The organism is Mesorhizobium sp. B2-3-11 (assembly GCF_006442215.1).
GTDB classification, from domain to species: Bacteria; Pseudomonadota; Alphaproteobacteria; order Rhizobiales; family Rhizobiaceae; genus Mesorhizobium; species Mesorhizobium salmacidum.
In genome coordinates, this window is sequence record NZ_VFVS01000009.1 from 57,105 (window position 1) to 169,194 (window position 112,090).

At 63.7% G+C, this 112,090-nt stretch carries 110 protein-coding genes and 1 pseudogene (2 of these 111 only partly in view); 53 read left to right on the forward strand and 58 right to left on the reverse strand.

What is annotated here, in order from left to right; translation table 11 throughout:
- Positions 1-1,041, reverse strand: the 5' portion of a protein-coding gene (locus FJ960_RS14325) for a sensor histidine kinase (RefSeq protein WP_246672829.1). The gene continues 780 nt to the left of window position 1, outside the view; 1,041 of the gene's 1,821 nt are visible here — the first part of the coding sequence; its start codon is at positions 1,039-1,041; its stop codon lies off the left edge, out of view.
- A gap of 305 nt (positions 1,042-1,346) precedes the next feature.
- Here FJ960_RS14325 and FJ960_RS14330 point away from each other — a divergent pair, with 305 nt between their 5' ends.
- A complete protein-coding gene (locus FJ960_RS14330; protein WP_140505625.1) occupies positions 1,347-2,675 on the forward strand; it encodes a dicarboxylate/amino acid:cation symporter in 1,329 nt (442 codons plus the stop codon).
- A 166-nt stretch (positions 2,676-2,841) separates the two neighbouring features.
- Here the strand turns inward: FJ960_RS14330 and FJ960_RS14335 are convergent, their stop codons facing one another.
- The 12 genes from FJ960_RS14335 to FJ960_RS14395 all read right to left on the reverse strand — a co-directional run bounded on the left by FJ960_RS14335 (position 2,842) and on the right by FJ960_RS14395 (position 14,546).
- Positions 2,842-3,864 (reverse strand): ROK family protein, encoded by a 1,023-nt coding sequence (locus FJ960_RS14335; protein ID WP_140714756.1) that lies wholly within the window; start codon positions 3,862-3,864, stop codon positions 2,842-2,844.
- Positions 3,864-4,586 carry a ribulose-phosphate 3-epimerase gene (locus FJ960_RS14340; RefSeq protein WP_140714758.1) on the reverse strand — a complete coding sequence of 241 codons (723 nt, stop codon included), beginning with the start codon at positions 4,584-4,586 and terminating at the stop codon, positions 3,864-3,866. The genes FJ960_RS14335 and FJ960_RS14340 overlap by 1 nt, the downstream gene beginning before the upstream one ends.
- Positions 4,583-5,413, reverse strand: coding sequence for an alpha/beta hydrolase (locus FJ960_RS14345; protein WP_140714760.1), 831 nt, complete (start codon positions 5,411-5,413; stop codon positions 4,583-4,585). The genes FJ960_RS14340 and FJ960_RS14345 overlap by 4 nt, the downstream gene beginning before the upstream one ends.
- Positions 5,413-6,231 carry a sugar phosphate isomerase/epimerase gene (locus FJ960_RS14350; protein ID WP_140714762.1) on the reverse strand — a complete coding sequence of 273 codons (819 nt, stop codon included), beginning with the start codon at positions 6,229-6,231 and terminating at the stop codon, positions 5,413-5,415. Before FJ960_RS14350 ends, FJ960_RS14345 begins: the two co-directional genes overlap by 1 nt.
- Positions 6,231-7,307, reverse strand: coding sequence for a Gfo/Idh/MocA family oxidoreductase (locus FJ960_RS14355; RefSeq protein ID WP_140714765.1), 1,077 nt, complete (start codon positions 7,305-7,307; stop codon positions 6,231-6,233). Before FJ960_RS14355 ends, FJ960_RS14350 begins: the two co-directional genes overlap by 1 nt.
- A gap of 4 nt (positions 7,308-7,311) precedes the next feature.
- Positions 7,312-8,133 carry a sugar phosphate isomerase/epimerase gene (locus FJ960_RS14360; RefSeq protein ID WP_140714767.1) on the reverse strand — a complete coding sequence of 274 codons (822 nt, stop codon included), beginning with the start codon at positions 8,131-8,133 and terminating at the stop codon, positions 7,312-7,314.
- Positions 8,134-8,336: 203 nt separating this feature from the next.
- Positions 8,337-9,179, reverse strand: a complete 843-nt coding sequence (locus FJ960_RS14370; RefSeq protein ID WP_140505639.1) for a carbohydrate ABC transporter permease — start codon at positions 9,177-9,179, stop codon at positions 8,337-8,339.
- Between the two features lie 6 nt (positions 9,180-9,185).
- Positions 9,186-10,082: a sugar ABC transporter permease gene (locus tag FJ960_RS14375; RefSeq protein WP_140505642.1), complete on the reverse strand. Its 897-nt coding sequence runs from the start codon at positions 10,080-10,082 to the stop codon at positions 9,186-9,188.
- 120 nt (positions 10,083-10,202) lie between these two features.
- Positions 10,203-11,450 carry a sugar ABC transporter substrate-binding protein gene (locus FJ960_RS14380; RefSeq protein ID WP_140505644.1) on the reverse strand — a complete coding sequence of 416 codons (1,248 nt, stop codon included), beginning with the start codon at positions 11,448-11,450 and terminating at the stop codon, positions 10,203-10,205.
- Between the two features lie 111 nt (positions 11,451-11,561).
- Entirely contained in the window at positions 11,562-12,707 is a 1,146-nt protein-coding gene (locus FJ960_RS14385) for an ABC transporter ATP-binding protein (protein ID WP_140505646.1), read from the reverse strand.
- Positions 12,708-12,791: 84 nt separating this feature from the next.
- Positions 12,792-13,742, reverse strand: coding sequence for a PfkB family carbohydrate kinase (locus tag FJ960_RS14390; RefSeq protein ID WP_140714769.1), 951 nt, complete (start codon positions 13,740-13,742; stop codon positions 12,792-12,794).
- Between the two features lie 3 nt (positions 13,743-13,745).
- Positions 13,746-14,546: a class I fructose-bisphosphate aldolase gene (locus FJ960_RS14395; protein WP_023756676.1), complete on the reverse strand. Its 801-nt coding sequence runs from the start codon at positions 14,544-14,546 to the stop codon at positions 13,746-13,748.
- Between the two features lie 162 nt (positions 14,547-14,708).
- On the opposite strand from FJ960_RS14395, the gene FJ960_RS14400 reads away from it, so the two are divergent.
- The 3 genes from FJ960_RS14400 (at position 14,709) to FJ960_RS14410 (ending at position 17,841) form a co-directional block, all read left to right on the forward strand.
- Complete coding sequence (locus FJ960_RS14400; protein ID WP_140505650.1) at positions 14,709-15,470, forward strand: DeoR/GlpR family DNA-binding transcription regulator; 762 nt, start codon at positions 14,709-14,711, stop codon at positions 15,468-15,470.
- A gap of 255 nt (positions 15,471-15,725) precedes the next feature.
- A complete protein-coding gene (locus FJ960_RS14405; protein WP_140714771.1) occupies positions 15,726-16,874 on the forward strand; it encodes a Gfo/Idh/MocA family oxidoreductase in 1,149 nt (382 codons plus the stop codon).
- 16 nt (positions 16,875-16,890) lie between these two features.
- On the forward strand, positions 16,891-17,841 hold the full coding sequence (locus FJ960_RS14410) for an alpha/beta hydrolase (protein ID WP_140714773.1): 951 nt from the start codon (positions 16,891-16,893) through the stop codon (positions 17,839-17,841).
- Here FJ960_RS14410 and FJ960_RS14415 read toward each other — a convergent pair.
- Complete coding sequence (locus FJ960_RS14415) at positions 17,829-18,863, reverse strand: LacI family DNA-binding transcriptional regulator (RefSeq protein ID WP_140714775.1); 1,035 nt, start codon at positions 18,861-18,863, stop codon at positions 17,829-17,831. The genes FJ960_RS14410 and FJ960_RS14415 overlap by 13 nt on opposite strands.
- A 257-nt stretch (positions 18,864-19,120) precedes the next feature.
- Here FJ960_RS14415 and FJ960_RS14420 point away from each other — a divergent pair, with 257 nt between their 5' ends.
- Complete coding sequence (locus tag FJ960_RS14420; RefSeq protein WP_140714777.1) at positions 19,121-20,074, forward strand: sugar kinase; 954 nt, start codon at positions 19,121-19,123, stop codon at positions 20,072-20,074.
- A complete protein-coding gene (locus tag FJ960_RS14425) occupies positions 20,071-21,354 on the forward strand; it encodes a D-tagatose-bisphosphate aldolase, class II, non-catalytic subunit (RefSeq protein WP_140714779.1) in 1,284 nt (427 codons plus the stop codon). Before FJ960_RS14420 ends, FJ960_RS14425 begins: the two co-directional genes overlap by 4 nt.
- 134 nt (positions 21,355-21,488) lie before the next feature.
- Here FJ960_RS14425 and FJ960_RS14430 read toward each other — a convergent pair whose 3' ends face one another.
- Genes FJ960_RS14430 through FJ960_RS14460 form a run of 7 tightly spaced genes read right to left on the reverse strand, consistent with a single transcriptional unit; the run spans position 21,489 to position 27,802 of the window.
- Positions 21,489-22,280, reverse strand: coding sequence for an SIS domain-containing protein (locus FJ960_RS14430; RefSeq protein WP_140714781.1), 792 nt, complete (start codon positions 22,278-22,280; stop codon positions 21,489-21,491).
- A 39-nt stretch (positions 22,281-22,319) separates the two neighbouring features.
- Positions 22,320-23,090 (reverse strand): GntR family transcriptional regulator, encoded by a 771-nt coding sequence (locus tag FJ960_RS14435; RefSeq protein ID WP_140505665.1) that lies wholly within the window; start codon positions 23,088-23,090, stop codon positions 22,320-22,322.
- On the reverse strand, positions 23,087-23,962 hold the full coding sequence (locus FJ960_RS14440) for an ROK family protein (protein ID WP_140714783.1): 876 nt from the start codon (positions 23,960-23,962) through the stop codon (positions 23,087-23,089). The genes FJ960_RS14435 and FJ960_RS14440 overlap by 4 nt, the downstream gene beginning before the upstream one ends.
- Entirely contained in the window at positions 23,959-24,699 is a 741-nt protein-coding gene (locus FJ960_RS14445; protein WP_140714785.1) for a PIG-L family deacetylase, read from the reverse strand. Before FJ960_RS14445 ends, FJ960_RS14440 begins: the two co-directional genes overlap by 4 nt.
- On the reverse strand, positions 24,696-25,550 hold the full coding sequence (locus FJ960_RS14450; protein WP_140714787.1) for a carbohydrate ABC transporter permease: 855 nt from the start codon (positions 25,548-25,550) through the stop codon (positions 24,696-24,698). Before FJ960_RS14450 ends, FJ960_RS14445 begins: the two co-directional genes overlap by 4 nt.
- Complete coding sequence (locus FJ960_RS14455; protein WP_140505673.1) at positions 25,547-26,479, reverse strand: sugar ABC transporter permease; 933 nt, start codon at positions 26,477-26,479, stop codon at positions 25,547-25,549. The genes FJ960_RS14450 and FJ960_RS14455 overlap by 4 nt, the downstream gene beginning before the upstream one ends.
- A gap of 51 nt (positions 26,480-26,530) precedes the next feature.
- Positions 26,531-27,802: an extracellular solute-binding protein gene (locus tag FJ960_RS14460; RefSeq protein WP_140714789.1), complete on the reverse strand. Its 1,272-nt coding sequence runs from the start codon at positions 27,800-27,802 to the stop codon at positions 26,531-26,533.
- A gap of 324 nt (positions 27,803-28,126) precedes the next feature.
- Here FJ960_RS14460 and FJ960_RS14465 point away from each other — a divergent pair, with 324 nt between their 5' ends.
- From FJ960_RS14465 to FJ960_RS14475, 3 genes are read left to right on the forward strand one after another with little or no spacing between them, the layout of a single operon-like run.
- Entirely contained in the window at positions 28,127-29,419 is a 1,293-nt protein-coding gene (locus tag FJ960_RS14465) for an extracellular solute-binding protein (protein WP_140714791.1), read from the forward strand.
- A 30-nt stretch (positions 29,420-29,449) separates the two neighbouring features.
- The gene (locus FJ960_RS14470; RefSeq protein ID WP_140505679.1) at positions 29,450-30,340 is read left to right on the forward strand and encodes a sugar ABC transporter permease; all 891 of its coding nucleotides are present in this window, start codon (positions 29,450-29,452) and stop codon (positions 30,338-30,340) included.
- Positions 30,337-31,200, forward strand: a complete 864-nt coding sequence (locus FJ960_RS14475; protein WP_140714793.1) for a carbohydrate ABC transporter permease — start codon at positions 30,337-30,339, stop codon at positions 31,198-31,200. The genes FJ960_RS14470 and FJ960_RS14475 overlap by 4 nt, the downstream gene beginning before the upstream one ends.
- A gap of 86 nt (positions 31,201-31,286) precedes the next feature.
- Here the strand turns inward: FJ960_RS14475 and pcaD are convergent, their stop codons facing one another.
- Entirely contained in the window at positions 31,287-32,099 is an 813-nt protein-coding gene (pcaD, locus tag FJ960_RS14480) for a 3-oxoadipate enol-lactonase (protein WP_140714795.1), read from the reverse strand.
- Positions 32,100-32,365: 266 nt separating this feature from the next.
- Entirely contained in the window at positions 32,366-33,295 is a 930-nt protein-coding gene (locus FJ960_RS14490; RefSeq protein ID WP_140714797.1) for an aldose 1-epimerase, read from the reverse strand.
- A 52-nt stretch (positions 33,296-33,347) separates the two neighbouring features.
- On the opposite strand from FJ960_RS14490, the gene FJ960_RS14495 reads away from it, so the two are divergent.
- The 8 genes from FJ960_RS14495 (at position 33,348) to FJ960_RS14530 (ending at position 41,619) form a co-directional block, all read left to right on the forward strand.
- Positions 33,348-34,148, forward strand: a complete 801-nt coding sequence (locus FJ960_RS14495; RefSeq protein WP_245262246.1) for a FadR/GntR family transcriptional regulator — start codon at positions 33,348-33,350, stop codon at positions 34,146-34,148.
- Complete coding sequence (locus FJ960_RS14500) at positions 34,145-35,872, forward strand: IlvD/Edd family dehydratase (protein ID WP_140505687.1); 1,728 nt, start codon at positions 34,145-34,147, stop codon at positions 35,870-35,872. Before FJ960_RS14495 ends, FJ960_RS14500 begins: the two co-directional genes overlap by 4 nt.
- Before the next feature lie 11 nt (positions 35,873-35,883).
- Positions 35,884-36,663 carry an SDR family oxidoreductase gene (locus tag FJ960_RS14505; protein ID WP_140505689.1) on the forward strand — a complete coding sequence of 260 codons (780 nt, stop codon included), beginning with the start codon at positions 35,884-35,886 and terminating at the stop codon, positions 36,661-36,663.
- 32 nt (positions 36,664-36,695) lie between these two features.
- Entirely contained in the window at positions 36,696-37,694 is a 999-nt protein-coding gene (araD1, locus tag FJ960_RS14510; protein WP_140714799.1) for an AraD1 family protein, read from the forward strand.
- A 53-nt stretch (positions 37,695-37,747) separates the two neighbouring features.
- On the forward strand, positions 37,748-38,773 hold the full coding sequence (locus tag FJ960_RS14515; protein ID WP_140714801.1) for an ABC transporter substrate-binding protein: 1,026 nt from the start codon (positions 37,748-37,750) through the stop codon (positions 38,771-38,773).
- Positions 38,774-38,849: 76 nt separating this feature from the next.
- Positions 38,850-39,953, forward strand: coding sequence for an ABC transporter ATP-binding protein (locus FJ960_RS14520; RefSeq protein ID WP_140714803.1), 1,104 nt, complete (start codon positions 38,850-38,852; stop codon positions 39,951-39,953).
- 35 nt (positions 39,954-39,988) lie between these two features.
- On the forward strand, positions 39,989-40,822 hold the full coding sequence (locus tag FJ960_RS14525; protein WP_246672812.1) for an ABC transporter permease: 834 nt from the start codon (positions 39,989-39,991) through the stop codon (positions 40,820-40,822).
- A complete protein-coding gene (locus tag FJ960_RS14530; protein WP_140714807.1) occupies positions 40,819-41,619 on the forward strand; it encodes an ABC transporter permease in 801 nt (266 codons plus the stop codon). The genes FJ960_RS14525 and FJ960_RS14530 overlap by 4 nt, the downstream gene beginning before the upstream one ends.
- A gap of 17 nt (positions 41,620-41,636) precedes the next feature.
- On the opposite strand, the gene FJ960_RS14535 is transcribed toward FJ960_RS14530, so the two are convergent.
- The 7 genes from FJ960_RS14535 to FJ960_RS14565 all read right to left on the reverse strand — a co-directional run bounded on the left by FJ960_RS14535 (position 41,637) and on the right by FJ960_RS14565 (position 47,608).
- Positions 41,637-43,040, reverse strand: a complete 1,404-nt coding sequence (locus tag FJ960_RS14535) for an FAD-binding oxidoreductase (protein ID WP_140714809.1) — start codon at positions 43,038-43,040, stop codon at positions 41,637-41,639.
- Positions 43,041-43,252: 212 nt separating this feature from the next.
- Positions 43,253-44,512 carry an ABC transporter substrate-binding protein gene (locus FJ960_RS14540; protein WP_027145087.1) on the reverse strand — a complete coding sequence of 420 codons (1,260 nt, stop codon included), beginning with the start codon at positions 44,510-44,512 and terminating at the stop codon, positions 43,253-43,255.
- Between the two features lie 47 nt (positions 44,513-44,559).
- Positions 44,560-44,982 (reverse strand): hypothetical protein, encoded by a 423-nt coding sequence (locus FJ960_RS14545; RefSeq protein ID WP_140714811.1) that lies wholly within the window; start codon positions 44,980-44,982, stop codon positions 44,560-44,562.
- Positions 44,983-44,987: 5 nt separating this feature from the next.
- On the reverse strand, positions 44,988-46,043 hold the full coding sequence (locus tag FJ960_RS14550; protein ID WP_140714813.1) for an aldo/keto reductase: 1,056 nt from the start codon (positions 46,041-46,043) through the stop codon (positions 44,988-44,990).
- On the reverse strand, positions 46,040-46,393 hold the full coding sequence (locus FJ960_RS14555; RefSeq protein WP_027145090.1) for a TIGR04076 family protein: 354 nt from the start codon (positions 46,391-46,393) through the stop codon (positions 46,040-46,042). The genes FJ960_RS14550 and FJ960_RS14555 overlap by 4 nt, the downstream gene beginning before the upstream one ends.
- On the reverse strand, positions 46,386-46,877 hold the full coding sequence (locus FJ960_RS14560) for a DUF3830 family protein (RefSeq protein WP_140714815.1): 492 nt from the start codon (positions 46,875-46,877) through the stop codon (positions 46,386-46,388). Before FJ960_RS14560 ends, FJ960_RS14555 begins: the two co-directional genes overlap by 8 nt.
- Complete coding sequence (locus FJ960_RS14565) at positions 46,874-47,608, reverse strand: GntR family transcriptional regulator (RefSeq protein WP_140714817.1); 735 nt, start codon at positions 47,606-47,608, stop codon at positions 46,874-46,876. The genes FJ960_RS14560 and FJ960_RS14565 overlap by 4 nt, the downstream gene beginning before the upstream one ends.
- Before the next feature lie 126 nt (positions 47,609-47,734).
- Here FJ960_RS14565 and FJ960_RS14570 point away from each other — a divergent pair, with 126 nt between their 5' ends.
- From FJ960_RS14570 to FJ960_RS14590, 5 genes are read left to right on the forward strand one after another with little or no spacing between them, the layout of a single operon-like run.
- Complete coding sequence (locus tag FJ960_RS14570; RefSeq protein ID WP_140714819.1) at positions 47,735-48,535, forward strand: ABC transporter ATP-binding protein; 801 nt, start codon at positions 47,735-47,737, stop codon at positions 48,533-48,535.
- Positions 48,532-49,278, forward strand: a complete 747-nt coding sequence (locus FJ960_RS14575; RefSeq protein ID WP_140714821.1) for an ABC transporter ATP-binding protein — start codon at positions 48,532-48,534, stop codon at positions 49,276-49,278. Before FJ960_RS14570 ends, FJ960_RS14575 begins: the two co-directional genes overlap by 4 nt.
- A complete protein-coding gene (locus FJ960_RS14580; RefSeq protein WP_140714823.1) occupies positions 49,275-50,183 on the forward strand; it encodes a branched-chain amino acid ABC transporter permease in 909 nt (302 codons plus the stop codon). Before FJ960_RS14575 ends, FJ960_RS14580 begins: the two co-directional genes overlap by 4 nt.
- Positions 50,180-51,163: a branched-chain amino acid ABC transporter permease gene (locus tag FJ960_RS14585; protein ID WP_181174242.1), complete on the forward strand. Its 984-nt coding sequence runs from the start codon at positions 50,180-50,182 to the stop codon at positions 51,161-51,163. The genes FJ960_RS14580 and FJ960_RS14585 overlap by 4 nt, the downstream gene beginning before the upstream one ends.
- Positions 51,160-52,464, forward strand: coding sequence for an FAD-dependent oxidoreductase (locus FJ960_RS14590; protein ID WP_140714825.1), 1,305 nt, complete (start codon positions 51,160-51,162; stop codon positions 52,462-52,464). Before FJ960_RS14585 ends, FJ960_RS14590 begins: the two co-directional genes overlap by 4 nt.
- A gap of 22 nt (positions 52,465-52,486) precedes the next feature.
- On the opposite strand, the gene FJ960_RS14595 is transcribed toward FJ960_RS14590, so the two are convergent.
- Genes FJ960_RS14595 through FJ960_RS14610 form a run of 4 tightly spaced genes read right to left on the reverse strand, consistent with a single transcriptional unit; the run spans position 52,487 to position 56,814 of the window.
- Complete coding sequence (locus tag FJ960_RS14595) at positions 52,487-53,143, reverse strand: GntR family transcriptional regulator (protein ID WP_140714826.1); 657 nt, start codon at positions 53,141-53,143, stop codon at positions 52,487-52,489.
- A 16-nt stretch (positions 53,144-53,159) separates the two neighbouring features.
- On the reverse strand, positions 53,160-54,452 hold the full coding sequence (locus FJ960_RS14600; RefSeq protein ID WP_140714828.1) for an aspartate aminotransferase family protein: 1,293 nt from the start codon (positions 54,450-54,452) through the stop codon (positions 53,160-53,162).
- A gap of 5 nt (positions 54,453-54,457) precedes the next feature.
- Entirely contained in the window at positions 54,458-55,516 is a 1,059-nt protein-coding gene (locus tag FJ960_RS14605) for a phosphotransferase (RefSeq protein WP_140714830.1), read from the reverse strand.
- Positions 55,513-56,814, reverse strand: a complete 1,302-nt coding sequence (locus tag FJ960_RS14610; protein WP_181174243.1) for an ArgE/DapE family deacylase — start codon at positions 56,812-56,814, stop codon at positions 55,513-55,515. The genes FJ960_RS14605 and FJ960_RS14610 overlap by 4 nt, the downstream gene beginning before the upstream one ends.
- 172 nt (positions 56,815-56,986) lie before the next feature.
- Between FJ960_RS14610 and FJ960_RS29880 the strand changes: the two genes are divergently transcribed.
- Positions 56,987-57,238 (forward strand): hypothetical protein, encoded by a 252-nt coding sequence (locus FJ960_RS29880; protein ID WP_246672814.1) that lies wholly within the window; start codon positions 56,987-56,989, stop codon positions 57,236-57,238.
- Positions 57,220-57,663 carry a GNAT family N-acetyltransferase gene (locus FJ960_RS14615; RefSeq protein WP_246672816.1) on the forward strand — a complete coding sequence of 148 codons (444 nt, stop codon included), beginning with the start codon at positions 57,220-57,222 and terminating at the stop codon, positions 57,661-57,663. Before FJ960_RS29880 ends, FJ960_RS14615 begins: the two co-directional genes overlap by 19 nt.
- Positions 57,664-57,676: 13 nt before the next feature.
- Here the strand turns inward: FJ960_RS14615 and FJ960_RS14620 are convergent, their stop codons facing one another.
- Positions 57,677-59,323: an acetolactate synthase large subunit gene (locus FJ960_RS14620; RefSeq protein WP_140714832.1), complete on the reverse strand. Its 1,647-nt coding sequence runs from the start codon at positions 59,321-59,323 to the stop codon at positions 57,677-57,679.
- A gap of 94 nt (positions 59,324-59,417) precedes the next feature.
- A complete protein-coding gene (locus tag FJ960_RS14625; protein ID WP_140714834.1) occupies positions 59,418-60,320 on the reverse strand; it encodes a LysR family transcriptional regulator in 903 nt (300 codons plus the stop codon).
- 102 nt (positions 60,321-60,422) lie between these two features.
- Here FJ960_RS14625 and FJ960_RS14630 point away from each other — a divergent pair, with 102 nt between their 5' ends.
- The 6 genes from FJ960_RS14630 (at position 60,423) to FJ960_RS14655 (ending at position 66,172) form a co-directional block, all read left to right on the forward strand.
- The gene (locus FJ960_RS14630) at positions 60,423-61,412 is read left to right on the forward strand and encodes a zinc-dependent alcohol dehydrogenase family protein (RefSeq protein WP_140714836.1); all 990 of its coding nucleotides are present in this window, start codon (positions 60,423-60,425) and stop codon (positions 61,410-61,412) included.
- 185 nt (positions 61,413-61,597) lie between these two features.
- Positions 61,598-61,897 (forward strand): zf-TFIIB domain-containing protein, encoded by a 300-nt coding sequence (locus FJ960_RS14635; RefSeq protein ID WP_027145106.1) that lies wholly within the window; start codon positions 61,598-61,600, stop codon positions 61,895-61,897.
- A 75-nt stretch (positions 61,898-61,972) separates the two neighbouring features.
- On the forward strand, positions 61,973-62,965 hold the full coding sequence (locus FJ960_RS14640; RefSeq protein ID WP_140714838.1) for a Tim44 domain-containing protein: 993 nt from the start codon (positions 61,973-61,975) through the stop codon (positions 62,963-62,965).
- A gap of 356 nt (positions 62,966-63,321) precedes the next feature.
- Positions 63,322-63,873: a MaoC family dehydratase gene (locus FJ960_RS14645; RefSeq protein WP_140714840.1), complete on the forward strand. Its 552-nt coding sequence runs from the start codon at positions 63,322-63,324 to the stop codon at positions 63,871-63,873.
- A 2-nt stretch (positions 63,874-63,875) separates the two neighbouring features.
- Positions 63,876-65,036: a CaiB/BaiF CoA-transferase family protein gene (locus FJ960_RS14650; RefSeq protein ID WP_140714842.1), complete on the forward strand. Its 1,161-nt coding sequence runs from the start codon at positions 63,876-63,878 to the stop codon at positions 65,034-65,036.
- Positions 65,037-65,050: 14 nt separating this feature from the next.
- Entirely contained in the window at positions 65,051-66,172 is a 1,122-nt protein-coding gene (locus FJ960_RS14655) for a carbohydrate ABC transporter substrate-binding protein (protein WP_140714982.1), read from the forward strand.
- A 12-nt stretch (positions 66,173-66,184) separates the two neighbouring features.
- Here FJ960_RS14655 and FJ960_RS14660 read toward each other — a convergent pair whose 3' ends face one another.
- A complete protein-coding gene (locus tag FJ960_RS14660; RefSeq protein ID WP_140714844.1) occupies positions 66,185-67,024 on the reverse strand; it encodes an amidohydrolase in 840 nt (279 codons plus the stop codon).
- A 65-nt stretch (positions 67,025-67,089) separates the two neighbouring features.
- The gene (locus tag FJ960_RS14665; protein ID WP_140505741.1) at positions 67,090-67,875 is read right to left on the reverse strand and encodes an IclR family transcriptional regulator; all 786 of its coding nucleotides are present in this window, start codon (positions 67,873-67,875) and stop codon (positions 67,090-67,092) included.
- 168 nt (positions 67,876-68,043) lie between these two features.
- Between FJ960_RS14665 and FJ960_RS14670 the strand changes: the two genes are divergently transcribed.
- The 8 genes from FJ960_RS14670 to FJ960_RS14705 all read left to right on the forward strand — a co-directional run bounded on the left by FJ960_RS14670 (position 68,044) and on the right by FJ960_RS14705 (position 75,341).
- Positions 68,044-69,363 (forward strand): sugar ABC transporter substrate-binding protein, encoded by a 1,320-nt coding sequence (locus FJ960_RS14670; RefSeq protein WP_140714846.1) that lies wholly within the window; start codon positions 68,044-68,046, stop codon positions 69,361-69,363.
- 122 nt (positions 69,364-69,485) lie between these two features.
- Positions 69,486-70,382 carry a sugar ABC transporter permease gene (locus FJ960_RS14675; RefSeq protein ID WP_140714848.1) on the forward strand — a complete coding sequence of 299 codons (897 nt, stop codon included), beginning with the start codon at positions 69,486-69,488 and terminating at the stop codon, positions 70,380-70,382.
- A gap of 2 nt (positions 70,383-70,384) precedes the next feature.
- Entirely contained in the window at positions 70,385-71,251 is an 867-nt protein-coding gene (locus FJ960_RS14680; RefSeq protein WP_140617472.1) for a carbohydrate ABC transporter permease, read from the forward strand.
- 4 nt (positions 71,252-71,255) lie between these two features.
- Complete coding sequence (ugpC, locus tag FJ960_RS14685) at positions 71,256-72,353, forward strand: sn-glycerol-3-phosphate ABC transporter ATP-binding protein UgpC (protein WP_140714850.1); 1,098 nt, start codon at positions 71,256-71,258, stop codon at positions 72,351-72,353.
- A 5-nt stretch (positions 72,354-72,358) separates the two neighbouring features.
- On the forward strand, positions 72,359-73,471 hold the full coding sequence (locus FJ960_RS14690) for a mandelate racemase/muconate lactonizing enzyme family protein (RefSeq protein ID WP_140714852.1): 1,113 nt from the start codon (positions 72,359-72,361) through the stop codon (positions 73,469-73,471).
- 10 nt (positions 73,472-73,481) lie between these two features.
- Positions 73,482-73,811, forward strand: coding sequence for an L-rhamnose mutarotase (locus FJ960_RS14695; RefSeq protein WP_027145216.1), 330 nt, complete (start codon positions 73,482-73,484; stop codon positions 73,809-73,811).
- On the forward strand, positions 73,804-74,880 hold the full coding sequence (locus FJ960_RS14700; RefSeq protein ID WP_140714854.1) for a Gfo/Idh/MocA family oxidoreductase: 1,077 nt from the start codon (positions 73,804-73,806) through the stop codon (positions 74,878-74,880). The genes FJ960_RS14695 and FJ960_RS14700 overlap by 8 nt, the downstream gene beginning before the upstream one ends.
- A gap of 8 nt (positions 74,881-74,888) precedes the next feature.
- Positions 74,889-75,341 (forward strand): MaoC/PaaZ C-terminal domain-containing protein, encoded by a 453-nt coding sequence (locus FJ960_RS14705; RefSeq protein ID WP_140714856.1) that lies wholly within the window; start codon positions 74,889-74,891, stop codon positions 75,339-75,341.
- 118 nt (positions 75,342-75,459) lie between these two features.
- Here FJ960_RS14705 and doeB read toward each other — a convergent pair whose 3' ends face one another.
- The 10 genes from doeB to FJ960_RS14755 all read right to left on the reverse strand — a co-directional run bounded on the left by doeB (position 75,460) and on the right by FJ960_RS14755 (position 85,320).
- Positions 75,460-76,461 carry a N(2)-acetyl-L-2,4-diaminobutanoate deacetylase DoeB gene (doeB, locus tag FJ960_RS14710; RefSeq protein WP_140714858.1) on the reverse strand — a complete coding sequence of 334 codons (1,002 nt, stop codon included), beginning with the start codon at positions 76,459-76,461 and terminating at the stop codon, positions 75,460-75,462.
- A gap of 5 nt (positions 76,462-76,466) precedes the next feature.
- Complete coding sequence (doeA, locus tag FJ960_RS14715; RefSeq protein WP_140714860.1) at positions 76,467-77,645, reverse strand: ectoine hydrolase DoeA; 1,179 nt, start codon at positions 77,643-77,645, stop codon at positions 76,467-76,469.
- Positions 77,646-77,784: 139 nt separating this feature from the next.
- Positions 77,785-78,777, reverse strand: a complete 993-nt coding sequence (gene eutC / locus FJ960_RS14720; protein ID WP_140714862.1) for an ectoine utilization protein EutC — start codon at positions 78,775-78,777, stop codon at positions 77,785-77,787.
- Complete coding sequence (gene eutB, locus FJ960_RS14725) at positions 78,774-79,766, reverse strand: hydroxyectoine utilization dehydratase EutB (protein WP_140714864.1); 993 nt, start codon at positions 79,764-79,766, stop codon at positions 78,774-78,776. Before eutB ends, eutC begins: the two co-directional genes overlap by 4 nt.
- Positions 79,767-79,771: 5 nt before the next feature.
- Positions 79,772-80,551, reverse strand: coding sequence for an ectoine utilization protein EutA (eutA, locus tag FJ960_RS14730; RefSeq protein WP_140505764.1), 780 nt, complete (start codon positions 80,549-80,551; stop codon positions 79,772-79,774).
- A gap of 3 nt (positions 80,552-80,554) precedes the next feature.
- Entirely contained in the window at positions 80,555-81,214 is a 660-nt protein-coding gene (gene ehuD, locus FJ960_RS14735; protein ID WP_140505765.1) for an ectoine/hydroxyectoine ABC transporter permease subunit EhuD, read from the reverse strand.
- Between the two features lie 34 nt (positions 81,215-81,248).
- Positions 81,249-81,908 (reverse strand): ectoine/hydroxyectoine ABC transporter permease subunit EhuC, encoded by a 660-nt coding sequence (ehuC, locus tag FJ960_RS14740; RefSeq protein ID WP_140714866.1) that lies wholly within the window; start codon positions 81,906-81,908, stop codon positions 81,249-81,251.
- Positions 81,909-82,077: 169 nt separating this feature from the next.
- A complete protein-coding gene (ehuB, locus tag FJ960_RS14745; protein ID WP_140714868.1) occupies positions 82,078-82,929 on the reverse strand; it encodes an ectoine/hydroxyectoine ABC transporter substrate-binding protein EhuB in 852 nt (283 codons plus the stop codon).
- A gap of 70 nt (positions 82,930-82,999) precedes the next feature.
- Positions 83,000-83,791 (reverse strand): ectoine/hydroxyectoine ABC transporter ATP-binding protein EhuA, encoded by a 792-nt coding sequence (gene ehuA / locus FJ960_RS14750; RefSeq protein WP_027145205.1) that lies wholly within the window; start codon positions 83,789-83,791, stop codon positions 83,000-83,002.
- Between the two features lie 143 nt (positions 83,792-83,934).
- Positions 83,935-85,320, reverse strand: coding sequence for a PLP-dependent aminotransferase family protein (locus tag FJ960_RS14755; protein WP_140505768.1), 1,386 nt, complete (start codon positions 85,318-85,320; stop codon positions 83,935-83,937).
- An 83-nt stretch (positions 85,321-85,403) separates the two neighbouring features.
- Here FJ960_RS14755 and FJ960_RS14760 point away from each other — a divergent pair, with 83 nt between their 5' ends.
- The 5 genes from FJ960_RS14760 to hutH all read left to right on the forward strand — a co-directional run bounded on the left by FJ960_RS14760 (position 85,404) and on the right by hutH (position 91,693).
- A complete protein-coding gene (locus tag FJ960_RS14760; RefSeq protein ID WP_140714870.1) occupies positions 85,404-85,895 on the forward strand; it encodes an Lrp/AsnC family transcriptional regulator in 492 nt (163 codons plus the stop codon).
- 130 nt (positions 85,896-86,025) lie between these two features.
- Positions 86,026-87,519, forward strand: a complete 1,494-nt coding sequence (locus FJ960_RS14765; RefSeq protein ID WP_140714871.1) for an NAD-dependent succinate-semialdehyde dehydrogenase — start codon at positions 86,026-86,028, stop codon at positions 87,517-87,519.
- A gap of 36 nt (positions 87,520-87,555) precedes the next feature.
- Complete coding sequence (locus FJ960_RS14770) at positions 87,556-88,935, forward strand: aspartate aminotransferase family protein (protein WP_140714873.1); 1,380 nt, start codon at positions 87,556-87,558, stop codon at positions 88,933-88,935.
- Positions 88,936-88,944: 9 nt separating this feature from the next.
- Positions 88,945-90,048 carry an alcohol dehydrogenase family protein gene (locus FJ960_RS14775; protein WP_140714875.1) on the forward strand — a complete coding sequence of 368 codons (1,104 nt, stop codon included), beginning with the start codon at positions 88,945-88,947 and terminating at the stop codon, positions 90,046-90,048.
- A gap of 148 nt (positions 90,049-90,196) precedes the next feature.
- Entirely contained in the window at positions 90,197-91,693 is a 1,497-nt protein-coding gene (gene hutH, locus FJ960_RS14780) for a histidine ammonia-lyase (RefSeq protein WP_140714877.1), read from the forward strand.
- A gap of 28 nt (positions 91,694-91,721) precedes the next feature.
- On the opposite strand, the gene FJ960_RS14785 is transcribed toward hutH, so the two are convergent.
- Positions 91,722-93,161: an NAD(P)-dependent oxidoreductase gene (locus FJ960_RS14785; RefSeq protein WP_140714879.1), complete on the reverse strand. Its 1,440-nt coding sequence runs from the start codon at positions 93,159-93,161 to the stop codon at positions 91,722-91,724.
- A gap of 319 nt (positions 93,162-93,480) precedes the next feature.
- On the opposite strand from FJ960_RS14785, the gene FJ960_RS14790 reads away from it, so the two are divergent.
- The 3 genes from FJ960_RS14790 to FJ960_RS14800 all read left to right on the forward strand — a co-directional run bounded on the left by FJ960_RS14790 (position 93,481) and on the right by FJ960_RS14800 (position 97,752).
- On the forward strand, positions 93,481-95,334 hold the full coding sequence (locus tag FJ960_RS14790; protein WP_140714881.1) for an ABC transporter ATP-binding protein: 1,854 nt from the start codon (positions 93,481-93,483) through the stop codon (positions 95,332-95,334).
- A complete protein-coding gene (locus FJ960_RS14795) occupies positions 95,334-97,226 on the forward strand; it encodes an ABC transporter ATP-binding protein (protein ID WP_140714883.1) in 1,893 nt (630 codons plus the stop codon). The genes FJ960_RS14790 and FJ960_RS14795 overlap by 1 nt, the downstream gene beginning before the upstream one ends.
- Positions 97,227-97,422: 196 nt before the next feature.
- A complete protein-coding gene (locus tag FJ960_RS14800) occupies positions 97,423-97,752 on the forward strand; it encodes a hypothetical protein (RefSeq protein ID WP_140714885.1) in 330 nt (109 codons plus the stop codon).
- Between the two features lie 36 nt (positions 97,753-97,788).
- Here the strand turns inward: FJ960_RS14800 and FJ960_RS14805 are convergent, their stop codons facing one another.
- The 3 genes from FJ960_RS14805 to FJ960_RS14815 form a co-directional block, all read right to left on the reverse strand.
- Positions 97,789-98,571, reverse strand: a complete 783-nt coding sequence (locus FJ960_RS14805; RefSeq protein WP_140714887.1) for an ABC transporter ATP-binding protein — start codon at positions 98,569-98,571, stop codon at positions 97,789-97,791.
- A gap of 10 nt (positions 98,572-98,581) precedes the next feature.
- Complete coding sequence (locus FJ960_RS14810) at positions 98,582-99,349, reverse strand: ABC transporter permease (RefSeq protein WP_181165849.1); 768 nt, start codon at positions 99,347-99,349, stop codon at positions 98,582-98,584.
- A gap of 124 nt (positions 99,350-99,473) precedes the next feature.
- Positions 99,474-100,481 carry an ABC transporter substrate-binding protein gene (locus FJ960_RS14815; protein WP_140714984.1) on the reverse strand — a complete coding sequence of 336 codons (1,008 nt, stop codon included), beginning with the start codon at positions 100,479-100,481 and terminating at the stop codon, positions 99,474-99,476.
- A 235-nt stretch (positions 100,482-100,716) separates the two neighbouring features.
- Between FJ960_RS14815 and FJ960_RS29500 the strand changes: the two genes are divergently transcribed.
- Entirely contained in the window at positions 100,717-100,884 is a 168-nt protein-coding gene (locus FJ960_RS29500) for a hypothetical protein (protein WP_181174246.1), read from the forward strand.
- 28 nt (positions 100,885-100,912) lie between these two features.
- On the opposite strand, the gene hutC is transcribed toward FJ960_RS29500, so the two are convergent.
- From hutC to FJ960_RS14835, 4 genes are all read right to left on the reverse strand, one after another.
- Positions 100,913-101,644 (reverse strand): histidine utilization repressor, encoded by a 732-nt coding sequence (gene hutC, locus FJ960_RS14820; RefSeq protein WP_140714889.1) that lies wholly within the window; start codon positions 101,642-101,644, stop codon positions 100,913-100,915.
- A 1-nt stretch (position 101,645) separates the two neighbouring features.
- A complete protein-coding gene (locus tag FJ960_RS14825) occupies positions 101,646-102,674 on the reverse strand; it encodes an alcohol dehydrogenase catalytic domain-containing protein (RefSeq protein ID WP_140714891.1) in 1,029 nt (342 codons plus the stop codon).
- Positions 102,675-102,689: 15 nt separating this feature from the next.
- On the reverse strand, positions 102,690-104,012 hold the full coding sequence (gene hisD / locus FJ960_RS14830) for a histidinol dehydrogenase (RefSeq protein ID WP_140505793.1): 1,323 nt from the start codon (positions 104,010-104,012) through the stop codon (positions 102,690-102,692).
- A gap of 80 nt (positions 104,013-104,092) precedes the next feature.
- Complete coding sequence (locus tag FJ960_RS14835; RefSeq protein ID WP_140714893.1) at positions 104,093-104,866, reverse strand: glucose 1-dehydrogenase; 774 nt, start codon at positions 104,864-104,866, stop codon at positions 104,093-104,095.
- A gap of 360 nt (positions 104,867-105,226) precedes the next feature.
- Here FJ960_RS14835 and FJ960_RS14840 point away from each other — a divergent pair, with 360 nt between their 5' ends.
- A complete protein-coding gene (locus FJ960_RS14840) occupies positions 105,227-106,510 on the forward strand; it encodes an FAD-binding oxidoreductase (protein ID WP_140714895.1) in 1,284 nt (427 codons plus the stop codon).
- Positions 106,511-106,526: 16 nt separating this feature from the next.
- Here FJ960_RS14840 and fghA read toward each other — a convergent pair whose 3' ends face one another.
- Both fghA and msuE read right to left on the reverse strand, forming a co-directional pair.
- Positions 106,527-107,390, reverse strand: a complete 864-nt coding sequence (gene fghA / locus FJ960_RS14845) for an S-formylglutathione hydrolase (RefSeq protein ID WP_181174244.1) — start codon at positions 107,388-107,390, stop codon at positions 106,527-106,529.
- A 234-nt stretch (positions 107,391-107,624) separates the two neighbouring features.
- Positions 107,625-108,213, reverse strand: a pseudogene (msuE, locus tag FJ960_RS14850) (FMN reductase).
- Between the two features lie 195 nt (positions 108,214-108,408).
- Here msuE and FJ960_RS14855 point away from each other — a divergent pair.
- From FJ960_RS14855 to FJ960_RS14875, 5 genes are all read left to right on the forward strand, one after another.
- Positions 108,409-108,810, forward strand: a complete 402-nt coding sequence (locus FJ960_RS14855) for a hypothetical protein (protein WP_246672818.1) — start codon at positions 108,409-108,411, stop codon at positions 108,808-108,810.
- A gap of 78 nt (positions 108,811-108,888) precedes the next feature.
- Positions 108,889-109,860 (forward strand): SDR family oxidoreductase, encoded by a 972-nt coding sequence (locus FJ960_RS14860; protein WP_140714897.1) that lies wholly within the window; start codon positions 108,889-108,891, stop codon positions 109,858-109,860.
- A gap of 10 nt (positions 109,861-109,870) precedes the next feature.
- Positions 109,871-111,583, forward strand: coding sequence for an HAD-IIB family hydrolase (locus tag FJ960_RS14865; protein WP_140714899.1), 1,713 nt, complete (start codon positions 109,871-109,873; stop codon positions 111,581-111,583).
- 109 nt (positions 111,584-111,692) lie between these two features.
- The gene (locus FJ960_RS14870; RefSeq protein ID WP_140505910.1) at positions 111,693-112,010 is read left to right on the forward strand and encodes a plasmid stabilization protein; all 318 of its coding nucleotides are present in this window, start codon (positions 111,693-111,695) and stop codon (positions 112,008-112,010) included.
- 26 nt (positions 112,011-112,036) lie between these two features.
- Positions 112,037-112,090 carry the 5' portion of a PPC domain-containing DNA-binding protein gene (locus FJ960_RS14875; RefSeq protein ID WP_140714901.1) on the forward strand. 390 nt of this gene lie beyond the right edge of the window, so the window shows 54 of its 444 coding nt (coding positions 1-54); it begins with the start codon at positions 112,037-112,039; its stop codon lies beyond the right edge, outside the window.

The window sequence follows — 112,090 nt, forward strand, 5'->3', positions numbered from 1 at the left end:
GGTGCTGACGCGGCTCTCGAGCTCGGTGTTCATGCGCGCCAGCGCCTCCTGCCGCAGCCGGCGCGTGCGACGCCGCCGGGTGAACACATAGGCAAGCAGCCCCATCAGCAGCAGCCCGAGCAGTGTCGTCAGGCGCGCCGTGTTGGCGGCGGAGGTCATGGCGGCATCGGAGGGTGTCAGCAGCCACAGGCGCCAGCCGGGGACAGCACCGGGCAAGTCCTGCACCACCTCGACGAACCGGCGCGATTTTCCGGCTTCGTCGATTGTCGCCAGACCGTCACCGGCGCCACGCCGTATCGGCAGCGGCTCGAAGGCGGCGTCGATCAGTTGAAGCCGGTCATGCGCCGCGGCGGCGTCCGCGGCGGAGAGCGGCGCCAGCGCATGGAAGCGCCAATCGGGCTGGCTGGTGGCCAGAACGACACCGCGCTCGTCGGTGACGAAAACGCGAAAGCCGCTGGCGCGCCAATTGGCTTCGACACCGCCGAGTTCGACCTTCAGAACCGCGACGCCAAGCGGTTTGCCACCATCGTCGACACGGCCGGCGAGGTAGAGACCCGGCTTGCCGCTGATCGTGCCGAGGCCATACTGGCTGGCCGCGCCGTTGGCCATCGCATCGGTGAAATAGTGACGAAAATTATAGTCGATGCCGACAAAGCTGTCCGGCTGGCCGGCATTGCTGGCTGATATCGCCATGCCCGCCGTGTCGATGACATAGATGGCCGAGGCCGATGCATCGCCGGCTATGGCCTTCAGCTTGGCGTCGAGAGCGGTTTCCTCGACTTTCCCGGCGCGGCGCAGCGCGGCGCGCACCGCATCGTCGCGCGCCAGCACCAGCGGCACGAGACGCTGCTTTTCGATTTCGCCGGTCAGGGTTCCGGCCGCCAGCGGCAAGGCGGCAAGTGCCCCGTCGCGCAAGTTGCCGGCGGCCTGATCCTCGGCGATGCGCCCGGCAACGGCGACCGCTCCCACCAGCACCGCGAGCGCGATCGCCGCAAGCAGCCAACGGCCGCCGCGCAGGCGCACTACCGCTTCGCGCAACAGGTCGCGGGCGGCAAACCCTGGGGCTTCGCTATCGATGCGCTGTCGCGGCGTCGGCCCTCTCCCTTCCCTGCACGGCTTTGGCCCCAGTCTAATGCGAAATTCCGCCACGGCAAACAAGACCTGTGCGGAAATCCGCACAAGTCTCCGCCGACAGCAGGGCAGGGACGGCTGAAACCTAGGGATTTCGGCCTATTCGCCATCTGGCACAGCGCTTGCAAAGGTCCTAGCAGCGGCGGGCAACCGGAGCGCCGCGATGGGAGAAGTCACGCAGGGCGGGTTCCGTCCATCCGGCCAGGGAGAGTTCGATGCATATCGCAGACCAATCCGCCGCGCCCGCCGCGCAGCGCAAGCCCCTCTATGCCCAGCTCTACGTGCAGGTGCTCGTAGCAATCACCGTCGGGATCCTGCTCGGCCATTACTATCCGTCGATCGGCGAGAGCATGAAGCCGCTCGGCGATGCCTTCATCAAGCTGGTCAAGATGATCATCGCCCCGGTCATCTTCCTGACGGTCGCAACCGGCATCGCCGGCATGAGCGACCTGCAGAAGGTCGGCCGTGTCGCCGGCAAGGCGATGCTATACTTCCTCACCTTCTCGACGCTTGCGCTCATCATCGGCCTTGTCGTGGCCAATGTCGTGCAGCCGGGCGCCGGCTTCAACATCGACCCGGCAACGCTCGACGCATCGACTGTGAACACTTACGCCGCCAAGGCGCATGACCAGTCAGTCACCGGCTTCCTGATGAACATCATCCCCGGCACGATCGTCGGCGCCTTCGCCGACGGCGACATCCTGCAGGTGCTGTTCTTCTCGGTGCTGTTCGGCATCGCGCTGGCGCTGGTCGGCGACAAGGGCACGCCGGTGCTCAACTTCCTGCAGGCGCTGATGGCGCCGATGTTCAAGCTGGTCGGCGTGCTGATGAAGGCAGCGCCGATCGGCGCGTTCGGCGCGATGGCCTTCACCATCGGTAAATACGGCATCGGCTCGGTCATCAACCTCGCCATGCTGGTCGGAACCTTCTACGCGACCTCGTTCCTGTTCGTGTTCGTCGTGCTCGGTGCGGTCTGCCGCTACAACGGCTTCTCGATCCTGTCCCTGATCCGCTACATCAAGGAAGAGCTCCTCCTGGTGCTGGGTACATCGTCGTCGGAAGCCGCACTGCCCTCGCTGATGGAGAAGATGGAAAAGGCCGGCGCCAAGCGCTCGGTGGTCGGGCTGGTCATCCCGACCGGCTATTCCTTCAATCTCGACGGCACCAATATCTACATGACGCTGGCGGCGCTGTTCATCGCCCAGGCGACGAACATCCATCTGTCGATATCAGACCAGATCCTGCTGCTGCTGGTCGCCATGCTCTCTTCGAAAGGTGCCGCCGGCATCACCGGGGCCGGCTTCATCACCTTGGCCGCGACGCTTTCGGTGGTTCCCTCGGTGCCGGTAGCTGGCATGGCGCTGATCCTTGGCGTCGACCGCTTCATGTCGGAATGCCGGGCGCTGACCAACTTCGTCGGCAATGCGGTGGCGACGCTGGTCGTGGCGCGCTGGGAGGGCGAGCTCGATGAAGCCAAGCTGGCCAGGGCATTGGCTGGTACGGCCGACGACAGCCTGCCGGCGGACATCGTTCCCGCCGAGTAATCCGCCGTTCCGTGAAATGACGATGGCCGCAGGCACCCAGCTTGCGGCCATCGGCCTATGTCCGTGATGTCAGACGGCTTTGCCCAGCGGCGACTCGCCTATGGCGCCGAAGAAATGGCAGCGCGACGGATCGACCTGCATCGCGATCCGGCGGCGCAGCTTGAGCTCAGCCATTGAAGTCCCTCCTCGTGTCCGGATATGTGCTTGGGCCGACAGGCATGGGAGCCGCCAACGTGCCGAAATCATCGAACAGGACAAGGCTGGCGGCACCAACCAGCCCGGCGTGGCGGCCGAGCTGGGCCTGGACGACCGGCACGTCGCGATAGGCGAGCATGGCGCGCTGGCGGATGATCGCCCCGATGACGGGTGCCATCAAGTCGAGGCCATTGGCGATGCCGCCGCCGACGACCAGCACGTCGGGCGAATAGAGATGCAAGAGATTGGTGAAGCCGACGCCGAGCCAGCGGGCCTCCTCCTCGAGCAGGGCCACAGCGAGATTATCCTGCAGCCGCGCGGCCTCGACCACGTGGCGTCCCGTCACCTCAGCGTTGGCCGACAGGCGGCGCAGCGTGGAGCCATCGAAGGCTGACGTGGCGGCATTGGCGCGGCGGCCGAGCGCGGTTCCCGAGGCGATGGCCTCGAAGCAGCCGACGACGCCGCAAACGCAGCGCTCACCCTCGTTGGTGATGGTCATGTGGCCGATCTCGGCGGCAAGGCCGCGGCGGCCATGCAGGATGCGCCCGTCGGCGACGACGCCGCCGCCGATCCCGGTCGAGACGGTGACGAAGACCAGTGAGCGCGCGCCATGGCCGGCGCCGAAGCGCCATTCGCCAAGTGCGGCCGCATTGGCGTCGTTCTCCAGCCTTACCGGCAGGCCGAGCCGCCGCTCGAGGATGTCGGCCAGCGGCACGTCCTGCCAGCCGGCCAGCGTCGGCGGTCCGACGGCGATGCCGGCCAGCGGATCGAGCGGGCCCGGCGCGCCGACGCCGACGCCGAGGATCGACAGCCCCGGCGCCTCGGCATGGACGGTCGCGGCCAGCGCCTCGATCTGGCCGATCACTGCATCGGGGCCGGCCTGCGCCTGCGTCGGCACCACCGCGAAGGCCAGTATCTTGCCGTCACGGTCAACCAGAGCGGCACGAAGCTCGCTGCCGCCAAGGTCGATCGCAAGAGCGGCTTCAATGCTCATCAGGCCGCGACCTTCAAATCATGCAGCCAGCCGATGCGGCCGGCGAGATCCTTGTCGCCGAAAGCGAGCGAACCGAGCACCACGGTCTCGGCACCTGCCGCGCGAAGCCGCGGCACGGTTTCGTGGCGGATGCCGCCATCGGCGGCGAGCACCACAGCCGCCTCGCGGCCGGCGTTCCGCAGGATAGCGCGGGCCTCGCCCAGCCTGTCGCAGGCTTTCTCCGACAGGCCCTGGCCCTTGACCCCGATCGCGGTGCCGAGAAGCGTGACGAAAGCCACCTCGGAAACGAAAGGCGTCACCGCCTCGACCGGCGTTTCCAGCCTCAACACGACGCCGGCTTCGGCGCCGAGTGCACGCGCCAGCCGCACCGCGCGCAGACCCGATTCGCCATTCTCGGCATGGACGCTGATCATGTCGGCGCCAGCCTCGATGAACTGGCGGGTCTGTTCCTCGACGATCGCCCCGTCGACCATCAGATGGACGTGGATGGGCCTGGCCGTCAGTTTGGCAATGCGGGCGACGAGATCGGGGAAGAACAGGAAGGACGGCGCGAAATGGCCGTCCGCGACATCGATGTGGTGCAGATCGACATAGGGTTCGATTCGCCTGAGGTCGCTCTCGAAATTGGCGAGATTGGCAGACCACGATGAGAATTCGGCGATCAGACGGTCGCGCGGCAATGCGGCGATGGCGGCCGGACCTGACAGGGCTTTCGAGATCATGATTGTTCCTGGTTGTTGAAATTGCTGTCGAGGAAGCTGCCGATGGCGGCACGGATTTCGGCGAAATGGCTGTTCTTGTCGATAGCCTTCGGCGTCACCTCGGCGAAGAGCGCGTTCGGGATCGTTTCCGCCAGTTCGCGGGCGGTCGCCACGGGATGGACGAGATCGATGCCGCTGCCGATGACCAGCGCGGGCCTTGCAAGGCCGGCGGCTTCGGCCCGCGTCACACCAGGCCCATCATTGGCGATCGACTGCATTACCTCGGCGAAGACGGTTGCATTCTCGCGCTCGAAGAAGCCGAGCAACGAAGCGAGATTGTCCGGGGCCTCGCTGCGAAAGCGGGTTGCCGTCGCGGAGGACGCGAAGGCATCGCGCGCCTCGTCCAGCGGAAGCCGATCGATGAGTTCCGCCACTTCGACGTAAGGCTGCATGTTTTGAGGCGCCGCGTCGAAAGCCCAGGCCGGACGCACCAGCACGAGGCCAGAGACGCGATCCGGGTGATGCAATGCGAGGCGCAGCGCGATCGCCGCGCCCATCGAGATGCCGCCGGCGACAAAGCGCTCCATTCCCGCCGCATCGGCGGCAGCCAGCACATCGTCGGCGAACATCGCGATCGAGAACGGACGCTCGCTGCCGGCACTGGCGCCGCCTTGCGCACGGCATTCGACGGTCAGCCGGCGGCGCGACGGGCCGTCGGGAAAGTTCTGCGCCACCTGGGCGGCATCGCCGCCGAGGCCATGCTGGAAGACGATGGGAAGGCCCTGCCCCATGTCGAAGACACGGAGCGCTGCATCGCCGCGCAGCATGATCGTCGGCGCGACACCCATCAGAGCAGCCTTCGCAGGAAGATTGCGACGCCAGGAGCTTCATCGACGGGCAAGCCGTGCGTGACGAGCGCGCCATCGAAACCCACGCCCTTCAAGCGCGCGACGAAGTCCGGGAAGTCGACGACGCCCTGGCCTGATGTGGCGAAGCGGCCGTCGGCGAAACGGTCCTTGGCATGCGCCATGGCGATGTGGCCGGCTGCCTCATCGATCGCGGCGGCGACGATGACGTGCGCTTCCCCCGGCGTTGCATGCTCGAACAGGTTGGCGGGGTCGAGCACTATCTTGAGATGTTTGGAGCCCATGTCGGCGATCAGGCGCATCGCATCCCCGGCCGAGGTGACGACGTTGGCCTGCTCGGGCTCGATGCCGAGATCGACGCCGGCGTTCTCGGCGAGCGCCAGCGCCTTTTCCATCTCGGCGGCCATGTCGGACCAGGCCGCCGGCGTGACGTTGTCGGGATGATATGCCCATTGGTCGGCTGCGTTGCGCGAGCCGGTGCAAAGCGTCACCAGCGGGATGTCGAGGGCTGCCGCCGTTTCGATGACGATAGCGAGGCGGCGAAGTCCGTCGTCGCGCACAGCCTTGTCGGGATGCGCCATGTTGTAGGTGCCCGACAGCGCGGCCAGCAAAACGCCTGACGATCGCGCGGCGGCGCGGATGGCGGCGACGGCATCCGCCGGCACGACGTCCGGCATCGACGGCAGGCCGGCGCAGGCGAGATTGAACTGCGTCGTCTCGTATCCGGCCTGCTTGACCTTGGCCAAGACGGCGGCCGGATCGGTGCCCGGAAAAGTCTTGGCGAAGATGCCGAGGCGCATCAGACGGCACCCGAAACCGAGGCAAGTTCAACCCGTTCGCCAGTCTCGACAGAACGGGCAATCGCCACCATGGCGCGGATCGAGGCGATGCCGTCCTCGACATTGGCGCCGCGCATCGGCGCGCCGTTCAGAACCGTGTCGGCAAGGCCCTCGAGCTGGCGACGGAAGAAATGGCCGTCGGCGCCGAGCGGTTTTCGCGAGGTCGCGTCCTTCTCGTGGAAGATGTCGACCTCGCTGGCGCGGAAATACCAGGGGTTGAACGTCTTGGCGATGACCGAACCATTCTCGCCATAAAGCTGAAACCCTTCGTGCCAGTCCATGCGCACGGCGACGGTCAGGTCGAGATGGCCGAGCGCGCCGCTGGCGAATTCGGTCTCAACAAACCAGCAATGGGCGCCGAAGCGCTCGTTGAGGCGGGCGCGCACGGCGACGATCTCGCCGCAGAGGAAGCGCGCGGTGTCGACGAGGTGCGAGCCGTGCGCCAGCATGAAATACTGCCTGAGATCAGCCTTCGGATTGCCCGCAGGTTTCTTCGCCAGCTTGCTGGTGACGGGCAGCGGCTGCACCGCATCGGTGTTGGTGTAGCGATGGGTGGAATCGCAATACCAGGCCTTCAGCGCCAGCACGTTGCCGATCTCGTCGCGGACGAAGTCGCGCGCGACCTCCAGCGCCGGGTCGAAACGCTTCATGTGCCCGACCTGCAGCACCTTGCCGGAGCGCTTGACCGCCTCCGCCAGGGCCTCGCCTTCCTCGACCGAGGTACCGATCGGCTTTTCGCAGAGAACATGCTTGCCGGCATCGAGCGCCTTGATCGACATCGGCACGTGATAGGCATCCGACGTGGCGACGATGACCGCTTCCAGTTCGGGATCGGCGAGCATGGCGTCATAGTCGGCATACATCTTCTGCGGTTCATAGGTGGCACCCATGCGGGCGAGCAGATCGGGTGCCGCGTCGCAGATGGCGTGGAGGTCGGCATTGCCGGCCTTGACGCAGGATTCCAGATGCGCGAACTGGGCGATCGGGCCGCAGCCGAGCACACCGACCCTGAGGCGTCTGTCCTGTTTCTTGATCATCGTCTTAGGCCCCGTAGCCGCGCATCGTCTGGCGGTTGGTCTTGACCGCACCGGCCGGATCGGCGGCCGCGGTGTCGGATTCTTCTTCCAGCACCAGCCAGCCGTTGAAGTTCGGCGCGGTACCGGCGATCTCGATGACTTGTGGCGTGTCGCAAACACCTTTGCCCAGCATCGCCCACGTGCCGTTGGCGTCGACGTCCTTGAGGTGGATGTAGCGGATGCGGTCGCGGTAGGTGGTGAGCGTATCGGCCATATCCTTGTGGCCGCGCAGGATGTGACCGGTATCCGGCACCCAGCCGACCAGATCGGGGTCGAGCAAGGCAAAGATCGCATCGTAATCGGCGCGGTCGAACAGCAGCGTGTTGTGATGGGAACTCGGATGCACCGCGATCTGGACACCGGCCTTGCGGCCGAGCTCGCCGGCCTTGTTGTACAGCTCGGCCGCGATAGCGAATTTGTCGTCGCGCGGCCCGTTGGAGACGACGGTCGCCGAGCCCATCGACACCAGCGCATCGGGAAAGTCTGCCACGAAATCGATCCAGCGCCTGGCGGTTTCGAGGTCGGCGCCGATCTCATCCTTCAGCGTAAAGCCGCTCTTCGAACCGAAGGCGAAGGAAATGAGCGCCAGGCCAGACGACTTCAGCGCGGCGGCGAACTCGGCTGGCTTGCCGGCGTAGCCGCCGATCATGGTGTCGGTGATCTCGATGCCGGCGTAGCCGCCATCCGCGATCGCCTTCAACAGATCGTCGGGGCCACCGGTGAACCGGTCTCCCAGCATTTCCCAGGTGAAGGTCTGGCAGCCGACTTTGAGGTCTTTCACGTTCATCCTTTCATTCCTTGATTCCGCCTATTCCTTGAGGCGGCCCTGCGTCAGGCTTTCGATGATGTGGCGCTGGAAGAACAGCACGAGCATGATCAGCGGAACGGGACGGCCGAGGCCGCGGCGATATCGCCCGCCAGCAGATAGGGTCCAATGATCTATTGCAATACACGGGGGCCTGCTCCGTCAGTTCTCCTTGGATGGACATCCTACTTGACCGAGCCTGCGGTCATGCCGGCGAGGAAGAACCTCTGGGCAACGAGGTAGATGAGCAAGAGCGGTAGCGAGCCGAGCACGCTCATCGCCATCATCTGGTTCCATTCGAAGGCGTGCTGCCCCATCAACAGCTGTATGCCGATCGGGACGGTGCGCATGGACGTTGACTTCGTCAGCGTCAGCGCAAAGAGAAATTCGTTCCAGCATAACAGGAAGGTGTAGACCGACGTCGCCACGATACCAGGCAGAGAAATCGGGACGATCACTCGCCAGAGCGCTGTCCAACTCGTGCCGCCGTCAACGGCGACGGCTTCATCGAGATCGCGTGGCAACGTGTTCAGGTACCCTGTCATCAGCAGGATCGCATAGGGCAACGTAAACACCAGGTAGGTCAGGATCAGCGCCACATAGGTGTCGAAGATGCCGTACGAAACGACAAGCCCGAAGAAGGGGATCAAAAGTGTGATCGGCGGGATCGTCTGCGTGCTGATGATGAGCGTGTTCAGGCTACCCTTGCCGCGGAAGTTGAAGCGGCTGAACCCGTAGGCCGCCAGCAAGGCGATCAGCACTGTCAGCACGGTCACCGCTCCCGCCACGAAGTAGCTGTTGAAGAAGAAGCGCAGCTTTACCGGGTCGCCGAAGATGGCTGCATACGCTTCCAGCGTGAAGGCCTTCGGCAGGATGGTTGGTGGCAGGGCAAAGATTTCGGTATTCGACTTGAACGAGCTGCTGAGCATCCAGTAGATCGGGAAGGCTGCGAAGAACAGCCCTGCCGCAAGAGCAACATGCAGCGCGACGGTGATCAGTTTGTCTTTGCCAGAGTTCCGTTTCCTCATGGCGTCCTACCTGGCCCGCTGATAGCGAATATAGAACAGCGTCAGGCCGAGAGAGATCAGCAGGATTACCACAGCGCTCGCCGACGCCTGGGACAGGTTGTAGCTCGAAAACGCCAGCTTGTAGGTGTAAGTGCTGAGGACCTCGGTCGCGTATATCGGCCCGCCGCCCGTGGTTATCCAGATCAACGGGAAGACCTGCATGGTCCAGATGAAGTCGAGCAGCGAGATGCTGATGATGATCGGCATCAGTTGCGGGATGGTGATGAAGATCAGCTTCTGGTAGGCCTTCGCCCCATCGATATCGGCGGCCTCGTAGAAATCCTTGGGAATGCCTTGCAGACCCGCGAGCAGGCTGACCATGAAAAGCGGGTAGCCCGCCCAGATATTGGCGAAAGTGACGGCGTGCAGCGCGGTCTCGGGCGAGGAAAACCACTCGATCTTGGAACCGATGATGCCCATCTGCATGAGAATGCTGTTCACGACACCGTTCGGCTCAAGCAAGAGACGCCAGATCACGGCGATGATCACCGCGGTGAACAGCCAAGGCAGTATGTAGAGCACGCGCAGCACATTGCGCAGCGTCGGATTGATGCGGTCGCTGTTCAGCATGAGTGCGAAGACCATACCGATGGTCATATGGAAAACGACACTCATGCATGTGAAATAGAGCGTATGCCACAGCGAAGCCCAGAACACGGGATCGTCAAAGATCGCCTGATAGTGCTTTAGCCCGGCAAAGGATGGATCACGACGCAGCACCGCGCTGTTCTGAAAGGAATAGGCAATCACCGTGACCATCGGCAACAGCATCAGGAGCCCGACTATGAGCAGCGAGGGCGACAGATAGAGATAGGGCGCCATAGCTCGTTTGAGCTTGTGATGGGAGCGCTTCTGCCGGGTCATGGTGGCAACCTCGCGACAAGAGAAAAGAACTTCAAATACCATTCAGGTTCGTCATCTGCCGGTTGGCCCGCCTAATGGCAGGCCAACCGATAAGTGGGCCGCGAGAGCGGAGCACGCCGATCAGAATTTCGCCATCCAGCCCTTTTGCGCGGCAGCGGCTGCCTCTTCCGGCTTTTGCTCACCGGCAAGCATCTTTTGAGCCTGCACGTCGAACTGGGTCATCAGGTCTTCAGCCACCGGCAGGCCCGTGAACTCGTTGGCGAGATAGCCGGTCTTGAAGATCTCGAAAGCCTTGCCGAAAGCCTTGTCAGACGTCACGAAGTCAGGCTTGGCGTTGACGTTACCCGGGAAGGCGTTTGCAAGCGAAACGAGCTTGGCGTTCACCTTTTCGCTCATCAAGTACTGGACGAGTTTCCAGGCCTCCTCCTGATGTTTCGAGGCCGCGGAGATACCGATGCCCCAGGAGGCATAGGGAAGGCCGCGCTTTCCGGTATAGTTTTCCACGACCGGGACCGGGATGAGGTCGAAGTTCAGCTTGGGATTGCGCTTGCGGATAAGGTTCACATGCGCAAGCGAGTCGATCATCATCCCGACGCGGTCGTTGACGAATTCCTCGACTTTTTCCTGCTCGGTCTTGGTGGCGATGCCGGGCGAGATGGTGCCGGCGTCGTTGAGTGATTTGACGAAGGTGAGCATATCCACCACCGGTTTGCCCTCGAGGTCAGGCTTGCCGTTCGCCATCATCGACTGACCCGAAGCCCAGACCCACGACATCATGTCGTTCTGGACACCGGACGGCGTTTGCAGCGACAGCGGCAGCACCCAGCCGTACTGGTTCTTGTCGGCGTGCGTCATCTTCTTGGCGGCTTCGAGAAATTCCGCTCGGGTCGACGGCAGCTTGGTCACGCCTGCCTGGGCGGCGAGGTCCAAATTCACGAAGACCGGATAGACGAACGAAGCGACCGGGAACATCACCGCCTTGCCGTCCACCTTGATGATATCCGCGACCTGGCTCTTGTCGAAGCCGCTTGCGTCCATCATCGGGTTCATGTCGGCCAGCGCGTTCTGCGCGTTCAGATTGTTTACCCAGGCGCCGTCGAGGCCGACGACGTCGCTGAGCGTTCCGGTTGCCGCACCAACCGAGATCTGGTCTCGCGTGGTCGCGTAGGGGCCGCTTACCAGCGTCACCTTGATTCCGGGGTTCGCGGCCTCGAAGTCATCCATGATCGCCCTGAGAGAGCCGGCCGGCAATTCGGGCTCCCACCATTGGGTGAATTCCAGCGTCGTGTCCGCCATGGCGCCGGTTGCGCCAAGCAACCATGCGGCCGCGGCTATTTTCAGCATCGCGGGTTTTATACGGAACGTCATATTCTCCTCCTTCTCTGGGGATCGACCGCACAATGCCGCCGATCGTCTGCTTATTCAGAAGTCTTCTTACGCAGACGCCTCGCCCTCGCCTGCGGGCCTTGCCACGGATCTTCAGATCGCCAGATGCGTCTCGGGATCGAAGAAATGCAGCTTGACGTCATCCAGAGCCAACTGGATTTCCGAGCCGGAGCGGACTGTGCTGACCGGTTCGAATTTCGCCACCGCGTTCGACGCCCGGCCGAAATCCTCCACCGCGTCCGGGTCGCCGGAGTCCACCCGGACCGCGTCGATGTTCAGATGGACGATGTGCTCGGACCCGAGTTCTTCGATCGAGGTCACCTTTGCCGGTATCGTCTGGTACTTGCGGCCGGATTCGAGGCTGCTGTCATAGAGATGCTCCGGTCGGATCCCGAACACGACCTTGCGTCCCGCATAGGATCTCAAGGCCGGCCTGCGGATGAAGGCCTCATCCTGCAGCCGGACGGCGAAGCTACCGGAAATCAGGTCGTCGCCCGTCAGGGTCGCCTCGAAAAGGTTCATCGAAGGAGAACCGATGAAGCCGGCAACGAAGGCGTTCACCGGCGATTCATAGAGTCTCTTGGGGGTGTCGACCTGCTGCAGCACGCCGCCTTTCAACACCGCGACCCTGTCCCCCATCGTCATCGCTTCGGTTTGGTCGTGGGTCACATATATAGTCGTGACGCCGAGCTGCTTTTGCAGGCTGGTGATTTCGGCGCGCATCTGAACACGCAGTTTCGCGTCCAGATTGGAAAGGGGTTCGTCCATGAGAAAGGCGGCTGGCTCGCGCACCATGGCGCGACCCATGGCAACCCGTTGACGCTGTCCGCCTGAAAGGTTCGCGGGTTTGCTGTCCAGCAGCGATGTCAGTTGAAGGGTTTTGGCGATCTCGTCCACGCGCTTCTTGCGCTCGGCCTTCGGCTTGCCTGCCAGCCGCATCGAAAAGCCGATGTTTTCGAACACGGTCATATGCGGGTAGAGCGCGTAGCTCTGGAAGACCATCGCGATGTCGCGGTCCTTGGGCGGCATGTCGACGACGTCGATCCCGCCAATCCGAAGGCTGCCGCTGGTGATGTCCTCCAATCCCGCAATCATCCGCAACGCGGTGGATTTGCCGCAACCGGATGGCCCGACGAGAATCAAAAACTCACCGTCCTCGACCGATAGGTTCAAGTGATCGATCGCGTTGAAATTGTTCCCGTAGGTTTTGCAGATATTCTCAAGAATGACTTCTGCCATCTTCCTCCCTCCACAAGTCTAATTCACGACTTTTTATAATTCTCCTCGGCTTGTGTTCACCTGCGAAATACTTTCTGCGATAGTTCAGGTTCCAGTATCGAGCTGCGCATATTTCAGTTCGACTGCCGACGGCGCGTTCGCCGATGCCAGGAATTCCATGACCTGATTGCCGGTCGGAAGCGCCTCGCGCCCGCCCCGCCCCGTTATCGAAAGGGCCGCCGCCGCGGCGGCGAATGCGACCCGGCGTGCGGTGTCGGCCCCGCGCTCCAATGCAAGGGCATAGGCGCCATGAAAGCAGTCACCGGCGCCGGTCGAATCGACGACGGCGACCCGATGCGGAGGCAGGTGCCAGAGCCCTGTCTCGTCGCGTCCGCGATAATAGACGCCCCTGCCGCCGTCCGTCAGAACCACGGCGGACCGCGACGGCAACCATAAGGCATCGAGAATCTCGGCGGGCGATCGGCACCCCGTGGCAGCCCGCGCAAAGCCGAGGGGAAGAATGAGATGATCGCACAGCGCGATCAATCTCTCGGTGGCTGGGCCGCTGCTCCATTCGATATCGCCGAGGATCGCAAGGCCGAGATCGCGAGCCCGAACCACGACATCCGGCGTCCGGATCGCGTAACTATCGACGATCAGGACTGTCGCGCGGCTGAGGACCTCGTCCGGAAAGTCCGGCGCGGTGCCCAGCATCGCTTCGTCGTCATACGCGATGAACCGCTCCCCATCCGACCCGACGGTGATCCGCGAGCGCACCGGGCGTGCGCGCGGGTGGCGCGGCGCGAATGCAGTTTCAACGCCGCTCGCAACGAGATCGCACAGCACGGCGTCGTCCGCGGCACTGCCCAGCCATCCGATGAACCCGGCGGTTCCGCCAAGCCGCGCGACGGCGGCAAGGGCCGTGGCGATATTTCCGCCGAAAGCTCGGGCGCTTTGCAGAACCTTCCCCTTGCCCGCCGACAACGGCTGATCGACATAGACGATGTCGTCGATCGCAATAGCTCCGAAGCCGAGGATTGAAGGGACGGTGGGCATCGTTCAGGCACCTGCCTTCGCCAGGGCATCTTGCGCCGAAAGGCCGTCATGGATGACGCCCCGAAAGGCAATCGCTGCCTTCTCCGGATCGCCATGCCCCCAGAGATTGCGGCCCACCACGGCACCGCGCGCGCCGGCACGGATGGCGTCCGCCGTCTGCTGAAGGGCGCCGAGCAGCGTATCGGTCTTCGGGCCACCCGCGATCACAACCGGCACCGGGCAGGTCCGAACGGTCTCTCGGAACGACTCGAAATCGCCCGTGTAACCGATCTTGATCACGTCGACGCCGGATTCGTAGCCGATGCGCGCCGCATAGGCGATCTCGTCGGGGGTGAAGACGATTTTTGCGCCGTCGGTGAAATCGCGAGGGTAGATATGCGCGACTACCGGCATGCCGTAGCGGGCCGCCGCATTCACCGAATCGGTCAGCCAGCGTATGTATTTGCCCTCGGTCGCGCCGCGTACCGGAATGGCCACGGCCAACGCATCGGCGCCAGCGCGCACCGCATCCTCGGGCGTTGCAATCAGTTCACTGATGCGATCGTCCGGGGTGAAGCAGCCGGCCTGGATCACCAGGGAAGCCTTGCCCGCGTATTGCGGCCACAGGTGGCGCGCGGTGCCTGGCTGGATGCTGACGTAGTCGGGTTTGCCCACCATGACGCGAGCGAGCGCGCCCGGCAGATCGGCAAGACCTCCTTTGCGCACGTCGCCATAGCCGACAAAGTGGTCGACCGCGCCGCCAAAAAGGTTTCCCGATGGATGCGAGAAGAGGCGCGCAAGGCGCACTTTGGTTCCTAGGCTCATGAGTGCAAAATGTCCCAATCGTTCGGTTTCAAAATCCTGGAACCAGTGTTTGCGAAAGAAACGATAAATGCAATCTTTCGAAAGCTTTCGAATTTGCGTATTTTTGGTAAGGTGAGCCGAGGCCAGGGCGGTTGCTCGGTGCATGGAGGCGAGGACAGGGCAATGTTGTCAGAGCAGAGACGCCAATCGATCCTGAGTGAGGTGCAACGCAGCGGACAGGTTCGTACGAAGGACTTGTCCGACGATTTTGGCGTGTCGGAAGTCACGGTGCGCTCCGACCTCGAGATACTGGACCGCAAGGGACTACTGACCAAGACCCGTGGAGGGGCGGTGACCCGGACCACGGATTCGACCACGGCCGCGTTCGCGCGGCGGATGCAAACGAACCTCGATGCGAAGAAACGCATCGCCCGGGCAGCGGTAGAGCTGTTCGAGGACAACCAATCGGTCATCTTCGACGGCGGCTCGACATTGATGCAAGTTGCCATGCAGTTACCGCCGCTCAACAACGTCGTGGTCGCGGCCACGGCGATGAATATCGTGCAGCATCTGATGCATCGGCCCGGGCTCGACGTGCACATGATCGGTGGCCGGGTCTATCCGGACACGGTGAGCACGCTGATTACCGATGCGGACACGGCTCTCGGCGGCTTGGTGGCGCATCAGGTCTTTGTTGGCGCGCATGCGATCGACTCGTCACTGGATGTGGTCGACGTGAACGAAGACATGGCGCGAACGAAGCGAAACCTGGTGCGTATGGCACGGCGCGTTGTCCTCCTTGCGGATTCGAGCAAATGGGGCGTCAGCGGGACCTCCAAGGCATTTTCGCTGTCGAGCGTCCATGTGGTGATCACCGATGATAGCCTGCCCGGTCCAATACGCAGCCAGCTGGATAAAATTGGGGCCAAGGTGATCTATGCCTGAACCCGTCGCGGTCCCCTGGCCGCAACCGAAAGACCCGATGACCCACGGATTCGCATCGGCCGCCAGCCGTTTTTTCTGTTGTCATTTTCTCCTCCCAAGGCTGGCAGCCTTCCGATGTCGCCAGCCATTTCCGAATGTTCTATAAAAATTTTACGCGCGTCAATATTTAAAATGTTGTATAGCGATTTTGAAAGCGATCCGGCACCATTGCGACGGATCGGGTAGCGGGACCGCATTGGGAGGGTACGACAGAAAATGCAGGCAAAATCACAGGCCAAACTCGGCATCGGCGTCATCGGATGCGGCAACATCTCGATGACTTACCTGCGCAACGCCGCGCTTTTCGGCGGCATCGAATTGCGCGCCTGCGCCGATATTTCGGCCGAGATGGCGGCGTTACGGGCCAAGGAATACGGCATTCGGGCACTCAGCGTCGATGCGCTGCTGGCCGACCCCGAGATCGACCTCGTCCTTAACCTCACCATTCCGGCGGCGCATTTCGACATTTCGTTCTCCGTCCTTTCGGCGGGAAAGCATGTCTTCACCGAAAAGCCGCTGGCAATCTCGGCCAGCGACGGGCGCCGGCTGGTGACCGAGGCGGCCAAGCGTGGCCTGCTGCTCGGCTCGGCTCCCGATACCTTCCTTGGTGCGGCCGGACGCAAAGCGCGCCGCCTGATGGACGAAGGCGCCATCGGGCGCCCGGTCACCGGCACCGCCTTCATGATGGGACGTGGCATGGAACACTGGCATCCCAATCCGCAATTCTACTATCAGCCGGGCGGCGGCCCCGTATTCGACATGGGACCCTACTATCTCACCACGCTGGTCAATCTGCTCGGGCCGGTCGCCCGCGTCATAGCGATGGCGACGAAGGGCCAGGAGGAACGGCTGATATCGGCCGAAGGGCCGTTCAAGAACACCAAATTCAAGGTCGGCACGCCGACCAATGTGCTGTCGCTGCTCGAATTCCGCTCCGGCGCGACGGTCACCTTCGGCGCATCATGGGACGTCTTCAGGCATTCCAACCATCCCATCGAACTGCACGGCACCGAGGGCTCATTGCGCCTGCCCGACCCGGACACGTTCGGCGGCACCGTGTCGCTGTCGGAACGCGGCGCCGCCTGGAAGGACTTCGCCAGCGAAGGCGAACTCTACGGTGCCCGCAACTGGCCTTACGCAGCGCCCGACCGCGCCAATTACCGCATGCTCGGCGTCGCCGATCTGGTACGCTCGCTGCAGACCGGTGCGACACCCCGCGCTTCCGGCAATCTGGCCCTGCATGTGCTGGAGATCATGGAAGCGATCCTGCATTCGGGCGAGACGAAAAACTCGGTTGCGATCACAGGTGACGTCGTCCAGCCGGCCCTGCTTAGCGAAGACGAGGCACGCGGCCTGCTCGCCTGACCTCCAGGAGATGACGATGACACTCGATCCGGATGCATTGCGTGCCCTCGAAATCGGTCGTGCCGCCGGCGGCGAACCGTTCGAGAATGGCAGCGTGGCGGCGGCACGGGCCGCCTATATCGCTTCCTTCCCAACTCAGCAGGGCGAGCACGAGCCGGTCGCGGCAACCGGACAGCAGCAGATCGACGGGCCGAACGGCCCGGTCACGATCCGCATCCATCGCGGTATCGGCGCGCCGCGGACCGGGGCGCGCGCCGTGCTTTACCTGCATGGCGGCGGCTGGGTCATCGGCAATCTCGATTCGCATGACGAAATCTGCCGCTGGCTGGCCAATCTCGGCAACGCCGTCGTCGTCTGTCCCGATTACCGGCTGGCGCCGGAGCACACGTTTCCCGCCGGGCTGGAGGATTGCGCGGCGGCGCTCCGCTTCATGGCCGGGAACGCTGGCGAACTCGGCATCGACCCTACCCGCATTGCCGTTGCCGGCGATAGCGCCGGCGGCAATCTTGCCGCCGTTCTGGCGTTGCTTGCCCGCGACGGGCTGGCGCCGCCGCTTGCCGCCCAGATTCTGATCTATCCCAACACCGACGCCCGCCAGGCGGCGGACAGCTATCGGCGTTTCGGCGACGGCTTCGGACTCACCGCCGCCGCCATGGCCTGGTTCCGCGACCATTATGTGCGAACGCCGGACGACATCGCGGATTGGCGCGTATCGCCGCTGCTGGCCTCCAGCCTTGCCGGCGCGCCGCCCGCCTTCGTCGTGATCGCCGGCCACGACATCCTTGCCGACGAAGGCACGGCCTTTGCCGAGCGCCTGCGCACCGACGGAGTGCCGCTGGTGCTGCGACACTGGCCGGGTCAGATCCATGGCTTCGTCTCGATGGGTCGGTATATACTGGCCGCGCGGCAAGCGGTGAGCGAGGCGGCGGCCTGGCTTCAGCGGCAGACGGGTGTTCAGGCTGACTGACGCATCACCAGGGTCGCGCCAAGCTTGACGTTGCGCGCCAGATCCTGGCCGGGCGGGTCAGCCTCGTCCAGAAGCGCCAGCAGGATCTCGACGCTGCGGCCAGCCATGGCGGCGAAGTCCTGCGCCATGGTGGTCAGCGCGGGACAGGTGTAGCGGCTCAGCGGATGATCGTCATGAGCGGCGACACGGAAATCGCAGTCGGCGCGGCGGCCGATCTTCAGCCCGCGCGAAAAGGCAGCCGACATCACGCCGAAGGCGAGACGGTCATTGGCGCAGAGCAGCGTGCGGGCCGGCAGGCCGCCTTTCTCGAGCGTCCTGTCCATCCATTCGTGACCGATGCGCTCGAAGTCCCAGCTATAGTCGCCCGCCGCCTTGAGAACGGTGGGCTCCAGGCCGGCGGCGTGCATCGTGTCGATATAGCTCCGCAGCCGTTCGCTCGAATTGTGGTTGACGTGCGGGATGTCGACATAGACCGGCGGTTCGCCGGACCGGCAGAGATAATCCACGATCGTCGAGGTGCTCTGGTGGTTGTCATTGCCGACGAACGGCGTGTCGCCTTCGATATAGGTGTCGAAATAGACGATCGGGATGTCCTCGCTCATCCGCTCGAAGACGCCGGGCTCGGAGACCAATCCCAAGGGCGCGACGATGGCGCCGGCGACCTTCAGCGACATCAGCGTCCTGACCGATTCCGCCTCCAGCTTCGGCGAACCGTGCGAGGAGATGACGATCGGCCAAAACCCTTCGTCGCGGCAGCGCAGTTCGATGCGGCTGACCATCTCCGCGTAGAACGGATCTGTGATCGCCGGCACCACGATGCCGACATTGCGGGTGCGCTTGCGATTGAGATTGCGGGCAAAAACATTCGGCTGGTAGTCGGACGAACGAAGCGCCGCCTCGATGCGCGCTCGTGTCGCCGGCTTCACGCTGGCCGGATCGTCAAAGTACTTCGACAGGGTCGGCCGGGACACGCCGGACGCCCTGGCGAAATCATCCATTGTCCGGTGCGTCTTTTCCGCCATCGATATTTCAGGCTCCTTGCCCTCAATGCAACTTCGCGCACCGGCCAGAATCAGTCTTGCGACCATTGCGCTGAGGCAGCATTGCTTGACCGAACTTATTCAGTCAAATTTCCATGTTTCCACTACAACGCAAAAGCATTGCGCACGTCAAATTATTTATTGACGCTTTAAAAATGGCAACTTAGGTTTTGAACCCGCACGGACATGCGGATAGCGCATGGCAATCGGACGCCGTCCGTCCGGCAGATGGTGAGGACATGAAGAAACTGGTTTGCGCCGGCGAGATCCTGGTCGAGATCATGGCCGAGCGGATCGGCCAGAGTTTTCGCGCTGCCGGCCCGCTGGTCGGTCCGTTTCCGTCAGGCGCTCCCGCCATCTTTATCGATCAGGCGGCGCGGCTCGGCCAGCCGGCCGGGCTGATCGCGGCGGTGGGCGACGACGATTTCGGCCATTTGAACATCGAGCGCCTGCGCGCCGACGGTGCCGACATCTCCGCCATCACCGTCCATCAGGGTGCTGCGACCGGAACCGCCTTCGTTACCTATGAGACCGATGGCAGCCGGCACTTCGTCTACAACATCAAGCAGAGCGCCGCCGGGCTGATCGAGATGGGCGCGGAAGCGCGCGCGCTGCTGGCCGGCGCCGACCATTTTCACGTCATGGGCACATCGCTGTTCTCGCCCGAAGTGATCGAGGTTGCCCGCAACGGGATCGAAGCCGTCAAGAGGCGCGGCGGCACGGTCTCCTTCGACCCCAACATCCGCAAGGAGATGCTCGATCTGCCGGGCATGCGCGATGCCTTGCATTTCGTGCTGTCGAAGACCGATGTGTTCCTGCCGAGCGGGCCGGAACTCTTCACCTTCGCCGAGGCAACCGACGAGGAGAGCGCGGCGCGCGAAATGCTGGACCGCGGCATCTCCACCGTGGTCGTCAAGAAGGGCGCGCAGGGCGCCGTTCACTACGACCGGTCAGGGCGCATCGCTTCACCCGGCTTCGTTGTCGACGAAATCGACCCGACCGGCGCCGGAGACTGTTTTGCGGCAGCCTTCGTCTCCTTCTGGCTGCGTGGAGAGGGACACAAGAGAGCGCTCGAGATCGCCAATGGCTGCGGCGCACTGGCGGTCACGAAGAAGGGACCGATGGAAGGCATCGCCTCGCTGGCCGAGGTCGAGGCGTTCATCGCGACCAGCAGGACGGGAGCACCGGCATGAGCCAGGCGACCGACAGGCTGGCCGCCATAGCGTCGCGCCGTGCGGCCGGCGAACGCTGTGGCATCGCCTCGATCTGCTCGGCCCATCCGCTGGTCATCGAAGCGGCGCTGCGCCACGGCAAGGCGCGCAACGCCGACGTCCTGATCGAGGCCACCTGCAACCAGGTCAACCACGAAGGCGGCTATACCGGCATGACACCAGGCGATTTCCGCCGCTTCGTCGAGGCCATCGCCGGCAAGGCCGGCTTTCCCCTGGACAGGCTGGTGCTCGGCGGCGATCATCTCGGCCCCAATCCCTGGAAGCACCTGCCGGCGCCTGAAGCCATGGAGAAGGCATCGCGCATGGTGGACGCCTATGCCGAGGCCGGCTACACCAAGATCCACCTCGACGCCAGCATGGGCTGCGCCGGCGAAGGCGCGGCACCGCCCGACGCCACGATCGCCGCGCGCGCCGCCGAACTGGCCGAGGTGGCGGAGGCCGCAATTGAACGAACAGGCGGCGCCAGGCCTGTCTATGTCATCGGCACTGAAGTGCCGGTGCCGGGCGGCGCCCTGGAAGCGATGGACCATCTGGCGGTGACGACACCGGAGGCGGCCCGCGAGACGGTGCGCATCCACCGCGATGCCTTCAGCCAGCGCGGCCTCGACCAGGCCTTCTCGCGGGCGATCGGCGTCGTCGTGCAGCCGGGCGTGGAATTCGGCAATGCGGAGGTGATCGCCTACCGGCCGGAACGCGCCCGGGCGCTCGCCGGCACGCTGCGCGACCTGCCGCAATTCGTCTTCGAGGCCCACTCGACCGACTACCAGCCGGTCGCCGCGCTGAGCGCTTTGGTCGATGACGGTTTTGCCATCCTCAAGGTCGGGCCATGGCTGACCTTCGCGCTGCGCGAAGCGCTCTACGGTTTGAGCCACATCGCTGACATTCTTGCTCCCGACCCGGCTCGGGAAAGCCTGCCGGCGGCGATGGAGCGCGTCATGCTGGCAGCGCCCGACAACTGGAAGAATTACCATCACGGCTCCGAGGCCGAGCAGTGGATCGAGCGACATTTCTCTTACAGTGACCGTATCCGCTACTATTGGCCGGCGCAGGCGGCGCGGCAGGCCGTGAACGCGCTGATGCAGGCGCTGGGCGAGCGCGACATCCCCTCACCCCTGATCAGCCAGTATCTCGGCCGTCTCGACGGCGCGGTGGCGAGCGGGTCCGTCGCGCCAAAGGCCAGGGAACTCCTCATCGCAGGCGTGACGGATGTTCTCGACATCTATGCCAGCGCAACTGGCTGATCGACCCTGACCACGCCTCGGCGTTGCACCTGGAAAAACCAATGACGTGCGGCGCCAGCTTTTCCGGCGTGTCGGTGTAGTGCCGGACGGCAGTCCACCGGGAAAGCGCCGGCAGCGCCTTCCCGGACGGAAGCTTATTCGCCGCGCATCGTCGCCTGGAAGGTCGGCAGGTGTTTCTTCTGCGCTTCCAGCATGCGTTCGCGGTAGACACCGTAGATGACGTCGGTATCATGCAACGTCACGCCGGCGATCGTCGGCGAGGCGAAGACCGGCAGTTCGATGCCGCGCTTGGCGAGTTGCTCGGCCGTGCGCGCGATCAACTCGTGCGCCAGGATCATGGCGAGCACCGTCGATGAGCCCGACACCGGACGGCTCCAACCTTCGACCGGTACGATGGCGTCCTCGATCGGCGAGCAGGTGTCGATGACGAGATCCGCCGCGTCGGCCAGCCGCTTGCCAGAGGAATGCGTCGCCGGCTTGTCGAGATTGTTCTTGCTGGTCACCGCGACGACGAAGATGCCGCGCTTCCTGGCATAGAGAGCGGTGTCGATGCCGGACGAATTGCGGCCGCTGTGGCCGAAGATGATGATCGAATCGCCCTTGTTGAGCGGCTGGTGGTCGAGGAATTTCTCGGCATACTTTTCAGTTCGCTCCAGCCACAGAAGCTCGCGCACCCCGCCGGCGCCGAGCACGTTGTGCCACATAACGCGCGGGTCGGTCAGCGGATTGAAGCCGACATAGCTGCCGTAGCGCGGGAACACTTCCTGCACAGGCAGCACCGAATGGCCCGAACCGTAGAGATGGACCAACCCGCCGCCTTCCAACGAGTCGGCAAAGCGGCTGGCGGCCTGGCCGAAGGCCTCTTCATTGGTTTTCGCTGCCTTGTCGATGAGAGCGGCGAGACGGTGGATGTAGAGATCGGACACGTGGGTACTCCTGTTTAAAGGTCTGCTCGGGAGGGTGGATCAGCTTCGCGGATTGGACGGGACGCGCCCGGCGCGCAGCGTCGAGCGGATTTCGTAGCGGTCGCCGCGCATGATGGAGACGGTGAATTCGAACGGGCCGCGCTCGTCGGTGGTGATGCGCTCGACGATGAAGGCGGGGCTGCCGGCGGGCAGGTCAAGCAGTTCGGCATCCGCCGCCCCAACCGCGCCGACGCGGTAATTTTCCCGCGCGGCCGCCGGCACAATGCCGTAGTGACGCTCCAGCGCCTCGTAGAGCGAACCCTGCAGCAGGCCGGCGTCGAGGAAGCCCGGCACGCGCGCGGCCGAAAGCTGCGCCGTCTGGATGCCGATCGGCTCGCTGTTGCCCAACCTGAGACGCCGGATGCGCACCACCGGATCGCCCTCCTCGATCTCCAGCGCGCCGGCGGCCGCCGCATTGGCTGATGTCAGACCGCAGTCGAGCAGGCGCGAGCCGGCGACCACACCCATATTGCCCATTTCCTGGGTGAAGCTGGTCAGCTCGCGGGTGCCTGCCACCAGCGTGGTGGAGCGCACAAAGGTGCCGCGGCCATGCTCGCGCCTGAGCAGGCCGCCTTCCTCCAGATTGCGCAGGGCGTGGCGCAAAGTGATGCGGCTGACACCGAACAGGGCACACAGCCGGTCTTCGGCCGGGATCTGGTCGCCGGTCGCCCATTCGCCGCTCTTGACGATGGCGCGGATCGCCTCCTCGACCTGATACCAGAGCGGCTCCGGCCGTCTGCGGTCCGGCTGCTGAAAACTCGCTTGGCTCATCGCACCTGTCTCCACTCTTTCCCCGCGCGACCAGCCAATGCCGCGCCGACAAGGCCGGCGCCCGGGCCGAACCGGCCGGACCGAACCTCGATGCCACGCAGATGCGACGGCAACTGGCGCCGCAGCGCGGCAAGCAGCGGTGGTCGGATCACGTCCAGCGCCTCGGCCAGTCCTCCCGAAATCAGAACCGCCTGCGGATCGAGCAGCGCCACAGCGCCGGCAAGCGCGGTGCCGAGCCGCCGCGCCGGCACTTCCAGCAAGGTCTGCGCGGCGAGTTCCCCGCCTTGGGCGGCGGCGATCAGCTGGCGGCCATCGGCGAGGCCAATCTGGGCGGCAAGCGCATCGAGTGCCCGGCCCGAGGCGACGCGCTCCAGCCAGCCACTGCGCTCCTCGCCATGATCCTTGATGTCGGCGCAGGCCCAGCCGAACGAACAGGCGCCGCCATGCGCGCCGGCAACTATGCGGCCGTTGGCCAGCACCGCCGAGCCGATGCCGGTGCCGATGGCGAGCAGGATCGCATCCGACATGCCCTTGGCCGCGCCCTCGACGACTTCCGCCAACAGCGCGATCTGCGCGTCGTTGCCGAGCGCCACGGGCAGGCCTGGAAACAAGGCCTGGATGTCAACGCCGTCGAGAAACGGCAGGTTCGGGATCCAGCGGCAGACGGCACCTTCGACAAGCCCGGGCACCGCGATGCCGAACGCCTCGATCGCCCCAGCCTCGGCGCGCAGGGCCTGGACGCGGGCGACGAACGCATCAAGACTGGCCGGCGCCGGCTCGCGGCTCGGCATGTCCAGCGCACCGATGTCGCCGGTGAAGACGGCGGCGCGCAGATTGGTGCCGCCGAGATCGATGGCCAGAACCCGCGTCATCGGCCAGGCCCTTTGCCGAACGGCGGCGCGAACAGGCCGCTGCCGGCATTCCACGAATGCGATGCCGTCGCGAAGCCTTGTGCGTAACGCGTACCGCGCAGGCAGCCGCGCAGCCGGTAGAGCGCGCTGTAGTAATCGACATAGGGAAAGCTGCTGAGGCCCCGCGCCAGCTCGTATTCCTCGACCGCCTCGCTCCAGGCCTCGAAGCCATCGCTGACATCGACGAGATGCTCGGGCCGAAAACCGTCATCGTCCTCCCAGTTCTCGCCGAACAGGAGCAGTTGCGGCGTATGCGCCGCGTGGTCGCTGGCAACGGTCGGCAGGGCAGCGTAGAAGATGCCGGTCTGCGTCAGATGCGCGGCGGCGCGATGGTCCTTGTGCCAGCTGCCGTGCCAATGGGTAATGACGATCTCTGGTTTGAGTTCGCGAATGATGTCGCATACCTCGAGCGCCGTCTCGTCGTCCGACGGCAGGAAGGCGTCGCGCAGGCCGAGGCTGCGTACCTTGACACCAAGCCGCTCAGCCGCCCTGCCCGCTTCCTCTTCCTTCTGCACGCAATAATGCGCGGGGATGAGACAGGGATGCCCCTGCTCGCCCATGGTCAGGTGCAGGAAGGTCACCGTGGCACCGCGTTTGACGGCGGCGGCGGCCAGCGGCCCGGCGATCACCTCGGCATCGAAGGCGTGCGCGCCGACAACGAGGATGGAGCTTGCGGCGTAGATCCTGTCCTCGATCATTTCATGCCTCCCCCGGCACCGACGCCTTCGCGAATCTGGCGGGCAAGCAGACAATACATGATCAGGATGGGAGCCATGGAGATCGCCAGCGAGGCGAACACCAGGCCCCAGTCGGTGCGGAATTGGCCGACGAAGACGCTGATCGCCAGCGGCACAGTCTTGTAGCGGTCGTCGAAAATGAAGATCAGCGGGAAGAAGAAGTCGTTCCACACGGCGATCGCCGTGAAGATGGCGACGATCGAGACCGCCGGCTTCACCATCGGCAGGATGATCTGGAACAGGATGCGGACCTCGCCGGCGCCGTCCATGCGCGCCGCCTCATCGAGTTCGGACGGCAGCACGCGCATGAAGTTGGCGAAGATGAAGACGGCGAAGGGAATGCGGATCGCCGAATAGACGAGGGTCAGGCCGGTCAGGGAGTCCAACAGGCCGAGGTTGCGCATCAAGGTGAACAGCTCGACCGAGGCCAATCTGATCGGCAGCATGATGCCCGACAGGAACAGGCCGAGCATGATGGCGTTCCAGCCAAGCTTGTAGCGGCTGAGCGGATAGGCAGCCATCGCCGAGACGACGATGGTGAGAATGACCGCGCCGGCGGTGACGATCAGGCTGTTGATGAAATTGTGGCCGAGATCGGCGCGCGTCCACGCCCGGACGAAATTGTCGAAAGCCCAACTTTGCGGCAGGCCGAGCCTGTTGTCGTAGATTTCGGCCGTGGTCTTGAAGCAGGAGACGACGAGGATGTAGAGCGGCAGCAGAACCGCCGCTGTCCAAATGGCCAGCACGGTCCAACCCGGCAGCCGCGCCAGTCTTGGCGGAAACGTCCTGTACGGGATCGCCGGCACGCTCATAGCTGCACCGTGCGGCGATCGAAGAAGCGCAGCATCAGCAGCGTGCCGATGCTGAGGATCAGGAACAGCACGGTGCCCAAGGCCAGCGCCAGACCGATATCAGTGATACCGACAGCGCCCTCGGCGCCGAAGGCCAGTCGGTAGAAATAGGTCACCAGCGTGTCGGTCGAATAGCTCGGATTGCCCTGCACGCCTTGCATCACATAGACGATGTCGAACTGGTTGAAGGTGTTGATGAACGACAGCGTCGTCAGCGTGCCGAGCGCCGGCATCAAAAGCGGCAGCGCGACGGAAAACAGCATGCGCGCATTGCCGGCGCCGTCGAGCTTCGCCGCCTCGAATATCTGGCCGGCAATCTGCCGCAGGCCCGCCGTGTAGATCAGCACCGGCAGGCCCATCCAGTTCCAGGCGTCGACGGCGATCAGCATTCCAAGCGCGGTGTGGCTGTTGCCGAGCACGGTGAGGCTGCCCTGATGGAGGCCGAGCCCGTTCAGCGCCCATTCGACGACGCCGCCCGGCGCCAGAAGCAGGCGCCACAGCGCCCCGACGATGACGGGGCTCAGAACCGCCGGAAAGAAAAACACCGACTGGAAGAAGGCCGCTCCCCTGTCGCGCAGGAACAGCAGCCAGGCGAACAAAAGGCCGATGCCATTCTGGAAGAGCATGATGCCGAAAAACCAGGCGGTATTGTGCCACAGCGCGCCATAGAGCCGCGCACCGCTGGGAAAGACAAACAGGCGCGAAAAATTCGACAGGCCGGCGAATTCGACCATGCGCATGCCCTTCCAGATGAAGAAGCTGCCCCACAGCGACATCGCCAGCGGATAGAGGACGAAGAGCGTGTAGACGGCCAGCGCCGGCAAGATGAAAAGCACGGCCATGCGCTGCTGCGTGCGTTTCAGGCTGCTTGGGCGGTGAAAATTGGTCATGCGTTGTTCTGTCCGGCGAGAGGCCGGCCGCGATGCGACCGGCCTGGCTCCTCACTGCTTCGGCTTGAACCAGGTGGCGACGGCGGCCTGAATATCGGCGGCCAGCTTCTCCGGCGCGATGTTGCCCTCGACCATGTCGATGATCTCCGACTGCAACACAGAGGACGCCGTCGGCGACTGCCAGCGGAAGCCGACCAGCGTCAGATAGGGCGTCGAGTTCTTCGACATTTCCATCATCTGCGCCAGCACCGGATCCTTCACGGTGACGTCGGTGCGGGCCGGCGGCCAACCGAGCTCATCGGCGAACATCTGCGCGAATTCGGCCGAAGCCATGAAGCCCAGCACCTTGATCGCGGCCTCCTTGTTTTGACTCTCGGAGACGAGACCATAGGAGCCGTCCGAGAAGGCCGACGTGTAGAGCTTTGCCCCGGCATCGTCGGCTGGGAACGGGAAGATCGAGAATTTCAGCTTCGGGTTCTGCGCCTTAAAGCTGCCGTTCTCAAAGGACCCACCGAGGAACATCGCCGCCTTGCCGCCGATGAACTGCTGCGTGGCCGTGGTGTAGTCGATGCCGGCGAAGCCGTCCGGGAAATAGGGCTTCAGCTCGGCGAAGCGCTTCAGCGCCGCGACATAGCGCGGATCGTCGAAGGTCGCCTTGCCGGTCATCATCTCGTCGTAGAAATCAGGGCCGTAGACGGTCGGGCCAATGACGCCGACGCCGATCTCAAGCTCCCAAGCGGAGCCATTGGCGCCGCCGGTTGCGATCGGGGTAATGCCGGCCGCCTTCAGCTTGCCGCAGGCGGCGACGAAATCCTTGTAGGTCTTGGGGATCTCGATGCCTTGCGCGGCAAAGATATCCTGATTGTAGAACACGCCCATCATCGGCACCGAATAAGGCACGCCGTAGAGCTTGCCGTCGGTGCGCCCGCGCGCGCCGCCAAGGGCGGCATCCGGCATGTTCTTCAATTCCGGCACGCTGTCGTCGAGCGCGTCGAGATAGCCGGCATCGACGAAGGGCTGCAACTCGCCATAGGCTTTTAGCTGGGCAATATCGGGCCCGCGACCACCGCGCAGCGCGGTGCTCAGCCGGTTCTGGTAATCGGCGTCCGGCGTGAACTGAATGTCGACCTTGATGCCCGGGTTCTTGGCCTCGAAGGCATCGAAGATGCGACGCATCGCGGCCTCGTCCTCGGTGCGCCAACTCCACAGCGTCACCGTGCTGTCGGCCCACGCCGGCAGGGTGATGAAGGTACCCGCGCAAGCGGCGGCAAGGCCGCCGATCAGCCCAAGCGCGGCGCGCCGGTGAATTGAAAGCATGCTCATTGCCAGTTCTCCCGTTTCTTCCCTGTCTTTGGCGTCTCGCGGCGCTTCGATGCCGCAAGAGAGTCATTCGTTCGATCCAGTCATTATAACGACATAGCGTTGTTCGCAAGAGGCGGCCTTTTCTCAATAGGGCAGAACCGTCGAGTTCCCGACCCACAAAATCTGTTTAACTTGCTGTTCTGAACAGATAAAATTAATATTCCAGGAGCACAAGAAGATCTCGCGTCGATTCTGCAAGCAGCTTTTTCGCAAACAGGGCCTTGCGCCACCGCTTCATGTTGTCATAACGTCATCGTGGTCGCTATGCTCAAATGGAGGGTGAGGATGTCGTTTGCCTGGATGTCGAAACTGGCACTGGCCGCGGGCCTTGCCATCCTGCCGACCACCGGCTGGGCGCAATCGGTCAACATCTCCTACCTGACGCACTGGTCGCCCGAGACGGTGGCGTTGCTGGAGGCGGCGGCCAACGGCTATGCCAAGACCAATCCGGATGTCAGCGTCACCGTGCGCGCCGTTCCGTTTGGAGATCTCCTGACCACGCTTCGCTCCCAAGGCGGTAACGCGGACGGCCCGACGATCGGCGGTATCTACGATCTCTGGCTGCCGGAACTCGCCCGCGACAAGCTGGTCGCGCCTGCCCCTGAGGCGGTGGCGAGCGAAGTCAAGGGCGCCTGGCCGGCGGGCGTCGTCAGTGCCGCTTCGGTCGGCGGCAAGCTCTACGGAATTCCCAACGAAATCGACGTCTATGCGCTGAACTACAACAAGGCGCTGTTCAAGCAGGCGGGCATCGCCGCTCCACCAAAGACCTGGGACGAGTTCAAGGATGCGGCGAAAAAGCTGACCAACAAGGATGCCGGCCAGCAGGGGTTCGGCATGATCAATTCATGGGCGGCCGGCGTCGTCCATCCCTTCGCCTCGCTGCTGGTTTCCAATGGCGGCGAGCTGGTCAAGGACGGCAAGCCAGTGCTGGACAGCAAGCAGGCCGGCGAGACGTTCCAGCTTTATGAAGACCTCGTCAAGTCCGGCGCCAGCGTGCCGGCGATGGCGACGGCCGACGCCAACACCACCGGGCCATTCCTCGACAATTTCGTCTCCGGCAAGACCGGCATGATCATCATGGCCAACTGGTGGGAGAGCGCGCTGAAGACCGGCATGGGCGACAAGTTCACCGACATCGCCACGGCACCTATCCCGGTCGGCCCGAGCGGCGACAAGCCACATTCGATTTCCTATTCCTGGATGACCGTGGTCAATGCCAATGCGGGCCAGGCCGAGCAGAAGGCGGCATGGGAATTCCTCGCCTGGCTCAACAATCCGAAATCCGGCAAGAGCGGCGCTTCGGCGATGTCCGATATCTTGATGTCGATGGGCATCCTGCCGTCGCGCACCTCCGACATCGAAGCGCACAAGGACAAGCTCGGCTCGGAATTCCTGTCCGGCTATGTCAGCGTGCTCGCCGATGCAAAACCCTTCCCGGTGGTGCCGGGCGGACAGGAATTCTCGGAATCCCTACAGCAGACGATCGAGGCGTTGCAGTATGGCCAGGTCTCGGCCAAGGATGCGCAGGCGACGGCGCAGGCCGACGCCACTTCGATCCTGGAACGCGCCGCCAAGTAGTCATCAGAGCCAAGTAATGATCAGAACGTAATGATCCAGAGGTACCGTGCCTCGGCGGGCATCATGCTTACGCCCGCCGTGACGCTGATCGGCATATTCATCCTGCTGCCGATGCTGCTCACCGTCTGGCTGTCCTTCCAGGACTGGTCGACGCAAACGCCGTTTTCCAGTGCGAGCTTCATCGGCCTCGACAATTTCCGCGAGATCTTTGGGCCGACCTCGGTCGGACGCGACTTCAAGGGCGCGTTGACCAACACCGCTATTTATACCGCACTATCCGTCATCCTGATCCTGCCGCTCTCGGTAGCCTTCGGCCTGATGGTTTACCAGCACGATGTCGCTGGCGGCACGGAGCTGAGGACGGTGCTGTTCTCCACCTATATGGTGCCGATGATCGCGGTGGCGCTGGTCTGGTCGAAGCTCTATTCGCCGAGCGAGGGGCCGCTCAACCAGATGCTTGGCCTGGTCGGCGTCGGACCGCAACCCTTCTTGTCGTCGCCGCGCTCGGCGCTGATCTCGATCGTCTTCCTCAACGTCTGGCAGCAGGTCGGTTATTTCACCGTGCTGGCGATCGCCGGCCTGACGCAGATACCCGGCAGCCTCTACGAGGCGGCGAAGCTCGACGGCGCCAATCGCTTCGAGCAGTTCCGCTTCATCACCTTGCCGCTGATGCGGCGCACGCTTTTGTTCAGCGCCGTCATCGCCATCATCAACGCTGTGCAGGTGTTCGAGCCCGTGGCGCTGATCACACAGGGCGGGCCAGTCGGCTCGACCAATGTCTTGACCTATCACATCCGCCGCGTTGGTATCGAACGCGCGCAGGGCGGGCTGGGTTCAGCCATGGCTGTCATGCTGATGCTGTCGCTGATCGTCGTCGTCTGCGCACTCTTCGCACTCGCCAACCGGAAGGACCAGGAATGAGCGCGGGATCGTCGAGCTGGTTTGCGCGTAGACGCCCCTCCGGCCGCAAGGCGCTGCTGGCCACGCTGATGCTGCTCGTCGCCGTTGCATCCGCCTTCCCGCTGGTGTGGATGGTGCTGTCCAGCCTGAAAACCCCGGCCGAGAGCATGCAGGTGCCGCCGGTCTGGATCCCGCATACGCCGAGCCTCGATGCCTATGAAAAGGTCTCCGGCGTGGTCAATGTCGGCCGCTCGATGTGGAATTCCCTGGTCATCGCATCGATCACCACGGCCGGTATCCTCATCACCTCCATGATGGCCGGTTACGCCTTCGCCAAATACCACTTCCCTGCCCGCTCGCTTTTGTTTTCGGTGCTGATCGCCACAATGTTCCTGCCGCCGATCGTGACACTGATCCCGCTCTACCGGCTCGTCGGCTCGATCGGCCTCAATGCCAGCCTCGCCGGCATCATCGTGCCCAACCTCGCTAATGCCTTCGGCATCTTCCTGATGCGCCAGTTCATTGCAGGCGTGCCCGACGATCTGATCGACGCCGCGCGCATGGACGGCGCCTCGGAGTTGCTGATCCTCTACAAGATCGTCGCGCCCAGCGTCGCTCCGGCGATCGCCGCACTGGCCCTCTTCGCCTTCGTCTATCACTGGAACAGCTATCTGTGGCCGCTGACCGTGCTGCAGGGCAATGCCGATGCCTATCCGATCGTCATCAGCCTCAGCCGGCTGTTGAGCTACAACCGGGGCGCTGTCAACACCGGGCTGGTGATGGCCGGCGCGACGCTGGCCGTACTGCCGCCGCTCATCCTGTTCGTCTTCCTGCAGCGCTTCTTCGTCGATTCCATCGTCGGCTCGGCCATCAAGGGATAGCTAAAGCATGATCCCAAAAAGTGGATACCGGTTTTAGCACGGCGCACAGCAAGGTCGGCACGATATCTGGCTGCGTTGCCGGGCTTTCATCCATGGGTTTGTGCTCCAGGGGCAAGCGATGCGATGAAATCGCGGATCAGCGCGACCAGCGCTTCAGGTTGTTCGACGCAAGGAATATGTCCGGCGTCGCGGATGATCTCGAAACGCGCGCCGGGGATCAGAGCGGCCAGCGAACGGACGAGATCGGGAGGCGTGGAGCCATCCTGGTCGCCGACGATGCAGAGCGTCGGCACGGTGATGCGGCGTGCCGCGTCGGTGAAGTCGGCATCGCGGACCGCCATGCAGGTTCCGATATAGCCGGGCAGTGCCTGTCTGATCAGCATGTTGCGGCAGCCGGCAAGATCGGCGGTGCGCGCGGCATGGAAATCCGGCGTGAACCACACTTTCATCACGCCATCGGCGATCGCCTCGATGCCGTCGCGCTCGATGGTCGCAATGCGGCTGTTCCAGCTCTCGGCAGTGCCGATCTTGTGGGCCGTATCGCTGAGGACCAGGGCGTGGACGATCTCGGGCCGGCGGGCGTAGAGGCGTTGCGCGACCATGCCGCCAACCGACAGGCCGACCAGGACAACCCCGTTGAAACCGAAATGGTCGATGAGGGCGCTCAGATCGTCGGAATGGTCGTCAATCGAGCGTACGCCGGTGCCATTGTCGGAAAGCCCGTGACCTCGCTTGTCATAGACGAGCAGAGGCATCTCGCCGGCCAGAAGCGCAACGACCTCGTCCCAGATGCGGAAGTCAGTGCCGAGCGAATTGATGAAGACCAGCGGTGGCGTCCTGCCGTTCGCCTCGACATACCGGTGATGCAGCGTGACGCCGCCAAGGGTGACGAATGGCACGATTTCGATCCTCCATTTCCACATTGCACAAGGCATTTGGTTCGGCAAAATGATATTTTGCACCAACGGCATGACCGCGCCGGCCACCGATATCGAGACGGTCTCGGAATCATTCGGCCGCGCCTTCATGCGGCAGAGCCATGCGGTGTGATCATTTCAGCCGGCGAGGTCGCCAACGAGGTCGCGAGCGGCGGTCGGAGATGAAGCACAGATGCCATTTGGCGGCATCAAGGGCTCCGGCGTCGTCTTGCGGCTGACAAGGAAGATCAAACCGCCAATGACGGCGTGAAGCGAACGCTGGCGGATCGCCTTTGGCCGGGCGCCAGCACGATGCAGCCGGTGCTGACATCCTCGTGGTCCATCCGGTTGAAGGCGTCGGTGATGTTGCTGACCGGCTCGGCGCAAAAGAACGGCTCGCCGGGCGGGGTGTAGAGGACGAGGAAATCGAGCGGCGCCTCCGCCTCGATATCCAGCTGCCGTCCACGTTCGGGCCAAGAAATCCGGGCGTGGCGCGCCCACCCGGTGAAGACCGTGTCGAAGTCCACTTCCGATACGTCAAAGCCGATGGATGGATCGGCGCCTGCAGGCGGCGGGACATGCCGGATGGGCAGGACCTCCGTGTCGGTTTCCCACATGCCTGATACCCGGGCCTGGACATGCGTCCACGGTGTCGCCGGAAAGCAGGGATGGAGGCCGAAGCCGACCGGCATCGGCGCGTCCGACAGGTTGCGCACCGCAATGGTCATGCAAAGCCTGCCGCCTGCCAGAGAGATCTTCTGCTCGGCTTCATAGCTCCATGGCCAGGAATCGGCGGCGTGGCGATAGCGCAGGACGACCATGCTCGCTTCATGGCTCACGACCGTCCACGGGTGACGCCAGCCATGGCCGTGCTCATGATGTGGATCGTCCGGACCCGTCGGGAGTCGAATGGGGCGCCCGGCGAATTCGAAGCGGCCACCCCTGATCCGGTTGGAATAGGGTACAAGCGGAAAGCAAGCCATGGCGCCGGTATCGCGACGGCTGATCGCCGCTGGATCGGCCGGGCGTAGCCAATCCACGGCTGAACCATTTTGCCACCACCGATACGACGCCAGCGCTCCGCCGGCTGCCGGAGCAATTTCGACCGTCGCGATGCCGTCAGTGATCGAGACCAGCTCCGCGCCTTGCGCGGCAACGGCTGCGGATTTCTTTGTCATCGGCACTCCCCAATCCCTTGACTCCAACCGCCATGGCTATAAGACATATCATATGAATAGTATGAAGAATAGAAAATCATTCAGCACTGCGCGCACGTCACGGGTTGCCGTGGCGGTTTCCAGCGGTTCCACCGCGCTGCACGCGACGGTGGTCGAGCAGATCGGCTTGCGCATCGTGCAAGGCGATTTCCTGCCCGGCGAAGCCCTGCCGAATGCCGATGATTCCAGCGAGATGCTGGGGGTCAGCCGCACGGTGCTGCGCGAGGCGATCAAGGTGCTGGCCGGCAAGGGGCTGGTGGAATCGCGGCCGAAGACCGGCACACGGGTGCGTCCGCGCGCGGACTGGAATTTCCTCGATCCCGACGTCCTGTCATGGCGCTATGCTGGCGGTGTCAGCGCCGACGATGTCCGGGCATTGTTCGAATTGCGCCGCGCCATCGAGCCGATGTCGGCGGCCCTTGCCGCCCAGCGCGCCACACCGGTGCAGGTCGCCGAGATCCATGCCGCACTCACCGAAATGGAAGCAGTCAGCGACGACGGCGACCGCTTCGCCAAGCCTGACCTTCTGTTCCACCAGACCATTCTGCGCATGACCGGCAACGAGCTGATCGGCTCGCTGGCGGCGCTGGTCGAGACCGCATTGGTAATGAGCTTTCGCCTCTCCAACGACAATCCTGAGGGCCAGCGCCACTCCTTGCCGCTGCACCGGGAAGTGGCCGAGAAGATCGCCGCCGGCGACGCCGCGGGCGCGCAAAAGGCGCTGCTGGTGCTCATCGACAATGCCGAGGATGACGTGCGCCGCAGCGTCGAGAACCGCAACAAACGCCGCAACGATCGGGGCCTGCAATCGTGACCGAGACCAAGCGCAAACTGCGGTCCGAAGCCTGGTTCGGCGGTCAAGGCAAGAACGCCTTCATGCATCGCAGCTGGATGAAGAACCAGGGCATCCCGGCAGATGCTTTCGACGGCCGCCCGGTGATCGGCATCTGCAACACCTGGTCGGAACTGACCCCGTGCAATGCCCACCTGCGGGCGCTGGCCGATCACGTCAAGCGTGGTGTCTATGAAGCCGGCGGCCTGCCGCTGGAGTTCCCCGTGATGTCGCTGGGCGAAAGCAACATGCGCCCCACGGCCATGCTGTTCCGCAACCTGGCCAGCATGGATGTCGAGGAATCCATCCGTGGCAATCCGATTGACGGCGTCATCCTGCTGGTCGGCTGCGACAAGACCACGCCGGCGCTGCTGATGGGGGCTGCCTCGTGCAATCTGCCGACCATCGCCGTCTCTGGTGGGCCAATGCTCAACGGCAAGTTCCGCGGACAGGATATCGGCTCGGGGACGCATGTCTGGAAATTCGCCGAGGAGGTCAAGGCCGGCCGCATGCCGATCTCCGACTTCCTCGCGGCCGAGCAGGGCCAGAGCCGGTCGGCGGGCAGTTGCATGACGATGGGCACAGCCTCGACGATGGCCAGCATGGTGGAGGCGCTCGGCATCGGCATGCCGGACAATGCGGCGATCCCGGCGGTTGATTCGCGCCGTGGCGTGCTCGCCCAACTGGCCGGACGGCAGATCGTCGACCTAGTCCACCGGGACGTGACGATTTCGCAGATCTTGACCAGGGAGGCCTTCGAAAACGCCATTCGCGTCAACGGCGCGATCGGCGGCTCGACCAATGCGGTGCTGCATCTGATCGCCATCGCCAACCGGGTCGGTGTCGATCTCGGCCTCGATGACTGGGACCGCCTTGGCCGCGACGTTCCGACCATCGTCGACCTGATGCCGTCGGGCCGGTTCCTGATGGAAGATTTCTACTATGCCGGGGGGCTAGCGGCGGTCATGGCGTCGCTTGATGAAGTGGGGCTTCTTCATCGCGACGCCATGACCGTCAGCGCCAAGACCATCGGTGAACTGATCGATGGCGCGCCAAACTACAACCGTGAAGTCATCCGGCCGCTGAGCGAGCCGCTGACCAAGGAGGGAGGCATCTCGATCCTGCGCGGCAATCTGGCGCCCAATGGGGCGGTCATCAAGCCGTCGGCGGCAACGCCTGAGCTGATGCAGCATCGCGGCAAGGCCGTCGTCTTCGAGAACATCGAGCATTACTACGCCCGCATCGACGATCCGGAGCTGGATATCGATGCGTCTTCGGTGATGGTGCTTAAGAATTGCGGACCGCGCGGTTATCCCGGGATGGCCGAGGTCGGCAACATGCCGCTGCCGGCCAAGCTGCTCAGGGAAGGCGTCTCCGACATGGTGCGCATTTCGGACGCGCGCATGAGCGGCACGGCTTACGGCACGGTGGTGCTGCATGTGGCGCCCGAGGCGGCGGCAGGCGGCACGCTGGCGCTGGTGCGCGACGGCGATCTCATCGAGCTCGATGTTGCCGGCCGCCGGTTGGAGCTGCTGGTCTCGGATGAGGAACTGGCGATCCGCCGCCGCGACTGGAAGCCCCCGGCCCCGCCGCAGGGTGGCTACCAGAGCCTCTATGTCGAGCGCGTGCTGCAGGCCGACAAGGGTTGCGATTTCGACTTTCTCGTCGGTCGGCGCGACGCCGGCATCCCCCGGCATTCCCATTAGAGAGGCGCGTGATGACGGATCAGATCGGCAGCTACGCGACTTACCCCAGCCTCAAGGGCCGCAGCGTGTTCATAACCGGGGGCGGCAGTGGCATCGGCGAGAGCCTGGTGCGCCATTTCTGCGCCCAGGGCAGCCGCGTCGCCTTCGTCGACCTGGCGCAGGAGCCTTCACGACGTCTGGTCGATGCGATCGCAACCGAAGGACATCCCGCCCCACTGTTCATTCCCTGCGACCTGCGCAATGTCGAAGATCTGCAGGCCGCCACCGCGCAGGCGGCGCGGCACAACGGCCCGATCCAGGCGCTGTGCAACAATGCCGGTAATGACGACCGCCATCAGACCAAGGATGTGACTGTGGCATATTGGGATGACCGCATGGCGGTCAATCTGCGCCATCAGTTCTTCGCGGCCCAGGCGGTGCGTCCGCAGATGAGCGCGCATGGCGGCGGCTCGATCATCAATTTCGGCTCCATCACCTGGATGGTCGGCGATCCCGATTGTCCGGCCTATGTCACCGCGAAGGCCGCTGTCTATGGTATGACGCGGGCGCTTGCCCGCGAACTCGGCCCCGAGCGCATCCGCGTCAATTGCATGGTGCCTGGCTGGGTCATGACAGAGCGCCAGATGCGGCTGTGGCTGAACCCGGCCGGCGAACGCCAGATCGCGGAGCGGCAGTGCCTGCCCGACCGGCTGCAGCCTTCCGATATCGCGCGCATGGCACTGTTCCTTGCCGCCGACGACAGCCGCATGTGCACGAGCCAGCAGTTCATCGTCGATGCGGGCTGGGTGTGACCGGTACAGTCTCAAGGGAAGAAGGGTATTTCATGCGTCTGGTTCAGTACACAACGATCGATGGCGGCAGGCGGGTCGGCCGCGTCTCCGATGACGGCAATCGCCTGCATCCACTCGACAAGACCAGCACCGTGCTGGAACTCGCCGAAGCGGCGATCGCCGAGGGCGCGTCCATCGCGTCGCTGATCGAGAAGCGGACAGGTGCGGCCACGGTCGACTATGGCGAACTGCTGCGCGAAGGTTGCGTGCTCGCTCCCGTCGACCACCCGGAACCGGCGCGGTTCCTGGTCACCGGCACCGGCCTGACCCACACCGGAAGTGCCGCCGCGCGCGACAAGATGCACGTGCTGACCCACGGCGAGGACGCCGAGGAATCGGACTCGCTGAAGATCTTCCGCATGGGCCTGGAGGGCGGCAAGCCCGGTGCCGGCAAGATCGGAATCCAGCCCGAATGGTTCTTCAAGGGTGTCGGCACCTGTGTCGTGCCGCCCGGCGCCGATCTGCCGATGCCCGCATTCGCGAAAGCTGGCGCAGAAGAGGCCGAGATCGTCGGGCTCTACCTCAATGGGCCGGACGGCCGCCCCTACCGCATCGGCTATGCGCTGGGTAATGAATATTCCGACCATGTGACGGAGGCCGAGAACTACCTCTATCTCGCCCACTCAAAACTCCGCTCCTGCTCGATCGGCCCGGAACTTTTGATCGGCGACCTGCCCGAAGAAGTGCGCGGCCATTCCCGCATTCTGCGCGACGGCACTGTTATCTGGGAACAGGAGTTCCTGTCGGGTGAAGCGCACATGTCGCACTCGATCGCCAATCTCGAACATTTCCATTTCCGCTACCCGATGCACCGCAGGGCTGGCGACCTGCACGCCTACTTCTTCGGTGCCGCGGTGATGAGCTACGCCTCCGGTATCAAGACGGCTTCCGGCGACGAATATGAAATCCAGGCACAGGCATTCGGCAAGCCGCTGCGCAACCGGATGGTGTCGGTGCCGGACGAGGGACTGGTCGCCGTCACCCGGTTGTGACGGCGACAGCCCCGGAAATTACGGTCCACCAGAACGACAATGGGAGATTAAAAATGGGACTGAAGAAAGCGTTTCTGAGACTAGCGACCATCGGGCTCGGCATCGGCCTGATGACATCGGCGGCGCTCGCCGCGAACCTGCGCGTGCTGGCCTGGGACGGCTATGCCGACCCGGACTGGGTGAAGGACTTCACCGCCGCCACCGGCATCGGCGTCGATGTCGTCTTCATCGGCAGCGATGACGAGATCTGGGCCAAGATCAAAGGTAGCGAAGGGCAGGACTTCGATGTCTTCGCCGTCAACACCGCCCAGCTGCAGCGCTACATCAAGGCCGATCTGGTATCGCCGATCGACATCACCAAGCTGGCGAACCAGAAGGACGTGCTGCCGCGCTTCCGCGATCTGTCCCAGGTCAGCGGCGACACCAAGGACGGCAAGGTCTACGGCATTCCGTTCTGCTTCGATTCCATCGGGCTGATCTACGACACCGACAAGGTCAAGCCGGCGCCGACCTCGATGTCGGTCCTGTGGGATCCGGCCTACAAGGGCAAGATCCTCGCCTATGACAATGGTGAGCACAATTTCTCGTTCACCGCGCTGACGCTCGGCTACAAGGATCCGTTCAACCTCAATGAGGAGCAGATGGCGGCGGTCAAGGCCAAGCTGGTCGAACTCAAGCGCAATGTGCTGAGCTTCTACACCACCGCCGACGAGGCCCAGCAGATCTACCAGAACAATGACGTTGCGCTGATCTGGGCCAATTACGGCCAGCAGCAGGTCAAGGCGCTGCAAAAGATCGGCGCTCATGTCGCCTACGTCAATCCGAGCGAAGGGGCGCTTGCCTGGCTCGACAATTGGGTGATCTCCAAGGGCGTCCGCGACAATGCGGCGGCCGAGAAGTGGATCGACTTCATGCTGAGCAAGAAGATCGGCGGCGAGCTTTCCGAGCGTACCGGATTCGGCAACACCGTGGTCGAGACGAGCAGCGCCGGCGGCAATGACAAGCTGGTCTGGCTCAACAATGTCGAGGACCCGCTCAAGCGTTCGGACATGTGGAACGAGGTCAAGGCGACGCCCTGATCCCTTCCGCACCTGACCTCGAAGGACCCGGCGGTCCGGACGTTCCGGACCGCCGAAGCGTATGCGAGAATAATCCATGAGACAGAACACCGACCTCTTGACGCTGCGGTCCGTCTCGAAATCCTACGGCACGGTTCCCGTGCTGCACGACATCGACCTGTCGATCCGGGACGGTGAGTTCCTCACCGTTCTTGGACCGTCAGGCTCGGGCAAGACCACGGTCCTGCGGCTGATCGGCGGGCTGGAGCCGTTGAGCTCGGGCGAGATCCAGCTGGACGGCCAGGACATCAGCCGCATGCCGATCAACCGGCGGCCGTTCAACACCGTGTTCCAGGACTATGCGCTGTTCCCGCACATGACGGTTTCCGGCAATGTCGGCTATGGGCTTTCGGTGCGCCATCTCAATCGCAAGGAGATCGCGCGCCGTGTCGGAGAAGCCCTCGAGCTGGTACAGCTCGGCCGCTTTGCCGAGCGCTTCCCGGCGCAGCTTTCGGGCGGCCAGCGCCAGCGCGTCGCGCTCGCCCGGGCGCTGATCTGCCAGCCGCGCCTGATCCTGCTCGACGAGCCGCTCGCGGCACTCGATCTCGAATTGCGCCGGCAGATGCAGGAATTCCTGAAATCCATCCAGCGCGAAATCAAGACCACCTTCCTGTTCGTCACTCATGACCAGGAGGAAGCGATCGGCATGGCCGATCGGATCTGCGTCATGCAGGCCGGCCATATTCGTCAGCTCGGCACGCCGCACGAGCTCTACTACAAGCCGAATTGCGAGTTCGTGGCGCGCTTCTTTGGTGAGAACAATCTGGTGGCCGGAAGGCTCGGTCCCGTGCAGGGCGGGCAGCGTCCGATCGAGACGGCCCTTGGACGCCTGGTCTGCTCGATCGGCGATCAGCCGCATCTGAAGGCCGCCCCCGACGGCGCCAACGCCTTCGCGGCGTTCCGTCCTGAAGCCTTGCGTCTTGCGGATGCCAATGACGGCGACAACCGCTTTTCCGGCCGCATCGCCGAGCTGGCCTTTGCCGGCTCGTCGACAGTCGCCACGATCATGGCGGGGGCGGACGATGCAGCGCAACGCCTGCGGTTGCGCATGCCGAGCCGGATCGACGGCAGCGCGCTCAAGTCAGGCGAGACGGTCTCGCTCTGCTTTGCGCCGCATGAAGGCCATCTGGTGCTGGCATGAGCGGAGCCGGCTCGACACACGCGGCGGAACGGCGATTGTCACAGTTGGTCACAGTGCTGGCCTTCGCGCTGCCGGTGATCTTCGTCCTCCTGCCGCTGGCAATCTTCCTGGTCTACAGTTTCTTCAGCGTCGACCAGGGCACGATCGTCTACGCGCCGACACTCGGCAACTATGTCAGGTTCGTCACCGACCCTGTCTTTCTGCCGGTGTTCTGGAACACCATCGTGCTGTGCGTGTCGGTGGCGGTGATCTGCATCCTGCTCGCCTACCCCGCGGCCTATTTCCTGACGACGCTGAAGGGACGGTGGCGCTATGCCTTGCTGATGCTGCTGCTGGTGCCACTGCTGATGAGCTACGTCATCAAGATCTACGCAATCCGCAGCATCCTCGGCCTCAACGGCTTCCTCAACAAGGCGCTGGTGGCGCTCGGCATCCTGGATCAGCCGTCGACGCTTTTCGTCTTCAACATGAACGCCATCCTTTTGACGCTGAGCCTGCTTTTGATCCCGTTCGCCATCCTGCCGATCTTCCTGTCGCTGGAGCGGATCCCGCAGACCTTGCTGCGTGCCTCGGACGACCTTGGCGCGAGTGGCCTGCAGACGTTCCTGCGCATCACCTTGCCGCTCAGCCTGCCCGGCGTCGCCTCGGCGGCGAGCTTCGTCTTCGTGCTGGCGATCGGCGATTTCCTGACGCCGCAGATGGTCGGCGGGATCAGCGGCTTCACCTTCGGCCGCATCCTCTACAGCCAGTTCGGCACGGCCTATAACTGGCCGTTCGGCGCGGCGCTGTCGGTGGCGCTTGCGATCGTGGTGATCGCCGCCATTCTCATGGGCGAACGGTTCGGACGCAGCCGGGGAACGTCGGTATGAGCGCGCTACCCCGGCCGTCCACCATCTTCCTGGCCGCGATCACGGCGCTGGTCGCGGTGCTGCTCTACAGCCCGCTCTTCGTGCCGATCGTGTCGTCGTTCTTCACCATTTCACATGGCGATGTCGATTGGTCGTCACCCACCCTTTCGACCTATGTGGCGCTGGCGGGGAACCATGACATCCTGGCCGCCCTGCGCACCACGTTGATCGTCGGCGTCTGTACCGTCGTGCTGTCGGTGGTCAGTGGAACGCTGCTAGCGCTCTACTATCACGGCCGCCGCTCGGGACGTTCGGTTCTGCAGTTCATCGTCTTCCTGCCATTCCTGATGCCGCCGATCATCAGCGGCCTGGCGCTGCTGATCTTCTTCCGCGAGATCGGCCTCGAGCGCTCGCTGCTGACCGTCGTCATCGGCCACACCGTCTTCGTGCTGGCGATCGTCTATCGTACCGTGCTGATGCGGCTGCAGTCGATGAGCCGCACGCTCGTCGAAGCATCCTACGATCTCGGCGCCAGCGGCTGGCAGACCTTCTGGCGCATCATCCTGCCGAACCTGTCGAGCGCCATGGTCGGCGGCGCCATCCTGGCCTTCGCGCTGTCGTTCGACGAAACCATGATCACCATCCTGGTCACCGGAACGCAAAGCACGCTGCCGGTCAGGCTGTGGGCGATGATGCGGCTTGGCTTCTCGCCCGACATCAACGCGCTGGTGGCGCTGATCCTGATGTTCACCGTCCTGCTCTGCGTGCTCGCCGCCCGTTTTCTCATTCCCAAGCAGATGGCCACTGAACGGAACTGAGGTTTAAGCCAGGATGATCATCCGGCAGATGCAGCTGGGTTGAGATCGAAGACGCGACCTGGATTGAGAATGTTGTTCGGATCGAGCGCCGCCTTCAGCCGCCGCATCGTGGCGATCTCGGCGTCGCTGCGCACCAGATGCAGCCACTGCTTCTTGTCGAGGCCTATGCCGTGCTCGGCCGACACGCCGCCTCCGGCCGCCGCCACGCCGCGATAGATGATACCGTAGGCCGACGCCGGATCCATCGTCAGGACCTGATAGTGCAGGTTGCCATCGCCGAGATGGCCGAAGACATAGATGTCGGCGCCGGGATCGACGGCATGGATGGCGGCATCGGCTTCCTGCAGGAAGGTTGCCATGCGCGCCAGCGAGATGCTGATGTCGACGCCGATCAGGCCTTTCATCGAAAACAGGACGCGGTTGGCATCCTCGCGCACATCCCAGAGCGCGCGGAACTCGCGCGGTGACTGCGAGACGACCACATCGTCGACGACGCCGTCCTCGACCGCCTGCATCAGCACCTCGGCGAAGCGCTCGCCGTCGCGTTCGGGCTCGCTGCCCTGGATTTCGGCCAGCACATAGACGGGTGAGCCGGGAGGCAACGGCGCCGGCATGGTCATGCCGGCGACCATGATGTCATAGAGCGGCGCGAAGTTGACCTCATAGGCTGATAACAACGGGCCGAGCTTTTGCCGGAGCAGCGCAAGCAACGCGATCGCCGCATCGAGCGAAGGCAGCGCGCAGAAGGCGTTCACTTCGGATGCGGGCTTCGGGTGCAGTTTGAGCGCGGCGCGGGTGACGACGCCGAGCGTCCCCTCCGCGCCGATGAAGAGCTGGCCGAGGTCGTAGCCGGAATTGTCCTTGGGCAAGCCTTTGAGCGACGTCAGAACGCTGCCGTCGGCAAGCACGGCCTCCAGTCCCAGCACCTGTGCGCGGTACATGCCGTAGCGCAGCACGCGGATGCCGCCGGCATTGGTGGCGATGTTGCCGCCGACCGTGGCCGAGCCGCGCGCGCCGATATCGACACCGAACATCAGACCGGCGCCATCGGCAGCCTCCTGCACGGCCTGCAACGTTGCGCCGGCTTCGACAACGATCGTGGCGGCTTGACGATCCGGCGCGGCAAGGCCGGTCATGCGCTCCAGCGACAGCACGATCTCGCCCGGTTGAACGCGCGCGCCACCGGCCAGCCCGGTGCGGCCGCCCTGGATGACGACCGGCTGGCGAAGAGCGTTGCACGCGGCGAGTGCTGCCGCGACACCCTCGGTGTCGAGCGGGCGCAGCACGGCTTCGGTAAGCGCGCCGAGCTTGCCGTCGGGATCGTCGCGGTAGCGCTGGTCGACGTCGGAGCCGGCGAGCACGCCGCCCGCGCCCAGCCTGTCGCCAAGCGCGGAGAGAAGCTGTTGTGTCTCAGGCGACATCGGGCTCAGGCGCCTGCGCGACAAGGCGCATCGTCAGCATCCAACGACCGGGTGGCCCGATGAATATCCTTATCCAATACGCTCGCCATTCCCAGATTGCAGCCCGCCGATCCTATTCGTGATAGCATGCCGTGCAAGCGATATCGGCCTGCCTTAGGCGATACCGGCATCAATCGCGAGAGCTGAGATTGATGCCGGAAGGACCGCGCGGTTTACTGAAGCTTGGCCTGCAGCGCGTTGACGTCGTCGGTGGTCATTTCGCCGTCGGTGGTCACTTTGCCGTCGGCAATTTTCCACAGCCGGAACGGACCGGTGATGTCGCCAAACTTGTCGAAGGCGACCGGACCGATAACGCCTTCATAGCGGATCGGCTTGCCGTCCTTGATTAGGCCGAGCGCCTTGGCGAATTCTTCCTTGCCGGCATAGATCGGCGTGCCGGCCGGATCGACCGCCTTGTACATCGCGTCCTTGATCTTGGCCGGGTCCTCGGAGCCAGCAATCGCGATGGCGAGCCCGACAATGGCACCGGCATCATAGGAGCGGTCGGCCGCGGGGTTTGTCGGTTCGATCCCGGAAAACGCCTTGTAGTTCTTGGTGAAATACTCCGTCGAGGCGGTCGGGCTGGTGCCAGAGGACGTGCCATAGGCGTCCTTCAGATAATCGGCGCCAACCGACTCGATGAAATCAGGGCTGTTCATGCCGTCATTGAGCAGGAATTTCTGCACGCCGCCCTGCGAGATCCAGGTGCGGGCAATGGTGGCGCCGTCGACGGGCGTGCTGACCAAGTACAGCCCATCCGGCTCGCCGGCCATCGCCGCGGTGACTTCCGAGGCATAGCTCGACTGCTTCTCGTTATAGGGCGTGTCGGAGACGATGGTGCCGCCGAGCGCTTTGTAGGCACGCGAGAATTCGGCCACCATGTTGACGCCGAAGTCGTTGTTGACGTGGATGATGGCCAGCTTCTTAAAACCCTTGTCGACGGCGTATTTGGCAGCGGCCACGCCCTGCAGCGCGTCCGAGGTGATGGTGCGGAAGAAGATGCCGTTGGTCTTGCCGTCGCGACCGAGTGTCGTCAGCGTCGGCGAGGATGAGGCCGGCGAGACCTGGACGATCTTGGCCGGCGCGGTCACCGAGGTCAGGATCGGGATCGACACCGAGGAGATGATGCCACCGATGATAACAGGCACTTTCTTGACCTGAACCAGTTGGGTGGCGGCGTCGACCGCGATGTTGCCCTGGCTCTGGCTGTCGCGCGTGTCGGTAACGAGATCGCAGCCGCGTACCCCGCCGGCTTCGTTGATGTCGCGGAAGGCCATCTCGACCGACTTGGCGCCGGCCTGGCCGTATTCGCCGGCCGGGCCGGTCAGTTCCATGACGAGGCCGACGGTGATCTTGCAGTCGGCGGCCTGTGCGGCACTGGCAATCGTGACGAGAGCAAGAGCGGTAGTGAGCTGGAGTATCGTCTTTCTCATTGTTGTTCCCCTTGAGTTACACGAACTGATTTGACGTCTGGAAAGTCTCAGTGTTCCGGCACCTGCAGCCAGGTTTCATGCAGATGCCGCCATTGGACGCCGTTGGGCGCCGATGAACTGGTGGTGAAGACCGCGCTCGACTGGCGGCGGCTGTGCTTGCCCGCGCGCAGCTGCGCCTCGACATAGAGGACGACGATCGTACCGGCTGCCTGCCAGCCGGGCCGGATGTCCTCGATCGAGATGGCGAAGCCGTTGTCGCAGGTGGCGCGGCTGGAGCGCACATGGTCGATCACGGCATCGCGGTCGAGGATCTGGCCGCCTGGTGCGATCATGGTCAGGCCTTCGCCCATGACGGCTTCGAAGCGGCCGAAATCCACCTGGTCAGCGCGTGCGGCAACGAACCAGTCGACGAAAAAGCGATGCAGGTCGACGACTTCGGCGCTGGCCTGCGAAAACAACTTGTCGTCCATGGTTTTCATATCCGGCCCGCGTTGAGATTGTAGTGCATGATCGAGCCATGGCGGCCGTGCCGGTCGCGCTCCAGCGTGTAGACGTCTCCCTCAAGACCGTTGCCCCGCGCTATGGCGGCGGCAATCCGCGCACGGTCATCGGCGTCGAGTACGACATCCATGATTCTGGCGTTGGCCAGCGCATGCGCCTGGTTGCGGGCACCGACGATGACCGCCGCCACTTGCGGCTGCTCCAGCACCCAGGCGCTGGCGATCGTGGCAATGTCGACGGCGTGGCGGTCGCCGACCGCCTTCAATGCGCGAAGCAGTTGCTGGAACAGGTCCCAGCCGCCGAAATCGTCGATGATCAGCTTGTATTTGACCAGCGAGCGGTTTTCGAGCGGCACGGCGGGTTCGGCGACATCGAGCCATCTGTCGCTGAGGAAGCCGCCGGCCACCGAACCGTAGCAGAGGAAGCTCACGCCGTTTTCCTGTGCAAGTGCGGCGAGGCTGTGCGCCGGGCGCTGATCGAGCACCGAATATTGCAGCTGCTGGCTAACCAGCGGTATGCCGGCTGCCAGGATTTCGGCAAGCCGGGGCGTGTCGAAATTGGTGGTACCGAGATTGCGCAGCTTGCCCTCGAGCCGAAGCTCGTTGAGCCAACCCATCGCCTCGACATAGCGCGGCTGCGCATAATCCCACCAATGGAACTGCACGAGGTCGAGCAGCTCGGTCTTCAGCCTGCGAAGCGACTGGTCGACGATGCCCCTGATGTAGTCACGGCTGATCGTAGCGAGCCGTTCGAGATCGGGCACCAGTTTGGTGTGCACCTTCATTTTGGCCGCTGCATCGAGGCCGCGCTCATTGGCCAGCCGCAGGCGCGCGGCGCCGATCAGCTCCTCGACGCCGGTGTAGATATCGGCGCAGTCATAGGTCCAGATGCCGGCGTCGAAGGTGGCGATGAGGTCGGTCACGGCTTGGCTACGATCGATGGCGCCATGGCCGCCGGCCAGTTGCCAGCCACCTCGTATGACACGCGAAACGGTATAGCCGGGGCTGAGCTCGAAGGCCTTGGCGGTCATGTCAGGTCATTCTCCTTCGGCAGCGGCACGGCCGTGGTTTCGGCATGGCTGAACCGCCGCTTACCGGTCCTGACGATCCTTAGCCGGCTGGCGCAGTTGGGATCGGGACAGGCGATCTCGGCGTCCGAGGTCATCCAGTCATTCGGGTGGGTCGCGCGCTGCTTCGCCGCCAGCAGCGGCAGCACCGCCGAGATCGAATAGATCGAGAAGCCCTGCCCCGCCGGCATCGACAGCATCTCGCCCTTGAGTTCGAAATAGTCGCCGGCCTTGGCGCCGCAATAGATCGGCTTGCCCTGCGGGATAACCGCCTCGACGCGGAGATCGAAGAGCTCGAAACTGTCGTCAGCCATTTGAGGTCTCCACCAGGCTGAAGGTGATATCGCAGGCGCCGTTGCGCCGGATTATCCCACAGGCGGCGGCGAACTGATCGCGCTCCCCAGAAGATACCTGCGCCACCACGCTTCCGGCCAGCCAGCCGATCGGGAACAGCAGACGCGCGCCCTGCCCGTAGAACAGGCCGATGTCGAAGATGGCATTGGGATTGCCGCCCCACATGCGCGGCGGAACGTAGGACAACACGATGTCGCCCGGCTGCGGCGTCAGCGTCGCGTTCTCGGCCGGCAGCGGTTGGGCATAGGCCCGCCCCTCGAGATCGGCTGATGGAACGGGGCAGGAAATCTCAGGTCCCGTCCACATGGCGTGAATGGCGGGGACGACACGTGGCGTGGCGAGATAGGCCGAGAGAAAGGCAGCGTTTTCCGGCGCCTTCCCCGGCAACAGCAGCGCCGTGATGGAAAGCTTCGAGCGCGGCTCGCTGATCCTGATGGAGGTCATATCTGGCCTTTCGCGGCGGCGGATTGCAGTTTGCTGCGTAGGAAGGTGAAGGGCCGGCTGATGTCGGCGACAAGCGCTTCGCGCGCCGCGCGTGCGTCCTGCGTGGCCAGCGCCTCAACGATGCGGCGGTGATACTGGGCGGTGTCGACCTCGCCGGCTTCCGAGAAGGCGTAGATGGCGACGCGGATGCAAGGACCTGATTGCAGCCACAGGCTCTCGATCATCGGGATCAGCACGGCCGAGCCGCAGGAGCGGTAGATCTCGAAGTGAAAGCTCTGGTTGAGCGTCACTTCGCGGTCGACATCCTTCTTGTGTTTCAGCGCCCGCATCTCGTCCCATTCGCCGAGAATGGTTTCGATGGTGGTGATCTGGCGCGGCCCCATGCGAGTGGCGGCCAGCGCGATCGCCTCGCCCTCGATCAGCATGCGGGCCCGCAAAAGATCGTCGAGACGTTCCAGCGTGATTGGCGGTACCCGCACCGAACGGTTGGGCAGCGCCTCCAGCGCCTTTTCCGTGATCAGCCGACCAAGCGCCTCGCGCACCGGCATGGTCGAGGTGACCAGCGCATCGGCCAGACCGCGGATCGTCAGCACCTGGCTCGGCTCGAACAGACCGCCGATCAAGGCCCGACGCAGCTCGGAATAGACGCGATCCTGCACCGTTTCGCGACCGACCGGCGCGAGTTGGGCCGCAATCGCCTCGTTGTTTTTTTCGATGGCAGCCTTTTGCATGGAATTCCGTTCTCGGCGGGTTTTCGGCTTGCGGATGAAATTAAAGCCGAATAGCGTGATCAAAGCAAGTGTGATCACAAATCATAATCAGGAGACGGCGACGACCGTCTTCGGCCAGAGGGTTTGATGAGCGAGGCAGCGGAAAGGCAGGGGAAGGAGACCCGTCCGCCGGTTCTGACGGCAAGCCACGTCGTCAGGCGGTTCGGCGGCCTTGTCGCCGTCAATGATGTCTCATTCGATGTCAAAGCGGGCGAAATCCTTGGCCTGATCGGACCCAACGGCGCCGGCAAGACGACGATGTTCGATCTGCTGGCCGGCAGCATCCTGCCCACCAGCGGCGATATCCTTCTCGACGGCACGCGCGTCTCGGGCGAAGCCGCTCACCTGCGCATCGGCCGTGGCCTTGGCCGCACCTTCCAGATCCCCCGCCCGCTGCCCAATCTGACGCTGATCGAAAACATCATGCTGGCGGCACAGGGCCAGGCCGGCGAAAGGCTGCTCGCCAACTTCATCACGCCGTGGCGGGTGGCGGCGCAGGAAAGAGCTGCCCGGACAAAGGCGCTCGAACTGCTAGAACTCGTCACCCTCAGCCATCTCGCGCATGAGCCGGCGCGCGTGCTTTCCGGTGGCCAGCGCAAGCTGCTCGAACTCGCCCGGGTGATGATGGCCGATCCGGCGATCATCCTGCTCGACGAACCCGCGGCCGGCGTCAACGCGACGCTGCTCGAAGTCATCATCGACCGCATCCGCGACATCAACGCGCGCGGCATCACCTTCCTGCTGATCGAGCACAATATCGACATGGTGACGCGGCTCTGCCATCGCGTCCTGGTCATGGCGAGCGGCCAGTTGCTGAGCGAAGGCACCGCGGAAGAAGTCGCCCGAGACCCGCGCGTCATCGAGGCCTATCTCGGAGGTACCGCATGAGCGAGACCGTCCTCGATGTCCGCGATCTCGAAGCCGGTTATGAACCCGGCGTACCGATCGTGCGCGGCGCCTCCATCACCGTCGGCAGAGGCGAGATCGTCGTCGTGCTCGGCCCCAATGGCGCCGGAAAGTCGAGCTTCATCAAGGCAATCGCCGGCCTTGTCCCGATCACCGGCGGCACGGTGCTGCTGGACGGCAGGGACATCACCGCCGCGCCCGCCCACACCATGGTGCGGCTTGGCCTTGCCTTCGTGCCGCAGACCGAGAACATCTTTCCGCTGATGTCGGTGGAGGACAATCTCAGGGTTGCCTGCGGCATTCTCGAGCGGCGCGAAGTCCCTGTCCGCATCGAGGAAATGTACGCCGTCTTCCCCGACCTCGTCCGCCAGCGGCGCACCGCCGCCGGCAATCTGTCCGGGGGACAGCGGCAGATGCTTGCCGTGGCGCGGGCGCTGATCATCCATCCCAAGGTGCTGGTGCTGGACGAGCCGTCGGCTGGCCTGTCGCCGAAATTCGTCGCGATGGTATTCGAGATGCTGGCCGGCATCCGCAAATCCGGCGTTACTATTCTTTTGGTCGAGCAAAACGCCAAGGCAGCGCTTGCCATTGGCGACCGCGCCTATGTGCTGGTCGAGGGCAAGGACCGGCACGAGGGCATCGCCTCCGAATTGTGGAATGATCCTGTCGTGGCCGAGCTCTATCTTGGCCAGCGCCCCCAGCATCAGCAGGGAGGCGCGGCATGAGCCTGCAATTCATCGTCGACGGACTGCTGACCGGCTCGATGATCGGCCTCGGCGCCATCGGCGTCACGCTCACCTATTCGATCCTGCGCTTCTCGAACTTCGCGCATGGCGACTTCATGGCCTGGGGCAGCTATGCGACGCTGGCCATGGTCAGTGCCATCGGTGCGATATTCGGCAAGGTAGCGCCGATCGGGCCGCTGTCCTTCGGCTGGCCGCTCCTTGTTGCATTGGTCATCGGCATGGCCTTCACCGCCTTGCTGGCGCTGCTGCTCGACAAGGTCCTGTTTTCGCGGCTGCGCTCGCAAGGCCAGGCGATCATCGTTGTGATGGCGAGTTTCGGCGCCTCGATGGCGCTGCGCAGCCTGCTCGAATTCACCTTCACCTCACGGCCGACCTATTTCAGCCGGGCGATCCAGATCGCCATGCCGGTCGGCTTCGGCATCCGCATCACGCCCGACCAGATCGGCCTGTTGCTGCTGACCGCCGTGCTCGTGCTCGGCGTGCATCTGTTGATGACGCGTACGCAGACCGGCCGCTCGATGCAGGCCTTGAGCCAGAACGCGGCACTGGCCCGCATCGTCGGCATCGACGTCGCCAAGGTGGTGCGCGTCACCTGGATCATCGGCGGCGCGCTCGCCTGCGTGGCTGGCGTGATGATCGGCATTCTGGTGCAGATCCGCCCGTTCATGGGCTTCGACATGCTGCTGCCCATGTTCGCCGCCGCTATCCTCGGCGGCATCGGCAGCATCCCAGGCGCGGTGCTCGGCGGCCTGATCATCGGGCTCGCCGAAGCCGGCGCGGTGCAACTGATTGGCGCCGAATGGCGGGCCGCCGTCTCCTTCATCATCCTGATGGCGGTGCTGTTCGTGCGGCCGATCGGCCTTTTCGGAGTTCGGGAAAGATGATCGATCTCATCGGCTACGGCGCGTTCTTCCTGACCACGGCGCTGATCTTCTCGCTGGTCACGCTGGGACTCAACCTGCAATGGGGCCTGACCGGCCTGTTCAATGTCGGCCTCGCCGGTTTTGTCGCCATCGGCGCCTACACCTCGGCACTGCTGACGACACCGGACGATCCCGCGCGCCTCGGCGGCTTCGGCCTGCCCATCCTCGCCGGCTGGGCGGGCGCCATGATCGTCGGCGGCATTGCCGCCGCGCTTACCGGCATGGCGACGCTGCGTCTTAGATCCGACTATCTGGCGATCACCACCTTCGGCGTGGCCGTCGTCGTACAGCTGGTCGCGCTCAACGCGCAGAAGCTGACCGGCGGACCGTTCGGCATTGGCTTCATCCCGCGTCCCTTCGGCGGCCTGGCCGAAACGCCGCTGCTGTTCAACCTGTCGAACCTTGCTGTCGTTTGTGCCGTGACGCTGATTGCCTATCTCGCTTTGGTGCATTTATCGCGAAGCCCGTGGGGTCGCGTGCTGAAGGCGCTGCGGGAGGACGAGCGGGCGGCGATTTCACTCGGCAAGAGCGCGCGCTTCTATCGCGTCCAGGCGTTTGCCGTCGGCGGCGCCATAATGGCGCTGGCCGGCGCGCTGCAGGCGCACTTCACCGGCTTCATCGCGCCAGACAATTATCTGCCGATCCTCACCTTTCAGGTCTGGGTGATGCTGATCGTCGGCGGCTCGGGCAGCAATCTTGGCGCCGTCATCGGCAGTGTCCTGGTCTGGGGGATATGGGCGGGATCGGGCACGCTGACCAGCGTGTTCTTCCCGCCCGAGCAGCAGGCACGCGCTGCCTCGCTGCAGATCGTCGCCATCGGCGTCATGCTTTGTGTGATCCTGCTGATCCGGCCGAACGGATTGTTCGGCGACAGGCCGAGGCGGCCGCGCTTTGGCAAGCGTAAGCGGATCGCTACGGACAAAAGCAGTTCCGGCTCATGAATGCTCCGGTCCGGCTGGGTGCGAATGGCACTTCGCTCTGGTATGCGATCAACCGCGATCGCCGGGAACGGCCGACGCTACAAGGGAGGCTCGATGTCGATCTGGCCATCGTCGGCGGTGGATTTTCCGGTCTGTCGACCGCGCTGCACGCCGCTGAAAAAGGCATCTCCGTCGCTGTGCTCGAAGCCGAGATCATCGCCTGGGGCGCGACCGGCAGGAACGCCGGTTTCGTCGTGCCGAACTTCGCCAGGATGGATCCGGACAACATCCTTGCGCATCTCGGCCCCGAGCGCGGTGAACGCCTCATCAATTTCGCCGCCGGCAGTGCCGACCTCGTTTTCGGCCTGATCCGGCGGCACGGCATCGACTGCCACGCTGTGCAGAACGGATGGATCCAGCCGGCGCACTCGCCCGGCGCCTTGCAGAAGGCCAAATCACGTGCGGACCAATGGGCGCGGCGCGGACGGCCTGCCGTCACCCTGGATCGGCAGGAGGTCGAAGCGCTGACCGGCGCGCGCGGCTATGTCGGTGCCTGGATGGATCGTTCCGGCGGCGTGCTCAATCCGGTCGCCTATGCGCGCGGACTGGCCGATGCGGCGGAGAAGACTGGCGCGAACATTTTCGAACACACGCCGGTCACCTCGATCGATCGCGGGGCCGATGGCTGGGTGCTTAAAACAGGGTTGGGCTTGGTGCGCGCGGCCAAGGTATTGATCGCCACCAACGCCTATGGCGGGTCGCTCAGTCCGTTGCTGCGGCGAACCTATATTCCGCTGAAGGTTTTCCAGATCGCGACCGCGCCGCTACCGCTCGAAATCCGCACGCGACTGCTTCCCGGGGGGCAAGGCGTCGGCGATACCAGGCGCAATCTCTTCACCTTTCGCTTCGACGCCGATAACCGGCTGATCAGCGGCGGCATGCATATTCTTGGCACTGGCGCCGATGCGCGCGTGCCGCAAACAATCTTGCGGCGGCTTGCCAGCCACCTCGACCTGCCCGATTTGCCGCCGCTTGCCTACAGCTGGTCGGGAATCGCGGCAGTCGAACCGGATTTCCTGCCGCACCTCCTGGATCTCGGCCCGGGGCTGATTGCCGGCCGCGCCTGCAATGGACGCGGCATCGCCATGACCACGGCGATGGGCAAGGTGCTAGCCGACTGGGCCGCTGGAACCGACGCGCGTGATTTGCCGCTGCCCTTTGCACCGCCGGCGCCGATCCCGTTCCATGCCCTGCTGAGGCACGCACCCAACATGCTGCTTGGCTGGAGCATGCTGCGCGACCGGATGGACGAGACGGCATAGGCCGACCGAGCCTGCCGTGCGATCAGTCCGCCGTGCAAAGGTTTTCGGAGAGGATAGCGGCCGCCGCGACAATGTCCTGCTCGAGGGAAGCCCGAACGGCTGGACCGTTGCGCTGTTCCAGCGCGGCGACGATCGCGCGGTGTGCGTCATTGGACTGCGGAATGTAGCGGTCATCCCGCATCAGGAGCTTGAGATAGGGACCGACGCGCCCCCAGAGATCGCGGATCATGTTCAAGAGGATGGGCGCGCCGGCATGCTCATAGATAGCGAAATGGAAGGCTTCGTTCAGGGAAAGATAGGTCGTGGCGTCCTGCGCCTCGACGGCCCGCTGCATGCCGGCGAGCGCGGCTTGTATGTCGGCCAGCCCGCTTTCAGTCATCCGTGACGTAGCCATCTCGCCCGCCAGCCCCTCGATGGCGATGCGGATAAGCGTCAGTTCCGCGAAAGCGGGCGCGGAGAGCAACGGCACGATGATCGAGCGGTTGTTCTGCATTTCCAGAAGCCGCTCGGCAACCAGCCTTTGCAGCGCCTCGCGGATCGGTGTGGTCGAAATGCCAAAGGTTTCGGCGAGCTTGCGGATGACCAGTGTCTGGCCCGGGCTGAAACCACCTGAAATCAATTCCTGCTTGAGCGCGCCGTAGGCGCGGTCATTGAGGGTTTGATGCTCGAGCTTCAACATGCGCGGACCGCTCGGCTCACCATTTCGACAGCGCGCGATCGAGCGTCTCGGCCAGTTGCTCGGCATTGTCCCTGGAAAAGGGCAGCGGCGGCCTGATCTTCAGCACATTGCCGCGTGGGCCACAGGACGAAATCAGCACGCCGTCCTCGCGCATGGCTTCGACGACGGAAGAGGTCTTGGCAGCGGCAGTGGCCCCATCCTCCGCCGTCAGCTCGACGCCGAAATAGAGGCCATTATGCCTGACATCGGCGACCATGCCGTGCCGGCTTTGCAAGGCGCGAAGCAGGTTCCTCGTATAGGCACCGACTGTCCGCGCGTTCTCGATCAGCCCCTCGCCCTCGATCACCTCGAGCACGGCGATGCCGACGGCGGCCGCGACCGGATTGCCACCGAAGGTGTTGAAGTAGCCGGTGTGCGAACCGAACGAGCTCACCAGCTGCGGCCGCACGATCACCGCACCCATCGGATGCCCGTCGCCGATCGGCTTGCCCAACGTGACGATATCAGGCTCGAGGCCATAATTGGCGAAGCCCCACATGCCCTGGCCAAGCCGGCCGAAACCGGACTGGACCTCGTCGGCAATGACGATGCCGCCGGCTTTCCTGACGTGATCGGCCGCCTCGCGGATGACAGAACCATCGGGGAAGAAAATGCCATCGCTGGAAAAGGCCGAATCGAGCAGCAGCGCCGCCGGGCGGATGTTTTGCGCGCGCATATCGTCAATGGCGGCGGCGACATTCCTGGCGAAATCACGCGCGGCGCGGCCGCCGTCGCGGAACGTGTCCGGCGCTGCCACGGCTCGATGATGCGCGGGTACGCCCTTGGCGCCGACCGCCGCCGGCGACAGCTGCGCGGTGGCGATGGTGGCGCCGTGATAGGCGAAGTCGGTGATGATCACGCCGGTGCCGCCGCTCGAATGCTGGGCGATACGGATGGCGAGGTCGTTGGCCTCGCTGCCGGTGCAGGTGAACATGGCGTGGCCGAGATGGGACGGAAGCGTGCCGAGAAGCTCTTCCGCGTAGTCGAGGATGATCTCGCTGAGATAACGCGTGTGCGTGTTGAGCGTGGCTGCCTGCGCCGACAATGCCTCGACGACGCGCGGATGGCAGTGTCCGACCGAGACGACGTTGTTGTAGGCATCGAGGAATTTTCGGCCCTGCGCATCGTAGAGCCAGACACCGCTGCCACGCACCAGATGGATCGGGTTGCGGTAGAAGGCGCGATAGGTCGGCCCGAGCAACCTGGCGCGGCGTTCGAGCAGCGCGCGCTCGGCATCGGCAGAAACACTTGCGGGCGAGGGCTGGGACACGGCATCTACTCCGGCTTGGAATGGTCGAGAAAATAGCGGCGGGCTTCAGCGGATGAGAGACCGTCCAGCCGTTCGAGCGAGGCCCAGACCTCGGTGATGAGGCGCAGGACATAGTCACGTTTGGCCGGAAACCGCTCGGCCTGCCAGCTGGCTATATTGGCGATGAGTGCGAGGCGGGCACGAATGAGGTGGAAGAGGATGCCAAGCTCTTCAATCTCGAGCGGCTGCACGGACTGGTAACCGGCGACGAAGCGTGCCGCAGGCGCCAGCGGATGGCCTTCAGCCGGCCAACGATAGACGGCACCGATGGCGAGATCGCAGATCAGCGGCGAGTGGATCATGTCGCCGAAATCGAGGATGCCGCTGACCATTTCCGGCCGCGAGGCATCCATCACCACATTGTAGGAGTTCATGTCGTTGTGGACGATCTGCGCGCGCAGCCCGGGGATGAGCGGCGCTGCATGTTCTTCAAAAGCGTCGATGACACGCTCGACCATGGCGCGATGGCCGGCGTCGGTGATATGCGCCAGCATGGGCCGTGTCTTGGCGACCTTGCGGATGTCCCACAAAAGGTCGCTGCCGGCAGCCGGATGGAAGAAGCCGCGCAGTGCCCGGCCAAGCCGGGCGAGGAAGATGCCGAGATTGCGATCCTGCGCCGCCGACGTGGGCGAGCGCGAAAGCAACTGGCCGGGCAGATAGGTGACCAGCCGGACGATGCGCGGCGCCGATCCGCCGACGCTGACCATAAACTGCGCTTCGCCTTCAAGGCTCTTGCGCACCGAGGGAACCGGCAAGGCCGGGTCGACTGTCAGAATATGGTCGAGCGCCTTGTTCTGGAAATCGGTGAAGCCGGCCTCTTCCGCCGGATGCGAGACCTTCAGGACGAACTCGCCCTCGCCTTCGGTCTGGATATGGAAATTGTGGTCGCGTTCGCCTGGCAACGCACGCGCGCTGCCGATAATTCCGTAGTGGCGGCGCAATAGGGCCAACGCGTCGGCGATCGAAACGTCAGGCGCATCTTCGGCGAGCGTCTCGCCGAAGGCATCCGATACGGCCGCGTTCATAGCCTGACCTCGGGATCGATGGGCTCAAGGCCACACCAGTCGGCGATGAAGAGCGCGATGGTCTGGGTGACCTTGCGGACGGAGTCGAGATCGACGGCCTCGTCATAGCCATGCGGCATGCGGCAGATCGGGCCGTAGACGATCGCCGGCGTGTCGGCATAGAGGCCGAAGAAGCGCGCATCGGTGGTGGCCGAGGTGACATGCTCCGTCAGCGGCTCGCCCCACACGGCGGTATGGCTGCGCCGCAGCACGGCTTCCATCTCGTCGGCACCTTCCAGCACATAGCCCTCGGCCATGAAGCCGTTATAGGTCATCCTGGGCGGGCGATTGGCCAAGAACGGATCGGCGCGCGCCGCATCGGCGATGCAGGCCTCGAGTTCGGCTCTGGCGTCCTCCAGCTTCTGGCCGGGATAGGTCGCGACACGCATCTCGAAGACACAGCGCGCCGGAACGCTCGATGTCCATTCGCCGCCCTCGATCTTGCCGAGGTTGAAGCGGATCGGGTGCGGGTGATCGCAGAAATGCTTGTCATCGACTTTTCTCGCGTTCCAGACGATTTCGAGCTGCTTTAGAGCCTGTATGATGAGGAAGGCCTTCTCGATGGCATTGGCGCCGGCCGAGAAAGCGCCCGACGCGTGCTGCGGATCGCCGTCGACCTCGACCCTGAACCAGATCGGCCCGACCTGCGCCCGCATCAGCCTTGGCTCCAGCGGTTCAGGAATGAAAGCGGCGTCGGCGCGGTAGCCGCGCTGCAGGCAAGCAAGCGCGCCGTTGCCGGTGCACTCCTCCTCGACGACCGACTGCAGGAATACTTTCGCAGCCGGCTGATAGCCGAGGCCCCGCAAGGCGGCCAGGGCATAGAGACAAGCCGACAGGCCGGCCTTCATGTCGCCGGCGCCGCGGCCATGCATCCAGCCGTCCTCGATCGCGGGATCGTAGGGGTCGCGCACCCAGCGATCGAGCGGTCCCGTCGGCACCACATCGATATGACCGTTCAGGATCAGCGAGCGGCCGGTGGCGTTTCTCGGCGTGTGGGTGGCGACCACGTTGAAGGCGTCATCGTAGGACACCGCCACGGGTGAGAAGCCAGGCAGGTCGCGAATCGCATCGACATCGACACGCCACATGTCGACCGCATAGCCATTGGCTTCATAGGCAGCCGCCATGAAGGATTGCGCGGCATGTTCCTCACCGCGTTGGGAGGGAAAGCGCACGAGATCGGCCAGGAAAGCGAGCTGGCAGTCAAAGCCATCGTCGACCGCCCGCAAGATGGCCTCATCCGCAATTTGCTCAGGCATGATATTCCGCCTTCCCAGAAATGATGTATCATATCTCATATGCCATTCTCCGGAAAGGCAAGAAGGCAGGCGGCCAAAATCATGGCCGCCGCTGGAGCTCTTGGCAGGCGGCAGCAGAGTTGGCATCAGCTTGAAGCGCCGGCAAGGCTGCGCGGCGGAAGATCGAGGACAGATGCAGGTCACCGAAGGAACATTGCCGGCTGAAATCACCGATCTCACCGTCGGCTACCGGCGCCTGCCGGCCGGCAAGCTCGCCAATGCGGTGACCTGGATGGAGGCGCGCGCTCCCCTGCTCGGTCTGGCGCGGCCGCTCGCCATAAAACGGATCACGACGCCCGACTGCGCCTCGTATCGGGCGATCTTCCTCGAATCGGCGCTCCCTGGCTGTGGGACCGCGTGTCCGAAATGTCCGACGCCGAGATAATGGCTCACTTCGCCGACCCGCGTCAGCACCTCTATTATGGCCACGATGAAACCGGTGCCCACATCGGCATGGTCGAATTCTTCGTTGCCGACAGCAACGAGATCGAGATCACCTATTTCGGCCTGTTCCCGTCCCTGACCGGCCGCGGTTTCGGCAAGCGGCTGATGGCCGGCGCGCTCGACCTGGCTTGGCGCCTGAACCCGAGCCGCATCTGGTTGCACACCAGCAGCTTCGATCATCACAGCGTCATCGGCTTCTACGGCGCATGCGGGTTCGTGCCCTTCGCGACCGGGTTTGAGATCATCGACGATCCCCGGATAAAGGGAACCTTGCCGCGCGATGCGGCGCCGCAGATTCCGCTGCTCGATATGGAACGGGGCGCCGAGAGCGAGAACGTCGCACGGCGGCGAGCAGGCAAGCCCTGAGATAGCGTCTCCGTCAGGTCGCCTGCGGCGACGGCAGCCGTTCGCGCAATTCGTCGACAAGCACCCTGGTGTTTTCGGAATAGTCGATGGGTACGACGACGAGATGCACGCCGCCGCCGGTGAAGGCCTGTTCCAGCGTCGGCCGCAACTCGGCGATCGCGTCAACCCTGGTCCCTTTGGCGCCATAGGCCTCGGCGTATCTAACGAAGTCGGGATTGCCGAAGGTCATGCCGAAATCCGGGAATTCGTCGACCGCCTGCTTCCAGCGGATCATGCCATACGCATGGTCTTCCAGCAGCAGGACGACGAGGTTCAGCTTGAGCCTGACAGCCGTCTCCAGTTCCTGGCTGTTCATCATGAAGCCGCCATCGCCGCAGATGGCCATGACACGACGCTGGGGATAGAGCAGCGCCGCCATCATCGCCGACGGCAACCCGGCGCCCATGGTGGCCAGCGCGTTGTCGAGCAACAGCGTGTTTGCCATGCGCGTGCGGTAGTTGCGCGCGAACCAGATCTTGTACATGCCGTTGTCCAGCGCGAGGATGCCGTCGGCCGGCATCACGGCGCGCACGTCGTGCACGATGCGCTGCGGCGTGAAGCGGTCTTCGGTGGCGCGCGCGGCGATGCGGCTCAAAATGCCTTCGCGCAGCGGCAGCAGCGCCTGCGCGTTGGGGATCTTGCCTTCGATGCGGTCGGCCAGCAGCGCCAGCGACGGGCCGAGGTCGCCGACGGTCTCGGCTTGCGGGAAATAGACCTGCTCGACATCAGCCGACTGGTAGCCGACATGAATAACCTTCGGTCCCTTCGCGCCCATGATGAACGGCGGCTTCTCGACCGTGTCGTGGCCAATGGTGATGATCAGATCGGCCTGTTCGATGGCCTCATGGACATAGTCGCGCTCCGAAATCGCCGCCGTTCCCATGTAAAGCTCGGTGCCGCCGGGCACGGTGCCCTTGCCCATCTGCGTGGTGAAATAGGGAATCTGCGTGCGCAGCACGAACTGGGCGACGTCGGGGGTCACGCGCGGCCGTGACGCCGAGGCGCCGAACATCAGCAGCGGGCGCTTGGCCTCGAGGATCATGCGGGCGGCGCGATCGAGCGCGCTAGCGCTGGCCAGGGGCAACTCGACCGGATGCGTCGGCACCAACGCGATCGGTTCGCACTCCGCCGCCGCGATGTCTTCCGGCAGTTCCAGGTGCACGGGGCCGGGGCGCTCTTCCTGTGCGACGCGGAAGGCTTCGCGCACCAGCGACGGGATCATCTTCGGCGAGACGATCTGGCGCGACAGCTTGGTCAGTGGCTTCATCGCCGCAACGATGTCGACGATCTGGAAGCGCGCCTGCCTGGACGACAGGATGCCCTTCTGGCCGGTGATCATGATCATGGGCATCGCACCGAGCAGCGCGTAGGCCGAGCCGGTCGTCAGGTTGAGCGCGCCGGGGCCGAGCGTGGTGATGCACACTCCTGCCTTGCCGGTGAGCCTGCCATAGGTGGCGGCCATGAAGGCGGCCGCCTGCTCGTGGCGGGTCAGGATCAGCTGGATCGACGAGCGGCGGATGGATTCGACGATGTCGAGATTTTCTTCGCCCGGAATGCCGAAGATCCGATCGACCCCTTCATTCTCGAGGGCCGCCACGAACAGATCCGAACCCTTGGTCATGAACCGTCTCTCCTGCGATGCGCGCATTCCATCAGCCATCTTCATATGGCACCGGAACGCGACGCCTCAAAGAGCGCAAGTCGTCTGCTGGCAATCACGCCATCATTTTCGGCAAGGCGGCCGCCAATGCGTCGACGGCCAGCCGGACCTTGAGCGGCAGATGCGGCGTCTGCAGCCAGAGTGCATGACAGTCGTAGGGATAGCGTGGCTGGTCCGGCAACAACTCGACCAGCGCGCCGACCTGGATGCGCTGGCGAGCCAGCCAGTAAGGCAACCACGCCAGCCCCATGCCGCCGACAGCGGCATCGGCGATGGCATCGAGATCGTCGAGCCGCAGCCGGCCGTTTGGGATGACCTCGAGCGCGGCTTGTCCTTCGCGCGCGAACAGCCAGGGCTGAACGATCATGCCGAGCCGGCGATAGACAATCGCCTGATGATCGGCGAGATCTTCGATCCGCCGTGGTTCGCCATGAATTTCCAGATAGGAAGGCGCGGCACAGACGACCATGTCCTGGCGTGCAACACGGCGCGCGATCACGCCGGCCTTGTCGTCCAGCTCACCGGTCCGTATGGCGAGGTCGTAGCCATCCTCGGCAAGATCGGCAAAGCGGTCGCTGAGCGAGAGGTCGAGCTCCAGCATCGGATACCGCCGCGCCAGTTGCAGCAATACGGGGGTCACGCAGTGGCGGCCGAAATGCGCAGGCATGGTGACGCGCAATTTTCCGCGCGGTTCCGAGAGCTGGTCGGCGGCGAGCGCGTCGGCGGCCTCGGCCTCGGCCAGCACCAGGCGGCACCGCTCATAGTAGGCGCGGCCGAAATCGGTCAGGCTCCGCCGGCGCGTGGTCCGGTTGATGAGACGCACGCCAAGTCTGTCCTCAAGAAATCGGACATGCTTGCCGACCATCGGTCCAGACAGATCGAGCGCAGTGGCCGCCGCTGCGAACGAGCCGAGATCAACCGCCCTGACGAACACGGCCATGCTCTCGAGCCTATCCATATTCGAAACTCCTGGTTTCTAGTGCATAACCAGAACAGCCATTTATCGTCGAAAGCCCTCGCGTCATAGCTCATTCGGTTCAGATAATTTGGAGTTGGCCGAATGACCCGTGTAGTCCGCTTCCACCAACATGGTGATCCCGAGGTCCTGCGCATCGAGGAGGTCGACCTGCCCCCACCGGGCCAGGGTGAAGTTCAAATCCGCGTCAGGGCATTCGGCCTCAACCGCGCCGAGGCGCTGCTGCGCGCCGGCAGCTATATCGAGACACCCGTGCTCCCGTCCGGGCTCGGGCTGGAAGCGGCAGGCGTCATCGAGGCGATTGGCGAAGGCGTGACGGAGCTGGCGCCCGGCGACGCGGTCAGTGTCGTCCCGCCGCAATCGATGGTTCGCTGGCCGGCCTACGGTGAGCTTGTCACTTTCCCCGCCGGGCTCATCGTCAAACACCCACCGTCCCTCGACTGGCAAACCGCGGCGGCGGTTTGGATGCAGTATCTCACTGCCTACGGCGCCATGATCGACATCGCCAGCTTGAGCAGTAGAGATGCCGTTGTCATCACCGCGGCCTCGAGCAGCGTCGGACTTGCCGCGATCCAGATCGCCAACAGGGTTGGCGCGACAGCGATCGCGGTGACGCGGACATCCGCAGAAAGACAGGCCCTGCTTGATGCCGGAGCGGCTGAAGTCGTGGTCCTCGCCGACGAAGATCTTGCCATGCGGCTGAGTGGGATCGCTGGGCAGGATGGCGTGCGCGTCGTGCTCGATGCAGTCGGCGGCCCGATCTTCGAACCGCTGACCGCAGCCATGTCGAAGGGCGGCATTCTGATCGAATATGGCGGCCTCAGCAGCGACCCGACGCCGTTTCCGTTGCCTGCGGTACTGGGCAAGACGCTGACGTTGCGCGGCTATCTCGTCCACGAGATCACCGGCAATTCTGAGAAGTTGGAGGCTGCCAAGGCGTTCATCCTCGAAGGGCTTGGGGACGGCACGCTGAGGCCGATCATCGACAGAACGTTTCCATTCGACCAGATCGTCGAGGCGCATCGCTATCTTGAATCGAACGAACAGTTCGGCAAGATCGTCGTCACGGTTTGAGCAGCAATCATTCTCGCCGGCAATATTGCCCCTTGAAGGGGCCGCCCCGCATTCCTAAATCCCGAATGCGGGCCGGGCCCCTCTGACTGTCGCTTCTGGCGACCGTGATGTCGGACCGCTTCAACGGGCCCGTTTTCATTCCTTTCGGTCGAGCGGGCTCATTCCTTTCTGGTTAGGAGCCCCTGATGACATCATCTCTCCTCGGTATGGTCTGCCCCTCCTGCCGCGTCGCCCTCGTGATGAGCGAACGCCAGGGGATCGAGATCGACTACTGTCCGCAGTGCCGCGGCGTCTGGCTTGATCGTGGCGAACTCGACAAGATCATCGAACGTTCCGGCAGGGATGCGTCGCCCGCGCCGCAAGCGCAGCCCGCCCCATTTGCCCAGCCGCAACACAGCCGGGACCGCGATGACGACTATTCCCGCTCGCATGGCCAACGCTATCCGAAGCGAAAGAAGTCATTCTTCGAAGAGCTGTTCGACTGACCCTTATGACGCCCGCGACCCGGGGCCAGCGCCTTGCTGAAATTTTCCGAAACGACATCGATAAGGTTCTATCAGATGATTTCCCGCACAAGCCGATTCACTACCCTCTTTGCCGGCCTGTTCCTCGCCTTCTCCATGGTCGCGATCGATCATGCCGAGGCGCGGCGCGGCGGCAGCTTCGGCAGTCGTGGCGCGCGCACCTTCCAATCGGCACCGCCGACCAGGACCGCGCCGGCGCCGACCGCGCCGGTCGAGCGTTCGATGACACCCAATGCCGGCGTGAACAATGCAGCCCGGCAGCCGCAGGCCGGCCCGCAGAGACCCGGCTTCATGAGCGGCTTCGGCGGAATGATGATGCGCGGCCTGCTGCTCGGCGGCCTGATCGGACTGCTCGTGGGCCAAGGTTTCGGCGGCCTCGCCGGCATGTTCGGATTCCTGCTCCAGGCCCTGCTCATCGGTGGCGCGATCATGCTGGCCATCAGTTTCTTCCGGTCGCAGTCCGCGCGTGGCCCCGCGCCCGCGCTCGCCGGCATGGACAATGCCCAGGCTTCGCGGCTTGAGAACCGCGCAACGGCACAGCAGGAGACGGGAACCGCAGGCTCCTTCACCATTCCCGGCTTTGGCGGCGGTTCGGGCGGAGGCTATGAGGCCACCCGGTCCGAGGAGATCACGCTGGCCCAGACCGACCTCGATGCCTTCCAGCAGTTGTTGACCGAGGTCCAGGAAGCATTCGGCCGCGAGGACCATGCCGCATTGCGCCGGTCGGTGACGCCCGAGATGGTGTCCTATCTGTCGGAAGAACTGGCCGACAATGCCCAGAAAGGTCTCAGGAACGAAGTGTCCGATGTCACCCTGCTGCAGGCCGACATCGCGGAAAGCTGGCGCGAGGATGACCGCGACTACGCCACCGCCGCATTCCGTTATGAGTCGCGCGACGTGATGCGCGAACGGGCGAGCGGCAAGGTCGTCGAGGGCGACGAGGGCCACCCCACCGAGACGACCGAGTTGTGGACGTTCACGCGTCAGAACGGCTCGAACTGGAAGCTCTCGGCGATACAGGAGGCTTGAGCCTGGCGAGTTCATTGGCGATCAAGCCACGATCTTGACGCACATCGGCGTGCTGATCTCGACGGCGGAGACAGCACCGCCGGCGCCGTGAAAATAAGGCGTCTCCCGGTTCAGACTGCCGACAAACACCAGACAGGCCATTCCAGGCACCGCGCATGATTTGCTCCTGCCCTGCCCGCGCTTCCGCGCGCAAAACCAGCCGAAATTTCGCCTGTCCTCGCTTGCAACATAGCCTCATATGTGAAAATAGTATTTACAAAAGAAGATTGGCGAGGAGGAGACATCGTGCAATCAGGCGCTTCGATGCGTGCTCGAATGATCACCTGGGCGCTGTCGCGAGACCGGTGGATTGAGCCATGAATGATTTCGCACCCACCGTCGGTGTTGCCTCGACGTACCCCAAGAATATGCCTGCCGATCATGCCGCCCTGCCGGTGTGGAACGCCGAGAACTGGTTCTACGAGGACTGGCCGGTTGGCCAGAGAATCCGTTCGTTGCGACGCACCATGGCGGAAGGCGACAGCCATCTCTTCAACACGCTGGTGCTCGACGTCCACCCTTACGTGCAGGACCAGATGTTCGCCGAGAGCGAAGGCATTTTCGGCAAGCGGCTGATCGCCGGCGCGTTCGTCTTCTCGGCTGGGCTGGGGCTGGTCGCCACCAACTGCGTCAACGCCTTCTCCTACGGCTATGACAAGCTCCGCTTCATAAAGCCCGTCTTCATCGGCGATACCATCTATTCGATCCGTTCCAACCTCGACAAGAAGCCCCGCTACAAGGAGATGGGGCTGATCCGCGCCAGCTATGAGGTGTTCAAGGGCGAAGGCGAGCTGGTGCTCTATTGCGAGCATCTGCAGACGGTGAAGTACCGCAACCCTGCCGATTTCGTCGGCAAGACGGAGAAATAGACATGCCGGCAGCAGCCGAATTGCCGCTGGCCGGCCTCGTCGTCGTCGACATGAGCCAATTCCTGTCTGGGCCGTACTGCTCGCTCAGGCTGCTCGATCTCGGCGCCCGCGTCATCAAGGTCGAGCGTCCTGACGGAGGCGATCTGTCGCGCCGGCTTTATCTCAGCGACACCGAGATCGGCGGCGATTCGACGATCTTCCATGCCATCAACCGGGCCAAGGAAAGCCTCGCCATCGATTTGAAGAAGGAGGCGGACCTCAAGGTATTGCGCGGGCTGCTGGCCAAGGCCGATGTGCTGATCCAGAATTTCCGGCCCGGCGTCATCGAACGCCTTGGCCTCGACTACGAGGCCGTCCGCCAGATCAACCCGCGCCTGGTCTATGCCTCGATCAGCGGCTATGGCGAGGAGGGTCCGTGGGTGAAGCGCCCGGGCCAGGATCTTCTGGCGCAATCGCGCTCCGGCGTGATGTGGTTGAATGGCGACGAAGACCAGGGGCCGGTGCCGTTCGGGCTCGCCATCGGCGACATGCTGGCGGGTGCGGCCTGCGCGCAAGGCATCCTGGCAGCACTGGTGCGGCGCGGCATCACCGGTCAGGGAAGCCATATAGAGACCAGCCTTTTGGAAGCGCTGGTCGACTTCCAGTTCGAGGTGCTGACCACGCATCTCAATGACGGTCGTCGCCTGCCCAGGCGCTCAAGTTTCCGCAGCGCGCATGCCTATCTCTCCGCGCCTTATGGCGTCTATCCGGCCAAGGACGGATATCTCGCCATCGCCATGACGCCTATCCCCAAGCTCGCCGAACTCTTGTCGCTCAGGGAGTTGGCCCCCTATTGCGACAAGCCGGCATCCTGGTTCACCGCGCGCGACGATATCAAGGCGATCATCGCCCAGAGGATCGCCACCAAGACCATCGACGAATGGCTCGAAATCCTGGAGCCGGCCGACATCTGGTGCGCCAAGGTGTTGAACTGGCCGGAGATGCTGGCAAGCCAGGGTTTCCAGTCGCTCGACATGCTGCAGACGGTGACGCGTGAGGATGACGTCTCGATCCTGACCACCAGTTCACCGCTCAGGGTTGATGGGATCAGAGCCAAGGTTGACCGCGCGGCGCCGCGCATCGGCGAGCACAGTACGAAAATCCGCGAGGAATTCGGCCTGTGAGCACGCTCAAGGGCATGACCTGGAGCCACCCGCGCGGCTATGATCCGATGATCGCGTGTTCATCTCTGTGGGAGCAGAAGACCGGCATTCCGATCGAGTGGGACAAGCGTTCGCTGCAGGATTTCGAATCCTATCCGGTCGAGGAGCTGGCGCGCGCCTATGATTTGATCGTCATCGACCATCCGCATGTCGGCCAGATCACGGCGGAGCGCTGTCTTGAGCCTCTCGACGTCACCGGCCGCGAGGCGCAGCGCGCCGCGCTTGCCTCGGGCAGCGTCGGCCAATCCTATCCGAGTTACACCTGGCAGGGCCGGCAATGGGCGTTTCCGATCGACGCGGCGGCGCAGGTGCAGGCCTGGCGGCCGGACGCGCTCGATGCGCCGGCAGCGACGTGGAGCGAGATGCTCGCTGTCGCCCGGCAGGGCGGCGTGTTGCTGCCACTGCGGCCACCGCATTGCCTGATGACATTCTACACGCTGGCCGGCAATCTCGGGCATCCCTGCGCGACCGATCCGTCTGGCGATCTTATCGACGTCGAGATGGGCTGCGAAGTCTTCGATAGGATGCGAGAGATCGCGGCGCTGGTCGACCCCACCTGCTTCGACATGGACCCGATCGCCATTTCGGAGCGCATGGCCGAGGCCGGCTCCCGCATTGTCTGTGCGCCGCTGATCTATGGCTATGTCTCTTATGCGGCGTCGGGTTTTCGCGCGAACAGGCTGGCCTTTGCCGACATCCCGGTCATTGGTTCCAATGGCCCGATCGGCTCGGCGCTCGGCGGCACAGGCATTGCGGTCTCGGCCTTTTCCAAGGCGAAGGACGCCGCGATCGACTTCGCCTACTGGATCGCCAGCGGCGATGTCCAGAGCGGCATCTATGCCGCCGCCGGCGGCCAGCCGGGCCATGCGGCTGCCTGGGAAGACCAGACGGTCAATGAAGCGACCGCCAACTTCTATCGGGACACGCGCGCGACGCTGGAGGACGCCTGGATGCGGCCGCGCCATGACGGCTACATGGCGTTCCAGCAGGCGGCGTCCGACCGCATCAATTCCGGTCTGACCTCCGGCGACCCGGCCGGCCAGGTCGTCGCCGATCTCATCAGCCTGTTCCGGGCCAGCATCCAGGCGGCCACCTGAGGGACTGGATCGTTACTTCAACCGCCACTGCTTGCGGGCGTTACCCGACAAAAGCTTGTCACGTTCCGAGACGCTGCAGCCGGCAAGCAGCGCATGTGTCGCCGCCACCCAGGTCGAGAGACCACCACCAAGCGTACAGACCGGCCAATCGCTGCCCCAGACAACACGGTCCCAGCCGAATGAATTGATGGTGTGTTCGACGTAAGGCCGGAGTGTCTCGACCGTCCAACTGCCGGAGTCCGCATAGGCGACCACCCCGGAGACCTTGGCCATGACGTTCGGACGCCGCGCGATCTCGCTCATGTGTTCACGCCAGGGATGCTCAGCGTTGCCCTTGATGTCGGGGACACCGCAATGGTCGAGCACGAACTGGACATCGGGAGCCAGATCGGCGAGCGCCATCGCCTTGGGGACCTGATGCGTCAGTACGACGAGGTCGAAGGTCAGGCCGGTGCCGCCAAGCCGCTTAATGTTGTCACGGAACAATGCCCCTTCCGAAATATCGTCCGGCACGACGTGGAGGACACGGCGAAAGCCTTTGACGAAGGGATTTGCCCGCTGGCGTTCAAGATAGGCAGGGAAATCCGCCTCCTCGGGACGGCAAGATGCAATCGCCCCGGCGAGCATGCTGCCTGCTTGCCGCGACAGGCCCTCGACACGGGTGGTTTCCGCCTCGATATCGGCCGGGTCGACATCCACCTCCATATGCAGCACGCAGCCGACGCCGACACGCTTTGCCTCTGTGGCGTATTCTTCATAGGAGAAATCGCGGTTCAGTGCCGGCTCACCGGCAAGCCAGGGATAACGCAGCACCGAGCGATCGATGAGATGCAAATGGGTGTCGATGATCATGGCGATGCTCCTCCGCTGGCTTTCTCAGATCATCTCACGGGGGAATTCTTCATTCAAATAAGAATTCATGCCGATGAACCGACGGCCGACCCGGCTAGGTGCGACAGCTTTTCGCAGGTTGCCAGCAACAACTCGATGGTCCGGGTGATATCGGGCGCGGACGGCGCGTTGACCACGGTGATGTAGGGGATCGACAGCGCCGCGATGGCCTTGCCGTCGGAACCGCGCACCGGGGCGGAGAGGTTGAAGACGCCTGCGGTCTGCATGGAAGCCATCATCTCGTAGCCGCGGTCGCGAATCTGGTCGAGACGGGCGAAGAACTCGGCCGGCTGCGCGGTCTTGTCGGTGCTACGGACATGCTCCGAGATCATCATCTGCCGCTCTTCCGGCGAACGGAAGGCGAGCAGGACGTGGCCTGAACCGGTATCGAACAGGCTAATGTGGGAGCCGACACGGATCGAAATGCCCCAGTAGTTCGGCGCCTCCTGCTGGCCGATCACGACAGCGGAACCGCGGTCAAAAACAACGAGTTGGTTGGCTTGCTGCGAGGTCTCGGCCAACTCGCGCATCAGCGGCGTCGCATAGGAAACCAGCCGCCGCACCGGCGCGTGCAATTGTGCCAGGCCAAACAGCTTGAGCGTCAGCGAATAGCGGTCGCCGTCCAGTCGCGTGACGTAGCCACGCCGCACCAGCCGGTCCAGCATGCGATAAAATTCATTGGGGCTGCGGTCGAGTTTCTTGGCGATTTCCGCCTGCGTCAGGCCGCCATCGACGCCAGCCAGCAGTTCGAGGATGTCGAGCCCCTTGTCGAGCGCCGGCGCGCGGTAGCGCTCGTCTTCGCTGTCTTCCATGGCTCGTCCCTCCAGTGAATTCAGCTCTTCATATACGCAGGAACGTGGCTGGCGGAAACAAATTTCGCCTTGACGTATCCATGAATGTTTTGTTTGTATATGAATGTATGACTTCTTGTCATCAGACGAGTTGCGGTCGCCGCTGAGGCGCACCAAGGGAGGATATCAATGAACAGACTGCTTTCCGGCGTGTCCGCCGGCGCATTGGCACTCGCATTTGGCGCGGGTGCTGCCCTTGCCAGCGACCTGCCCGGCAAGTTCGAAGGCGTGACCGTCGACGTAAAGCTGATCGGCGGCCAGCAATATGAAAAGCTCTACGAGCGCATCCCGGAGTGGGAGAAGGCGACCGGCGCCAAGGTCAATATCCTGACCAAGAAGAACGGCTTCGATATCGACAAGGAGCTCAAGTCCGACATCGCTTCGGGCAGCACCAACTGGTGCGTCGGCTGGAACCATTCCTCCTTCGCGCCGCAGTACACCGGCCTCTACACCGATCTCAGCAAGCTCCTGCCGAAGTCGGAGATCGACGGCTTCGTGCCGTCGACGATCAAGGCGGCAACCATCGACGGCAAGCTGGAAATGCTGCCGCGTGCGCAGTTCGACGTTTCGGCGCTCTACTACCAGAAGAGCCTGTACGAAAACGCCGACAACAAGACCAAGTTCAAGGCCAAATACGGCTACGACCTGGTGCCGCCGGACACCTGGAAGGAAGTCACCGACCAGGCCGAGTTCTTCGCCAACCCACCCAATTTCTACGGCACCCAGTTCGCCGGCAAGGAAGAGGCGATCAACGGCCGCTTCTACGAAATGGTGGTCGCCGAGGGCGGCGAATATCTCGACAAGGACGGCAAGCCGGTCTTCAATTCCGAGGCAGGCATCCGGGCGCTCGACTGGTTCGTCAACCTTTACAAGGCCAAGGCCGTGCCGGCCGGAACCACCAACTACCTCTGGGACGATCTCGGCCAGGGCTTTGCCTCGGGCACCGTCGCCATCAATCTGGACTGGCCGGGCTGGGCCGGATTCTTCAACGATCCGAAGTCGTCGAAGGTCGCCGGCAATGTCGGCGTCAAGGTCGCGCCGAAGGGCTCCGCTGGCGTACGCACCGGCTGGTCGGGCTTCCATGGTTTCTCGGTGACCGAGAATTGCCCGAACAAGGAGGCAGCCGCGTCGCTCGTATGGTGGCTGACCAATGAGGACAGCCAGAAGCTCGAGGCCGCCGCCGGCCCGCTGCCGACGCGCACCGCGGTCTGGGACTGGGACCTGCAGCAGGCCGCGAACGATCCTTACAAGAAGGAGGTTCTGTCGGCTTTCCAGGAAGAAGCCAAGCACGCCTTTGCCGTGCCGCAGACGCCTGAGTGGATCGAGATCTCGAACGCCGTCTATCCCGAGTTGCAGGCCGCTATCCTCGGCGACAAGACCTCCAAGCAGGCACTGGATGAAGCCGCCGCCAAGGCGACGCAGATCCTGCAGGACGCCGGCAAACTCTAAGCATTGTTCTCAAGACCGCCTCCCCCACTGTGAATGGGGGAGGCGATCGCGTCTTGCCGGTGCTGTCCATTCATCGGTCAGGCCCCGGCCCAAAATTGCATGCCAGATACCAAAGGACCCCGATGAAGGGCTTCAAGCCATCCGCACCATTCCTGCTGCTGCTTCCGGCGTTCATCGTGCTGGCGGCGGTCGTGGTGGTGCCGTTGCTTCTCTCGCTCTATTCCAGCTTCACGCCCTTCCGGCTGACCAAGCCCGAGACGTTTTTCGTCTTCATCGGCTTGCGGAACTATCTTTCGATCCTGGCCAATATCGATTTCTGGTGGGCGTTCGGGCGCACGGTTCTGCTGCTGACGATCGCGCTCAATCTTGAAATGCTGCTTGGCCTCGGCCTCGCCATGCTGGTCGAGAAGGCGACACGCGGCCAGCGCATCCTGCGCACGCTGATGATGTTTCCGATGATGTTCTCGCCGATCCTCGTCGGCTTCCAGTTCAAGTTCATGTTCAACGATAATATCGGTCTGGTGAACAACGCGCTGCAGTCGCTCGGCATCACCAGCGACGCCATCCCGTGGCTGATCGAAGGCCATCTCGCCCTCGTCGCAATTTCAGTCGCCGAGATCTGGTCGTCGACGGCGATCTTCGCCATCCTGATCCTGGCCGGGCTGCTCGCCATGCCCAAGGAACCGATCGAGGCGGCTCGCGTCGATGGCTGCACGCCGTGGCAGACATTCCGCTATGTGACGTGGCCGTTCGTCATGCCCTTCGCCTACATCGCCATGACCATCCGCTCGCTCGACGTGGCGCGCGCCTATGACATCGTCAAGATCATGACCGATGGCGGGCCGGCCGGCCGCACCGAACTGCTTTGGACGCTGGTGGCGCGCACCGCCTATAGCGACGGACGCATGGGAATGGCCAACGCCATGGCCTATTTCTCGATCCTGCTGTCGATCGCCTTCACAGTCTACTTCTTCAACAAGCTCGCCGCGGCGCGCACGCAGACCGGTGCCGAGTGGTGAAGATGGACGAGAATTCTTCCGCCCGCCTCAAGCGCCGACTGCTTGATATCGTCTATCGTATCGGCCTGTTTCTGGCGATGCTGACGATCTGCCTGCCCGGCCTCTGGATCGTTCTATCGTCGCTGCGACCGACGGTCGAGATCATGGCGAAGCCGCCTGTGTGGATCCCGCAGGACATTTCGTTCGATGCCTATGTCGCGATGTTCTCAGGCATCGGCAAGGGCGGCATTCCGGTCATCGAGTATTTCCGCAACTCGCTGATCATCTCGGTGACCTCGACGGTTATCGCGGTCGCCATCGGCATGGCCGGTGGCTATGCCTTCGCGCGCTACCGCTTCCGCGGCAAGTCGAGCGTCTTCCTCGGCCTGATGCTGACGCGCACGGTGCCGGGCATCGCGCTTTCGCTGCCACTGTTCTTCCTCTATGTGCGGCTCGGCATCATCGACACGCATTTCGGGCTGATCCTCGCCTATGTCGCACTCAACGTGCCGTTCACTATCTGGCTGATCGACGGCTTCTTTCGCCAGGTGCCGAAGGACCTCGCGGAAGCAGCGCAGATCGACGGCTGCACGCGCTGGCAGGCCTTCTGGCAGGTGGAATTCCCACTCGCCGGACCGGGCATTGCGTCGGCGGCGATCTTCGCCTTCCTGACCTGCTGGAACGAGTTCGCGCTGGCTTCCCAACTGACCCGCTCGGTGAGCGCCAAGACGCTGCCGGTCGGCCTGCTCGACTACACGGCCGAGTTCACCATCGACTGGCGCGGCATGTGCGCGCTCGCCGTTGTGATGATCATCCCGGCGCTCACCCTCACTTTCATCGTCCAGAAACACCTTGTCGGCGGCCTGACCTCCGGCGCGGTGAAAGGCTGATCCAATGGCAACGGTTTCCCTCAAAAAGCTGACCAAGCGCTACGGCAATATCCAGATCGTGCATGGCATCGACCTCGACATCACCGACCGCGAATTCATCGCGCTGGTCGGCCCGTCAGGCTGCGGCAAATCGACGACGCTGCGCATGATCGCCGGGCTGGAAGAGATCAGCGCCGGCTCGATCGAGATCGGCGGGCGCGTCGTCAACGACCTGCCGCCACGCTCGCGCAACATCTCGATGGTGTTCCAGTCCTATGCGCTCTACCCGCATATGACGGTGCGCGAAAATCTCGGCTTCTCCCTGAAGATCGCCGGTGCCGCCAAGGAGGATATGGACCGCCGTGTCGCCGAGGCTTCAGCCATCCTCGGGCTCGATACTTTGCTCGACCGCCGCCCGTCGCAACTCTCCGGCGGGCAACGCCAGCGCGTCGCCATGGGCCGCGCCATCGTGCGCGACCCCGATGTCTTCCTGTTCGACGAGCCGCTTTCCAATCTCGATGCCAAGCTTCGCACGCAGATGCGCACCGAGATCAAGAAGCTGCATGCCAAGGTCCAATCGACGGTGATCTACGTCACCCACGACCAGGTCGAGGCGATGACGCTTGCCGACCGCATCGTCATCATGCGCGACGGCTACATCGAACAGGTCGGCACACCAGACGAGGTTTTCCGGCGCCCGGCGACACGCTTCGTCGCCGGCTTCATCGGCTCGCCGCCTATGAACCTGCATGAGGCCACGATAGACGACGGCCAGCTGGCTTTCGCCAGCGGCGCCAAGCTGCCGCTGCCCAGCCAGTTCAAGGCCAATGTCGCCATCGGCGACAAGGTCGTGTTCGGGCTGCGACCCGACGACATCTACCCGACCGGCCATGGCATCAGTTCGGGAAGTTCCGCCGACGTGCACCAGATCGAATTGCCGATCACCGTCACCGAGCCGCTCGGCAACGAGACGCTGGTGTTCGTCGAGTTCAACGGCAGCGATTGGGTCTCGCGCATGCTGAACCCCCGCCCGCTGCGATCCGGCGAGCGCGTCGCCATGAGCCTCGACCTGTCGCAGGCGCATCTGTTTGCCACCGAGACCGGAAAGACATTGCGGAGCTGACCGACATGGCAAGGATCGAGAAAATCGAACTGCGGATGGTGGTCCTTGTGCCAAAGGTCAAGCGCACAGACGCCATCCAGAGCTTCGTCAGCCAGGAAACGCCTATCGTGACGATCACCGATTCCGACGGCGCGGTCGGCACCGGTTACAGTTACACGATCGGCACCGGCGGTTCGTCGGTGATGCGGCTCTTGTCCGACCACCTGGTGCCGCGCCTGATCGGCCGCGATCCTGATATGATCGAGGCGATCTGGCACGATCTCGAATTCGCCACCCATGCCACCACGATAGGTGCGATCACGGCGATCGCCATCGCGGCAATCGACATCGCACTATGGGACCTCAGGGCGAAGAAAAAGAACCTGCCGCTGTGGAAGCTCGCCGGCGGCGCCAAGGACCGCTGCCCGCTCTACACGACCGAAGGCGGCTGGCTGCATATCGATACGCAGGCGCTGGTCGACGATGCGCTGGCCGCCAAGGCGAAGGGATTTCGCGGCTCGAAGGTGAAGATCGGCAGGCCGCATGGGTCTGAGGATCTCGCGCGCCTGTCGGCGGTGCGAAAGGCGGTCGGCGACGGCTACGAGATCATGACCGACGCCAATCAGGGCTTCTCGGTGGACGAGGCGATCCGGCGTGCGGCGAGGTTGCGCGAACTCGATCTCGCATGGATCGAGGAGCCGCTGCCGGCCGACGACATAGACGGACATATCAGGTTGTCGAGCTCGACGCCGACGCCGATCGCGGTTGGCGAATCGCTCTATTCCATGCGCCACTTCCGCGAATACATGCAGAAAGGCGCCTGCTCGGTCGTGCAGGTCGATGTCGGCCGCATCGGCGGCATCACCCCCTGGCTCAAGATCGCCCATGCGGCGGAGGCCTTCGACATTCCGGTTTGCCCGCATTTCCTGATGGAATTGCATGTCAGCCTGACCTGTGCTGTTCAGAACGGCAGGTATGTCGAGTACATTCCGCAACTCGACCAGTTGACCGGCAGGCACATGCGCATCGAGGATGGGCATGCGCTGGCGCCCGACGAGCCCGGTATCGGCATCGATTGGGACTGGGACGCGGTCGAGGCCATGAGCATCGCCGAATTCACCACGGCGATCACGAAATAGGGGAACGAACATGCAGCGGATGGGAATGGTTCTGGGGCTGAAGCCGGAAAAGGTCGAGGAATATGTCCGCCTCCATGCCGCCGTCTGGCCGGATGTGCTGACCATGATCTCGGCCTGCAACATCAAGAATTATTCGATCTACCTGAAGCGGCCGGAGAACCTGTTGTTTTCCTATTACGAATATCACGGCACCGACTACGCGGCCGATATGGCCAAGATGGCGGCCGACCCGAAGACGCAGGAATGGTGGTCCGTCTGCGTGCCCTGCCAAGAGCCGCTTGCAACCCGCAAGGAAGGTGAGTGGTGGGCTTCGATGGACGAAGTCTTCCACCATGACTGAGGCCGGTTTCGACCCGGCCTCGCTCATCCAGTCCTGGCCAAAACCCTCAAAACCCCGACCGATCGTCACCTTCGGTGCCGGATCTATCGTCGGCGATGCGCATTTTCCGGCCTACCGGAAGGCGGAATTTCCGATCGCAGGCCTCTACGATCCGGACCAGGCCAAGGCGCAGGCCCTGGCCGATAGATGGAGCGTGACGGCGTTCCGCTCGGTGAAAAAGGCCGCTGAAGTGGAGGACGCCATCTTCGATCTGGCAACGCCACCGGGGCGGCACGCCGAGATCCTGAAGGTCCTGCCCGACGGTGCGTTCGCGCTGATCCAGAAGCCGATGGGCAACTATCTCGGCGAGGCAACCGAAATCCTCGAGATATGTCGCGCCAAGAACCTCAAAGCGGCCGTGAATTTCCAGTTGCGCTTCGCGCCGATGATGCTGGCGCTGAAGGACGCGATCGCAAAGGGCTGGCTCGGCGAGGTCGTCGACTTCGACGCCTGGCTGGCGCTGGCGACGCCGTGGCAATTGTGGGAATTCCTGCTCAAGGCGCCGCGCGTCGAGATCGCCATGCATTCGATTCATTATCTCGATCTGATCCGGCAATTGCTCGGCGACCCCAGGGGCGTCCACGCCAAGACACTCGGCCATCCCAACCACAAGGTGGCGCAGACGCGCACCAGCGCCATTCTCGACTATGGCGACACGGTGCGTTGCGCGCTGTCGATCAATCACGACCACAAGTTCGGGCGCCGGCACCAGGCCTGCGAGTTCCGCATCTGCGGCACGGAAGGTGCCGCTTATCTCAAGCTCGGCCTCAACCTCGACTATCCCCGTGGCGAACCGGACATTCTGGAGATCTATCCGAAAGGCGGGACCGATTGGATAGCCGTGCCTTTGGCCGGCGAATGGTTTCCCGACGCCTTTGTCGGGCGCATGGCCAATGTCCAGCGCTTTGCTTGCGGAGAGGACGACAAGCTGGTCAGTTCGGTCGAAGACGCCTGGACCACCATGGCGCTGGTGGAAGCCGCCTATAAATCGAGCGCGGCGCCGGCGACGCCGCTGGCCGAAAAGCCGTAAGGCAGGACATGGAACAGATCACCTATTTCGAAGACTACGAGATCGGCTCGACGCGGCTGACCAGCGGCCGCACGATCACCGAGACCGACTTCATCGTCCATGCCGGACACACCGGCGATTTCTTCCCGCACCACATGGACGCCGAGTTCATGAAGACGACGCCGTTCGGCCAGCGCATCGCGCATGGCACGCTGGTGTTGTCGGTCGGCATCGGGCTGACGGCGAACGTGATCAACCCTGTCGCCTTTTCCTATGGCTATGACCGGCTGCGCTTCATCAAGCCGGTGTTCATCGGCGACACGATCCGCACGCGCACCACCATCGCGGCCAAGGAGGACGACCCCAAGCGGCCCACCTCGGGGCGGGTGATCGAGCGCTGCGAGGTAATCAACCAGCGTGGCGAGGTGGTGCTGGCGGCCGACCACATCTACATCGTCGAACGCAAGCCGGCGCAGGACTGAAACTCCGCGCAATTCCGCGAACCGGTGGCAGGCGGTGATTCGCTCCAGACCAAGCAGCAGCGAACCGGTCCGCTGGCAGCGGCGTCCCGGCATGGTCCGGGCGGGGAAATCACATCAGTCAATCGACCTTCACGGCGACCACCGCGGCGCAGTCGCCAGCCTTGACCAGGCCAGGAAAATGCCGCGCCGCCAGCATGCCCGACATTTTCGCCCGGATATCCTGCGGAGCAACGCCGGTGCGGCCGGTGGAATGGATACGCGCCAGAACCACGCCCGCTTCGACGGGCTCGCCGAGATCGACCATGGTTTCGATCATGCCGTCGTCCTCGGCGAAGCAGAAGCAATCTCCCGAGGGCATGTCCAGCCACTGGGTTTTGCCGGTCTCGACCGCCCCGTCGACGATACCGGCATGACGCAACACGTTGAGGATGCCGCGCCGGGCGATCCGCACCGTCTCGGCTCGCGAAGTGCCGCCGCCGCCGAGCTCGGTGGTGACGAAGACCTTGCCCATTTCTTCGGCCGCCGTGTCATACATGCCGATTGCGTCGATCTCGGTCATGCGCATCGAGAACGGTGCCGAGAATGCCGCCACCGCGGCAAAGGCTTTCTGCTCCAGCGCCTTGTCAGGCAAGGTATGGGCGGCGCAGAACGGCACGAAATCCAGCGTTTTGCCACCGGAATGGAAGTCGAAGACGATGTCGGCGCGGGGAAGCAGTTCGCGTTGGAAATAATCGGCGATCTTCTGCGTCACCGTGCCGTCGGGCCGGCCGGGAAAGCTGCGGTTCATGTTGCCCTTGTCGATCGGCGAGGTGCGCGTGCCGGCCCGAAAGGCCGGATAGTTCATCGCCGGCACGATGATCACCGTGCCGCTGACCTGGTCGGGATCGAGCGTCCTGGCGAGTTCGTAGAGCGCCAGCGGCCCTTCATACTCGTCGCCATGATTGCCGCCGGTCAGCAGCGCCGTCGGCCCCTTGCCGTTGCGGATGACGCAGATCGGGATCAGCACCGAGCCCCAGGCCGAGTCGTCGCGGCTATGGGGCAGGCGCAGGAAACCATGTTGGACGCCGCCGCGATCGAAATCGACGGTCGGCGCAATGGGCGACGGGCGAAGACTGGACATCGGGCTCAATCCTTCACCACCAGCTTGCGCGGCACATTGGCCAGGCACTCCACACCGGTTTCGGTGATCAGGATGGACTCGGTGATCTCCAGTCCCATTGTCTCCAGCCAGAGACCGGTCATGAAATGGAAAGTCATGCCGGGCTTGAGCTCGGTGCGATCGCCGGGACGCAGGCTCATCGTGCGTTCGCCCCAGTCCGGCGGATAGGAAATACCGATCGGATAACCGGTGCGGTTGTCCTTGACGATGCCGTATTTCTTCAGGACGGCAAAGAAGGCGTTGGCGATATCCTCGCATGTGTTGCCCGGCCTGGCGGCGGCAAGACCTGCTTCCATGCCTTCCAGCGTCGCCTTCTCGGCATCGAGGAATTCCTGCGTTGGTTTGCCGAGAAAGACGGTGCGCGACAGCGGGCAATGGTACCTGTTGTAGCAGCCGGCGATCTCGAAGAACGTGCCCTCGCCCTGCTTCATCGGCTTGTCGTCCCAGGTCAGATGCGGCGCCGAGGCGTCCGCGCCCGACGGCAGCAGCGGAACGATCGCGGGATAATCGCCGCCGATGCCGTCGACGCCGCGCGTGCCGGCATCGTAGATCTCGGCGACCAGATCGCATTTGCGCATGCCGACTTCGATCTTGTCGACGATGCGCTGGTGCATCGCCTCGACGATGCGGGCGGCCTTGCGCATGTAGTCGATTTCGGTCGGGCTCTTCACCGCGCGCTGCCAGTTGACCAGCGCGGTGGCATCGACGAAGCGGGCGTTGGGCAGATGTTTCTGTAAAGAGGCGAAGGCGGCGGCGGAGAACCAGTAATTGTCCATCTCGACGCCGACGGTGAGCTTGCCCCAGCCGCGATCGGTCAGCACGCTGGACAGGAAGTCCATCGGATGGCGCTCGGTCGACTGCACATAATGGTCGGCGTAGCCGACGATGTTGTCATGGGCGAGATAGGCGGTACGCTTGGCGCCGTTGGCGTCCTGGCCACGGCCATACCAGACCGGCTCGCCCGACGGCGGCACGATGACCGCCTGGTGGACGTAAAACGACCAACCATCATAGCCGGTCAGCCAGGCCATGTTGGAGGGATCGCTGACGATCAAAAGATCGACGCCCTTCGCCTCCATGGCTTTCCGCGTCTTGGCGAGGCGTTCCGCATATTCGCTTCGCGAGAATTTCAGGTTCGGCTGCATAGTGTTGGTCCTCGTTTTTGGGGCTGGAGCCCGTTTCAACTTTGTTGAATCTGGCTCCAGGTAATTCTTTTTTGTCGGAGCATGATCTGCCGGGAAAACCGGTCGCCACTTTTTCCGGATCATGCTCCTGCGGCCGGGATCAGCTTGCAAAAACCGTTCCGGCTTTCGCGGCCAGCGCACGGTCGCGGGCGAACGTGGCGATCGCCGTATCCTGCACGCCGGTGCCGGTAAGATCGGCGATGGTGATGTCGCTGGCCGAGCGCCGGCCATGCTTCGCGCCGGCGATGATCTGGCCGAGCTCGGTCACATCCGTGTCAGCGGCCATCACGCCTGCCGCGATGGCATGGTGCAATTCACCCAGCCGCCGCGTCTGCTTCGCGCTGTCGGCGACATAGAGATCAGCCATGCGCAGGATCGCCGGCGCGATCTCGTTCTTGTGCTCGGCGTCGGAACCCATGGCGGTGATATGCTGGCCGGCCGAGACAAACCCGGCTTTGATCAGCGGTTCGGTCGACGGCGTGGTGGTGACGATGATGTCGGCGCCGGCAACGGCGTTGGCCGCATCGGGTTCGGCACGCACGTCGATGCCGAGCCTTTCGCGCAAGGTAGCCGCGGCGGTCTCCGCCTTGGCGGCATCGCGCGCCCAGATGCGCGCCTGCCTGATCGGCCGCACCAGCATCAGCGCTTCCAGTTGCAGCCCTGCCTGGACCCCAGCGCCGAAGATCGCGGCGACGGATGAGTCCGGCCGTGACAGGTGTTTGGCCGCGACTGCTCCCGCAGCAGCGGTACGGACGTCGGTGAGATAGCCGTTGTCGAGCAGCAAGGCTTCGACCAGGCCGGTTCTGGCTGACAAAAGCACCATCATGCCGTTTACGCTGGGCAGGCCGAGCTTGGGATTGTCGAAGAAACCGGGGCTGATCTTGATGGCGAAGCCATCGACCCCAGGCACATAGGCGGTCTTCACATCAACCTCGCCGCGATGCTGCGGAATATCGAGCCGCAGGATCGGCGGCATCGCCACGGGCAGCGTGGCAAGCGCGCGAAAGGCATTCTCGACACAGGCGACGGCATCGAGATCGAGCGTCACGATTGTGCGCAGTTCAGCTTCAGTGAGGATAGTCATCCTGCTCATGCGGCGCGCTCCGAAATCGATGGTATCTCCCCGCTGACGATCTTCCTGTGCAGTTCCATGTCGATGTTGCGGCCGGAAAGCAGAACCACGACCGGCCCCTCCGCCTTGACTTTGCCAGCGAGCAGCGCCGCGATGCCTACCGCGCCTGCTCCTTCGACGATCTCGCGTTCCTGTTCATAGCCATGGCGAATGCCGGCGGCGATCTCGTCCTCACTGAGCAGAACGACATCATCGAGCAAGTCGCGGCACATGGCGAAGGTCAGCCGGTTGTCGAGGCCGATGCCGCCACCGAGCGAATCCGCCAGCGTCGGCAGTTCCTCGACCAGCACGGGGTGGCCGGCATCGAGGCTCGCCTTCATCGCGGCGCCGCGCGCCATCGAGATGCCGACGACTTTTGTCCCGGGACGAACGCCCTTGATGGCGGCGGCGACACCGGAAGCCAAGCCACCTCCGGAGAGTTGCACCAGCACCAGAGCGGCATCCGGGACCTGCTCCATCATCTCCAGCCCGAGCGTGCCTTGCCCGGCGATGATCGCGGGATGGTCGAAGGGTGGCAGCATGACAAGCCCTACCTCCGCCACCAGCCGCTCGACCTCCTGCTGGGCATCGTCCTGGCTGTTGCCGACAATACGGATTTCCGCGCCGAGGCGGCGGATTTCGTCGAGCTTATTCTGGGGTACCAAACGCGACATGCAGATAACCGCACGCATACGCTCGAGCTTTGCCGCATGGGCGAGCGCGCGGCCATGGTTGCCGGTCGATGCCGCGATGACGCCGCGCGCCTTCTCCTCGGCATCCAGCGAAGCGACGGCGTTCGAAGCACCGCGCAATTTGAAGCTGCCGGTGGTCTGGCGGTGCTCGAGCTTGAGATGGACCGGCACGCCCAGCCGCTCGGAGAGACTCGCCGAAAGCACGACCGAAGTGCGCTCGACCTTGCCTGCAATTCGCTCACGTGCGGCGCGGATATCGCCAAGGGTTACTGTCGCCATGATCGTCAGTCGCGCGGCAGGGGCAGCGTCATCAGACGACCGAATTCGGGATGGGCTGTCTCGTCGCCGCAAAGGCGCAGACAGTTCCAGGCGGTCGCCTGGTTGCTGGTCACCACCGGGCGGCCGATCGCCTCTTCCATGCCGGTGACAGCGAGTGCGCCGCGCAGTGCCGTGCAGGACACGAACAGCGCATCGGCCTGCGGGTGCATCGCCTGGCGCGCGAGATCGACAAGCGCTGCCGGAGCAATGCGCGCCATCTCGCGATCGTCCTCAAAGCCGAGGCAGCTAAAGCTTAGGATTTCGAAGCCACGTTCGGCGAAATAGGTCGCCATCGGCCTGGAGGTTTCCATGGTATAGGGCGTGAGAATGCTGATCCTGCGGACGCCGAACGCGTTCAGCGCGCGCACGCCGGCCATTGTTGGCGTGACGACGGGCACGCCTGGTTTGGCGGCCTGGATCGCAGCCTCGACCTCTCCATCGCCAATCACCACCGAGGCCGACGTGCAGGAATAGCAGATGGCGTCGAGCGGCTCGTCCGGCAGGATCAAGGCCGCGCCCGCCGTCAACGCCGGCTGCATCTTGCGCAGGTTCTCAGGCGTCGTCGGATTGGCATAGGGGATGCGCGCGACATAGACGCCGATCCGTTCGCTCGCCACCATGCGGCGAAAATCCGGCTCGGTGGTATGGTCGGTGGCCAGGATGATGAGGCCGACGCGCCGCTCCAGCGGACGCTCATCGAGCGCTGGCCGGTTGGGCACAAGCTTGATCTCGGGCAAGGGCTTCATCCTTTATCTTTCGATCTTGCCATAGCGACGTTCCAGCCAGCGCAGCAGCACGACAGAAATCAGGCTGATGGCGAGGAAGAAGGCACCGACCAACGTGATCGGCTCGAGGTAGCGATAGTAGGTGTTGGCGACGCTTTTTGCCTGGTTCATCAGTTCCAGAACGGTGATCGCCGAGAGCAGCGGCGTCTCCTTGAACATGGCGATGAAGTAGTTGGCCAATGCCGGGATCATCGGCGGAATGGCCTGCGGGATGATGATGTGCGTCCAGGTCTGCCGGGCGCTGAGATTGCAGGCCTTGGCGGCTTCCCACTGGCCACGCGGTACATTGTCGATGCCGGCGCGGTAGACCTCCGCCGTGTAGGTGCCGTAGTGCAGGCCGAGCCCGATGACGCCGGCGACCAGGGGCGGCAGCAGGATGCCGATGTCGGGCAGCACATAGAAGATGAAATAGAGCTGCACCAGGAGCGGTGTGCCGCGGATGAATTCGGCCACCCAACCGACGGTACGCGACACCGCTTTGTTGGGCGAGCGGCGCGCCAGCGCGATGCCCAAGCCGACGATCGCCGCCAGCACCGAGCCGAGCAGCGTCGCCAGGATGGTGATCTTCACCCCCTGGATCAGGGTCGGCAGGATCTGCCGGACAAAATCCCAATCCCAATCCATCAGCGAACCCAATTCATCAGGAATGCTCCGGCCATCAGACCCGCACCCCGTCAAGGCCGCGCGCCATGCGGCGTTCCAGCGAGCGCACACCCCACGAGATGAGCAGCGCCAGGATGAAATAGATGAAAAGAATGGTGGTGAACGGCACCATGGTGTTGCCCGTCTGGGCGCGCACCACCTGTGCCTGGAAAGTGAGGTCGGCAAGCGAGATCAGCGAGACGACCGATGTCGCCTTGAGCAGCTCGATGGCATTGTTGCCGAAGGTCGGCAGCATCACCAGAAACGCCTGCGGCAGGATGACATGGCGCATGCCTTGCCAGCGGCCCAGATTGAGCGCGATGCAGGCCTCATGCTGTTCGCGGCCGATCGATTGCACGGCGCCGCGCACCACCTCTGCGGCATAGGCTCCGACATTCAAGCCCAGCGCCAATACGCCGGCCTGCAACGGGGTCAGTTCGAGACCCAGCAGGGGCAACACGAAATAGGCGAAGAAAAGCTGCACGAAGATCGATGTGCCGCGGAAGAATTCGATATAGGCCGTCGCCAGGGCCCGCAGCGCGAAGAAGCGCGACAGGCGCCCCAAGCCGGCGAGAAAGGCCATGATCAGGGCCAGCACCGACCCCATCAGCGTCAGCTCGATGGTGACAAGCGCTCCCTGCAATATCAGGCCGAAATAGCCGGACCACTGGGTCATTGAGATTCCAACGTTTGTAGTACTAGGGTCCTTCTTCCCGTTTACGGGGAGAAGATTGCCGGCAGGCAAATGAGGGGCAGAGCCAGCTCGGCAAACCGGCGCCGCCCCTCATCCGGCCCTTCGGGCCACCTTCTCCCCGTGAACGGGGAGAAGGCAAGAAAAGCGCGCGCTACTTCGCCGAGCAGAGCTTGTCGCGCGTGGTCGACATTGCCGCCGCCGCCGAGAAGCCGTAGGGCTCGATGATCTTGGCGAACTCACCCGACTTCTTCATCTTTGCCAGTTCGACGTCATAGGCATCACGCAGAGCCTCGTCGCCCTTCTTGAAGGCGGCGCCGTCGCAATAGACCGGCGCACCTTGCACCGGAGCGATGACTTCGAGGTTCGGATCGGCGGCCTTCTTCATCAGATCGTTGATCGACAGCACAGGCAGCGAATAGGCATCGATGCGGCCGTCCTGCACCATCTTCAGGCCGCTCTGGCCGTCCGGCACGACGATGACGCGCTCGCGCGGCACGCCGGCGTTGAGCGCCAGCTTCTCCTCGGTGCCGCCGCCGGGCGCGCCGATGGTGGCGGACGTGTCCTTGGCGACATCCTCGTAGCTCTTGAAGCCTTTCGGATTGCCCTTCTTCACCAGCATCGCCTCGGCGTCGCACAGCACCGGCTCCGAATAGGCGACCGCCGCGCAACGCTCCGGCTTCATGAACAGGCCGGCGGTGACGACGTCGAAGCGGCCGGCCTGCAGGCCGGGGATCATGGCGCCATACTCAGAGATCGAGGCGACGATATCGGCCACTCCGAGACGCTTGAAAATCTCGCGCGCCACATCGGGCGCGGCGCCCGAAACCTTGCCGTCGGCGGCGACCGCCGTGTAGGGCGGCTCGTTGGCGATAGCGACGCGTGCGAACCCTTGCGCCTTGAGTTGTTCGAGCTTCTTGTCCGCGGCCGAGCCCAGGCTCGATGTCGCAAGCACCGCCGTCAGTGCGAGGCCAGCGACGCCGGCCAGAATGCCAAATTTCTTCATTGTTCCCAACTCCTTGTTCTTGTCTTGGTTTGCGTGATTTCAGGACGGCTTAGCCGCCCTTGGCATGCGGTCAGACACGGTGTCCGGCCGCGATGATCTTCTTCAGGAACCCTTGCGTGCGTTCCTGCTTGGGATTGCGGAAAATCTCGTCTGGCTTGCCTTCCTCGACTATGCGGCCGCGATCGAAGAACAGCACCCGGTCGGCGAAGTCGTGGGCGAAACCCATCTCGTGCGTGACCAGCAGCATGGTCATGTCGGTTTCGGCGCAGAGCCGCCACAAGACGTTGAGTACCTCCTCGACCAGTTCCGGATCGAGCGCCGACGTCACCTCGTCGAACAGCATGATCTTCGGCTGCAAAGCGAGCGCGCGGGCGATCGCCACGCGCTGCTTCTGGCCGCCGGACAATTGGGCCGGCATCGCCTTCGCTTTGTCGGCCATGCCGACCATCTCGAGCAGTTCCATCGCCCGCTTCTCGGCAGCGGCGCGCGGCGTTCCCTTGGTCAGCATCGGCGCCAACGTCACATTGTCGATGACGCTCTTGTGCGGAAACAGGTTGAACAGCTGGAAGACCATGCCGGTCTTCTGGCGCATCCGCGCCAGATGGCGCTCGTCGGCCGGCAGCAGCTGGCCGTTGCGCTCCATGTGGTAGAGCTGCTCGCCGTCGATCTGGATGTGACCGCCGTCGATGCGCTCCAGCGTCATCAGGATGCGCAGGATCGTCGTCTTGCCCGAGCCGGAGGGGCCGATCAGCGCCAGCTTCTCGCGCGGCATGACCTGCATCGAGAGGCCGTCCAGGACCTTGAAGCTGCCAAAGCTCTTCGAGATGCTGTCGACCTTGATGATGGGTGCGGATGCGGACAAATGAATTTCCCCGTGCTGGAGAAGGCTGGTGCCCTTAACGATGCGGAACGTGCCAAATCATGTCAATTGGGAAAATAATATCATGACAATTATTCCGATTGCGCACATTTTCCAGTCAAGCACAGCCGGCTTTTTGGGCAGGCTTAGATTGCGAGCAGCAAATGCTCGGGATCGCCAAGCAAGAGTTTGGTGACAACGCCGAGACCGGCCCGCAGTTCCCCCTCGGTGGTCGAACCCAGCGAGATGCGTACCGCCGGATGCCAGGGCGCATCCGAAATGCGGAAGGAGGTGCCCGGCGCAATGGCCACGCCTTGCAACCGGGCCTGGGCGACAAAGCTCTCCTCGGAGCGGTCGGCCGGCAGTTGCAGCCAGATATGCAATCCGTCGCGGCGGGCACGGTAGTCGACGCCTGAGAGTACCTCGCCAGCGATATCCTGCCGGCGATGCAACGCCGCGCGCTGCCAGCGCACCAGTTCCATCGCGGTGCCGTCGGTCACCCATTTGGTGGCGATCTCGGCCACCATTGGTGTCGCCATCCAGTTCGAGACAAGATGCCGGTTGGCGACGGCCGCAACGTAACGATCGGGCGCGGCGAGATAACCGATGCGCAGGCCGGGCACGGTGATCTTGGTGAAGGAGGTGACGTAGAGCGTCCGCTCCGGTGCGAAAGCGGCGACCGGCGGCGGTCGATCCTCGACCAGCGGACCCAGCACATCGTTCTCGATAATTGCGATGTCGTGCTTGCGCGCCACCGCCGCGATCTGCTCGCGGCGCGCCGCATCCATGAGCGTTGCCGTGGGATTTATGACGGAAGGCTGGACGAACACGGCGCGGATGTCGGAAAGCCGGCAGGCCTCGTCCAGCGCTTCCGGAATCAAGCCATTGCCGTCAATCGGCAGGCCTTCGAGATTGAAGCCGAGATAACGGGCGAGCGGCACCAGCGTGTGATGGCCGATCGCCTCGGTGGCGACGGTGGAGCCCGGCGGCGCCACGCTCATCAGCGCCACTGTCATGCCGGCGGTGGCGCCATTGGTCAGGCTGATGTTCTGCGGGGAGGCATCGAGGCCGCACAATTTCAGCCACTCGACCGCCACGGCGCGGTGGCGCGGGAATACCATGTTTGGCCGGAACGACAGCACCGAACTCGACGGCAGGTTTTCGGCGAGCCAGCCCAGCGCCTGCTTCATGCGCTCCAGGTGCATCGGCTCGCAGACCGGTTTCAGAATCGACAGGTCGATGACCTCGCCGAGGCGCTCGGGCAGATAAGGCGGCTCCGGTTCGCGGCGCTGCGTCTGGACGAAGCTGCCACGGCCGATCTCGCCCGAAATCAGACCACGCCGGATCAATTCCTCGTAGGCGCGGCTCACGGTCTGCACTGACAGCTTGAGATCGTCCGCCAGCCTGCGATGCGTCGGCAGCCGCGCGCCATTGGCAAGGCGTCCGTCATGGATGGCGCGCGCGAACTGATCGGCCAACGATTGATAGGCTGGCCGCCGGATGAGCGTAGGATCGGGTTGCCACAATGTCATGACTTATTAGAGATCGAAATCAGTGCAATTGACAATCGAAATAATGCGCCGTCATGGTACGATCGACGAAAAAGTGAGCGCTGATGACTGCCGCGAAACTCGACGCGATCGACCTTAAAATCCTCGACGCCATCCAGCGTGACGGACGTATCACCAAGCTGGCGCTGGCCGAGCAGGTCGGGCTGTCGCCGACACCGTGCTGGATGCGGCTGCGCAAGCTTGAAAAAGCCGGCATCGTTTCGGGCTATCACGCCCGGATCGCCATGCGCGTCGTGGCGCCGGTCGCCACGGTGCTGATGGAGGTGACGCTGGCCAGCCACCGCCAAGCCGATTTCGACCGCTTCGAGCGCGTCATCCGCGACATCCCCGAGATCGTCGCCTGCTGGTCGGTGGGTGGAGGCGTCGACTATGTGTTGAAGGTGATGGCACGCGACATCGACGCCTATCAGCGGCTGGTCGACGGCTTGCTCGATCGCGAGATCGGCATCGACCGCTACTTCACTTACATCGTCATCAAGACGGTAAAAGATGATGTCGCGCTGCCGATAGCGGACCTGCTGCCGGCACCGACATAGCGCCGGAGAAATGGGCTGCCCTCTCGGTGCAATAGAGAGATTCTCTCTACGGCCAGGCGTTCAAACAGCCTCTCTGTCTGCCGCTGATGGATAGTCTCCCCGCATCAACCCGAACCGGGAGGCTTCGACCATGTCCGCGCATTTCGCCCGCTCGCATCGCCACGAAGCGCTAGACCGGCTCGCCGACCGCCGGCTGCTGCGCGACCTCGCTTACGTCGACGGCCATTGGACGGCGAGTGAGGCTGCGGAGAGCTTCGAGGTCACCGATCCGGCGACCGGCGCCACCGTGGCCTTCGTTGCGGCGCTCGATGCCGGGCAGACCACAAAGGCAATCGACGCCGCCGCGCGCGCCTTTCCGGCGTGGCGGGCGCTGTTGCCGCAGGAGCGCTCGAAAATCCTGCGGAAATGGTTCGACCTGATCATCGCGGCGAAAGACGACCTCGCCCTGCTGATGACATTGGAGCAGGGCAAACCGTTGAAGGAGTCGCTCGGCGAGATCGACTACGCCGCCTCCTTTATCGAATGGTATGCCGAGGAAGCGAAACGTCTCAACGCCGAGAGTGTCACCAGCCATCTGCCGAACGCGGAGATGATGGTGCGGCGCGAACCGCTCGGCGTCGTCGGCGTGGTCACGCCGTGGAATTTTCCGTCGGCCATGCTGACGCGCAAGGCAGCTGCCGCACTCGCCGCCGGCTGCACCATCGTCGCGCATCCCTCCTCGGAGACGCCACTTTCGGCGCTGGCGCTGGCCGAACTCGGCGAACGCGCCGGCCTGCCCGCCGGCGTTTTCAACATCGTCACCGGCAAGGCCGCGACGATCGTTGGACGCATGTGCGAAGACCCGCGCGTGCGAGCCATGAGTTTCACCGGCTCGACCGAGATCGGCCGGCTGATCGCCGCGCAAAGTGCGCCGACGATGAAGCGGCTGGTGATGGAGCTTGGCGGCCACGCGCCGCTGATCGTCTTTGCCGACGCCGATATCGACAAAGCGGTGGCCATCGCTATCGACGCCAAATTCGCCACCTCGGGCCAGGACTGCCTTGCGGCCAACCGCATCTATGTCCAGCGTCCGCTCTACGACCGCTTCTGCGTCGCTTTCGCCAAGCGCATCGAGGCGCTGCGGGCCGGCAATGGCCTGGCCGATGACATCGACATCGGGCCGCTGATGCATGAGCGCGCCGTCAAGAAGGTCGAGGAACAGGTTGCTGACGCCATGGCCCTTGGCGCGCGTTGCCTCACCGGCGGCAAGCGGCATCAGGCCGGGCCGCTGTTCTACCAGCCGACACTGCTCGTCGATGTCGCCGACGAAGCGCTGATCATGCGCGAGGAGACCTTTGGTCCGGTCGCCGCGGTGACAGCATTCGACGACGAGGACGAGGTGATCGCCCGCGCCAATGCGACCGAATATGGCCTCGTCGCCTATGTGGTGACAGAGAACGGCGCCCGCCAACAGCGCATGGGCAGCGCGCTCGACTATGGCATGGTCGCCATCAACCGTGTGAAGATCACCGGCGCGCCGATCCCGTTCGGCGGCGTCAAGCAGTCCGGCATCGGCCGCGAAGGCTCGCGCCACGGGCTGGAAGCTTTCACCGACCTCAAATACCTTTGCCTGGATGTGGCGTAGGGTCGCACCCGGATCTCTTTCAAGGAGTCAAAAAAGATGCTCGATCAGTCCAACGAACTCGCCGCTTGGGATCGCGACCACTTCTTCCATCCTTCGACGCATATGGGCACGCATGCCCGTGGCGAGAGCCCGACGCGGATCATGGCCGGTGGTGAAGGCGTCACCGTCTGGGACAACAACGGCAAGAAGAGCATCGATGCCTTCGCCGGCCTCTATTGCGTCAATGTCGGCTATGGCCGCCAGAAGATATCAGATGCCATCGCGACCCAGGCGAAGAACCTCGCCTATTACCATGCCTATGTCGGGCACGGCACCGAGGCCTCGATCACGCTGGCCAAGATGATCATCGACCGCGCGCCGAAGGGCATGTCGAGGGTCTATTTCGGCCTATCCGGTTCGGATGCCAACGAAACCAACATCAAGCTGATCTGGTACTACAACAACGTGCTGGGACGCCCGGAGAAGAAGAAGATCATCTCGCGCTGGCGCGGCTATCACGGCTCGGGCGTGATGACGGGCTCGCTGACCGGGCTCGACCTCTTCCACAACGCCTTCGACCTGCCGCGTGCGCCGATCCTGCACACCGAGGCGCCCTATTATTTCCGCCGCGCCGACCGCTCGATGAACGAGGAGCAATTCTCGCAGCATTGCGCCGACAAGCTCGAGGAGATGATCCTGGCCGAAGGTCCCGATACGGTTGCCGCCTTCATCGGCGAGCCGATCCTCGGCACCGGCGGCATCGTGCCGCCGCCCGCCGGATACTGGGAAAAAATCCAGGCGGTGCTGAAAAAGTATGATGTGCTCCTGGTCGCCGACGAGGTGGTGACGGGTTTCGGCCGGCTGGGCACGATGTTCGGCTCCGATCACTACGGCATCAAGCCGGACCTGATCACCATCGCCAAGGGTCTGACCTCTGCCTATGCGCCGCTGTCGGGCGTCATCGTCGCCGACAAGATGTGGCAGGTGCTGGTGCAGGGCTCCGACAAGCTCGGCTCGCTCGGCCATGGCTGGACCTATTCGGCGCATCCGATCTGCGTCGCCGCCGGGGTCGCCAATCTCGAACTGATCGACGAGATGGACCTGGTGCGGAATGCCGGCGAGACTGGCGCTTATTTCCGTGCCGAACTGGCCAAGGCCGTCGGCGGTCACAAACACGTCGGTGAGGTGCGCGGCGACGGCATGCTGGCAGCGGTCGAATTCGTGAGAGATCGTGACGACCGTGTCTTCTTCGACCCATCGCTGAAGGTCGGACCGCAAATTGCCACGGCCCTTGCCGCAAGCGGCGTCATCGGCCGCGCCATGCCGCAGGGCGACATTCTCGGCTTCGCGCCGCCGCTGTGCCTGACCCGCGAGGAAGCCGATATCGTGGTGGCCAAGACCGCCGATGCCGTGAGCAGCGTATTCGCCAATCTCTGAGACCGACCCATGAATGCCATGACCAAAACCCTCCCCGCCACCATGGCCGCCGTGCTGCTCACCGGGCACGGCGGACCGGAAAAGCTCGTCTACCGCACCGATGTCAAAGTGCCTGCCCCCGCTTCAAGTGAAGTGCTGATAAGGGTCAGCGCTTGCGGGATGAACAACACCGATGTCTGGGTGCGTCAGGGCGCCTATGGTACCGAGGAGGATGCGGACGCGGTGTCGACCTGGCGAAGGCAGGGCAATACGCTGACCTTCCCGCGCATCCAGGGCACCGACACGGTCGGCACCATCGTTGCCGTCGGCGAAGGCGTTTCGCCCGATCGCATCGGCGAACGGGTGATGGTCGATTTCTCCATCTACAACCGCGACGACGATTCACTCGCCGACATCGACTATATGGGCCATGGCCGCGATGGCGGTTATGCCGAATATCAAACGGTGCCGGCTGACAACGCGCATGTCGTCGACACCACCTTGAGCGACGTCGAACTCGCCACGTTCTGCTGCGCTTACCTTACTGGCGAGCAGATGCTGGAACGCGCCGCACTTAAGGCCGGAGAACGGGTGCTGGTCACCGGCGCCTCGGGCGGCGTCGGTTCCGGCATCGTGCAGCTGGCGCGGGCGCGTGGCGCCATTCCCTATGCCGTCGTCGGCAAAGGCAAGGAACAGGCCGTACTCGACATCGGCGCTGAGGCGGTCATCACCCGTGGCGTCGCAGACCTGCCGCAAGCCGTGACCGAAGCGACCGGCGGCCAGCCGATCGACGTGGTCGCCGATCTCGTCGGTGGCGCGATCTTCAACGATCTGTTGCGCATCCTGCGACCCGAAGGCCGCTACACCACTGCCGGCGCGATTGCAGGCCCGGTCGTCCAGCTCGACCTCAGGACCATGTATCTCAAGCAGCTGCAGTTGCATGGTTCGAGCCAGGGCACGCGCGCCGATTTCCGCCGCATCGTTCGCTACATCGAGGAGGGCAAGGTCAGGCCGTTGGTCGGCGGCGTCTACAAGCTGTCCGATTTCCACCACGCGCAGGCCGATTTCGTCGCCAAGGATTTCGTGGGCAAGCTGGTGGTGGTGCCCGACGCTGTCACGGAGCGCCTCGCCTAGCCCCGGAACCCCGGCCTTTCGCCCGAAACTCCTTCGCCTGCTGCTGTCATAATCGGAATGGCTTGCAGTCGTGCCAGCAAGGCGCCACAAACGATGACGCTCGCAGCGCCACCGGCCCGGGCATCCGGTCACGGGATACAGGCGAGACATGACAGCCCGAATGATACTGCTCGACGCCAAGCCGCTCAGCGCGGCTGACGTCGCCGAGATCGCGCGGCGCAATGCGCGGCTGACGCTGGGCGAGGAGGCGATGCGGCGCATCCGGGCGAGCCGCGCGCTCATCGAGCAGCTGACGCAACTCGGCAAGCCGATGTATGGCGTCACGACCGGCCTTGGCGCCTGTGTCGACACGCCGCTCGCGCAGGCCGATCTGATTGCCTTCCAGCACAGCGTGCCGCTCAGCCACAGCATGGGTATCGGCCCGGCCCTTCCGACCGAGGCGGTGCGGGCGCTGATGGCCGCGCGCATCTCAGGCATGGCTGCGGGCGGCACCGGCACTTCCGAACGCGTGGTGATGGGCCTCGTGGCGGCGCTCAACGCCGGCGTCCATCCGGTGATCCCCACCTGGGGATCGATTGGCGCGGCGGACCTTGCCCATCTCGGCCATATGGCGCGAGCGCTGCGCGGCGACGGCGAGACGGAATACCAGGGCAAGATCATGCCGTCGGCCGAGGCGCTCGCACTCGCCGGGCTCGAACCGCTCGACCTGCGCGAGAAGGACGGCCACGCCATCATCGTCGCCAACAGCCTGTCGACCGGCACGGCGTGCCTGTGTCTCGAAGACGTCGCCCATCTCATCGACTGGGCGCTGGCCGCGGTGGCGCTCAACTACGAGGCGTTCCGTTCTTCCCTGACCGCGATCGACGAGGATGCCCTGGCCGCCCGGCCGGCGTTCGGCCAGCGCGAGATCGGCGCCCGGCTGCGTGCGGAACTGGCGGGAAGCGGCTTGTTGAAGGACAAAGCGGCGCGGCGGCTCCAGGATCCGCTCAGCTATCGCTGCGTGCCGCAGGTCTGGGGCGGCCTGCTGCATGCGTTCGAACAGGCGAAGCTGGCGACGGAGATCGAACTGACCCATTCCGGCGACAACCCGGTGATCCTGCCCGAGGACGAACGCGTCGTCTCAAACGGCAATTTCGACCTCACGGCGATGACGTTGGCCTGGGAGCATCTCGGCCAGGCGCTCGCCCATTGCGCAGTGGGCACCGCCAACCGCTGCATGAAGCTGATGTCGCCGACAATTGCGGAGTTGCCGCGATTCCTGTCGGCCAGGGGCGGCAGCCGCCAAGGCTACGCTGAACTGCAAAAGCCGCTCGCCGCGCTGGAAGCCGAGATCCGGCATCTCGCCAACCCGATGTCGCTCAGCCCGCTTGCCGTATCGGACGGCATCGAAGACCAGTCGTCGATGGCGCCGCGCGTGGTGGCCAAAACCGCCGAGATTGTCGAGCGCCTGCGCTACCTCGTTGCTATGGAACTGATCTTCGCGGCGACGGGCGTGGAGTTGCGTGGCGTCGTCGACAGCATGGGCGAAGGACCGCAGCGCACCTTTGCCGCCGTTCGTGCGCTCGTCAGCCCGCTCGACGACGACCGCGAGATGAGCGCCGACATGACTCGGGTCGCCCGTATGGTGTCCGGTCCCCGGGACTGAGCCGGCGCTCCATCCAGCAATCGCGTTCCTATTGGAACGGGCCCCGGAGATTCAGTTGCTCGGCCAAAAGGCAGAAGCGGTCGATCAGCCTGACAAGCGCCTCACCCTGTTCGGCGACAATCTTACCGCGCTCGGGCTGCGGCATGTCAGCCAAGATCCTCCACAACCGGTTCTGCCGATCACAGACGTCTGCCAATTCAGCGCAGTCGTTGGAGGTCAATTTCAATAGATGATCCGCAGTCACCGGCCCGATGCCGGGAGGCGTGGTCGCTCCAAGCGAAAGATAGCCTGGCGGCACGGTGCCTTTTGCATTCGTCACTGTCTTGCGGCAGAGGACATCGAATATCTGGTCGACGGCCTGCTTGGCGCCGGCGACGCGCGAGGGATGATCCGTGTCGGCCGCCGCATGCGGCAGAAGCTCGAGCCTGGCGCCATGCTTCTCGACCAAGCCGAGATAAGGCAGCATCGGGCCGGACAGGCTGCCAGTGGAGGCATCCCTGAATAGGTCGGCATCGATCGCGGCGTGGCGCACCTGCCCTGTATTCAGGGCATCGCCCAAGGCCGCGACGTCGACGAGTTCGCCGCGATCGTAGTTGACCAGCACGGCGCCGCTTTTCATGCGAGATAAAATGTCCGTACCGATGAGCCCGGCATTGGCATAGCGGCCGGTCCGCGCATCCTGCTTGCCCAAGCCGACATGAACGCTCAGCACATCGGCGCCTTGAGCCGCGTCGGCGAGGTCCGCCGCATAGGCAAAGCCCTCGGCTTCTATCCACTCCCGATGCCGAGGCCGCGCATGGATCACCACGCGCATGCCGAAAGCGCGGGCAAGCTTGGCCACCTCGCGGCCGATATTGCCGTAGCCGATGATCGCAATCGTCTTGCCTTCGAGCTTTTCGGTGGGGAAATCGCGCAGTTCCCTGCCGGTGTCGAAGGCGCCCCGCGCCACCCGGTCGTGAAGTGTGTCGACCGGGAGATCCGGCAGCACTTTCAGGATCGCCTTCATCACCATCTGCGCGGTGGCGCGGCTGTTGATGCCGGGCGTGTTCATCAGCACCGCCGAGCCGCCCTCGCCACTGCCGCCGCCCCACGAGCGCGAGCCCATATTGCCGGTGCCGGCGCCGATCCGCACGCCGGCCAGCGGAAAAACGGTCTCGGCAGGCAGGAAGGTGGCGGCGGCAATGACGGCGTCATAGCGTCCGTCACCGGCGGCCTCGATCAGCTCTTCGCGGGTGCTGAGATCCGGCTGGTAGAAGAAATGCACCCGGTTAGGTTCGAGAGCGGTCTTGTCGCCAAGTCCGGTCGCATGAAAGCGGCCGCCCTTGGCTTCGATATGGGCACACACCTCCGAAGCGTCTGGCTTTCCATCAGCGTCGAAGCGCAGGCCGATCAGGTCGCAGACCAGAACGGCGTAGGCGCGTTGCGGATCGATCGGCTCAACGGCGTGTATGTCTGTGGTCGCGGTCACATCGTTCCCTCATGCAGGACGGAGGCCTACTGATAAAGCAGGCGCTGAATAACCAGAACCTATCCGCCCGGAATGGTGCGGGATCGATCACCGGCGGCAGACCAGCGGCGAGTTGCGACACGATCTTGCCCGTGACCGCACCGCCGATCAGGCCCTGATGGCCATGGCCGAGATGGCACGCGGCACCGCCTTTCAGGTACAGTGCGATGCCGTCATTGGCCCCTTGAACGGGCAAGCCGGACGCGCGTAAAATCGCGCTATCTGATTGAGTCTGCTACATTCGTTCGGGCTAATGTCCGGATTGGTCTGGGTATTTTCCTTGCACACGGATGCAACCAGCGCGGCCAAGCGCGGCAAATCATTTGCCCATGTGGCGGAAGCCTCCTGGGGCAAGGGCCTCAGCACGTTGCTGCGCATTGTGCGCATGACGCTGCGCCATCCCTGGCAGGTTGCTATCACCCTCATCTCGACCTTTGTCGCAGCGACGCTGCAGCTCTTCATTCCGCGCCTCTTGGGCCGCGCCATCGACCAGGCGCAAGGGGTGATGGCCACGGGTGCCGGCACCGCGGCCGAGCAGGCGCTGTGGACTACCGCGCTGACGCTGCTGGTCGTCAGCATCCTGCGCGGCCTCTTCACCATGGCGCAGAACTACTATGGCGAGGCCGTCGGCCATCAGACCGGCTATGAGCTGCGGCTCGCCTTCTACGAGAAGATCCAGCGGCTGAGCTTTTCCTTCCACGACAAGGTCCATACCGGCGACCTCATCACGCTCGGGCTGCTCGATCTCGACGGCGTGCGCATGTTCTTTTCCACCGGCATCCTGCGCGTGGTGCTGCTTGGCGTGCTGATCGGCGTCGGCGCCTATTTGTTGATCAGCACCGATCTCGTGCTCGGATTGTTGAGCCTCAGCTTCGTGCCATTCGTCGCCTGGCGCTCCTCGGTGACGCAGCTCCGGCTGCGCAGCACCTGGCTGACGCTGCAGGAGCGGCTGTCGGTGCTGAGCCGGGTGATGGACGAGAATCTCGGCGGCATCCGTGTCGTGCGCGCCTTCGCGGCTCAGCGGCATGAGCTGGCAAAGTTCGACCGCGCCAAGCAGGATGCGCTGGAGCTCGCCAATGAGCGCGTCGACATCCGCGTCTCCAACACCAGCGCCATGAACTTTTCGTTCCTGGCCGCCATGGGCCTGGTACTGTGGTTCGGCGGCCAGAAGGTGATCGCGGGCCAGATCAGCGTCGGCACGCTGGCCCAGTTCCTCACCTTCATGACCATATTGCAGATGCCGGTGCGCCAGCTCGGCCTGATGGTCAACTCCTTCGCGCGCGCCTCGACCTGCGGCACGCGGCTGTTCGAACTGCTCGATGCGGAGCTCGACATCGAGGACGCGCCCGATGCCAAAGAGCTGGTCATCACCGACGGCGTGCTGCGCTTCGACAATGTCGGCTTCCGCTATGAGGGCGCGGGCGAGCGTCCGATGCTTTCCGGCCTTTCCTTCGAAGCCAGGCCCGGCGAGACCGTCGGTCTCGTCGGTCCGCCAGGCAGCGGCAAGTCGACGATCGCGCATTTGATCCCGCGCTTCTACGACGTGACCTCAGGCGCGATCACCATTGACGGGCAGGACATCCGCAAAGTCACGCTGCAATCGCTGCGCAAGGCTGTCGGCGTCGTGCAGCAGGACGCGTTCCTGTTCACCACCTCGATCGAGAACAACATCGCCTATGGCAATCCCTGGGCGCGCGAGACCCGCATCGGGCAGGCCGCCGAGTATGCCCAGTTGCACAATTACATTATCGGCCTTCCGGCCGGCTACACCACGGTCGTCGGTGAACGCGGCGCGTCGCTTTCGGGCGGTCAGAGGCAGCGCCTGACCATCGCGCGCAGCCTGATGCTGCGGCCATCGGTGCTGGTCTTCGACGATTCCACGGCCGCCGTCGACGCCGGCACCGAGCAGCGGATCCGGGCGGCGATGAAGCGCTTCGCCAGGGATCGCGTGACGCTCATCATTTCGCATCGGCTGAGTTCGCTGATGCATGCTGACCAGATCCTGTTCGTCGAGGGCGGCCGGATCGTGGAACGCGGCACGCATGAGGAATTGCTGGCGCTCGGCGGACGCTACCGCGCGCTTTACGACCTGCAGCTGCGGCCGGACGAAGATCGGCTCGAGGGAGCCGCCTGATGTCAACACAGGACGACGACGAGAAGGAAGACACAAGCCGGCGCCCGACCAAGGCGGTCGTCGGCTCGCACCGCGATGAGGAAGAGGTCTTCGGCAAGGCCTACGATCCGCGCATCGTCAGGCGCATCTGGAGTTTCGTCAGACCATATCAGGGCCGGATCTTCATCTCGGTCGCCGCGGTGCTGGTGTTCACGCTGACGCAACTGGCGATCCCGCTGGTCATCCGCTACGCCATCGATCACGGCATGGCGCCAGGCAAGCTCGACCGATCGGTGATGATCTCCGCGATCGTCGCTTTTGCCGTCATCATCCTCATCAACTACGCCGCCAGCCATGTCCAGGAGAGCGTCGTCGGCAAGGTGGCCGAAAACGTGCTATCCGACCTGCGTCGTGCCATGTTCAGCCACCTGCAGCGGGTCTCTCTCGGCTTCATGGACAGGACCGAGGTCGGCCGGCTGATGTCGCGCCTGCAGGGCGACGTCAATTCGATGCAGGAATTCCTCGAGACATCCGTGATGTCGGTGGGCGACATCGTGCTGTTGTTCGGCATCGTCACCGTCCTGCTGTGGCTCGATTTCCGGCTCGGCCTGCTGACGCTGTCGACCATGCCGATGCTGTTCATCGTGCGCCTGTTCTGGCTGCCGCGCGCCAAGGTCGCCTTCATGGCGGCGCACGAGACCAACTCCATCGCCAACGGCGCGCTTGCCGAAGGCATCCATGGCGTGCGCACCGTGCAGAGCCTGGAGCGCCAGCACGTCAATTTCGACCTCTACGACGAGAAGGTGCTGGCCAATCTCAACGCGCATCTGCGGTCGGCGAGATACGCGCAGGTGATGGTGCCGATCGTCGATACGCTGACCGGCGTCGCCATGGCGACCGTGATCGTCGTCGGCGGGTCGATGGTGCTGTCGCACAGTCTCGACATCGGCGTGATGGTGGCCTTCCTGTTCTACATCCAGCGCTTCTTCGACCCGATCCGCTCGCTCACCATGCAATACAGCGTCATGCAGCGCGCCATGGCTTCGGGCCAGCGTATCTCCGAAGTGCTCGACGTGCCGGTGGATGTCAGCGACAAGGAAAATGCGGTGGCGCTGTCGCGCGACATGGACGGCTCGGTCGAGTTCCGGAATGTCATTTTCGGCTACCGGCCGAACCAGCCGGTGCTGAAGAACGTCTCCTTCCGCGTCAATTCGGGCGAAACGGTCGCGCTTGTCGGCCCGACCGGATCGGGCAAGTCGAGCTCGATGGCGCTGGTGCACCGCTTCTACGATGTCTGGTCGGGGGAAGTCCTGGTCGGCGGTCATGATGTGCGCGACCTGACGCAGGATTCGCTCGGCGACCAGGTGGCCATGGTCCTGCAGGAGCCGTTCCTGTTCTCCGGCACCGTGCTGGAGAATATCCGTTATCACAAGACCGGTGCCAGCCGTGAAGAGGTGGTGCGCGCCGCCCAGGCCGTCGGCGCGCACGACTTCATCGAGCAATTGCCTGACGGCTACGACACCGAGCTCGAACAGCGCGGCGGCAACCTCTCGCTCGGCCAGCGCCAACTGATCAGCTTCGCGCGGGCGCTGGTGGCCGACGCCAAGATCCTCGTCCTCGACGAGGCCACGGCCAGCATCGATTCCTACACCGAGATGCTGATCCAAAAGGCGCTGCTCAAACTGCTGGAGGGCCGCACCGGGCTGGTCATCGCGCATCGCCTGGCCACCATCCGCGGCGCCGACCGCATCATCGTGCTGCAGAACGGCGAGATCGTCGAAAGCGGCAATCATGAGCAGCTGATGAAGAGGAAAGGCCTCTATGCCCGCCTCTACAATATGAACTACGCTTCCTTCGACGACATTTCCGCGGAAGAGATGGGAATGGACGCGGCGGCCGGCAAAGCAACGTAAGCTCGTGCTGGCGGGGTGCGAACGGACCGATTGCTTCCATACCCCTTGCCGAGAAGACCTATTTGCGAGATCCCCTGATGTGGCCGCTGACCCGCACGCCGTCCTCGGGACCGTGAAGGCCCGATTTCGTGAAGGAACGTGTGCGGGGAGGCGCGCGTTCTTTTCCATATGTCTCGAATGAAAAGGAGACATGCTTATGAGAAAGCCAAGCGTATTCCTCTGTTCCATCGTGTTGACGTTGGCCACGAGCGCTGTCCCGTTTGCCACTGTCGCCGATGCCGCAGTCACCAGGCATCACTATGTCCGCGTCACCACCGCCCATAATGGCCACACGCGCGCCGCGAACCGCGGACACGGACACCGTTACGGTTGGGTCGGTAGCGGTTGGACCGTCGAGAATTCGACCGATAACAGCAACTGGATGGACAGCTATTACAATGGCTACGGCAGTTACCGTGGGTATGCCGGCGACTTTTGCGGCACCATCGCATGGACGCTCGACATATGCAGTCCCCACGGCCCCTGATTCCTGACCGTCGGTGGCCAACGAAGTTTGCTGGTATTACGCCATTTCGGGACGTCTTGACGCCTCGCGGATCGCCTTGTGCACGCTGCGCTGCAAATCCATGAAGGCCGGAGTTTCCATCACCTCTTCCCGGCGCGGGCGCTCGATGTCGACGTTGAAGGTCTGCATGATGCGTCCCGGGCCGATCCCCATGACGATGATGCGATCCGAGAGGTAGACGGCCTCTTCGACGTCATGCGTGACGAACAGCACTGTGAGCCGATGCTCTTCCCAGATCTGGGTCAGCAGTTCCTGCATCTGATGCCGCGTCAAGGCATCGAGCGCACCGAAGGGCTCATCCATCAGCAGCATCTTGGGGCGATAGGAGAGCGCGCGCGCGATGGCGACGCGCTGCTTCATGCCGCCCGACAGTTCGGACGGGAAACGATCAGCGCTTTGCGACAGCTTGACGAGGTCGAGATGCTCGAGCGCGATCTCGCGGCACGAGGATCGGTCATAGCCGGCCGCCTTGAGGGCAAACTCGATGTTCTGCCGCGCCGTCAGCCAGGGAAGCAGCGTGTAGGACTGGAACACGACACCACGGTCGAGACCCGGTTGCATGATCGGTGCGCCATCGATGCTGAGGTCGCCGGCGTCAAAATCCTGCAGTCCGGCGACGATCGACAGCAACGTGCTCTTGCCGCAGCCCGACGTGCCGACGAGGGAGACGAACTCATTGTCGGCAAGGTCGAGATTGATGTCCCGCAGCACTTGCGTACGCCGCTCGCCGGTGCCGAAGCTCTTGTTGAGACCGGCGATGCGCAATTTGGGAACTGTCATCGGCGGTTCCTCATTGCGGGTGGCCTTCCTGCCGGAACAGTACCTTCTCCAAGGCCTTCATGACCTGGTCGGTAATGAGGCCGAGCACGCCCAGCAGCAGGATGTAGCCGATGATGGTGTTTGTTTGGAAATAGCGCTGCGACACGGTGATGCGATAGCCCAGGCCGGATGTCGCCGCGACGAGTTCGGCCAGCACCAGCCAGGTCCATGCCCAGCCGAGGCTGATGCGCAGCGTGTCCCAGATGCCCGGCAAGGCACTGGGCACGACGATGCGCGTCAGGATCTTGCGGTCCGGCAGACCGAGCGTGCGGCCAAGGCCGATGAAGTCGGTAGGAACCCGTTTCACATTGTCCATGACCATCAGCACTTGCTGGAAGAAGGTGCCGATGAAGATAATCAGGAATTTCTGGGTGTCTCCGGTACCGGCCCACAGGATGGAGAGCGGCACGAAGGCGACAACCGGCATATAGCGGATGAAATCCACCAGCGGCTCGATGGCCGCCTCCCAGGAGCGGAAACTGCCGATCAGCACGCCGATCGGTATGGACAATGCCGAGGCGAGGAGAAAGCCGATGGAAATGCGGTACATCGAGGCCCTGAGGTCCAGCCACAAGGTACCGTCGGCCGCGAGCTTGGTGATCTGGGTCGCGACGCTGCCTGGCGACGGCAGGAAGATGGGTTTCACCCATTCCAGCCCGGTCGCCGCCCACCAGGCGAGACCAAGGCCGACAAAGACAGCCACCGCTATCGCCAGGAAACGCGACCTGGCGATAGGCACGCCGATCCCGGAGGATCGGCGACGCCTCGCCGGTTTTGCGGCGGGCGCCGGCGTCGGGCGGGCCAAACCGGTTTTCGCGGGAGGCTCCCCGGACATCTGCGTTACCACCGCGATCCGGATCTCGTCATTGCACCGCCTTGACGAAGGACGGGTCGATCATCTGCTCCGGCGTCACGTCGGCCTGAAGTAGCTTGGCGTTCTTGGCGGCCGCTTCGACGTCGGCGAATGTCTTGGTGGTAAAATCGCCGGTGAGCGCCGTCTTGTTTTCGGCCAGGGAATAGTAGCGCACCCCGTCGAAGGCGGTGTTGAGGTCCTTGACGTCGGAACCGACAGCCTTGGCGATGATGGCGCGGCCGCCCGGGGTGTCGGCCTTGTAGTCCTTGAGCGCGGCGTCCCAGCTCTTGATCATGGCCAGCACCTGGCCGGGCCGAGACTTGATCACCTCGTCGCGCACCACCAGGACGTCGCTGATCAGGCCGGGATCCTCGCCGGCGGTGAACAGCAGCTTGACATCCTTGTTTTGCGCCATGGCGACAGTGAGGTACGGCTCGTAGGTGACCGCGACCGGCACCTGGCCCGCGATCAAGGCGCTGCCGGCGTCGGCGGCAGGCATTGGAACCGGCTGGATATCGGCTACCGACATGCCGTTCCTGGCGAGCGCGTATTTGAGCAGGATGTCGCTCGTCGTGCCTTCCTCGAAAGCGACCTGCTTGCCCTTGATATCGGCGATGGAGGTGATGTCCTTGCCAGCGACGATGGCGTCGGCCGTCATGGAGACATCGAGCAGCAGCACGATCTTTACCGGCAGGCCGGCCGCAACCATGCCCATCGCCGTGTGGGTGGCGATGTTGGCGGCGTCGAGCTGGCCGCTTGCGAGTGCCGCGTTGATATCCTTGTCCTCGGCGAAATTGACGATCTGGACGTCCGACACGCCGTTCGTCTTGAACAGGCCCTTGGCCTCGGCGACGTGCCACTGGCCATATCCAAGCCAGGGCTCGATGCCGATCTTGAACGATCCGGCCTCGGGCGTCGTGGGAATGGCCGCATCGGCCGCATGGGCCGCCGGGGCGGCGGTGAGCCCGAAGGCAACGGCCATCACCAATGCGCGAAATTGTCCTGCTAGGTTGAGCATCATCTTTCGTTCCCCTTGATGATCAGACCGCTTTTACCCAGGCATCCGGTCTGGTGAGACTGCGGGGTTCTGCTCTTGCGGCACTGTGCCTCGGCGTCTTGCCCGCCACTTCATGGTTGAAGTGCCGACATATCTCAGCGTCAGCGGCAGCGGATGTCAAGGCTGAAATACATACATGCATATACAAGTTGATGGAGTCCAATCTTACGTTTGAACCGGCGAATCTCCCGCCCGAGTGCTCACGCTTTTCAGGACCGATCCGATCGAGAAAACCGGTCATCCGGTCGGTTCCGCCATCGGGCGCGCCGCCGACCATTCCTTGCTGTTGGAACTCGAGCGTCGCGGCATGCTGCCGGTGGATTGGCGAGCAATGCTGCGATCAGGACTTTTCCTGTCGCCGTGAAATCTCGGCTTGCATTGGCTCGTTGGCTTCAGCTTGCCCTGGAAGGCGAGTAGCGGCTGCCGAGCGAGTAGCGGCTGCCGGCATAGGTCAGCTTGCTGATCGTGGCCACGACCGCCCCCGTCCACGTCCGGCGATGCAGGAGAAGGCAGCAACTGCCGACATCGATACCGAGATGCTGCGCCGTCTCCTTGTCGGCCGGGATGGCGGAGATGATATGCTCGACCTCGGTCACCGGGGTCTTCTGCATGAGGTAGTCGTAGGTCGCCGTCCTGGTGAAGTCCTGCTTGTCGTAGTCGGGGATCAGGTTCGGATTGACGAAACGCTCCTCCAGTTGCACCGGCAGGTCGTTCTCGAAATTGACGACGACGGAGTGATAGACCGAGGCGCGCTTCGCAAACTCGAACGACAGCGCGAGTTCCTTCGTGGGCACGATGGTTTCGAGGACGAGAACTTCGGAGCGATGCCTGTTGCCGCGCTCGACGATCTCGGCGGCGATGTTGTTGATCTCGATCAGCGTCGATTGTGGCCGGGGTGGCGCGATGAACGTGCCGACACCTTGCAGCCGGATCAGGAATCCTGCGGCGGTCAGTTCCCGCAGGGCCCGGTGAACCGTCATCCGCGACACACCCAGCGAAACCACCAGCTCGTTCTCGGACGGCAGCTTGCGATCCTTGCCCCATTTGCCCGTTCCGATGTTGGTCAGGATGTAATCCTTCACCTTCTCGTAAAGGGGGCTCGCCGTGTCGGGCAAATCGATCATCTCAAAAATCCTTTCCGGCAGGTTGCCGCACACGGATGATTGTCTTCAAGCCATCGCTCTTCCCGGCCAGCAGCCGCTCATAGGCGGCTGGAATCTCGTCCAGGCCGATCTCACGGTCGATCAGGGCCAGCAGCGGTTCACTTAGTTCGCCCAGCATCCGCACGGCCTCTGGCAATTCGTCGGCGAAGGCATGGCATCCGAGCAATGCGATCTCGCGCTCGACCAGAACATTGGGGTCGATGTCGAGCCGGCCATGGAAGATGCCGACCATCGCCACCGCGCCGCCGGGATCGAGAACGCCGAGCAACTGGTTGAATGCGGCGATGCTGCCCGTCGCCTCGACGGCCGCCAGCAGCGGGGCATTGGCGGTCGCGGCTGCAATGGCATCGCGGTCGAGATCGACGATGGTGGCGCCGGTCACCCGCGCCACCCGGGCGCAGCGGTCCCGGTTGCGGTCAGCGACAAGCACCGTGCCGGCGGAGGTTCGGGAGAGCAGCAGCGCGGCGAGACCACCGATCGGACCGCAACCGACGACAAGCACCGAGCCCGCCGTTCTCGGCAACCGCCGCACCGCGTGCAGCGCGACCGCGAGCGGCTCGGCCATGGCACCGACCCGCTCGTCCAGACCGGCGTCGATGACATGCAGCAGACGTGCGGGCAGCACCGCCTGTTCGGCAAAGCCGCCATCGCAGATTTCGCCGACGAAGCCCAGCGAAGTGCAGAGATGCCGCTTGCCGGCGCGGCATTGCGTGCAATCTCCGCACCAGAAGCGGGAATCCGCGACCACCCTATGGCCGACGGCGACGGTATCGACGCCCTCGCCCAGCGCGATCACCGTGCCGGTCAGCTCATGGCCAGCTGTCGAAGGCGACCGGCTTATCCATTGGCCGGTGCGGAAATTGTGCAGATCCGAACCGCAGATGCCTGCGGCATCGACCCTGAGCTTCACCCAGCCGGCATCCGGAATGCCTGGCGCGGCGATATCCTCGACGCGCAGATCGCCCGGTCCATAAAGTCGTGCCGCCTTCATCGTGATCGTCTCCGCTCAGCCGGCGAGATAGCGGTCGCGGATTTCCGAAACCGCGTTTTCGTGCGAACTGAAGCCCTCGTAGCGGGCGAGCCTGCGGGCATGCAGCGCCAGTTCCGGATAGGCGGCCGAGGTGACATAGCCGACCGACGAACGCTTGACGAAATCCGTTACCGAGAGCGGCCCATAGGTCCGCGCCCAGCGGCTGGTCGGCAACACGGCATTCGGCCCGAGGACAAAATTGGCGAGGGTGACCGGCGTGTGCGGACCCATCAGGATTTCGGCCGCTTCGGTGATGTGGCCGAGATGCGCGAACGGCTCCTTCGAGAGTATCTCGAGATGTTCGGGCGCATAGTCGTTGATGAAGCGGTAGGAGTCTTCCAACGACGCGGTCAGCACGATGCCGCCGCGCTCTCCCGTCAGCACCGCGCGCGAGAATTCCACACGCTGCTCGGTCATGCGCGACCAGTGGTCGGGAAGTGCAGCAAGTGCTGCTTCGGCAACCTTGCGGCTGTGCGTCACCAGATAGGCCGAGGAATCCGGCCCGTGCTCGGCCTCGATCAGCAGATCGAGCGCGGCAAGGCCTCCGTCGACGCTGTCGTCGGCAAAGATAATGGCTTCCGACGGCCCGGCCGGCAGACCCGTGTTGATGATCGAGGACAGCACGCTCTTGGCCGCCACCACCCAAGGGCTGCCGGGGCCGACGATCTTGAGCGCCGGCTTCACCGTCTCGGTGCCGTAGGCGACCGCGGCGACGGCTTGCGCGCCGCCGCATTTGTACACGGTCTCGACGCCGGCGAGGCGAGCGGCGACCAGCGTGGCCGCGTCCACAGAGCCATCCGAGGTTGGCGGCGTCACGATGGCGATCTGTGGCACGCCGGCAATGACAGCCGGAACCGACGTCATCATCGTCACCGACGGAAAGGCGCCTTTGCCGCGCGGCACGTAGAGCGCGACCGATGCGATCGGTGTATACCGGTCGCCGGCATAGGCGCCCGGCCGGACCTCCTTGAGCCACATGGTCTCCGGCTTCTGCTCTTCATGAAAATGCCGGATGTTTTCGATGCCGAACCTGATGCTCTCCACGACATCCTTCTCGACCTTGTCGAAGGCCGCATCGAATTCCGCTTCCGACACTTTCAGTCCGCCTTCGGCCACATTGGCCTTGTCGAAGTCCCTGGCGAACCGGATCAGGGCGGCGTCACCCTCGTCCCTGACCGCCTGGATGATCGGACGGACCTTTTCGACGAAGACCGACAGATCGCTCTCGGCGCGTTTCAGCAGACCGGCCCGCCGGGTGGCATCGAGGGATGACAGATCATGGAAGCTGATGTCGGACATGGTATTCCCTTCTGTTGGAACGCAATGTGCCGGCCGGTCACATTGCGGAAGACTCTGTTTTCAAACCTGGGCGAGCCGCCTCAGATCGATGCGAGGAAACCGCCATCCACCGGAATGGACTGGCCGGTTATGTAGGCTGCGGCATCCGAGGCAAGGAACACGGCGATGCCGTGCAGATCGCGCAGATCGCCGAAACGATGCTGCGGAATCTTGGCGAGCATGGATTGCTGCCACGCCTCGTTGCCGTAGAACACTTCCGTCATCGCCGTCCTGAAATAGCCCGGGGCGATGGCGTTGACCCTGATGCCAAGTTCCGCCCATTCCACTGCCAGCGCCCGTGTCATGCCGAGCAGGCCCGATTTCGACGAACCGTATGGCACCGCCGTTGGAATGCCGACTTCTGAAGTCAGCGAGCAGAGGTTGATGATAGCGCCGGGCCGCCCGGCGTCCCGCATCTGCCGCGCCGCCGCCTGGGCGCAGAAGAACGCCCCTTTGAGATTGGTATCGATGATCCGGTCCCAGAGGGGCTCGTCGACGTCGAGCGAGGGCCGGACCTCTTCCACCCCGGCATTGTTGACGAGAATGTCGAGGCCGCCAAGCAGGCGGGCTGCCTCGGCGGTGGCCGCACGGCATCGGCCGACATCGGTCACGTCAAGGGCAATGGCATGCGTGACCCCGCCGGCGGCGCGGATGGCCGCCACCGTCTCACCGAGCGAGTCCCGGTTACGCGCTGTGACCGCGAGGTCGGCGCCGGCGGCGCTCAGCGCCTCGGCGATGCTGCGGCCAATGCCGCGGCTGGCGCCGGTGACAAGCGCCTTCCTGCCCGAAAGGTCGAAAAGAGAAGCGTTGCGCATTGATCCTCCTTGGCCGCTCCGGTTGCGTGGCAGAGAGACTATCAGATCGACTTGCATATACAAGCATGTACAAACAGCTCGAGTGAGATTGAGGGTGACGTTATCCGCCGCACGCGCGATCACAAAGTTAGCTCGTTCATACGAGATGCCACGGGCGGCGATTGTTCGAGGTTTGTCCAAGACGATAATCGGCCGGCGATGGGGGAGACCAACATGTCCAAAGCTGAGATTTCCGAAAGCCCTGCAGAATTACCTGGCGTACCCGACAAAAAAGTCTGAGTCTGCCGCGCGTGCCGGATATCGGGCAGTTGAAAGCCGGTTGCCCGTCAAGCCCGCCGCCCTGTCGTGAGAGCCCGTCATATGCTGGAAAGCAGCCCGCCTAGGAGCCTCTATCGCGAAACGGCTGGCGGCGCCGGCAAGTACCCCGCCATTGCCGGTCCGCAGCAGGCTAGGGCCGCCATTGTTGGCGGTGGCTTCACGGGCCTTTCCACCGCCTTGCATCTGGCGGAAGCCGGCGAAGACGTCTGCGTGATCGAGACCCATCAGCCGGGATGGGGAGCGTCGGGCAGAAATGGCGGCCAGGTTAATCCCGGCCTCAAATACGATCCGGACACCATCGAGGCGATGTTCGGCCCGGAGCTTGGGCCGCGGATGATCGAGTTCTCCTACGGCGCGCCGGATTTCACCTTCGATCTCATCAGGCGCCTGTCGATCGATTGCGAGGCCCGGCAGAACGGCACCATACGCGCGGCGATCCGGCCGAAGCCGGCAGCCTCCGTGCGGGCCGCGGCAACGCAATGCGAGCGGCGGGGAATGCCGGTTGAAATGCTCGACGCAAGGGCGATGGCGGCGCGTATCGGCACGGACAGGTATATATCCGGCATGTTCGATGCCCGCGGCGGCGACCTCCATCCCTTGAAATACGCGCTTGGCCTGGCAGCCGCCGCGCAGAAGGCCGGCGCGCGGATCTTCGGCGGCAGCGAGGTGCTCTCGCTGAGCAGGCAGGCCGGACGCTGGGTCCTCGAGACGGCAGGCGGTTCCGTCAGCGCCGAGAACGTCCTGATCGCGACCAACGGCTATACCGGAAACCTGTGGCCGGGCCTGGAGCAGTCGCTCGTCCCGGTGTTCAGCGCCATCGCGGCGACCGAGCCGCTTGCGCCGGCAGTCGCAGCGGCAATTCTCCCCGAAAGGCCCGTCATCTACGAAGCCGGCAACATCACCGTGTACTATCGCATCGACGCCCAGAACCGGCTTCTCATGGGCGGCCGGGGCCCGATGAGCCCGATCGGCGATGCTTCCGCCATCCGCTACCTCACCCACTATGCGCTACGGCTCTGGCCGTCGCTTGCTGGAGCCGGGTGGACACATGGCTGGAACGGCCGGATCGCGATCACCAAGGACCATCTCCTGCACGTTCACGAGCCGGAAGACGGGATCTTGATCTGTCTTGGCTACAATGGCCGCGGTGTTGCCATGGCCTCGGCGATGGGCGCTGCCCTGGCGCGGCGCCTACGGGGCGACGAGACATCGCCGTTTCCGATGCCGGTATCGCCGCTCAAGCCAATCCGGTTCCATCGCTTCTGGCCGCTTGGCGTCAAGGCGGCGATCCTTTCTGGCCGGATGAAGGACCGGTTCGGGCTTTGATGAGAAGAGCCCGCCGCTATGCTCCGGCTCCAGCGCCGGACAATCTTCGGGCGTGCCATCTCAGATGATCGTCCATGAATGTCGAGATGAAGAAATACGAGTGATCGCAGCCGTCCTGCATGCGCAGCGTCAGCGCAATGCCGGCCTTGGCGCATGCCGCTTCCAGAAGCCAGGGCCTCAGTCCATCATCGAGAAATCCGTCCGATGTCCCTTGGTCGACGAAAAGCTCCGGGAAGCGGTGGCCATCCTCGATGAGCAAGGTGGCATCGTAGCCCCGCCATGATTTCTCGTCCGCACCGAGATATTTTTCGAAGGCCGGCTTCGACCAGCCGGCGGTGCTGGGTTGCACGATCGGCGCGAAGGCCGAGCAGCTGTTGAAGCGTCCGGGATTCTTCAGCGCGATGGTCAATGCGCCATGTCCACCCATCGAGTGGCCGAAGATCGCCTGACGCGTCATGTCGGCCGGAAACTCCCGCGCGATCAGCGCTGGTAATTCCTCGGTGACATAGGAATACATGCGATAATTACTGGCATAGGGTTCCTGCGTGGCATCTACGTAGAATCCGGCGCCGCTGCCGAACTGCCAATTGTCCTTCTCGTCGGGAATGCCGGCGCCGCGGGGGCTGGTATCGGGACAGATTACGATCAGGCCAAGCTCGGCCGCCATGCGCCTGTACTCCCCCTTGTCCATGACATTGGCGTGGGTGCAGGTGAGACCGGATAGGTACCATATGACGGGGCAAGGTCTTTCACGGGCCTGTGGCGGCACGAAGACGGCAAAGGTCATATCGCAGGCGCAGACATCGGAAGCGTGGGAATAGACGCCCTGGACGCCGCCATGCGACTTGGCAGCGGAGATGATTTTCATCCGATCCGACATGTGTTTCTTCTCCGCCAATGTGATTCACCGCCGCTTGTCTACGGCATCGGCCGGGACTACGGCAACCTCCACGGATTGGGCTTTGGATATCGGGCCAGGTCCGATCGGGCGTCGGCCATCGCCATCGAAATCGGCATCGTCCTGGCAAGGCCGCTGACGGTCAGGTGGCACAGGCAGCGTGCTGGATGTCGCCGTATCGCGCGCTGAGCGCGTTCAGGGGCCGCTTCAGCGCGCTCATGGGTCGGAGTGGGAGATATTCCGCAGCACGTACTCGGCGGCGATCCTGGCGCGTTGCCGGCCGAAAAGCGCCGGGCCGACATCGTCCACCGCGAGACAGATACGGGCCTGGATCGCTTCGGATGCCAGCACGCCGTCGACGAAATCCTTCTCCGAGGCGAAGACGGCCGTCGGCAGCGCAAAGGCCTCGAAGAAGCCGAACAGCGGCCGCAGCTGATGCTCGACGATCAGCGCATGGCGGTCGCCGCCGCCGGTCGCCGCCAGCAGCACCGGCTTGCCCTGAGGGCCGCCGGGTCGACGAGATCGAAGAAATGCTTGAACAGACCGGTATAGCTGCCCTTGTAGGTGGGCGAGCCGACCACCAGGACATCGGCGGCCGGGATCCGCTCGAGAACGGCGCGAGCCTGTACATCCAGGTCGCGCGTCCCTTTGGCATTGCCAAGGCTGGGACCGAGATCAACGATATCATGGGTGCTGTAAGGCCGTATCGCCCGGCGATCTCCGTCACGATATGGTCCACGAAGCCGCGGGTCTTGGAGGGCCGCGTGAAATTGCCGGAGAAGCCGACAATGGCCGGGTTGGTCAGATGGATGCCCTGTGATCTTTTCGACCCAGCTGGCCGGAATGTCCCTAGTTTTTATAGACATTACTTCCGAACAAAAGGAATTGACGGTCGCCGTGGAGCGAAATCGGAAAGACACTTTTCTTCCGGAGCGCCATCCTTGAAAAAGGAGCATGGCTTGGCGAGCGTGCGGGCTGCAGCCGTCGCACGCGAGGGCCGATGCGACCGCTGGAAAAGGGACGATCATCACCGTTTGTTCGGAACCTGATCGGCCCGCGGCTGTTTTCCGTTCAGGCAAACACGGAGGCGGCCATGGCACGCGAGAGAACCGAATACGAAACCGGCGCACGGAAATATCCGGCGAGGACCGGCTCGGATCCGAGCGATGATTTCTCGCCCGATGCAGCGGGCAACAAGCCGCCGGCAGGCGGAATGGGGCTCACGCGACCAGCAGATCAGACAAAGGAAGAAACACATCAGTCCGGAGGCCAGCCCGGCAAGGCGACACCCAGCCCGGCAACAGAAAAGACATCCGGCGCGGGCCCGACGATCTCCGAACACTCGAAGGACGCGAAGTCTCCAAGATCGGGCCGCCAACCCGGCGCCTATGTCAAGGACTGACGCGGACGACAAGCTTTGGCATCGCGCAAACCTTTCGGTCCGCCGCGCGTTGAACTTTCTTCAGCCAAGGAGACAACCATGGAGACGAAATCCCAGACCGCCGGTGAAGCCGCCAAGCAACGCCATATCCAGCGCGGCATCGGCGCCAAGGACAAATCGAAGCGCAACGGCAAGGCTGAACACGCCATGCAGGCAGGCGCGCGCACCTATCCCGAGCCGCCCTTCCCCAAGCAACATCAGGCGAAACCCGGGTATGAAGCGGCGATCGAACCTGCCCCGCTCTACGATGCACCCTATTATCTCGGATCAAGGAAACTCGAGGAGAAGGTGGCTCTCATCACAGGCGGCGATTCCGGCATCGGTCGCGCGGTGGCGGTATTGTTCGCCCGCGAAGGCGCCGATATCGCGATCGTCTACCTGGCCGAGGACAGGGACGCCGAAGAGACAAAATCCGCCGTCGAAAAAGAAGGTCGACGCTGCATCCTCATAAAGGCCGACGTCAGCGAACGGCAGGATTGCCAAAACGCCGTGGCGGCCACGATCGAAACATTCGGCCGCATCGACGTGCTGGTCAACAACGCCGCCTTCCAGATCCATTCCAGCGACTTCGGCGACCTGACCGAAGAACATTTCGACACGACGCTCAAGACCAATCTCTACGGCTACTTCCATATGGCACAGGAAGCGGTGCCGCACATGAAGCCGGGCTCGGCGATCGTCAACACCGGCTCGGTTACCGGCATAGACGGCTCCAAGCAACTGGTCGACTATTCGATGACCAAGGGCGGCATCCACGCCTTCACGCGCGCGCTTTCGGGCAACCTCATCGCCAAGGGCATCAGGGTGAACGCGGTCGCGCCTGGCCCGGTGTGGACGCCGCTCAATCCGTCCGACAAGGAAGCCGACGACGTCTCGAAATTCGGCGCGGACACGCCGATGAAACGGCCAGCACAGCCGGAGGAAGTGGCTCCGGCCTATGTGTTCCTCGCCTCCCCGCACTGCTCGAGTTACATCACCGGCGAGATCCTGCCGATCGTCGGCGGCTACTGAGGTCATCGCAATGTATTTCATTGCCTTGGCGACCGACTATGACGGAACGCTCGCACATGACGGAGTTGTCTCCAAGAAAACCCTCGCCGCACTGGAGCGGTTCAAGAAAAGTGGCCGCAAACTGCTTCTGGTCACCGGACGCGAGCTGCCGGACCTCAAGCGCGTGTTTCCCGACATCGGCATGTTCGACAAGGTCGTCGCCGAGAACGGCGCCCTGATCTACACGCCGGCGAGTGAGGAGGAGCGGGCGATCTCGCCATCGCCGGAGCCCAAATTCATCGCCATGCTGAAAAAACAGGGGGTAAAGCCACTTTCGTCGGGACGGTCGATCGTCGCTACCTGGGAGCCACATCAGGCGACTGTGCTCGAGGTCATCAAGAAGATGGGGCTCGAGCTCGAGATCATCTTCAACAAGGGCGCGGTGATGATCCTGCCGAGCGGCGTCAACAAAGCCACCGGGCTGGCGGCCGCACTCGAGGACCTTCACCTGTCGCCGCACAATGTGGTGGGTATCGGCGACGCCGAGAACGATCATGCCTTCCTGCAGGCCTGCGGCTGCAGCGTTGCGGTCGACAATGCCATTCCCGCGGTCAAAGGCACCGCAAACCTGGTCACGCGCGGCGCACGCGGCAAAGGCGTCGAGGAACTGATCGCCAAATTGATCGAACGCGACCACGGGATCGTGCCGAAACGTCATGACGGCGTTGTTCTGGGATCGTCCGGTGGCGACGACATCTATCTGTCGCCGACTGAAAGCGTGCTCATCGCCGGCAGTTCGGGCATCGGCAAATCCACCCTGGCCACCGCGCTGACGGAACGCTTTGTCGAGAGCCGATTTCAGTTTTGCGTCTTCGACCCTGAGGGTGACTATGACGGCCTCGAGGGCGCCGTTCGGCTCGGGGATGGGTCGAGCGCGCCGACAAAGGCGCAGGTGCTGGATCTGATGGCCAAGGCCGACAGCAATATCGTCGTCAATGGCCTGGCGCTTCGTGTCGATGAACGGCCTGACTTCTTTGCCGACCTGCTGCCTGGCCTCGGCAGTTTTCGCCGCCGCACCGCAAGACCGCATTGGCTGGTCATCGACGAAGCGCACCATCTTCTTCCGAAGCGGCGCGACGATACGCGCTCCGTGCTCTCGCTGGAACTGCCGGGCACGATCCTGATCACCGTCCATCCCGAGGCGATTTCGACCGACGCCCTGCGCCTGGTTACGGCCGTCATCGCCCTTGGCCCCAACGCGAAGGACGTGGTGAAGACCTTCTGCCACGAGACGGGCATCGAGCCGCCGAAAGACATTCCCACGCCCAAGGGCGACCGGGTTCTGTTCTGGCGGCCGCAAGCGCGCAAAAAACTCACGACGGTCAAGGTCATCGAACCTCGTCAGTCTCTCAAGCGCCACAGCCGCAAATATGCCGAGGGCCACCTCGATGAGACCGGCAGCTTCTATTTCCGCGGTCCCGACGACGCGATGAACCTCAGGGCCCATAATCTGATGATCTTTGCCCAGATGGCCGAAGGCATAGACGACAAGACCTGGGAGTTCCATCTGCGCGCGGGCGACTATTCGAAATGGTTCCGCCAGCAGATCAGGGACAAGGATCTCGCCCGCGAAACCACCGAGGCGGAAAAGGACAAGAAGCTTTCGGCGGAGGAGAGCCGCAAACGGGTTCTCGATGCCGTTCGGCGGCGCTACACCGCACCGGCGACGGCGCCTGAGGAATAGCAGCCCGGAGGCGGTCATGAACGACGTCGGGAACGGCCGGTTCGCCGACCGCGATTGGAACTTGGGCGGCGACTTGACGTTCAACCTCTATCGAGAAGGAGAAACGATCATGCCACGAGGCGAGAAATCCAAATACACCGACAAGCAGGAACGAAAAGCCGACCATATTGCCGAAGGTTATGAGAAGCGTGGCGTCTCCGACAAGGAAGCCGAGCGACGCGCATGGGCGACGGTCAACAAGGACGATGGTGGCGGCAAGAAGGAAGGCGGCTCCGGGCGTGGCAAGCACACGGGTCATCCGGCGGCGCACAAGGGCGGCAAGAGCGGCGGAAAGGCGTCCGCTTCCCGATCGGCCGCCAGCCGGTCCGAATCGGCAAGGAAGGCGGCGGCGACCCGCAAGAGGAACGCCGAACACCACGCCCACTGAACGGCCTCGAAGATCGGAACACCGGCATGAAATCGCGACTGGTCAACGAGGCCAACGGCCAACGGACATTTGTCGTGGTG

Excerpts from the sequence above, each read along its gene's own strand:
- FJ960_RS14335 (WP_140714756.1), bottom strand. The coding sequence starts at position 3,864 with ATGAGCATTGAAGCCGCTCTTGCGATCGACCTTGGCGGCAGCGAGCTT.
- FJ960_RS14635 (WP_027145106.1), top strand. The coding sequence starts at position 61,598 with ATGACATCATCTCTCCTCGGTATGGTCTGCCCCTCCTGCCGCGTCGCC.
- FJ960_RS14535 (WP_140714809.1), bottom strand. The coding sequence starts at position 43,040 with ATGTCGCCTGAGACACAACAGCTTCTCTCCGCGCTTGGCGACAGGCTG.
- FJ960_RS14530 (WP_140714807.1), top strand. The coding sequence starts at position 40,819 with ATGAGCGCGCTACCCCGGCCGTCCACCATCTTCCTGGCCGCGATCACG.
- FJ960_RS14435 (WP_140505665.1), bottom strand. The coding sequence starts at position 23,090 with ATGAGCCAAGCGAGTTTTCAGCAGCCGGACCGCAGACGGCCGGAGCCG.
- FJ960_RS14405 (WP_140714771.1), top strand. The coding sequence starts at position 15,726 with ATGCAGGCAAAATCACAGGCCAAACTCGGCATCGGCGTCATCGGATGC.
- FJ960_RS14330 (WP_140505625.1), top strand. The coding sequence starts at position 1,347 with ATGCATATCGCAGACCAATCCGCCGCGCCCGCCGCGCAGCGCAAGCCC.
- FJ960_RS14640 (WP_140714838.1), top strand. The coding sequence starts at position 61,973 with ATGATTTCCCGCACAAGCCGATTCACTACCCTCTTTGCCGGCCTGTTC.
- FJ960_RS29880 (WP_246672814.1), top strand. The coding sequence starts at position 56,987 with ATGCAGGTCACCGAAGGAACATTGCCGGCTGAAATCACCGATCTCACC.
- FJ960_RS14860 (WP_140714897.1), top strand. The coding sequence starts at position 108,889 with ATGGAGACGAAATCCCAGACCGCCGGTGAAGCCGCCAAGCAACGCCAT.
- FJ960_RS14360 (WP_140714767.1), bottom strand. The coding sequence starts at position 8,133 with ATGAACGTGAAAGACCTCAAAGTCGGCTGCCAGACCTTCACCTGGGAA.
- FJ960_RS14570 (WP_140714819.1), top strand. The coding sequence starts at position 47,735 with ATGAGCGAGGCAGCGGAAAGGCAGGGGAAGGAGACCCGTCCGCCGGTT.
- FJ960_RS14560 (WP_140714815.1), bottom strand. The coding sequence starts at position 46,877 with ATGACCTCCATCAGGATCAGCGAGCCGCGCTCGAAGCTTTCCATCACG.
- FJ960_RS14650 (WP_140714842.1), top strand. The coding sequence starts at position 63,876 with ATGCCGGCAGCAGCCGAATTGCCGCTGGCCGGCCTCGTCGTCGTCGAC.
- FJ960_RS14495 (WP_245262246.1), top strand. The coding sequence starts at position 33,348 with ATGAATAGTATGAAGAATAGAAAATCATTCAGCACTGCGCGCACGTCA.
- FJ960_RS14680 (WP_140617472.1), top strand. The coding sequence starts at position 70,385 with ATGGACGAGAATTCTTCCGCCCGCCTCAAGCGCCGACTGCTTGATATC.
- FJ960_RS14575 (WP_140714821.1), top strand. The coding sequence starts at position 48,532 with ATGAGCGAGACCGTCCTCGATGTCCGCGATCTCGAAGCCGGTTATGAA.
- FJ960_RS14615 (WP_246672816.1), top strand. The coding sequence starts at position 57,220 with ATGTCCGACGCCGAGATAATGGCTCACTTCGCCGACCCGCGTCAGCAC.
- FJ960_RS14865 (WP_140714899.1), top strand. The coding sequence starts at position 109,871 with ATGTATTTCATTGCCTTGGCGACCGACTATGACGGAACGCTCGCACAT.
- FJ960_RS14415 (WP_140714775.1), bottom strand. The coding sequence starts at position 18,863 with ATGGCGGAAAAGACGCACCGGACAATGGATGATTTCGCCAGGGCGTCC.
- FJ960_RS14590 (WP_140714825.1), top strand. The coding sequence starts at position 51,160 with ATGAATGCTCCGGTCCGGCTGGGTGCGAATGGCACTTCGCTCTGGTAT.
- FJ960_RS14375 (WP_140505642.1), bottom strand. The coding sequence starts at position 10,082 with ATGACCCGGCAGAAGCGCTCCCATCACAAGCTCAAACGAGCTATGGCG.
- FJ960_RS14350 (WP_140714762.1), bottom strand. The coding sequence starts at position 6,231 with ATGCGCCTCGGCATCTTCGCCAAGACTTTTCCGGGCACCGATCCGGCC.
- FJ960_RS14580 (WP_140714823.1), top strand. The coding sequence starts at position 49,275 with ATGAGCCTGCAATTCATCGTCGACGGACTGCTGACCGGCTCGATGATC.
- FJ960_RS14795 (WP_140714883.1), top strand. The coding sequence starts at position 95,334 with ATGTCAACACAGGACGACGACGAGAAGGAAGACACAAGCCGGCGCCCG.
- FJ960_RS14455 (WP_140505673.1), bottom strand. The coding sequence starts at position 26,479 with ATGACCAATTTTCACCGCCCAAGCAGCCTGAAACGCACGCAGCAGCGC.
- ehuD (WP_140505765.1), bottom strand. The coding sequence starts at position 81,214 with ATGGATTGGGATTGGGATTTTGTCCGGCAGATCCTGCCGACCCTGATC.
- doeA (WP_140714860.1), bottom strand. The coding sequence starts at position 77,645 with ATGCAGCCGAACCTGAAATTCTCGCGAAGCGAATATGCGGAACGCCTC.
- FJ960_RS14675 (WP_140714848.1), top strand. The coding sequence starts at position 69,486 with ATGAAGGGCTTCAAGCCATCCGCACCATTCCTGCTGCTGCTTCCGGCG.
- FJ960_RS14770 (WP_140714873.1), top strand. The coding sequence starts at position 87,556 with ATGCTCGATCAGTCCAACGAACTCGCCGCTTGGGATCGCGACCACTTC.
- FJ960_RS14605 (WP_140714830.1), bottom strand. The coding sequence starts at position 55,516 with ATGAACGCGGCCGTATCGGATGCCTTCGGCGAGACGCTCGCCGAAGAT.
- FJ960_RS14765 (WP_140714871.1), top strand. The coding sequence starts at position 86,026 with ATGTCCGCGCATTTCGCCCGCTCGCATCGCCACGAAGCGCTAGACCGG.
- FJ960_RS14805 (WP_140714887.1), bottom strand. The coding sequence starts at position 98,571 with ATGACAGTTCCCAAATTGCGCATCGCCGGTCTCAACAAGAGCTTCGGC.
- FJ960_RS14420 (WP_140714777.1), top strand. The coding sequence starts at position 19,121 with ATGAAGAAACTGGTTTGCGCCGGCGAGATCCTGGTCGAGATCATGGCC.
- FJ960_RS14700 (WP_140714854.1), top strand. The coding sequence starts at position 73,804 with ATGACTGAGGCCGGTTTCGACCCGGCCTCGCTCATCCAGTCCTGGCCA.
- FJ960_RS14550 (WP_140714813.1), bottom strand. The coding sequence starts at position 46,043 with ATGACCGCCAAGGCCTTCGAGCTCAGCCCCGGCTATACCGTTTCGCGT.
- FJ960_RS14540 (WP_027145087.1), bottom strand. The coding sequence starts at position 44,512 with ATGAGAAAGACGATACTCCAGCTCACTACCGCTCTTGCTCTCGTCACG.
- FJ960_RS14565 (WP_140714817.1), bottom strand. The coding sequence starts at position 47,608 with ATGCAAAAGGCTGCCATCGAAAAAAACAACGAGGCGATTGCGGCCCAA.
- FJ960_RS14460 (WP_140714789.1), bottom strand. The coding sequence starts at position 27,802 with ATGAGCATGCTTTCAATTCACCGGCGCGCCGCGCTTGGGCTGATCGGC.
- FJ960_RS14545 (WP_140714811.1), bottom strand. The coding sequence starts at position 44,982 with ATGGACGACAAGTTGTTTTCGCAGGCCAGCGCCGAAGTCGTCGACCTG.
- FJ960_RS14625 (WP_140714834.1), bottom strand. The coding sequence starts at position 60,320 with ATGGATAGGCTCGAGAGCATGGCCGTGTTCGTCAGGGCGGTTGATCTC.
- FJ960_RS14610 (WP_181174243.1), bottom strand. The coding sequence starts at position 56,814 with ATGCCTGAGCAAATTGCGGATGAGGCCATCTTGCGGGCGGTCGACGAT.
- FJ960_RS14440 (WP_140714783.1), bottom strand. The coding sequence starts at position 23,962 with ATGACGCGGGTTCTGGCCATCGATCTCGGCGGCACCAATCTGCGCGCC.
- FJ960_RS14445 (WP_140714785.1), bottom strand. The coding sequence starts at position 24,699 with ATGATCGAGGACAGGATCTACGCCGCAAGCTCCATCCTCGTTGTCGGC.
- FJ960_RS14465 (WP_140714791.1), top strand. The coding sequence starts at position 28,127 with ATGTCGTTTGCCTGGATGTCGAAACTGGCACTGGCCGCGGGCCTTGCC.
- FJ960_RS14760 (WP_140714870.1), top strand. The coding sequence starts at position 85,404 with ATGACTGCCGCGAAACTCGACGCGATCGACCTTAAAATCCTCGACGCC.
- FJ960_RS14870 (WP_140505910.1), top strand. The coding sequence starts at position 111,693 with ATGCCACGAGGCGAGAAATCCAAATACACCGACAAGCAGGAACGAAAA.
- FJ960_RS14400 (WP_140505650.1), top strand. The coding sequence starts at position 14,709 with ATGTTGTCAGAGCAGAGACGCCAATCGATCCTGAGTGAGGTGCAACGC.
- FJ960_RS14695 (WP_027145216.1), top strand. The coding sequence starts at position 73,482 with ATGCAGCGGATGGGAATGGTTCTGGGGCTGAAGCCGGAAAAGGTCGAG.
- FJ960_RS14515 (WP_140714801.1), top strand. The coding sequence starts at position 37,748 with ATGGGACTGAAGAAAGCGTTTCTGAGACTAGCGACCATCGGGCTCGGC.
- doeB (WP_140714858.1), bottom strand. The coding sequence starts at position 76,461 with ATGTCCAGTCTTCGCCCGTCGCCCATTGCGCCGACCGTCGATTTCGAT.
- hutH (WP_140714877.1), top strand. The coding sequence starts at position 90,197 with ATGACAGCCCGAATGATACTGCTCGACGCCAAGCCGCTCAGCGCGGCT.
- FJ960_RS14395 (WP_023756676.1), bottom strand. The coding sequence starts at position 14,546 with ATGAGCCTAGGAACCAAAGTGCGCCTTGCGCGCCTCTTCTCGCATCCA.
- FJ960_RS14470 (WP_140505679.1), top strand. The coding sequence starts at position 29,450 with ATGATCCAGAGGTACCGTGCCTCGGCGGGCATCATGCTTACGCCCGCC.
- ehuC (WP_140714866.1), bottom strand. The coding sequence starts at position 81,908 with ATGACCCAGTGGTCCGGCTATTTCGGCCTGATATTGCAGGGAGCGCTT.
- ugpC (WP_140714850.1), top strand. The coding sequence starts at position 71,256 with ATGGCAACGGTTTCCCTCAAAAAGCTGACCAAGCGCTACGGCAATATC.
- FJ960_RS14340 (WP_140714758.1), bottom strand. The coding sequence starts at position 4,586 with ATGATCTCGAAAGCCCTGTCAGGTCCGGCCGCCATCGCCGCATTGCCG.
- FJ960_RS14380 (WP_140505644.1), bottom strand. The coding sequence starts at position 11,450 with ATGACGTTCCGTATAAAACCCGCGATGCTGAAAATAGCCGCGGCCGCA.
- FJ960_RS14690 (WP_140714852.1), top strand. The coding sequence starts at position 72,359 with ATGGCAAGGATCGAGAAAATCGAACTGCGGATGGTGGTCCTTGTGCCA.
- FJ960_RS14355 (WP_140714765.1), bottom strand. The coding sequence starts at position 7,307 with ATGATCAAGAAACAGGACAGACGCCTCAGGGTCGGTGTGCTCGGCTGC.
- FJ960_RS14390 (WP_140714769.1), bottom strand. The coding sequence starts at position 13,742 with ATGCCCACCGTCCCTTCAATCCTCGGCTTCGGAGCTATTGCGATCGAC.
- FJ960_RS14450 (WP_140714787.1), bottom strand. The coding sequence starts at position 25,550 with ATGAGCGTGCCGGCGATCCCGTACAGGACGTTTCCGCCAAGACTGGCG.
- ehuB (WP_140714868.1), bottom strand. The coding sequence starts at position 82,929 with ATGAAGAAATTTGGCATTCTGGCCGGCGTCGCTGGCCTCGCACTGACG.
- FJ960_RS14835 (WP_140714893.1), bottom strand. The coding sequence starts at position 104,866 with ATGCGCAACGCTTCTCTTTTCGACCTTTCGGGCAGGAAGGCGCTTGTC.
- FJ960_RS14385 (WP_140505646.1), bottom strand. The coding sequence starts at position 12,707 with ATGGCAGAAGTCATTCTTGAGAATATCTGCAAAACCTACGGGAACAAT.
- FJ960_RS14645 (WP_140714840.1), top strand. The coding sequence starts at position 63,322 with ATGAATGATTTCGCACCCACCGTCGGTGTTGCCTCGACGTACCCCAAG.
- FJ960_RS14555 (WP_027145090.1), bottom strand. The coding sequence starts at position 46,393 with ATGGCTGACGACAGTTTCGAGCTCTTCGATCTCCGCGTCGAGGCGGTT.
- FJ960_RS14425 (WP_140714779.1), top strand. The coding sequence starts at position 20,071 with ATGAGCCAGGCGACCGACAGGCTGGCCGCCATAGCGTCGCGCCGTGCG.
- FJ960_RS14475 (WP_140714793.1), top strand. The coding sequence starts at position 30,337 with ATGAGCGCGGGATCGTCGAGCTGGTTTGCGCGTAGACGCCCCTCCGGC.
- FJ960_RS14595 (WP_140714826.1), bottom strand. The coding sequence starts at position 53,143 with ATGTTGAAGCTCGAGCATCAAACCCTCAATGACCGCGCCTACGGCGCG.
- FJ960_RS14345 (WP_140714760.1), bottom strand. The coding sequence starts at position 5,413 with ATGGGTGTCGCGCCGACGATCATGCTGCGCGGCGATGCAGCGCTCCGT.
- FJ960_RS14490 (WP_140714797.1), bottom strand. The coding sequence starts at position 33,295 with ATGACAAAGAAATCCGCAGCCGTTGCCGCGCAAGGCGCGGAGCTGGTC.
- FJ960_RS14800 (WP_140714885.1), top strand. The coding sequence starts at position 97,423 with ATGAGAAAGCCAAGCGTATTCCTCTGTTCCATCGTGTTGACGTTGGCC.
- eutC (WP_140714862.1), bottom strand. The coding sequence starts at position 78,777 with ATGAGCAGGATGACTATCCTCACTGAAGCTGAACTGCGCACAATCGTG.
- FJ960_RS14520 (WP_140714803.1), top strand. The coding sequence starts at position 38,850 with ATGAGACAGAACACCGACCTCTTGACGCTGCGGTCCGTCTCGAAATCC.
- araD1 (WP_140714799.1), top strand. The coding sequence starts at position 36,696 with ATGCGTCTGGTTCAGTACACAACGATCGATGGCGGCAGGCGGGTCGGC.
- FJ960_RS14670 (WP_140714846.1), top strand. The coding sequence starts at position 68,044 with ATGAACAGACTGCTTTCCGGCGTGTCCGCCGGCGCATTGGCACTCGCA.
- FJ960_RS14655 (WP_140714982.1), top strand. The coding sequence starts at position 65,051 with ATGACCTGGAGCCACCCGCGCGGCTATGATCCGATGATCGCGTGTTCA.
- hisD (WP_140505793.1), bottom strand. The coding sequence starts at position 104,012 with ATGTCCGACATCAGCTTCCATGATCTGTCATCCCTCGATGCCACCCGG.
- FJ960_RS14815 (WP_140714984.1), bottom strand. The coding sequence starts at position 100,481 with ATGCTCAACCTAGCAGGACAATTTCGCGCATTGGTGATGGCCGTTGCC.
- FJ960_RS14855 (WP_246672818.1), top strand. The coding sequence starts at position 108,409 with ATGCGACCGCTGGAAAAGGGACGATCATCACCGTTTGTTCGGAACCTG.
- FJ960_RS14370 (WP_140505639.1), bottom strand. The coding sequence starts at position 9,179 with ATGAGGAAACGGAACTCTGGCAAAGACAAACTGATCACCGTCGCGCTG.
- FJ960_RS14755 (WP_140505768.1), bottom strand. The coding sequence starts at position 85,320 with ATGACATTGTGGCAACCCGATCCTACGCTCATCCGGCGGCCAGCCTAT.
- FJ960_RS14505 (WP_140505689.1), top strand. The coding sequence starts at position 35,884 with ATGACGGATCAGATCGGCAGCTACGCGACTTACCCCAGCCTCAAGGGC.
- FJ960_RS14665 (WP_140505741.1), bottom strand. The coding sequence starts at position 67,875 with ATGGAAGACAGCGAAGACGAGCGCTACCGCGCGCCGGCGCTCGACAAG.
- FJ960_RS14660 (WP_140714844.1), bottom strand. The coding sequence starts at position 67,024 with ATGATCATCGACACCCATTTGCATCTCATCGATCGCTCGGTGCTGCGT.
- FJ960_RS14840 (WP_140714895.1), top strand. The coding sequence starts at position 105,227 with ATGCTGGAAAGCAGCCCGCCTAGGAGCCTCTATCGCGAAACGGCTGGC.
- FJ960_RS14410 (WP_140714773.1), top strand. The coding sequence starts at position 16,891 with ATGACACTCGATCCGGATGCATTGCGTGCCCTCGAAATCGGTCGTGCC.
- eutB (WP_140714864.1), bottom strand. The coding sequence starts at position 79,766 with ATGGCGACAGTAACCCTTGGCGATATCCGCGCCGCACGTGAGCGAATT.
- FJ960_RS14825 (WP_140714891.1), bottom strand. The coding sequence starts at position 102,674 with ATGAAGGCGGCACGACTTTATGGACCGGGCGATCTGCGCGTCGAGGAT.
- FJ960_RS14630 (WP_140714836.1), top strand. The coding sequence starts at position 60,423 with ATGACCCGTGTAGTCCGCTTCCACCAACATGGTGATCCCGAGGTCCTG.
- FJ960_RS14585 (WP_181174242.1), top strand. The coding sequence starts at position 50,180 with ATGATCGATCTCATCGGCTACGGCGCGTTCTTCCTGACCACGGCGCTG.
- FJ960_RS14775 (WP_140714875.1), top strand. The coding sequence starts at position 88,945 with ATGAATGCCATGACCAAAACCCTCCCCGCCACCATGGCCGCCGTGCTG.
- fghA (WP_181174244.1), bottom strand. The coding sequence starts at position 107,390 with ATGTCGGATCGGATGAAAATCATCTCCGCTGCCAAGTCGCATGGCGGC.
- hutC (WP_140714889.1), bottom strand. The coding sequence starts at position 101,644 with ATGATCGATTTGCCCGACACGGCGAGCCCCCTTTACGAGAAGGTGAAG.
- FJ960_RS14705 (WP_140714856.1), top strand. The coding sequence starts at position 74,889 with ATGGAACAGATCACCTATTTCGAAGACTACGAGATCGGCTCGACGCGG.
- eutA (WP_140505764.1), bottom strand. The coding sequence starts at position 80,551 with ATGAAGCCCTTGCCCGAGATCAAGCTTGTGCCCAACCGGCCAGCGCTC.
- FJ960_RS14620 (WP_140714832.1), bottom strand. The coding sequence starts at position 59,323 with ATGACCAAGGGTTCGGATCTGTTCGTGGCGGCCCTCGAGAATGAAGGG.